101 protein-coding genes and 3 pseudogenes (2 of these 104 cut by a window edge) are annotated in these 115,343 nt (G+C 72.1%); 42 read left to right on the top strand and 62 right to left on the bottom strand.

The features are described 5' to 3' along the window. Positions 1-958, top strand: partial view of an FtsX-like permease family protein gene (locus tag F6W97_RS21810; protein WP_196279260.1) — the 3' portion only. Its footprint begins 1,799 nt before the window's first position; only the last 958 of its 2,757 coding nucleotides appear in the window; the start codon falls outside the window, past its left edge; the stop codon is at positions 956-958. Between the two features lie 3 nt (positions 959-961). Here the strand turns inward: F6W97_RS21810 and F6W97_RS21805 are convergent, their stop codons facing one another. After that, positions 962-1,480: a PadR family transcriptional regulator gene (locus F6W97_RS21805; RefSeq protein ID WP_155372274.1), complete on the bottom strand. Its 519-nt coding sequence runs from the start codon at positions 1,478-1,480 to the stop codon at positions 962-964. Between the two features lie 93 nt (positions 1,481-1,573). Between F6W97_RS21805 and F6W97_RS21800 the strand changes: the two genes are divergently transcribed. From F6W97_RS21800 to F6W97_RS21790, 3 genes are read left to right on the top strand one after another with little or no spacing between them, the layout of a single operon-like run. Then, complete coding sequence (locus F6W97_RS21800) at positions 1,574-2,329, top strand: ABC transporter ATP-binding protein (RefSeq protein ID WP_155372273.1); 756 nt, start codon at positions 1,574-1,576, stop codon at positions 2,327-2,329. Then, positions 2,326-2,793: a hypothetical protein gene (locus F6W97_RS21795; RefSeq protein ID WP_155372272.1), complete on the top strand. Its 468-nt coding sequence runs from the start codon at positions 2,326-2,328 to the stop codon at positions 2,791-2,793. The genes F6W97_RS21800 and F6W97_RS21795 overlap by 4 nt, the downstream gene beginning before the upstream one ends. Beyond that, positions 2,748-3,791 carry an FtsX-like permease family protein gene (locus tag F6W97_RS21790; RefSeq protein ID WP_155372271.1) on the top strand — a complete coding sequence of 348 codons (1,044 nt, stop codon included), beginning with the start codon at positions 2,748-2,750 and terminating at the stop codon, positions 3,789-3,791. The genes F6W97_RS21795 and F6W97_RS21790 overlap by 46 nt, the downstream gene beginning before the upstream one ends. Positions 3,792-3,847: 56 nt before the next feature. Here F6W97_RS21790 and F6W97_RS21785 read toward each other — a convergent pair whose 3' ends face one another. Next, positions 3,848-4,054 (bottom strand): hypothetical protein, encoded by a 207-nt coding sequence (locus F6W97_RS21785; protein WP_155372270.1) that lies wholly within the window; start codon positions 4,052-4,054, stop codon positions 3,848-3,850. Positions 4,055-4,231: 177 nt separating this feature from the next. Here F6W97_RS21785 and F6W97_RS21780 point away from each other — a divergent pair, with 177 nt between their 5' ends. Together F6W97_RS21780 and F6W97_RS21775 are read left to right on the top strand one after the other, a co-directional pair. Beyond that, a complete protein-coding gene (locus tag F6W97_RS21780; RefSeq protein WP_155372269.1) occupies positions 4,232-4,579 on the top strand; it encodes a YciI family protein in 348 nt (115 codons plus the stop codon). Position 4,580: 1 nt separating this feature from the next. Then, complete coding sequence (locus tag F6W97_RS21775; protein ID WP_155372268.1) at positions 4,581-5,801, top strand: RNA polymerase sigma factor; 1,221 nt, start codon at positions 4,581-4,583, stop codon at positions 5,799-5,801. 10 nt (positions 5,802-5,811) lie between these two features. Here F6W97_RS21775 and F6W97_RS21770 read toward each other — a convergent pair whose 3' ends face one another. Beyond that, positions 5,812-6,465, bottom strand: a complete 654-nt coding sequence (locus F6W97_RS21770) for an MBL fold metallo-hydrolase (RefSeq protein ID WP_155372267.1) — start codon at positions 6,463-6,465, stop codon at positions 5,812-5,814. Positions 6,466-6,510: 45 nt separating this feature from the next. Next, positions 6,511-7,173 carry a GntR family transcriptional regulator gene (locus F6W97_RS21765; protein WP_155372266.1) on the bottom strand — a complete coding sequence of 221 codons (663 nt, stop codon included), beginning with the start codon at positions 7,171-7,173 and terminating at the stop codon, positions 6,511-6,513. A 378-nt stretch (positions 7,174-7,551) separates the two neighbouring features. On the opposite strand from F6W97_RS21765, the gene F6W97_RS21760 reads away from it, so the two are divergent. The 3 genes from F6W97_RS21760 (at position 7,552) to F6W97_RS21750 (ending at position 10,051) form a co-directional block, all read left to right on the top strand. Then, positions 7,552-8,610, top strand: a complete 1,059-nt coding sequence (locus tag F6W97_RS21760) for a 3-deoxy-7-phosphoheptulonate synthase (RefSeq protein WP_155372265.1) — start codon at positions 7,552-7,554, stop codon at positions 8,608-8,610. Positions 8,611-8,740: 130 nt separating this feature from the next. Next, positions 8,741-9,607, top strand: a complete 867-nt coding sequence (locus tag F6W97_RS21755; RefSeq protein WP_155372264.1) for an alpha/beta fold hydrolase — start codon at positions 8,741-8,743, stop codon at positions 9,605-9,607. A 75-nt stretch (positions 9,608-9,682) separates the two neighbouring features. After that, positions 9,683-10,051, top strand: a complete 369-nt coding sequence (locus tag F6W97_RS21750) for a VOC family protein (protein ID WP_155372263.1) — start codon at positions 9,683-9,685, stop codon at positions 10,049-10,051. Here F6W97_RS21750 and F6W97_RS21745 read toward each other — a convergent pair whose 3' ends face one another. The 4 genes from F6W97_RS21745 to F6W97_RS21730 form a co-directional block, all read right to left on the bottom strand. Then, positions 10,052-10,300, bottom strand: a complete 249-nt coding sequence (locus F6W97_RS21745; protein ID WP_155372262.1) for an SCO4848 family membrane protein — start codon at positions 10,298-10,300, stop codon at positions 10,052-10,054. 73 nt (positions 10,301-10,373) lie between these two features. After that, positions 10,374-10,919, bottom strand: coding sequence for a TetR/AcrR family transcriptional regulator (locus F6W97_RS21740; protein ID WP_155372261.1), 546 nt, complete (start codon positions 10,917-10,919; stop codon positions 10,374-10,376). A gap of 229 nt (positions 10,920-11,148) precedes the next feature. Next, a complete protein-coding gene (locus tag F6W97_RS21735) occupies positions 11,149-13,296 on the bottom strand; it encodes a YhgE/Pip domain-containing protein (protein WP_230686864.1) in 2,148 nt (715 codons plus the stop codon). After that, entirely contained in the window at positions 13,293-14,021 is a 729-nt protein-coding gene (locus tag F6W97_RS21730; RefSeq protein ID WP_196279259.1) for an ATP-binding cassette domain-containing protein, read from the bottom strand. The genes F6W97_RS21735 and F6W97_RS21730 overlap by 4 nt, the downstream gene beginning before the upstream one ends. A 122-nt stretch (positions 14,022-14,143) precedes the next feature. On the opposite strand from F6W97_RS21730, the gene F6W97_RS21725 reads away from it, so the two are divergent. Beyond that, entirely contained in the window at positions 14,144-14,581 is a 438-nt protein-coding gene (locus F6W97_RS21725) for a GNAT family N-acetyltransferase (RefSeq protein WP_155373035.1), read from the top strand. 66 nt (positions 14,582-14,647) lie between these two features. Here F6W97_RS21725 and F6W97_RS21720 read toward each other — a convergent pair whose 3' ends face one another. The 10 genes from F6W97_RS21720 to hemE all read right to left on the bottom strand — a co-directional run bounded on the left by F6W97_RS21720 (position 14,648) and on the right by hemE (position 29,567). Next, positions 14,648-15,646, bottom strand: coding sequence for a LacI family DNA-binding transcriptional regulator (locus tag F6W97_RS21720; RefSeq protein WP_120321764.1), 999 nt, complete (start codon positions 15,644-15,646; stop codon positions 14,648-14,650). A 197-nt stretch (positions 15,647-15,843) separates the two neighbouring features. Beyond that, positions 15,844-19,302: a galactose-binding domain-containing protein gene (locus tag F6W97_RS21715; protein ID WP_230686863.1), complete on the bottom strand. Its 3,459-nt coding sequence runs from the start codon at positions 19,300-19,302 to the stop codon at positions 15,844-15,846. A gap of 122 nt (positions 19,303-19,424) precedes the next feature. Next, complete coding sequence (locus F6W97_RS21710; protein WP_230686862.1) at positions 19,425-21,074, bottom strand: glycoside hydrolase family 13 protein; 1,650 nt, start codon at positions 21,072-21,074, stop codon at positions 19,425-19,427. 87 nt (positions 21,075-21,161) lie between these two features. Next, a complete protein-coding gene (locus F6W97_RS21705; RefSeq protein ID WP_155372259.1) occupies positions 21,162-22,049 on the bottom strand; it encodes a carbohydrate ABC transporter permease in 888 nt (295 codons plus the stop codon). A gap of 11 nt (positions 22,050-22,060) precedes the next feature. Further along, complete coding sequence (locus F6W97_RS21700; RefSeq protein ID WP_155372258.1) at positions 22,061-23,014, bottom strand: carbohydrate ABC transporter permease; 954 nt, start codon at positions 23,012-23,014, stop codon at positions 22,061-22,063. 83 nt (positions 23,015-23,097) lie between these two features. Beyond that, positions 23,098-24,477 carry an ABC transporter substrate-binding protein gene (locus F6W97_RS21695; RefSeq protein WP_155372257.1) on the bottom strand — a complete coding sequence of 460 codons (1,380 nt, stop codon included), beginning with the start codon at positions 24,475-24,477 and terminating at the stop codon, positions 23,098-23,100. Between the two features lie 724 nt (positions 24,478-25,201). Beyond that, positions 25,202-26,221 (bottom strand): LacI family DNA-binding transcriptional regulator, encoded by a 1,020-nt coding sequence (locus tag F6W97_RS21690; protein ID WP_155372256.1) that lies wholly within the window; start codon positions 26,219-26,221, stop codon positions 25,202-25,204. Between the two features lie 122 nt (positions 26,222-26,343). Continuing rightward, entirely contained in the window at positions 26,344-27,045 is a 702-nt protein-coding gene (hemQ, locus tag F6W97_RS21685) for a hydrogen peroxide-dependent heme synthase (RefSeq protein WP_155372255.1), read from the bottom strand. Further along, positions 27,042-28,442 carry a protoporphyrinogen oxidase gene (hemG, locus tag F6W97_RS21680; RefSeq protein ID WP_155372254.1) on the bottom strand — a complete coding sequence of 467 codons (1,401 nt, stop codon included), beginning with the start codon at positions 28,440-28,442 and terminating at the stop codon, positions 27,042-27,044. Before hemG ends, hemQ begins: the two co-directional genes overlap by 4 nt. Before the next feature lie 57 nt (positions 28,443-28,499). Continuing rightward, entirely contained in the window at positions 28,500-29,567 is a 1,068-nt protein-coding gene (gene hemE, locus F6W97_RS21675) for a uroporphyrinogen decarboxylase (protein WP_155372253.1), read from the bottom strand. A 104-nt stretch (positions 29,568-29,671) separates the two neighbouring features. Here hemE and F6W97_RS21670 point away from each other — a divergent pair, with 104 nt between their 5' ends. After that, complete coding sequence (locus F6W97_RS21670; RefSeq protein WP_155372252.1) at positions 29,672-30,244, top strand: DUF3000 domain-containing protein; 573 nt, start codon at positions 29,672-29,674, stop codon at positions 30,242-30,244. A 120-nt stretch (positions 30,245-30,364) separates the two neighbouring features. On the opposite strand, the gene F6W97_RS21665 is transcribed toward F6W97_RS21670, so the two are convergent. Further along, positions 30,365-31,252, bottom strand: a complete 888-nt coding sequence (locus F6W97_RS21665; RefSeq protein ID WP_155372251.1) for a hypothetical protein — start codon at positions 31,250-31,252, stop codon at positions 30,365-30,367. 50 nt (positions 31,253-31,302) lie between these two features. Next, positions 31,303-32,532 (bottom strand): trypsin-like peptidase domain-containing protein, encoded by a 1,230-nt coding sequence (locus F6W97_RS21660; RefSeq protein ID WP_230686860.1) that lies wholly within the window; start codon positions 32,530-32,532, stop codon positions 31,303-31,305. A gap of 196 nt (positions 32,533-32,728) precedes the next feature. On the opposite strand from F6W97_RS21660, the pseudogene F6W97_RS21655 reads away from it, so the two are divergent. The 3 genes and pseudogenes from F6W97_RS21655 to F6W97_RS21645 all read left to right on the top strand — a co-directional run. Then, a pseudogene (locus tag F6W97_RS21655) lies at positions 32,729-34,015 on the top strand (ribonuclease D); the annotation flags it as partial. 296 nt (positions 34,016-34,311) lie between these two features. After that, complete coding sequence (locus tag F6W97_RS21650) at positions 34,312-35,508, top strand: thiolase family protein (RefSeq protein ID WP_155372249.1); 1,197 nt, start codon at positions 34,312-34,314, stop codon at positions 35,506-35,508. Beyond that, entirely contained in the window at positions 35,505-37,532 is a 2,028-nt protein-coding gene (locus tag F6W97_RS21645) for a 3-hydroxyacyl-CoA dehydrogenase NAD-binding domain-containing protein (protein WP_155372248.1), read from the top strand. The genes F6W97_RS21650 and F6W97_RS21645 overlap by 4 nt, the downstream gene beginning before the upstream one ends. A gap of 26 nt (positions 37,533-37,558) precedes the next feature. Here F6W97_RS21645 and F6W97_RS21640 read toward each other — a convergent pair whose 3' ends face one another. Genes F6W97_RS21640 through F6W97_RS21625 form a run of 4 tightly spaced genes read right to left on the bottom strand, consistent with a single transcriptional unit; the run spans position 37,559 to position 39,982 of the window. Continuing rightward, the gene (locus F6W97_RS21640; RefSeq protein WP_155372247.1) at positions 37,559-37,759 is read right to left on the bottom strand and encodes a hypothetical protein; all 201 of its coding nucleotides are present in this window, start codon (positions 37,757-37,759) and stop codon (positions 37,559-37,561) included. Further along, entirely contained in the window at positions 37,756-38,145 is a 390-nt protein-coding gene (locus F6W97_RS21635; protein ID WP_155372246.1) for a VOC family protein, read from the bottom strand. Before F6W97_RS21635 ends, F6W97_RS21640 begins: the two co-directional genes overlap by 4 nt. Further along, on the bottom strand, positions 38,142-39,284 hold the full coding sequence (locus tag F6W97_RS21630) for a sensor histidine kinase (protein WP_155373029.1): 1,143 nt from the start codon (positions 39,282-39,284) through the stop codon (positions 38,142-38,144). The genes F6W97_RS21635 and F6W97_RS21630 overlap by 4 nt, the downstream gene beginning before the upstream one ends. A gap of 17 nt (positions 39,285-39,301) precedes the next feature. Next, entirely contained in the window at positions 39,302-39,982 is a 681-nt protein-coding gene (locus F6W97_RS21625) for a response regulator transcription factor (protein ID WP_120318659.1), read from the bottom strand. Positions 39,983-40,134: 152 nt separating this feature from the next. Here F6W97_RS21625 and F6W97_RS21620 point away from each other — a divergent pair, with 152 nt between their 5' ends. Then, the gene (locus F6W97_RS21620; protein WP_155372245.1) at positions 40,135-41,382 is read left to right on the top strand and encodes a C39 family peptidase; all 1,248 of its coding nucleotides are present in this window, start codon (positions 40,135-40,137) and stop codon (positions 41,380-41,382) included. Between the two features lie 74 nt (positions 41,383-41,456). Here F6W97_RS21620 and F6W97_RS21615 read toward each other — a convergent pair whose 3' ends face one another. From F6W97_RS21615 to F6W97_RS21585, 7 genes are all read right to left on the bottom strand, one after another. After that, positions 41,457-42,743 (bottom strand): outer membrane protein assembly factor BamB family protein, encoded by a 1,287-nt coding sequence (locus F6W97_RS21615; RefSeq protein WP_196279258.1) that lies wholly within the window; start codon positions 42,741-42,743, stop codon positions 41,457-41,459. 22 nt (positions 42,744-42,765) lie between these two features. Further along, complete coding sequence (locus F6W97_RS21610; RefSeq protein ID WP_155372243.1) at positions 42,766-44,043, bottom strand: outer membrane protein assembly factor BamB family protein; 1,278 nt, start codon at positions 44,041-44,043, stop codon at positions 42,766-42,768. Next, positions 44,040-45,350, bottom strand: a complete 1,311-nt coding sequence (locus F6W97_RS21605) for a hypothetical protein (protein ID WP_155372242.1) — start codon at positions 45,348-45,350, stop codon at positions 44,040-44,042. Before F6W97_RS21605 ends, F6W97_RS21610 begins: the two co-directional genes overlap by 4 nt. Beyond that, positions 45,347-46,648 (bottom strand): hypothetical protein, encoded by a 1,302-nt coding sequence (locus F6W97_RS21600; RefSeq protein WP_155372241.1) that lies wholly within the window; start codon positions 46,646-46,648, stop codon positions 45,347-45,349. The genes F6W97_RS21605 and F6W97_RS21600 overlap by 4 nt, the downstream gene beginning before the upstream one ends. A 157-nt stretch (positions 46,649-46,805) precedes the next feature. Next, positions 46,806-48,743 carry a 1-deoxy-D-xylulose-5-phosphate synthase gene (gene dxs / locus F6W97_RS21595; RefSeq protein WP_155372240.1) on the bottom strand — a complete coding sequence of 646 codons (1,938 nt, stop codon included), beginning with the start codon at positions 48,741-48,743 and terminating at the stop codon, positions 46,806-46,808. Positions 48,744-48,987: 244 nt separating this feature from the next. Next, the gene (locus tag F6W97_RS21590) at positions 48,988-50,193 is read right to left on the bottom strand and encodes a class I SAM-dependent RNA methyltransferase (RefSeq protein ID WP_155372239.1); all 1,206 of its coding nucleotides are present in this window, start codon (positions 50,191-50,193) and stop codon (positions 48,988-48,990) included. Next, on the bottom strand, positions 50,193-52,199 hold the full coding sequence (locus F6W97_RS21585) for an APC family permease (protein WP_196279257.1): 2,007 nt from the start codon (positions 52,197-52,199) through the stop codon (positions 50,193-50,195). The genes F6W97_RS21590 and F6W97_RS21585 overlap by 1 nt, the downstream gene beginning before the upstream one ends. Before the next feature lie 179 nt (positions 52,200-52,378). On the opposite strand from F6W97_RS21585, the gene F6W97_RS21580 reads away from it, so the two are divergent. Together F6W97_RS21580 and F6W97_RS21575 are read left to right on the top strand one after the other, a co-directional pair. Next, positions 52,379-53,041, top strand: a complete 663-nt coding sequence (locus F6W97_RS21580) for a potassium channel family protein (protein ID WP_155372237.1) — start codon at positions 52,379-52,381, stop codon at positions 53,039-53,041. A 2-nt stretch (positions 53,042-53,043) separates the two neighbouring features. After that, a pseudogene (locus F6W97_RS21575) lies at positions 53,044-53,745 on the top strand (potassium channel family protein); the annotation flags it as partial. A 108-nt stretch (positions 53,746-53,853) separates the two neighbouring features. Here F6W97_RS21575 and F6W97_RS21570 read toward each other — a convergent pair. The 4 genes and pseudogenes from F6W97_RS21570 to dut all read right to left on the bottom strand — a co-directional run bounded on the left by F6W97_RS21570 (position 53,854) and on the right by dut (position 56,587). Next, positions 53,854-54,558 carry a DUF3159 domain-containing protein gene (locus tag F6W97_RS21570; RefSeq protein ID WP_155372236.1) on the bottom strand — a complete coding sequence of 235 codons (705 nt, stop codon included), beginning with the start codon at positions 54,556-54,558 and terminating at the stop codon, positions 53,854-53,856. Positions 54,559-54,589: 31 nt separating this feature from the next. After that, positions 54,590-54,979 carry an OB-fold nucleic acid binding domain-containing protein gene (locus F6W97_RS21565; protein ID WP_155372235.1) on the bottom strand — a complete coding sequence of 130 codons (390 nt, stop codon included), beginning with the start codon at positions 54,977-54,979 and terminating at the stop codon, positions 54,590-54,592. A 387-nt stretch (positions 54,980-55,366) separates the two neighbouring features. Continuing rightward, positions 55,367-56,122, bottom strand: a pseudogene (locus F6W97_RS40840) (DUF3710 domain-containing protein); the annotation flags it as partial. A gap of 9 nt (positions 56,123-56,131) precedes the next feature. Next, positions 56,132-56,587, bottom strand: coding sequence for a dUTP diphosphatase (gene dut / locus F6W97_RS21555; protein ID WP_144118841.1), 456 nt, complete (start codon positions 56,585-56,587; stop codon positions 56,132-56,134). Positions 56,588-56,767: 180 nt separating this feature from the next. On the opposite strand from dut, the gene F6W97_RS40835 reads away from it, so the two are divergent. Further along, positions 56,768-57,211: a DUF3093 domain-containing protein gene (locus F6W97_RS40835; protein ID WP_230686859.1), complete on the top strand. Its 444-nt coding sequence runs from the start codon at positions 56,768-56,770 to the stop codon at positions 57,209-57,211. Here F6W97_RS40835 and F6W97_RS21545 read toward each other — a convergent pair. Both F6W97_RS21545 and F6W97_RS21540 read right to left on the bottom strand, forming a co-directional pair. Further along, positions 57,194-58,030, bottom strand: coding sequence for a hypothetical protein (locus tag F6W97_RS21545; RefSeq protein WP_230686858.1), 837 nt, complete (start codon positions 58,028-58,030; stop codon positions 57,194-57,196). The two genes, F6W97_RS40835 and F6W97_RS21545, sit on opposite strands and share 18 nt — an antisense overlap. 182 nt (positions 58,031-58,212) lie before the next feature. Then, a complete protein-coding gene (locus F6W97_RS21540; RefSeq protein ID WP_155372233.1) occupies positions 58,213-58,509 on the bottom strand; it encodes a DUF4193 domain-containing protein in 297 nt (98 codons plus the stop codon). Positions 58,510-58,850: 341 nt separating this feature from the next. Here F6W97_RS21540 and F6W97_RS21535 point away from each other — a divergent pair, with 341 nt between their 5' ends. Next, positions 58,851-59,381, top strand: a complete 531-nt coding sequence (locus F6W97_RS21535; RefSeq protein ID WP_230686857.1) for a LytR C-terminal domain-containing protein — start codon at positions 58,851-58,853, stop codon at positions 59,379-59,381. Between the two features lie 134 nt (positions 59,382-59,515). Here F6W97_RS21535 and F6W97_RS21530 read toward each other — a convergent pair whose 3' ends face one another. Beyond that, positions 59,516-60,316 (bottom strand): inositol monophosphatase family protein, encoded by an 801-nt coding sequence (locus F6W97_RS21530; RefSeq protein WP_230686856.1) that lies wholly within the window; start codon positions 60,314-60,316, stop codon positions 59,516-59,518. A 236-nt stretch (positions 60,317-60,552) separates the two neighbouring features. Here F6W97_RS21530 and F6W97_RS21525 point away from each other — a divergent pair, with 236 nt between their 5' ends. Both F6W97_RS21525 and F6W97_RS21520 read left to right on the top strand, forming a co-directional pair. After that, entirely contained in the window at positions 60,553-62,229 is a 1,677-nt protein-coding gene (locus tag F6W97_RS21525; protein ID WP_155372232.1) for an RNA polymerase sigma factor, read from the top strand. A gap of 381 nt (positions 62,230-62,610) precedes the next feature. Next, entirely contained in the window at positions 62,611-62,844 is a 234-nt protein-coding gene (locus tag F6W97_RS21520; RefSeq protein ID WP_155373022.1) for a DUF7455 domain-containing protein, read from the top strand. A 348-nt stretch (positions 62,845-63,192) separates the two neighbouring features. On the opposite strand, the gene F6W97_RS21515 is transcribed toward F6W97_RS21520, so the two are convergent. From F6W97_RS21515 to F6W97_RS21500, 4 genes are all read right to left on the bottom strand, one after another. Continuing rightward, positions 63,193-64,911, bottom strand: a complete 1,719-nt coding sequence (locus F6W97_RS21515; protein WP_155372231.1) for a DEAD/DEAH box helicase — start codon at positions 64,909-64,911, stop codon at positions 63,193-63,195. Between the two features lie 180 nt (positions 64,912-65,091). Beyond that, entirely contained in the window at positions 65,092-65,733 is a 642-nt protein-coding gene (locus tag F6W97_RS21510) for a trimeric intracellular cation channel family protein (RefSeq protein WP_155372230.1), read from the bottom strand. Positions 65,734-65,801: 68 nt separating this feature from the next. Beyond that, positions 65,802-66,746 carry a ribokinase gene (locus tag F6W97_RS21505; RefSeq protein WP_155372229.1) on the bottom strand — a complete coding sequence of 315 codons (945 nt, stop codon included), beginning with the start codon at positions 66,744-66,746 and terminating at the stop codon, positions 65,802-65,804. 108 nt (positions 66,747-66,854) lie between these two features. Continuing rightward, positions 66,855-67,100 (bottom strand): DUF3039 domain-containing protein, encoded by a 246-nt coding sequence (locus tag F6W97_RS21500; protein ID WP_155372228.1) that lies wholly within the window; start codon positions 67,098-67,100, stop codon positions 66,855-66,857. 222 nt (positions 67,101-67,322) lie between these two features. On the opposite strand from F6W97_RS21500, the gene F6W97_RS21495 reads away from it, so the two are divergent. The 3 genes from F6W97_RS21495 to F6W97_RS21485 all read left to right on the top strand — a co-directional run bounded on the left by F6W97_RS21495 (position 67,323) and on the right by F6W97_RS21485 (position 69,686). Beyond that, positions 67,323-68,234 carry a pseudouridine-5'-phosphate glycosidase gene (locus F6W97_RS21495; RefSeq protein WP_155373021.1) on the top strand — a complete coding sequence of 304 codons (912 nt, stop codon included), beginning with the start codon at positions 67,323-67,325 and terminating at the stop codon, positions 68,232-68,234. Next, positions 68,231-69,145: a carbohydrate kinase family protein gene (locus tag F6W97_RS21490; RefSeq protein ID WP_155372227.1), complete on the top strand. Its 915-nt coding sequence runs from the start codon at positions 68,231-68,233 to the stop codon at positions 69,143-69,145. Before F6W97_RS21495 ends, F6W97_RS21490 begins: the two co-directional genes overlap by 4 nt. Positions 69,146-69,323: 178 nt before the next feature. Next, a complete protein-coding gene (locus tag F6W97_RS21485) occupies positions 69,324-69,686 on the top strand; it encodes a DUF3099 domain-containing protein (RefSeq protein WP_155372226.1) in 363 nt (120 codons plus the stop codon). A 101-nt stretch (positions 69,687-69,787) separates the two neighbouring features. Here the strand turns inward: F6W97_RS21485 and F6W97_RS21480 are convergent, their stop codons facing one another. The 3 genes from F6W97_RS21480 to F6W97_RS21470 all read right to left on the bottom strand — a co-directional run bounded on the left by F6W97_RS21480 (position 69,788) and on the right by F6W97_RS21470 (position 77,230). Next, positions 69,788-70,522 carry an alanyl-tRNA editing protein gene (locus tag F6W97_RS21480; protein WP_155372225.1) on the bottom strand — a complete coding sequence of 245 codons (735 nt, stop codon included), beginning with the start codon at positions 70,520-70,522 and terminating at the stop codon, positions 69,788-69,790. Between the two features lie 73 nt (positions 70,523-70,595). Then, on the bottom strand, positions 70,596-75,641 hold the full coding sequence (locus F6W97_RS21475) for a Pls/PosA family non-ribosomal peptide synthetase (protein WP_230686854.1): 5,046 nt from the start codon (positions 75,639-75,641) through the stop codon (positions 70,596-70,598). Positions 75,642-75,808: 167 nt separating this feature from the next. Beyond that, on the bottom strand, positions 75,809-77,230 hold the full coding sequence (locus F6W97_RS21470) for an aspartate aminotransferase family protein (protein ID WP_155372224.1): 1,422 nt from the start codon (positions 77,228-77,230) through the stop codon (positions 75,809-75,811). Positions 77,231-77,551: 321 nt separating this feature from the next. On the opposite strand from F6W97_RS21470, the gene F6W97_RS21465 reads away from it, so the two are divergent. Together F6W97_RS21465 and F6W97_RS21460 are read left to right on the top strand one after the other, a co-directional pair. After that, the gene (locus tag F6W97_RS21465) at positions 77,552-78,250 is read left to right on the top strand and encodes an LppX_LprAFG lipoprotein (protein WP_155372223.1); all 699 of its coding nucleotides are present in this window, start codon (positions 77,552-77,554) and stop codon (positions 78,248-78,250) included. Next, on the top strand, positions 78,240-79,829 hold the full coding sequence (locus F6W97_RS21460) for an MFS transporter (RefSeq protein ID WP_230686853.1): 1,590 nt from the start codon (positions 78,240-78,242) through the stop codon (positions 79,827-79,829). Before F6W97_RS21465 ends, F6W97_RS21460 begins: the two co-directional genes overlap by 11 nt. A 216-nt stretch (positions 79,830-80,045) precedes the next feature. Here F6W97_RS21460 and F6W97_RS21455 read toward each other — a convergent pair whose 3' ends face one another. Both F6W97_RS21455 and F6W97_RS21450 read right to left on the bottom strand, forming a co-directional pair. Continuing rightward, positions 80,046-80,627, bottom strand: a complete 582-nt coding sequence (locus F6W97_RS21455) for an HhH-GPD-type base excision DNA repair protein (RefSeq protein ID WP_155372222.1) — start codon at positions 80,625-80,627, stop codon at positions 80,046-80,048. Positions 80,628-80,792: 165 nt separating this feature from the next. After that, the gene (locus F6W97_RS21450; RefSeq protein ID WP_196279255.1) at positions 80,793-81,335 is read right to left on the bottom strand and encodes a PH domain-containing protein; all 543 of its coding nucleotides are present in this window, start codon (positions 81,333-81,335) and stop codon (positions 80,793-80,795) included. Between the two features lie 16 nt (positions 81,336-81,351). Here F6W97_RS21450 and F6W97_RS40200 point away from each other — a divergent pair, with 16 nt between their 5' ends. Further along, a complete protein-coding gene (locus tag F6W97_RS40200) occupies positions 81,352-81,498 on the top strand; it encodes a hypothetical protein (protein WP_196279254.1) in 147 nt (48 codons plus the stop codon). 188 nt (positions 81,499-81,686) lie between these two features. Here F6W97_RS40200 and F6W97_RS21445 read toward each other — a convergent pair whose 3' ends face one another. Next, positions 81,687-82,238 (bottom strand): VanZ family protein, encoded by a 552-nt coding sequence (locus tag F6W97_RS21445; protein WP_155372220.1) that lies wholly within the window; start codon positions 82,236-82,238, stop codon positions 81,687-81,689. Positions 82,239-82,309: 71 nt separating this feature from the next. Here F6W97_RS21445 and F6W97_RS21440 point away from each other — a divergent pair, with 71 nt between their 5' ends. Continuing rightward, positions 82,310-83,767, top strand: a complete 1,458-nt coding sequence (locus F6W97_RS21440) for a DUF7782 domain-containing protein (protein WP_456236811.1) — start codon at positions 82,310-82,312, stop codon at positions 83,765-83,767. An 88-nt stretch (positions 83,768-83,855) separates the two neighbouring features. Beyond that, the gene (gene dtd / locus F6W97_RS21435; RefSeq protein ID WP_155372218.1) at positions 83,856-84,278 is read left to right on the top strand and encodes a D-aminoacyl-tRNA deacylase; all 423 of its coding nucleotides are present in this window, start codon (positions 83,856-83,858) and stop codon (positions 84,276-84,278) included. A 101-nt stretch (positions 84,279-84,379) separates the two neighbouring features. Here the strand turns inward: dtd and F6W97_RS21430 are convergent, their stop codons facing one another. Then, positions 84,380-85,165 (bottom strand): sporulation protein, encoded by a 786-nt coding sequence (locus F6W97_RS21430; protein WP_155372217.1) that lies wholly within the window; start codon positions 85,163-85,165, stop codon positions 84,380-84,382. Between the two features lie 113 nt (positions 85,166-85,278). Between F6W97_RS21430 and sigB the strand changes: the two genes are divergently transcribed. The 3 genes from sigB (at position 85,279) to F6W97_RS21415 (ending at position 88,274) form a co-directional block, all read left to right on the top strand. Beyond that, positions 85,279-86,259 carry an RNA polymerase sigma factor SigB gene (gene sigB / locus F6W97_RS21425; protein ID WP_155372216.1) on the top strand — a complete coding sequence of 327 codons (981 nt, stop codon included), beginning with the start codon at positions 85,279-85,281 and terminating at the stop codon, positions 86,257-86,259. A gap of 124 nt (positions 86,260-86,383) precedes the next feature. Beyond that, positions 86,384-86,872 carry a SigE family RNA polymerase sigma factor gene (locus tag F6W97_RS21420; RefSeq protein ID WP_155372215.1) on the top strand — a complete coding sequence of 163 codons (489 nt, stop codon included), beginning with the start codon at positions 86,384-86,386 and terminating at the stop codon, positions 86,870-86,872. 1 nt (position 86,873) lies between these two features. Next, positions 86,874-88,274 carry a hypothetical protein gene (locus tag F6W97_RS21415; RefSeq protein WP_155372214.1) on the top strand — a complete coding sequence of 467 codons (1,401 nt, stop codon included), beginning with the start codon at positions 86,874-86,876 and terminating at the stop codon, positions 88,272-88,274. 153 nt (positions 88,275-88,427) lie between these two features. Here the strand turns inward: F6W97_RS21415 and F6W97_RS21410 are convergent, their stop codons facing one another. The 3 genes from F6W97_RS21410 to F6W97_RS21400 form a co-directional block, all read right to left on the bottom strand. Next, positions 88,428-90,983, bottom strand: a complete 2,556-nt coding sequence (locus F6W97_RS21410; RefSeq protein WP_155372213.1) for a GNAT family N-acetyltransferase — start codon at positions 90,981-90,983, stop codon at positions 88,428-88,430. A 3-nt stretch (positions 90,984-90,986) separates the two neighbouring features. Continuing rightward, entirely contained in the window at positions 90,987-92,162 is a 1,176-nt protein-coding gene (locus tag F6W97_RS21405) for an acetoin utilization protein AcuC (protein WP_155372212.1), read from the bottom strand. 73 nt (positions 92,163-92,235) lie between these two features. Further along, positions 92,236-93,060, bottom strand: coding sequence for a sulfurtransferase (locus tag F6W97_RS21400; protein ID WP_155372211.1), 825 nt, complete (start codon positions 93,058-93,060; stop codon positions 92,236-92,238). A 62-nt stretch (positions 93,061-93,122) separates the two neighbouring features. Here F6W97_RS21400 and F6W97_RS21395 point away from each other — a divergent pair, with 62 nt between their 5' ends. Both F6W97_RS21395 and F6W97_RS21390 read left to right on the top strand, forming a co-directional pair. Next, positions 93,123-93,554: a VOC family protein gene (locus F6W97_RS21395; protein ID WP_155372210.1), complete on the top strand. Its 432-nt coding sequence runs from the start codon at positions 93,123-93,125 to the stop codon at positions 93,552-93,554. 99 nt (positions 93,555-93,653) lie between these two features. Continuing rightward, entirely contained in the window at positions 93,654-94,340 is a 687-nt protein-coding gene (locus F6W97_RS21390; protein WP_155372209.1) for a metal-dependent transcriptional regulator, read from the top strand. 97 nt (positions 94,341-94,437) lie between these two features. Here the strand turns inward: F6W97_RS21390 and F6W97_RS21385 are convergent, their stop codons facing one another. After that, positions 94,438-94,983, bottom strand: coding sequence for a hypothetical protein (locus F6W97_RS21385; protein ID WP_155372208.1), 546 nt, complete (start codon positions 94,981-94,983; stop codon positions 94,438-94,440). Between the two features lie 73 nt (positions 94,984-95,056). Between F6W97_RS21385 and F6W97_RS21380 the strand changes: the two genes are divergently transcribed. Next, positions 95,057-95,434 carry a VOC family protein gene (locus tag F6W97_RS21380; RefSeq protein WP_155372207.1) on the top strand — a complete coding sequence of 126 codons (378 nt, stop codon included), beginning with the start codon at positions 95,057-95,059 and terminating at the stop codon, positions 95,432-95,434. Positions 95,435-95,473: 39 nt separating this feature from the next. Here F6W97_RS21380 and F6W97_RS21375 read toward each other — a convergent pair whose 3' ends face one another. Then, positions 95,474-96,280: a hypothetical protein gene (locus F6W97_RS21375; RefSeq protein ID WP_155372206.1), complete on the bottom strand. Its 807-nt coding sequence runs from the start codon at positions 96,278-96,280 to the stop codon at positions 95,474-95,476. Between the two features lie 139 nt (positions 96,281-96,419). Here F6W97_RS21375 and F6W97_RS21370 point away from each other — a divergent pair, with 139 nt between their 5' ends. Continuing rightward, positions 96,420-97,421 (top strand): aldo/keto reductase, encoded by a 1,002-nt coding sequence (locus F6W97_RS21370; RefSeq protein ID WP_330164979.1) that lies wholly within the window; start codon positions 96,420-96,422, stop codon positions 97,419-97,421. Between the two features lie 253 nt (positions 97,422-97,674). Here F6W97_RS21370 and F6W97_RS21365 read toward each other — a convergent pair whose 3' ends face one another. Beyond that, positions 97,675-98,601 carry a DMT family transporter gene (locus F6W97_RS21365; RefSeq protein WP_155372205.1) on the bottom strand — a complete coding sequence of 309 codons (927 nt, stop codon included), beginning with the start codon at positions 98,599-98,601 and terminating at the stop codon, positions 97,675-97,677. A 192-nt stretch (positions 98,602-98,793) separates the two neighbouring features. Here F6W97_RS21365 and F6W97_RS21360 point away from each other — a divergent pair, with 192 nt between their 5' ends. Further along, on the top strand, positions 98,794-99,102 hold the full coding sequence (locus F6W97_RS21360; protein ID WP_155372204.1) for a tetratricopeptide repeat protein: 309 nt from the start codon (positions 98,794-98,796) through the stop codon (positions 99,100-99,102). Positions 99,103-99,219: 117 nt separating this feature from the next. Further along, a complete protein-coding gene (locus F6W97_RS21355) occupies positions 99,220-99,918 on the top strand; it encodes an MBL fold metallo-hydrolase (protein ID WP_155372203.1) in 699 nt (232 codons plus the stop codon). A 27-nt stretch (positions 99,919-99,945) separates the two neighbouring features. Here the strand turns inward: F6W97_RS21355 and F6W97_RS21350 are convergent, their stop codons facing one another. From F6W97_RS21350 to nrdR, 3 genes are all read right to left on the bottom strand, one after another. Further along, positions 99,946-100,869: a serine hydrolase domain-containing protein gene (locus F6W97_RS21350; RefSeq protein ID WP_155372202.1), complete on the bottom strand. Its 924-nt coding sequence runs from the start codon at positions 100,867-100,869 to the stop codon at positions 99,946-99,948. 120 nt (positions 100,870-100,989) lie between these two features. Further along, positions 100,990-103,803 carry a vitamin B12-dependent ribonucleotide reductase gene (locus F6W97_RS21345; protein WP_155373017.1) on the bottom strand — a complete coding sequence of 938 codons (2,814 nt, stop codon included), beginning with the start codon at positions 103,801-103,803 and terminating at the stop codon, positions 100,990-100,992. A 60-nt stretch (positions 103,804-103,863) separates the two neighbouring features. Further along, positions 103,864-104,394 (bottom strand): transcriptional regulator NrdR, encoded by a 531-nt coding sequence (gene nrdR / locus F6W97_RS21340; RefSeq protein WP_155372201.1) that lies wholly within the window; start codon positions 104,392-104,394, stop codon positions 103,864-103,866. Positions 104,395-104,794: 400 nt separating this feature from the next. On the opposite strand from nrdR, the gene lexA reads away from it, so the two are divergent. Beyond that, positions 104,795-105,535, top strand: coding sequence for a transcriptional repressor LexA (gene lexA, locus F6W97_RS21335; RefSeq protein ID WP_155372200.1), 741 nt, complete (start codon positions 104,795-104,797; stop codon positions 105,533-105,535). A 58-nt stretch (positions 105,536-105,593) separates the two neighbouring features. Here the strand turns inward: lexA and F6W97_RS21330 are convergent, their stop codons facing one another. Both F6W97_RS21330 and hflX read right to left on the bottom strand, forming a co-directional pair. Then, positions 105,594-107,222: a hypothetical protein gene (locus tag F6W97_RS21330; protein WP_155372199.1), complete on the bottom strand. Its 1,629-nt coding sequence runs from the start codon at positions 107,220-107,222 to the stop codon at positions 105,594-105,596. Positions 107,223-107,273: 51 nt separating this feature from the next. Beyond that, the gene (gene hflX / locus F6W97_RS21325) at positions 107,274-108,710 is read right to left on the bottom strand and encodes a GTPase HflX (RefSeq protein WP_230686851.1); all 1,437 of its coding nucleotides are present in this window, start codon (positions 108,708-108,710) and stop codon (positions 107,274-107,276) included. Between the two features lie 153 nt (positions 108,711-108,863). Here hflX and F6W97_RS21320 point away from each other — a divergent pair, with 153 nt between their 5' ends. Further along, entirely contained in the window at positions 108,864-110,339 is a 1,476-nt protein-coding gene (locus F6W97_RS21320; RefSeq protein ID WP_196279253.1) for an NAD-dependent malic enzyme, read from the top strand. Between the two features lie 114 nt (positions 110,340-110,453). Here the strand turns inward: F6W97_RS21320 and dapF are convergent, their stop codons facing one another. Together dapF and miaA are read right to left on the bottom strand one after the other, a co-directional pair. Further along, complete coding sequence (gene dapF / locus F6W97_RS21315) at positions 110,454-111,254, bottom strand: diaminopimelate epimerase (RefSeq protein WP_155372196.1); 801 nt, start codon at positions 111,252-111,254, stop codon at positions 110,454-110,456. Further along, positions 111,251-112,180 (bottom strand): tRNA (adenosine(37)-N6)-dimethylallyltransferase MiaA, encoded by a 930-nt coding sequence (miaA, locus tag F6W97_RS21310; protein ID WP_230686850.1) that lies wholly within the window; start codon positions 112,178-112,180, stop codon positions 111,251-111,253. Before miaA ends, dapF begins: the two co-directional genes overlap by 4 nt. A 234-nt stretch (positions 112,181-112,414) precedes the next feature. On the opposite strand from miaA, the gene F6W97_RS21305 reads away from it, so the two are divergent. Together F6W97_RS21305 and F6W97_RS21300 are read left to right on the top strand one after the other, a co-directional pair. Next, a complete protein-coding gene (locus F6W97_RS21305) occupies positions 112,415-113,623 on the top strand; it encodes a DUF349 domain-containing protein (protein ID WP_155372194.1) in 1,209 nt (402 codons plus the stop codon). 142 nt (positions 113,624-113,765) lie between these two features. Then, positions 113,766-115,343 carry the 5' portion of a cellulase family glycosylhydrolase gene (locus F6W97_RS21300; RefSeq protein WP_155372193.1) on the top strand. 120 nt of this gene lie beyond the right edge of the window, so only the first 1,578 of its 1,698 coding nucleotides appear in the window; the start codon lies at positions 113,766-113,768; its stop codon lies off the right edge, out of view.

The following is a 115,343-nucleotide window of genomic DNA, read 5'->3' as shown; positions in this document are numbered from 1 at the left end:
CGAGGCGGTAGACCGCAAGAGTGCGCTGCTGTTCGGCCTCATCCTGGTGGTCTGCCTGCTGTTCCTGGCCAACGCCACCACCGCCGCGGTGCACGGCCGCCGTCGCGAGCTGGCGGTGCTCGCCTGCGTCGGCTGGCCCCGGCACCGGCTGGCCGCCTTGGTCACCGGCGAAGTGGGCCTCGTGGGCCTGGCCGCCGGCCTTGCCGCCGCCGGGTTGAGCGTGCCGCTCGGCGCGGCCGCCGGAGTCCGGATCACCCTGGCGCAGAGCCTGCCCGCCGCGCCGCTGGCGCTGCTGCTCGCACTGCTCGCCGGGCTCGTGCCGGCGATCCGGGCGGCCGGCGCCCACCCCGGCGCGGCGCTGGCCCCGCAGGCCTCGACCGTGCGGCGGCGGCGGGGTGCGCGGCCCAGCCGCACCGTGCTCACCACCGCGTTGCGCAACGCCCGGCGCAGACCGGGCCGCACGATCCTGGCCACCACCGCGGTCGCCCTCGGCGTGAGCGCGTTCACCGCGCTGCTGACCCTCACCTGGGCGTTCCACGGCGCGGTCACCGGCACGCTGCTCGGCGACGCGGTGTCGCTGCGGGTCCGTGCCGTGGACACGGTCGCGGTGGCCGTGACGCTCGCGCTGGCCGCTCTCGTCCTGGCCGACGTGCTCTACCTCAACGTCCGCGAACGCGCCGCCGAGCTGGCCGCGCTGCGCGCCGCGGGCTGGGGCGACGGCCCGCTGATCCGCCTGGTCGCCTACGAGGGCCTGGCGATCGGGGCCGTCGGCGCGGTCCTGGGGACCGCCGCCGGAGTGCTGTTCCTCGACCGGCTCGCCGGCGGCATCCCACCCACGGCGTACGCGGTGTGCGCCGTGGCCGCCCTGGGCGGTCTGGCGCTGGCCGGGGCGGCGGCGGTGCTGCCCGCGCTGTCGGTGCGCCGACTGCCCCTGGCGATGCTGCTGGCGCGGGAGTGAGGTTCAGGAGAGCAGCTCGGCCTCGACATCCTCCAGGAAGGTCAGGTCGGCGGTGACATGCCGGGCGGCGGCGGCCAGCAGCAGGCGCACCACCGTCTCGCGGGCGGGGTCGCGGCGCAGCGTCTCCAGGTTGCGCAGCTCGCGCAGCAGGTGGGCGCGCTGCGTGGCGAGCACTTCGGACACTGTGTCGCGGTCGCCGGTGCGGGTCGCGGCCACCACCTTGAGGAACAGGTCGTCGCGGAAGCCGGAGGTGCGCGGGCTGGGCGAGGTCATCCACTCGCCGAGTTCGCGCTGCCCGGCGTCGGTCATCCGGTACACCACGCGGTCGGGTTTGACCTCCTGCGCCAGCCGGCTGGAGTCGACGAATCCGTCCCGGGAGAGCCGGTCCAGCACCTGGTATAGGTGCCCGATGTTGAGCGCGCCCCACTGCGGTCCGACGGCGGACTCGAACGCGCTCTTCAGCTCGTACCCGTGGCTCGGCCCCTCGCGCAGCAGGGCCAGCACCGCATGCTGGATCGGCATGGCACACCACCCTCCCCTCTCGACATCACAGCTGTGTCACAACCGCCCGAACGGGCCTTGCATTGTGACAATGTAGCACCGACAGTGATCGCCATGACCGATAGCACGACGGGGGCCGGCGCCACGGTGCGCGTAGCCGAACTGGCCAAGCACTACCGAGGCGGCGACGTGCGGATACCCGCTGTGGCCGGGGTGTCGCTGGAGTTCGCTCCCGGCACCATGACCGCGATCACCGGCCCCAGCGGGTCCGGCAAGTCCACCCTGCTGCACCTCATCGGCGCGATCGAGGCCCCCGACACGGGCACCGTCACCGTCGACGACATGGAGATCACCTCCATGAAGCGCCGCCGGCTCACCGCGTACCGCCGCCGCGTCGGCTTCGTCTTCCAGCGCTACCACCTGCTGCCCGCGCTCACCGCACTCGACAACGTCATCGCACCCGTGGTGCCGTACCGGGTGAAGTTCGACAAGGCGGCCCGCGGCCGGGAGCTGCTCGCCGCCGTGGGCCTGGCGGGCCGCGAGAACTCGCTGCCCTCGCAGCTGTCCGGCGGGCAGCAGCAGCGCGTCGCCATCGCCCGCGCGCTGATCGGCGCGCCCAGCCTGCTGCTGGCCGACGAGCCCACCGGCAACCTCGACTCGCGCACCGGCACCGAGATCCTGGACCTGCTGGCCGCGCTGCGCGCCGAGCACGCCATGACGGTGCTGGTCGCCACCCACGAGCAGCACGTCGCCGCCGCCTGCGACCGGCTCATCCGGCTGCGCGACGGCGAGGTCGTGCAGGACGTGTCGCTGGCCGGCGGCGAGCAGCCCGAACAGACGCTGAGCCGGCTGGGCGGTCCCCGCCTGTGATCGCCATGATCTGGTCGCAGCTGCGCCGCCGGCTGTGGCGCAGCAGCGCACTGTTCGGCGCGATCCTGCTGGCCACCACCGGCTTCACCGTGCTGACGGGCACCGTCAACACCTCCCGGCTGCAGGTCACCGGCGAGGTCGACGCGAACTTCCGCGGGGCGTACGACATCCTGGTCCGCCCGAAGGGCTCCCGCACCGCGGTCGAGGACGCGCACGGCACCGTCGCGCCCAACCAGCTGTCCGGCACCCACGGCGGCATCACCACGGCGCAGTACCGCGCGATCCAGGCGGTGCAGGGCGTCGACGTGGCGGCTCCGATCGCGACACTGGGCTCCACCCTCATCTCGCACACCGCCCAAGCGCCACGACCGGCCTCGACGTCGACATCACCGTCGGCTCCTCGCTGCAGCCGCAGACCGTGGAGCTGGCCGCCGGCCCGCTGGGCCGGCCCGAGCTGCGGCTGACCGAGTGGTGGAGCCGCAAGGGCGTCGCCGTAGCGATCATGGAAGCGGTCGACCGCAAGAGCGTGCTGCTGTTCGGCCTGATCCTGGTCGTCTGCGTGCTGTTCCTGGCCAACGCCACCACGGCGGCGGTACGCGACCGCAGGCGGGAACTCGCCGTGCTGGCCTGCGTCGGCTGGCCCCGCCATCGGCTGGCAGCCCTGGTCACCGGCGAGGTGGCGGTCGTCGGGCTGGCCGCCGGGCTGGTCTCCGCCGGGCTCGCGGTGCCGCTGAGCCGGGTCGTGGACGTGCCCGCCGGAACATCGCAGGCGCTGGTGGCGGTGCCGCTGGCACTGCTGCTGGCCGTGGTGTCCGCGGTCATCCCGGCGATCCAGGCCGCCCGCGCGCACCCGGGCACCGCGCTGGCCCCGCTGGTCTCCCCGGTCCGCCGGGCGCGGCGCTCGCGGACCGGGCACACCGTGCTGTCGGCCGCGCTGCGCAACACCCGGCGCCGGCCGGGCCGCACGCTGCTGGCCGCCGCCGCGGTCGCGCTCGGGGTCGGCGCGTTCACCACGCTGCTGACCCTGACCTGGGTGTTCCACGGCAACGTCACCGGCACGCTGCTCGGCGACGCGGTGTCGCTGCGGGTCCGTGCCGTGGACACGGTCGCGGTCGCGGCAACGCTGGCGCTGGCCGTGCTGGCCCTGGCCGACGTGCTCTACCTCAACGTCCGGGAGCGCGCGGCCGAGCTGGCGACCCTGCAGGCGACGGGCTGGGGCGACGGGGCGCTGACCCGGCTGATCGCGTACGAGGGCGTGCTCATCGGGGCGGCGGGAGCGCTGGTGGGAGCGGGTGTCGGGCTGTTCTTCGTGGACCGGTTCGCGACCGGCGTGCCCGCGTCGGCGGTGGCGGTCACCGCAGCCGCGGCGCTGGCCGGGACAGCCCTGTCCGGGCTCGCCGCCGTGCTGCCCGCGCTGTCCGTACGCCGCCTGCGTCTATCCATGCTGCTCGCCCAGGAATGACCGTTGGGGGCGTTCCCGGAACACGGGGATGCCCCCGGCCACGGTCCCGCGTCGGCTCAGCCGCGGCTGAACGGGTGGACGCGGCCCTCCACCCGGCGGGTCTGCCCGTTCGGCGACTGCACGAAGTAGGCGCTGCCCTGCACCCAGGTGCGCTGGCCCGGCCGGACCATCACCGTCTCGGACAGCTCCATCACGCAGTCGCCGACGGTCAGCACGCTGACCAGCAGCAACCTGTCGGCGACGACGGGCTCGGTGACCGGCATGGCACTCTCCGAGGGGCGGGGAGCGCTCACGTTACCGCCGCACCCGCACCCTCGGGAAGGGCTGCCGATCGATACCTGCGCCACACCGCGCCGGTGGGTGTCGATCCGGGCGGACCCTGTTCGTATAGAGGGTGAGCGGCCGCGACGTCACCGGTCGCCGAGACGAGGAGCACCGCCATGAAGCAGTACCTGCTCAGCATCTACCAGCCCGACGGCGGGCCGCCGCCGCCCGAGGTCCTGGACCCCGTGCTGCGGGCCCTCGACGCGCTGAACGCCGAACTCGACGCGGCCGGCGTGGTCGTCTTCAAGGACGGCCTGCAACCGCCGGAGACCGCCACCGTGGTCCGCGCCAAGGGCGACGACATCCTGCTCACCGACGGCCCCTACCTGGAGGGCAAGGAGCACATCGGCGGCTTCTGGATCATCAAGGCGCCGGACCTGGACGTGGCGTTGGAGTGGGCGGCCAAGGCGGCCCGCGCGGTCACCCTGCCCATCGAGGTACGTCCCCTGCACTCCGAGGCCTGAGTTGCCGAGGCCCGAGTCGGCCGGCGTCGACGGCGTCTTCCGCGCGGAGTACGGCCGCGCGGTGGCCGTGCTGGTGCGGGCGTTCGGTGACATCGACCTCGCCGAGGAGGCGGTCCAGGACGCCTTCGCCGAGGCGGTGCGGCGCTGGCCGGACGGCGGCGTGCCGCCGAGCCCGGCCGGCTGGATCATCACCACGGCCCGCAACCGGGCCGTGGACCGGCTGCGCCGCGAGGCCTCCCGCGACGACCGGCACGCGCAGGCCGCGCTGCTGTTCGCCGCGGACCGCCCGACCGAGGAGGGGCCCGTGCCCGACGACCGGCTCCGCCTGATCTTCACCTGCTGCCACCCGGCGCTCGCGGTCACCGCCCAGGTGGCGCTGACCCTGCGGCTGCTCGGCGGCCTCACCACCGCCGAGATCGCGCACGCCTTCCTGGTGCCCGAGGCGACCATGGCGCAGCGGCTGGTCCGCGCCAAGAACAAGATCAAGGGCGCGGGCATCCCGTACCGGGTGCCCCGCGACGCCGACCTGCCCGCCCGCCTGCGGTCCGTGCTCGCCGTCGTCTACCTCGTCTTCAACGAGGGGTACACGGCCAGTTCCGGGGACGCGCTGGTGCGGGCCGACCTGTGCCAGGAGGCGATCCGCCTCGGGCGGCTGCTCGCCGAGCTGATGCCCGACGAGCCGGAGGCGCTGGGCCTGCTCGCCCTGATGCTGCTCACCGAATCCCGCCGGGCGGCGCGCACCACGCCGAGCGGGCAGCTGGTGCCACTGCCCGAACAGGATCGCAGCCGTTGGGACCACACGCTGATCGCCGAGGGGCTGGCCCTGGTCCACCGGTGCCTGCGGCAGCGGCAGCTGGGTCCGTACCAGCTCCAGGCGGCGATCAGCGCGGTGCATGCCACCGCACCCGACGCCGCGGCCACCGACTGGCCGCGCGTGCTCGCCCTGTACGACCGCCTGCTGGCACTGACGCCCAGCCCGATCGTGGCGCTGAACCGCGCGGTCGCGGTGGCCGAGGTGGACGGCCCTGGCCGGGCCCTGGCGGTGCTGGACACGTTGGACCTGGACGGCTATCACGTGTACCACGCGGTTCGCGCGGACCTGCTGCACCGGCTGGGCCGCGACGCCGACGCCGACGCCGCCTACCAGGCCGCGATCACCGGCACCGGCAACGAGGCAGAGCGCGCCTTCCTGGAGCGCCGCCGCGACGGGCTCAGCGGGTGAGGCGCGGAGGTCACCAGCCGCGTTCGCGCCAGGCCGGGAGCGCCGGCCGCTCCGTGCCGAGCGTGCTGTCCTTGCCGTGGCCGGGGTAGAACCAGGTCTCGTCGGGCAGCCGGTCGAAGAGCTTCGTCTCGACGTCGTGCAGCAGCGACGCGAACGCCTGCGGATCGCCCCAGGTGTTGCCGACCCCGCCCGGGAACAGCGAGTCACCGGTGAACAGGTGCGGATGCCCGTGCGAGTCACGGAAGAGCAGCGCGATCGAACCGGGAGTGTGCCCGACCAGGTGGATGACCTCCAGCTCGGCCTGCCCGACGCGGACCGTCTGTCCTTCCGCGACGGTCTGCGCCTTGACCGGCAGCTCGTCGGCGTCGTCCGGGTGCGCGACCGGTGTCGCGCCGGTGGCCGCAACGACCTCGGCGAGCGCCTGCCAGTGGTCGCCGTGCCGGTGCGTGGTCACCACGGTGGCCAGGCCCGCGTCACCGGCCAGGGCCAGCAGGGTGTCCGCGTCGTTGGCGGCGTCGATCAGCAACTGCTCGCCGGTGTGCCGGCAGCGCAGCAGGTAGGCGTTGTTGTCGTGGGGGCCGACGGACACCTTGCTGATGACGAGGTCGTCGAGTTCGCGTACGTCGGCGGCCGCGCCGCGGCTCACGTCTCCGGTGTAGGGCACCCCCGCAGACTAACGCCGGGCCGGGATCCGCGCCCGGGACGCGGGTCAGAACAGGCGGGCGAGGATCAGTTCGAGGGCTTCCTCGGCGTGCCGGCGGGACAGCTCGGCCGCGCCGTCCGCGTCGCGCTTGCGCAGCGCCTCGACCAGGTCCTGGTGTTCGGCCTGGGAGGCGATGATCTCGTCGGGGCGGTAGTGCCCGGCGATCTGCTCGTTGAAGTAGTACAGGTGGTTCTGCTCGATGACGCGGGCCAGCCGGGGGTTGTGCGCGGCCTCGACGATCAGGTGGTGGAAGCGGTCGTTGAAGACCACGAACTCGTCGGGCGGGCCGCCGGCCGACCAGGTGTCGCAGTGCGCCGCGATGGCCGCGAGCTCGACATCGGTCGCCCGCCCGCAGGCAAAGCGGGCCGCGAACGACTCCAGCGCCATGCGCACCTCGTAGATGGCCACGATCTCGTCGCGGCCGTGCTGGCGCACGATCCAGCGGCGGCGGTGGGACACGATCAGCCCGTCGGCGGCCAGCCGCTGCAGGCTCTCCCGGATGGGCGTACGGCTGACCTGGAGCTTCTCCGCGATCAGGGCTTCGACCAGCGGCTCGTTGGGCCCGATCTTGCCGAGCACGATCTGGTCGCGCAGCCACCGGTAGACGTTGTCCGACAGCGTGCGGGTGGCGTGCATCGGTTCGGCGGGCAGGTCTTGCGCTGCGGGCACCGGGCCGCCTCCCTCGTCGTGTCGGTTCCGAGCGCCCACAGTAAACGTATCGACGTGACGCCTGCCATGAGTCCATCACCACAGCCGCGCTCAGTCGACCGGGCCGGAGCGGAGGTCTCGGCCCCGTTGTCCGGTTCCGGCGGACAGCGCTCTGGATCGATGCGGTCACATGGGGTAGGCTTCCCGCGTGGTTCGCATGTATTGGCGCTTTACGCTGGCTCTGGGTGGAGCCGGCGGTTCTATGCGCTGACCGCGATTCCACCCAGAGCCAGCAGGGCGAAGACGTCTCGTCTTCGCCCTTTGCCATGTCATGGACGGGCTGGCCTGGGACATTCCGAGGTGCGGGGCCCGTCCCCCCACGGAGCGGGAGACCTTCCGATGACCCAGACCAACGACGTCCACGTCCTGTCCTTCGAGCCGCTACGGCCGCCGCGCGAACTGCTCACGGAGCTGCCGCTCGGCGATCATCGCGCCGCGCTGGTGGAGCGGTCCCGCCAGGAGGTGCGGGAGGTGCTCACCGGTCGCGACGACCGGCTGCTGGTCGTGGTCGGCCCGTGTTCGGTGCACGACACCGAGGCGGCCATGGACTACGCCCGCCGCCTGGCCGAGGCCGCGAAGAAGCACTCCCGCGAGCTGTGCGTGGTGATGCGGGTCTACTTCGAGAAGCCGCGCACCACGATCGGCTGGAAGGGCCTCATCAACGACCCGGGGCTCGACGGGACCTACGACGTGCACCGCGGGCTGCGTACCGCGCGGACCCTGCTGCTCGACATCCTCGACCTGGGTGTGCCGGTGGGCTGCGAATTCCTCGACCCGACCAGCCCGCAGTACATCGCCGACGCGGTGACCTGGGGGGCGATCGGGGCCCGGACCATCGAGAGCCAGGTGCACCGCCAGCTCGCGTCGGGCCTGTCCATGCCGGTCGGCTTCAAGAACACCACCGACGGGGGCGTCCAGGGCGCGATCGACGCCTGCGAGGTGGGCCGCAACAGCCACGTCTTCTTCGGGGTGGACCACGACGGCCGGGCGGCGATCGTCACCACCACCGGCAACGAGGACTGCCACGTGATCCTGCGCGGCGGCCGCACCGGCCCGAACTACGGCCCCGAGTCGGTGGCCGCGACGCTGGCCATGACCGAGAAGGCCGGCATGAAGCACCGCCTGGTCATCGACGCGAGCCACGGCAACAGCGGCAAGAGCCACGAGCGCCAGGCTGTCGTCTCCGACGAGATCGCGGCGCAGGTCGCGGGCGGCCAGGCCGGCATCGCGGGCGTGATGCTGGAGAGCTTCATCGTCGCGGGCCGCCAGGACCTCGACTCCGGGCAGCCGCTGACCTACGGCCAGTCCGTCACCGACGCGTGCATGAGCTGGGAGACCACCGAGCAGACCCTGGCCACCCTGGCCCAGGCCGTCACCGCCCGCCGCGCGACCGTCTGACCCCGCTCGCTACCAGGATCGCCGTCTCCGGTCAGCACCTCGGGTCTCCCCGCAGGTGCTGACCGGAAACGGCGATCTTTCCTTCCACCGCGACCGTGTCCCGGGCGCACGGCGGGCAGTTCGGGATGGTGTGGAGATTCCCCAGGTCGCGCACCGGTTCGTCGATGTCGGCGGGGTGCGGGTGTTCTATCGCGAGGCCGGGGACCCGGGCGCGCCCACGCTGCTGCTCCTGCACGGGTTCCCCAGCTCGTCGGCGCAGTACCGGCGCCTGATCGACGCGCTCGGCGGGCGCTGCCACGTCGTCGCGCCCGACTACCCCGGGTCCGGGCAGACCGAGGCACCGCCGGGGTTCACGTACACGTTCGAGCGGCTGGCCGACGTGATCGAGGGCTTCGTGGAGCGGCTCGGCCTGGCCCCGTTCACGCTGTACGCCTTCGACTTCGGCGGACCGGTCGGGATGCGCCTGGCCACCCGGCATCCGGAGTGGATCGCGGGCCTGATCGTGCAGAACGCCAACGCGTACGACGAAGGCCTGTCCGACCTCGCCCGCGGCCTCACCGGGCACCGGCCCGGCCTGCCCGGAGCCCGGGAGGCGGTCGCCGAGCTGCTGGTGCTACCGGTGACCCGCAGCCAGTACGAGGGCGGCACGAGCGACCCGGAGCGGATCGCCCCCGACGGCTGGACCCTCGACCAGCACTACCTGGACCTGCCCGGCCGCAAGGACGCCCAGATCGACCTGATGCTGGACTACCACACCAACCTCGGGCTGTACCCGGTGTGGCAGCGCTGGCTACGCGAGCACCGGCCGCCGACCTTGGTCCTGTGGGGCACCGGCGACGCGTTCTTCCTCGTCCCGGGCGCGCGGGCCTACCTGCGCGACCTGCCCGACGCCGAGCTGCACCTGTTCGCGACCGGGCACTTCGCGCTAGAGGAGTGCCTGCCCGAGATCGCCCCGCTGATCGCCGGATTCCTGGAACGGCGGGGGCCTGCCTCCTGACCGGCGGCGCGGGACGGCGGCGCGCCCCGGGCCGGACGTGCGGCGGGGCCGGCCGCCGCCGATAGGGTGACGGGCATGCTCGATCACCTGTCGATCCAGGTCGCCGACGTCGAGGCGGCCGCGTACTTCTACGACACCGTGCTGGAGCCGCTCGGTGGGCGGCGCATCCTGGAGTTCGGCGACGTCATCGGCTACGGCGTCGACCGGCCGGTGTTCTGGCTCGGACCGGTCACCACGGACGGCGTCGCCCGCGAGGCGCACATCGCCTTCGTCGCCGCCGACCGTGCGGCGGTCACCGCGTTCTTCGAGGCGGCCGTGCGGACGGGCGCCGAGGTGCTGCACGAGCCGCGGGTGTGGCCCGAATACCACGAGAACTACTTCGGGGCGTTCGTACGCGACCGCGACGGCAACAACGTCGAGGCGGTCTGCCACCTGCCCGGCTGATCAGCGCTCGCGCCGGCCGGCCAGCACGCCCCGGACGCCGAGCACGCCGACGGTGGTGCCGATGGCCAGCGACGCCCCGATCAGCAGGACGTGCACCCAGAGGAAGCTCGTCGGCGAACCGTCGCCGGACACGCCGCTCGCCCAGGCCCGCGGGTCGTCCCAGATCGCCAGCGCGAACCGCGGCCAGATCAGCCAGGTCCACACGCCGACCCCGATCAGGAACAGCGACCAGCCCCGCGACAACCTCATAACCGGCGAGTATGCCAGCCGGCGCGGATACGGCCGCACCGAGACGGGCCGCCCGGCGTGGGCATGCAGCTGATCAGGGCTGCACGTTGACGGCGGCACGGCTGCGCACGATCGCCAGCACCGCCGCCTCCACCTGCCCGATCGGCTGCTCGGGGGTGAACACCAGCCAGTCCAGCGCCACCACCAGGCACACCCCGAACAGCGCCGACGCCGACAGGCGCACGTCCAGGTCGGCGGCGAACTCCCCGCTGTCCACGCCCGCCTGCAGCGTCACCGCGATCACGGTGATCGCCTCCTCGCGCAGCAGGCGCAGCGTCTGCTGCCAGTCCCGCTGGGTGCGCCACATCTCCGACAGCAGCAGCTGCGCGAAGGACCGGTAGCGCTGGATGAAGCCCAGCTCCGCGCGCACCAGCGCTTCCACGGCCGCGGTCGGCGCCCGCCCCGCCACCGCGGCCTCGAAGTCGGCCGTCAGCAGCCCCACCCCGTACCGCAGCAGCTCCTCGAACAGCACGCTCTTGGACGCGAAGTTGTAGTAGACGGTCCCCTTGGCCACCCCGGCCCGCTCGGCGATCTGATCCACCGTCGTGTCGGAGAACCCCTGCTCCGCAATGAGCGCCATGGTCGCCTCGAACAACTTCTGCCGGGTCACATCCCGCCGAGCACTCCGCCCGTCCACCCCGCCCCCTCCTCGCTCCCTCAACCCCACCTCCGCCTCCCGCGTCCGGCCCCCGGCCCGCAGTTTCGGGGAAACTGCGGGTAATGGAGCACCGTTTTGTGCACTTTCCCCGAAACTGCAAGCCGCCCGCGGGCGCGCGACTCCACCGTGCCACATCGCCTCGCGGGCGAGGTCACATGGTGAGGGCGGGGTGGAGTTTGTCGGGGGTGAGGCGGCGGGCTCGGGCGGCGGTGAGGGCGGTCAGGGTCAGGGCCAGGGCGGTCACGGCGAGCAGGACGGTCACGCCGGTGACGACGGTGGTCGTGGAGCCGCCGAGGATGAGGCGCCGCAGGCCGTCGACGACGTAGGTCATCGGCAGGTACGGGTGGATCGCCTGGAAGAAGCCGGGGCTGGTGACCACGGGATAGGTGCCGCCCGAGCCGGTGAGCTGGAGCATCAGCAGGATCAGGGCGACCAGGCGGCCGGCCGAGCCGAGCGCCGCGCCGAGCAGTTGCAGGACCGCGGTGAAGGCGAGCGTGGTGGCCAGCAGGTAGCCGTACATGCCCCAGGGGTGGGCCGGGTCCAGGTGCAGGGCCAGGAGCAGGACCGCGTACAGCGCCGTGGCCTGCGCGAACCCGACCGCGACGGCGGGCCGCCAGCCGGCCAGCGCGACCCGCCAGGCCGGTGCGCCGGTCATCAGGTGCCGCCGGGTCAGCGGCCGCAGCAGCATGTACGTCAGCATCGCGCCCACCCACAGCGCCAGCGCCAGGAAGTACGGCGCGAACCCGGCCCCGTACGCGGCCGCCGCGTGCCACACGTCGCGTTCCAGGGTCACCGGGGCGGCCAGCACCCCGGCCCGCTGCGCCCGGGTGTCCGCGTCGTAGCCGGGCACCTGCTTCGCCCCGTCGGTCAGCCCGTCGGCCAGTTTGCGGGCTCCGTCGTCGAGCTGCGCCAGCCCGTCCGCCAGCTCGCCCGCGCCGCCGGAGAGCCGGACCAGCCCGCCGTCGAGCTGCCGTGCCCCGGTGGACAGCCGGTACAGGCCGCCGTGCAGCGACTTCGCGCCCGTGGCCGCCTCGGCGACACCGCCGTGCAGCCGGTCCGCGCCCGTCGACAGGGTGGCCAGGCCCGCGGCCAGCTCGTCGACGCTGCGCCGGGCCGCGGCTACGTCGTCGGCCAGGTGTGGGGCCGCCTGCGCCACCGCACGGGCGGCTGCCGCGACCTCGGTCAGCTTCGTCTTGACCTGCGGCAGTCCCGCGCTGTCGAGCCGGTGTGCCAGGTCCCGCGCGGTGTCGGCGGCGGCCGAGGCGGCCCGGCGGGCGGCGGTGAAGGCCGGGTCGTCGGCGAGTTCGGGGTGCGCCTCGGCGAGCGCGTCCAGCGTCGTGACGACCTCGGCGGTGCGGCGTACGGCCTGGTCGGCGAGCTGCGGCAGCGCGTCCAGGTGGGCCGCGAGCGCCTCGGCCGCCGCCGCGACGGTCCTGGCGCCCTGCTCGATGGTGTCGGCGTGCTCGCGCAGCACCGGTTCGACCCGGTCGGCGACGCCGTCCACCGTGGACGCGAGCCGTGCCCCGCCCGCGGCGGCCCGCGCCGCGCCGTCGGCGAGTTGTGCCGATCCGGCTTCCAGGGTGGCCAGGCCGCCGGCCAGTTCGCGGGAGCCGGATTCGGCCCGCGCCAGCCCGTCGGCGAGGGTGCCCGCCCCGGCCTGGGCGCTGTCCGCGCCGTGCGCCAGCGCGTCCGCGCCGTCCCGGGCGTCCGTCGCGCCACCGGCCAGCTCGCCTGCGCCGTCGGCGGCCTCGCCGAGCGCCGACTTCACGTCGCTGAAGCCGATCAGCATGCCGTCGAAGTACTTCGCCGCCGCCGACTCGGCCGCGGCCGCCCGGATCTCGGTGAACGCGCTGCGCGCCAGCATCCCTGAGATGTAGTTGACCCCGTCGTCGCTGACGACGGTGAGCTGCCCGGCCCGTGCCGTCGCGGCAGGGTCGGGCCCGGTGACCAGCGCCGCGGAGAAGTCCGCCGGGATACGCAGCATCAGCTGGTAGGTCCCGTCGCGCAGCCCGTCGGCCGCCTGCGCCGCGTCGACCCGCTGCCACCCGAAGACCTGCCGCTGCTCCAGCTCCTCGGCCAGGTCCCGGCCGGCGTGCACCTGCCCGCCGTCCGGGTCGCTCGCGGTCCGGTCCTCCAGCACCAGCGCCACCGGGATCCGGTTCATGTTGCCGTAGGGGTCCCAGAACGCCCACAGGTACAGCGCCCCGTACAGCAGCGGCACCAGGGTCAGCACCACCAGCGCGGCCCGCGTCATCCGATGCCGCCGGAACCGCCGCAACTCCAACCTGCCCAGACTCACCGCCCCACCCCCACCGACGAAAGGAAGGGCACCTTCACATCGCTCCGCGATGTAGCAGGTGCCCTTCCTTTCCCACCCGGAGCGGAAGGGCTGGTCAGGGTGCCATGCGGGGCACCGGTGCCGTGCGGGACGGCGAGCGGAGCGGTGGTGCCGGCCGGCGTGCAGCGCGGAACGGGAGCACCGGCGACAGCGGCGGCGTCTCGGCACACGGCGACGACGGCCCGACCGGTGGCATCGAGTTCACTGAGCAGGGTCTGCGTCTCGGTGGGGGTCAGGCCCACGTCGATGTCGTCGACGAGCAGCACGTCGGGGTCCTCCAGCAGGGCAAGCTTGATCATCAGGCGGTGCCGGTCGAGCGGGGACAGGTCGCGGACCAGGGCGTCGGACTCGGCGGCGAGCAGCGCGTGCCGGCTGCGCCGGTGCCAGGGCCGGACCTGGCCGATCAGGCGCAGCCGCTCCCCTACGTGCTCGGCGACGGTGAGCGCGGGCTCCGGCTCGTTGACACCGGGGACCAGGCCTAGCGCCGTACGCCCGCGGGTCAGCGCCCCGTGCGTGGTCCGGAACCGGCCGCCGAGCGCGAGCAGCGCGCTGGTCCGCCCGCCACCGGCGGGCCCGGTCAGCGTGACCAGCTCACCCGGGTGGACCACCAGGTCGAGATCCCGGAAGACCCACCCCCGGCGGGTACGCAGTCCGAGCCCCTCGGCCCGCAGCAGTGCCCGCTCCACGCCGCCTCCAAAGTATTTGAACCGACCAGTCAGTTCAAATACTCGCTCACAGCGGGACGTGAGCGGTAGTGAGGGTGAGCCGTCTCACCGACTACGATCCAGAGGTGATCTCGGCAGAGCCAATGATCTTCCGTACGGCGAGCTTCCAGGACCTGGACGCCGCGACCCTCTACGCCCTACTGAAGCTGCGCGTGGACGTCTTCGTCGTGGAGCAGTCGTGCCCCTACCCGGAGCTCGACGGCCGTGACGGCGAGCCCGGCACCCGGCACCTGTGGTACGAGGTGGACCGCAGGCCCGTGGCCTACCTGCGCATGCTCGAGGACGCCGAGCCGGGCGGCCCGGTGTGCCGCATCGGCCGCGTGGTGACCGCCCCCGAGGCGCGCGGCGACGGCCTGGCCGGGCAGCTGCTAACCGCGGCGCTGGCCGCGGTCGGCGACCGCCCCGCGGTGCTGGACGCGCAGTCGCACCTGGCGAAGTTCTACGCGAAGTACGGCTTCGCCGCGAGCGGCCCGGAGTTCATCGAGGACGGCATCCCGCACGTGCCGATGCGCCGCGGCTGAGCGCCGCCGACCTACCAGCGGCCGTCACGTCGTGCTGACGCGACGGCCACAGTCGGCGCGGGCGGGTCAGGAGGAGGCGGCGACCACCGCGGTCGAGCCGCGTACCACCAGCTCGGGGTCGAACAGGTACTCGTCCGGGGCGACCTCGCCGCCGTCCACCTGCGACACCAGCATCGCCACCGCGGCCGTGCCCATCGCGCCGATGGGCTGGCGCACCGTGGTCAGCGGCGGGTCCGTGCAGGCCATGAAGAGCGAGTCGTCGTATCCGACCACGGAGATGTCCTCCGGCACGCGCAGCCCCATCCGGCGCACCGCGCGCACCGCCCCGAGCGCGAACACGTCGGAGGCGCAGACCAGCCCGGTCACGCCCTCCTTGATCAGACGTACCGCCGCGGCCTGCGCCGCCTCCATCGAGTAGATGGTGCGGGCGACCGGCGGGTTCTTCTGCCCGGTGCGCTTGCGGAACGCGGCGAGCTTGCGCGCCGACGGCACGTGGTCGACCGGCCCGAGCAGCAGGCCGATCTTCGTGTGGCCCAGCGACGACAGGTGCCCGTACGCCTGGTCCACCGCGACCGCGTCGTCGGCGGCCACGACCGGGAAGCCGAGTCCGTCTATGGCGGCGTTGACCAGCACCACGGGCAGGCCGCGCTGGCGCAGCCGGTGGTAGTGCTCGTGCTCGGCGTCGGCCTGCGCGTACAGCCCGCCCGCGAAGATCACGCCGGAGACCTGCTGCTCCATCATGATGTCGACGTACGCCGACTCGGCCACGCCCTCCTCGGTGCGGGTGCACAGCACCGGGGTGAAGCCCCGCTGCGCCAGCGCCCCCGCCACGATCTCGGCGAACGCCGGGAAGATCGGGTTCTGGAGTTCGGGCAGCACCAGGCCGACCAGGCGCGCCCGTTCCCCGCGCAGCTTGGTGGGCCGCTCGTAGCCGAGCACGTCCAGGGCGGTCAGTACGGCGGTTCGGGTCGCTTCGGAGATGCCGGGCTTGCCGTTGAGCACACGGCTCACGGTCGCCTCGCTCACCCCCACGTACTTCGCCACTTCGGCGAGTCTGCGCGTCACGCCGGTCACTGTAACCGGTCGGCCGCGTGACGGTTGCCGGGCGAACCGGTAAACCGGATCACGCATCGGCCAGGGCCGACCCTCCTGCCGGTGTTAAGAAGGGCACCTTCTACAACGCGGAGCGTTGTGAAGGTGCCCTTCCTTTCACTCAACCGGTGGAGAGGGCCGCTCACCCTCTCCACCGGGGCCGGGGTGGATTACGAGGCGTATACCTCGTACTCCGAGAGCTGACCCGCGGGCCAGCCCGTGTTCCCGGTGACACTCAGGCGCAGGTAGCGCTGGCTGGTCGCCGGGAACGTGATGGTGACGGTGTTGGCCGAGGACGGGTTGAACACGTAGCCCGCCGAGGCCTTGACCGTGGTGTAGGACGTGTTGTTGGTGCTGCCCAGGACCGACAGGGTCTGGGTACGTGTGGCCCAGGCCGCCGCGGGCGGCAGCTTGAGCACGATGCGGGAGACCGAGGTCGTCGCGCCGAGGTCCACCGTGATGGTCTGCGGCCAGGCGTTGTTCAGCGACTCCCAGTACGAGTTGGCGTTGCCGTCGACCGCGTTGCCCGCGCCGTACACGTCGGCGTGGCCGCTCTCGGTCACCGGGCGGTTGAGCGCCAGGTTCGTGTTCGCGGTGACGCCGTTGCCGGCCAGGTTGATCGTGTGCGGGCTGCCCGGCGCGTTGCTGGTGAAGCTGACCGTGCCGGAGCGGGCCCCGGACGTGGTCGGCGTGAACGTCACCGAGATGGTGCAGGACGCGCCCGCCGCCAGCGAGGAACCGCAGGTGGTGGTGCGGGCGTAGTCGCCGCTGACGTTCACCGAGCCCAGCGTCGCCGACGCCGTGCCGGTGTTGGTCACCGTCACCGCCTGCGCGCCGCTGGTGCTGCCGACGGTCTGGTTCGCGAACGACAGGCTCGACGAGGACAGGCCGATGGCCGGGGTCTGCACGGGCGGGGTGCCGCCCCCGTAGACCTCGAACTCGCTGAACTGCGCCGCGGGCCAGCCGGTGTTGCCGGTGACCGTCACCCGGATGTGGCGGCGCGACGCGGCGGTGAAGTTGATCGTCGCGCTGTTGCCGGTGGCCGGGTTGAAGGTGTAGCCGGCCGAACCCGCCAGGCTGCTGAAGTTCGAGCCGTCCGTCGAGCCCAGCACCTGCAGGGTCTCCGTCCGGGTGCCCCACGACGGCGGCAGCTTCAGCACGACCTGGTTGACGTTCGCGTTCGCGCCGAGGTCCACCGTGATCGACTGCGGGAAGGCGTTGTTGACGCTCTCCCAGTACGTGTTCACGTCGCCGTCGACCGCGTTGCCCGACCCGTACGACTGGGTGTGGCTGGTCTCGGTGGTCGGGCGGCCCGCGGCGAGGTTGCCGTTGGGGTTGAAGCCCGAGCCGGTCAGGTTCACCACGTGCGGGTTGCCCTGCGCGTTGCTGCCCACGGACAGCTGCCCGTTGCGGGTTCCGGTCGCGGTCGGCGTGAACGTCACCGAGGCGGTGCAGCTCGCGCCGGGCGCCAGGGTCGTGCCGCAGTTCGTGGTCCGGGCGAAGTCACCGCTGACGGCGACGCCGCTCAGGTTTGCGGTGATCGAACCCGGGTTGCTGACCGTGACCGTCTGCGCTGCGCTGGTGGTGCCCACGTTCTGCGTGCCGAACACCAGGTTCGACGTGCTCAGGCTCAGCTGCGCCGAGGGCGGCGGAGGCGAGCTGGGCGGCGGCGGGCTGTTGCTCGGCGGGGTGGAGCCGCTGGTCCAGACCGGGGTCGGCCAGACACCGGTGCAGGCCGGCGGGTTGGCGTACCAGCCGGAGTTGGTGCCGAGCTGGGTGATCTGGAACGACGGGCCGACGCAGTTGTGGATCGGGTTGGACTGCGCGATGCCGGTCGCGGTGACGTTCTCGAACGTGACCTGGGCCTGCGACTGCACCTGCAGCGCGTACGTGCCGGCCCCGATGATGCGTACGTTCTTGAAGTGGATGCCGGTGGCCCCGCCCTCGATCCAGTGCAGCGCCGCGTACGAGCTGTCCAGGATGTCGGTGTCGGTGATGTTGATCGTCGCGCCGTTGATCGGCTCGTTGAGGCCGGAGAACCAGATCGCGCCGACGCCGAAGTTCCAGTTGTAGTCGGAGTTGCCGGTGCGGATCAGGGTGTTGCGGGCGATGGTGAAGGTGCCCGCGACAGCCGTGCCCTGGCCCGAGTTGACGCCCGGGTAGCGGTTGCCGATGTGGATGCCGCCGCCGTTGGTGATGGTGTCCGCGACCACGTTGTCCGTGATCTTGATGTCGCGGCCGCCGTACGACACGATGTTGTTCGCCAGGACCGTGACGCCGACCGTGTTGAACGAGAACGTGTTGTTGACGTTCGGGATGCGCTCGGGCCACATGGCCAGGCCGTCGTCACCGGTGTTGCGGACGAACGTGTTGGTGACCGTCGAGTTGGTGACGCCGGTGTGGAAGTTCACGCCGTCGGCGGTCTGGTCCAGGATCACGCTGTTCTTGATGGTGAAGTTGTCCATCGGGCCGTCCATCCAGGCGCCGACCTTCGTGTGCTGCATCCACACGTGGTCGACCACCGAGTTGGTCATGGCCCCGCCCATGGCGTTGACCTGGTCGTTGTCCTCGCGCTCGCGGATGTCGCCGATGATGGCGAAGTCCTTGAGGGTGACGTTGCGGCTCGGGCCGCCCGCCTCGTGCGACCGGATCTCGCCGCCGTAGCCGCCGCCCGACACGTACTTGCCGTAGACGCCGACCGCCCGGTTGCGGTTGGTGGGGTGGCGGCCGGTGAGCACCGAGTGCCACATGCCGGCCCCCTGCAGGGTCACCCCGTCGACCACGATGTGGTCCCAGACGGTGTAGGTGCCCGCGGGGATCCAGACGACCCGGCCCTGCGCCTTGCCCGCGTCGACCGCGGCCTGGAACTTGGCCGTGTTGTCGGCGGTGCCGCCGTTCGGGTCCGCGCCGAAGTCGGCCACCACGTCGATCGCGTTGGCGGGCTTGGTCTTCGGCCCGCCGACGACCTCGAAGTCGGCCAGGTCGATGGTGAACGTCGGCGACTGCGCGGTCGAGTTCACCTGCAGGCGGATCTTCGTGCCGGCCGGGTACGTGCTGCCGAGCAGGCTGCGCTGCTCGTCGTAGAAGTGGTGCGGGTTGGTGTCGTTCGGGTTGTTGTTGAACGGGTAGCCGCCGTAGTACCAGCCGTACTTGGAGGTCACCGGGACGGTCTTCAGCAGCGACCCGTTGACCCGCAGGTCGATGGTGGCGTCACGGCCGGTGCCCGCGCTGTTGTCCGGCAGGCTGTACCGGAAGTTGATCGAGTCGGCGGGCGCGGAGAGGGTGAACTCGACGTACTCGCCGACGGCGTCGAGGACGACGGCTTGGCGGCCGGACGCCTCCGAGGCCAGCTGGCCGTAGTAGCGGGTGTGGGCCAGGACCGTGCCGTTGGTCGGCTGCTCCTCGGCCTCGAACTCCTTGAACGCGACGGTCGCGCCGCGCCCGGCGATCGAGAACGGGGAGATCGACGCGACCTGCTGCAGGTCCGGGCTCGGGGAACCGAAAGCGGTGATCGCGACCAGCGCCACGCCGGCCAGCATCGAGCTGGCGGCCGCGGCGGCCAGCCCGGTGCGGCGGCGGGGCGCCGGCGCGCGGCCCGTCGGTGCGGGTGGGTTGCTGAGCTCGTTCATTGCCTGTGCTGCCTTCCGGTGGGGACGGTTGACCGGAGCGGAGTGAGGCGGCGCGAGGGGGCGCGCCGCCACGGCCGTGGCGATGCTGAGCGACGGGCTCCCTTCGGGCCCGGTTCGACGGGTCAGGAGGGACGGATCCAGACCGCGGTGTCGGCGGGCAGGCGGTTGCCGTCCAGCGGGCCGCTGGAGACGAGCACCTGCGCGTACGCCGGCACGTCGACGGCGGAGTCGGAGAGGTTGACCACGCAGATCAGGTCGAGGCCGTCCGGGGCGGGTCGGCGGAACGACAGCACCTGCGCGGAGCTGTCCAGCCACGACATCGGGCCGTCGCCGAGCGCGGGCTCGCTGTGGCGCAGGCTCAGGCAGCGGCGGTACAGCTCCAGCATCGAACCCGGGTCACCGGTCTGCGCCTCGGCGGTGTACACCTTCCACGCCGCGGGCTGCGGCAGCCACGGCTTGACCGGCGCGTCCTCGGGGCTGAACCCGAACGGCGCCTCCGCCCCCGACCAGGGCAGCGGCACCCGGCAGCCGTCGCGGCCCGGGTCGGCTCCGGCGGTGCGGTGCCACATCGGATCCTGCTTCAGCTCGGCCGGGATGTCCTCGACCTCCCACAGGCCCAGCTCCTCGCCCTGGTACAGGTAGGCGGAGCCGGGCAGGGCCAGCGCCAGCATGATCGCCGCACGGGCGCGGCGGGTGCCGAGTTCCAGGTCGACCGGGGTGTCGAAGGTGCGGCCCTTGAAGCTGAACGAGCTGTCGGCGCGGCCGTACCGGCTGACGTGGCGGGTCACGTCGTGGTTGGACAGCACCCAGGTCGCGGGCGCGTCCACCGGCGCGTGCGAGCTCAGCGTCTCGTCGATGACGTCGCGCAGCAGCGCGGCATCCCAGGGCGAGCACAGGAAGTTCATGTTGAACGCGGTGTGCATCTCGTCCGGGCGCAGGTAGTTGGTGAAGCGCTGCACGTCAGGCATCCACACCTCGCCGATCAGCGCGCGGCCGCCGTACTCGTCGGCGATGCGCCGCCAGGCCCGGTACACGTCGTGCACCTCGTCCAGGTCCTCGAACGGGTGCCGCTCGGTGGTGCCGACCTCGGGCAGCGTCGGGTCCTTGACCAGCAGGCCCGCCGAGTCGATGCGGATGCCGTCGGCGCCCCGGTCGAACCAGAACCGCAGCACGTTCTCGTGCTCCTCACGGACCGCGGGGTGGTCCCAGTTCCAGTCGGGCTGCGCGCCGTCGAACAGGTGCAGGTACCACTCGCCGTCGGCCACCCGGGTCCAGGTGCCGCCGCCGAAGTTCGACGTCCAGTCGGTCGGCGGCAGCTCGCCGTTTTCGCCCTTGCCGGGGCGGAACCAGAACAGCTCGCGTTCCGGCGAGCCCGGCCCGGCCGCCAGCGCGGCCTGGAACCAGGGGTGCTGGTCGGAGCAGTGGTTGGGGACCACGTCGACGATGACGCGGATGCCCAGCGCGTGCGCCTCCCGGATCATCTCCTCGCACTCGGCCAGGTCGCCGAAGATCGGGTCGATGTTGCGGTAGTCGCTCACGTCGTACCCGCCGTCCGCCTGCGGCGAGACGTAGAAGGGGTTGAACCAGATGGCGTCGATGCCCAGGTCCCTCAGGTACTGCAGATGCGCCCGGACACCGGCCAGGTCGCCGACGCCGTCGCCGTTGCCGTCGGCGAAGCTGCGGACGTACACCTGGTAGATGGCGGCATCGCGCCACCAGGCGTCCGTCGCCGAGCGCACCCCCTGCGGCGCGGGGGCTCCGATGTCAACCACGAGATACCTGCTTCCTGTTACGGAACACGAACTGGACGTGGGGCACGGCGGGCGGGCCCGCGCGCTGCGGCACGGGCCCCCGGCCGGCTACTCCTTGAGACCGCCGGCGGTCAGGCCGGACATGATGCTGCGCTGGAAGATCAGGAAGAACACGATGGTCGGGATCGCGGCGATGACGGCCGCGGCGACGACCACGTTCTGCGGCGTGCCGCCGGAGAAGGCGTAGATGCCGACGCTGATGGTGCGGGTCTCCGGCGAGGGCATGACCAGCTTGGGCCAGAGGAAGTCCTTCCACACCGCGGTCACCGCGAAGATGGAGACCACGCCGAGGATCGGCCGGGAGATCGGCAGCACGATCGACCAGAGCGTGCGCATCGAGCCGGCCCCGTCCATCCGCGCCGCCGACATCAGGTCCTCGGGGATGGAGTCGAAGAACCGCTTCAGCAGGAAGATGTTGAACGCGTTCGCCACCGCCGGCAGCCAGATCGAGAACGGCGAGTCGATGAGGCTGATGTGCAGGATCGGCAGGTCGATCACCGTCACGTACTGCGGGATGATCAGCACCATCGCCGGGATCATCAGCGTCGCCAGCATCATGCCGAGGATCAGGTTGCCCAGCTTCGGCCGCAGCTTCGACAGCGCGTACGCCGCCGCCGTGTCCAGCACGAGCTGGAACACCAGCGCGCCGACCGCGTAGTAGAAGGTGTTGAACAGCAGCTTGGCCAGGTCCAGCCGCTCCCACGCGTCGGAGTAGTTCGCCGGCTGCGGGTCGGCCGGCCACAGGGTCGGCGGGGTCTGCGCCAGCTCGGGGCTGGACTTCAGCGCGCCGGTGATCATCCAGTACAGCGGCCCGATGAAGACGAGCGTGAACGCGATGACCACGACGGTGAGGAGGGTCCAGTAGATCACCTTGCCGCGGCCCCGCTGGAGCTGCGCGAAGGAGACCAGCGACCGCGTCTCGGATTGGTGCGCCATGACTCGTTCCCCTAGTCCTGTTGCGCGTTCAGTCGGGCGTACACGGCGGAGAAGCCGATCAGCGCCACGAGCATGATCACGCCGAGCGCCGCCGCGCCGTTGAGGTCGTTCTGGAAGAAGCCGTGCTGGTAGATGAGGTACACGACCGAGGTGGCCGAATCCTCCGAGCCGGCGCCGTTGGCCAGGATCAGCGGCTCGATGAACAGCTGCATGGTCGCCACGACCTGGAGCATCGCCATCAGCGACAGGATCAGCCTGGTCTGCGGGATGGTCACGTTGGTGATGCGCCGCCACAGGCCCGCGCCGTCGAGTTCGGCGGCCTCGTACAGCTCGCCGGGGATGTTCTGCAGCGACGCCAGGTAGATCAGCACCGCCCCGCCCATGTTCATCCAGGTCGAGGCGAGCACCATGGCCGGCATCGTCATGTCCGTCGACTGCATCCACTGCGAGGTCGGCAGCCCGAGCCCCTTGAGGATCGAGTTGAACAGACCGGCGTCGCTGGGGTCGTAGGCGAGGTACTTGAACAGGAACAGCGCCGACGCCGGGGGCAGCATCACCGGCAGGTAGATCAGGATGCGCAGGTAGCCCTTGGCGTGCCGGAACTCGTTGAGCAGCACCGCCAGGAAGAAGGGGATCGCGTAGCCGGCGACCAGCGCGAGCACCGTGAAGTACAGGGTGTTCTGCCAGGCCGTCCAGAAGCTCGGGTCGTTGATGATCCGCTCGTAGTTGGCCCAGCCCACCCACGTGGTCTCGCCGGCGCGGGTGCGCTGGAAGCTCATCACCACGCCGCGGATCATCGGATACCACGAGAAGAACGCGAAGCAGATGACCGCGCCGATCAGGAACGCGTAACCGGTCAGGTTGTCCTTGATGCGGCGGTTGCGCCGGGCGCGTCGCGGATCGACGGGTACTGGCGCTTGGCTGCCGACGTCGATGCCGGCGCCCGGGACGGTGGCGATCGCCATGTCATCACTCCTGGGGGAAAGTGCGGGGTCAGGTCCGCGCGAGGACGGGGAGCCGGCGTGGTGCCCGGCTCCCCGTCCCTGACTCACTTGGCGGCCTGAGCGAGGAGCTGGTTGACCTTCTCCTCGGCCTTCTTGAGCTCGGCGTCGACGGACGCGTTCGGGTTCGTCAGGATCGCCGACATGGCACCGTCGAGGATCGCGTAGATGCCCTGCGCGTTGGCCGGCTCGAACTTGATCGCGACCGGGTTGTTCTCGAAGGCGGCGAAGTCCTCGGGAGCGATGTTGCCGTTCGCCTTGCGCAGGTCGAACTCCGACTTCTGCGACGCGCTGCCCGGCGTGAACAGCTGCGGCTGCGGCAGGCCGACCTGCTCGCCCTGGGCCTTGGCCCGGGCGTAGTCGAACTGGCCCTTGCCCGGGGTGAGCTTCTCGAAGGCGAGCCACTTCAGACCGGCCTTGATCTGGTCGTCGGTCAGGCCCTTCTTGAAGAAGTAGCCCTCACCGCCGCCGAGGGTGCCCTTGGCCGCGCCGTCCTGGCCCGGCATGGCGCCCATCGCCCAGTCCTCGTACTTGCCCTGGAACTGGGTGACGATCGCGGTGGTCGCGTCGGGCGCGCCGATGAACATGCCGACCTTGCCGGCACCCGCGATGGTCAGCAGGTCGCCCCAGCCGAGCAGCTGGCGGGCGCCCATGCTGTTGTCGCCGTAACGCATGTCCTTGAGGTTCTGCAGAACCTTCTTGCCAAGGTCGTTGTTGAAGTCGGCCTTCTTGCCGTCGGCCGACACCGGGGCGCCGCCCTGCGAGAACAGCTCCGCGGTGAAGTGCCAGCCACCGGTGTTGCCCGAGCTGTACTCGCCGAAGCCGGCGATGCCGTCACCGAGCGCCGAGATCTTCTTGGCGGCCTCGCGAACCTCGGCCCAGGTCTTCGGCGGGGTCTTCGGGTCCAGACCGGCCTTGGTGAACAGGGTCTTGTTGTAGACCAGGCCCATCGAGTAGTTCTTGGTCGGGATGCCCCAGACCTTGCCGTCCTTGGTGAACGTGTTCTTCGCGTCGGGGAGCACGTCGTCCCAGGTCGGGATGTTCTCCTTGTTCGCGTAGGCGGTGATGTCGATCGCCTGACCGGAGTCGATGACCTGCTGCACGTCGGTCATGTAGCCGTAGAAGATGTCGGTCATCGAGCCGCCCTGCAGGCGGGCGGTGAAGTCCGGCGGGTTGGCGCACTGGGTGCCGACCGAAACGCTCTTAATCTTGATGCTCGGGTTGGCCGCCTCGAACGCCTTGACGTCGTCGTTCCACGCCTGCAGCAGGTTCTTCTGCGCGCCGACCGGCTGGCAGTCGACCGTGATGATCGTCTTGCCGGCAGCATCCGTGTCATCGTCGCTCTTGGTGGAGCAGGCCGCGAGGCCCAGTCCCAGGCCGGTCGCGAGCGCGATCGCCGCGACCTTCCGGAAGTGCGGTACGGACATCTGTCCATCCCTTCGGGAAAAAGTTCTTGATCTACGGAGCCGCGAGGACGGATCGCCGCGGCGGCCTCTTGTTGTTGCGCTGACTTCCGCTGTGACCTGCCTCGCACTTTCCAAGGTCAGGCTTAGGTGAAGTCACTGTAGCGATGGCGACTCATGTCCGCAAGGTGTCGAGATAGTTACGCAATTTTTCGACCGAACGCTGTCGCGCGTGGGTCAGCGTCTGCGCAGCAAGGAATACCTGTGGCATGGTTCACAGGTCATGTGTCGATACCGTTTCGCAATCTGGTCTGCAGACGGTCATGTCTTTGCGGTGCGGTGTGCACGATGATCGCGACGATGTCATAAATGTGCAGCTCAAGGCTGCAAACCCGGCAGCGGCCGGGTCGACATGGGGCGAGCTGCGCCGCGGCGGCGACGGGCAGCGGCGGCCAGGCATCGACGACGCCCGACGGCGGTCACGTTTACGCAACGTTTCATCGCCCACACGGCACCCGCACGGAACCGGTGCCGCCAGCCGGCGGCGCTCGGACGGGCAGCCGCGCGGCGGTCGGTGGCGAGCCGCGCGTGGTGATCGCTGTTTGAGGTGAAAAAAGTGAGGTCAGACCGCAGATCTAGACACGAGACAGCGATCTTCGCCCGCGTCGCCGCCCAGCGCGGCGGGAACGCGAAACGGCTCCGTGCACACCGTTTGCACGGGGTGGACGGAGCCGTCGGGCAGGGAGGGTCAGGCGGTGGCGCGGGCCTGGGCGGGGATGAGGCGGGCACTCGCGGGGACGGCGGCGGTCGAGCCGCGTACCACCAGCTCGGTCTCGAACAGCAGCTCGTCGGCCGGGACCACGTTGCCCGCGATCTCGCTGACCAGCAGCGCCACCGCAGCCTGGCCCATCGCCTCGATCGGCTGGCGCACCGTGGTCAGCGGCGGGTCGGTGCAGGTCATCACGGCCGAGTCGTCGTAGCCGACCAGCGACACGTCGCCGGGCACGTTCAGGCCCAGCCGGCGCGCGCCGCGCACCGCCCCCAGGGCCAGCACGTCGGAGGCGCAGATCAGGCCGGTGACGCCCCGCGAGATGAGCCGCGCCGCGGCGGCGTGGCCGCCCTCCATCGAGAAGATGGTGCGCTCGACCATGTCGTCGGCGCCGGGGAAGGCCTGGCGCTTGCGCGAGGACGGCATGTGGTCGGGCGGGCCCAGGATCAGGCCGATCCGGTCGTGGCCCAGCGAGACCAGGTGGTTGTACGCCTGCTCGGTGGCGACCGCGTCGTCGGCCGACACCCGGGGGAAGCCCAGGTCGTCGATGCCGGCGTTGACCAGTATCGCGGGCAGCCCCCGGTCGAGCAGGCGGCGGTAGTGCTCGTGGTCGGCGTCGGCCTGGGCGTAGTTGCCGCCCGCGAAGATGACGCCGGACACCTGCTGCTCCAGCAGCATGTCCACGTAGTCGGACTCGGCCACGCCGTCGGCGGTGCGGGTGCACAGCACGGGGGTGAACCCGCGCTTGGCCAGGGCGCCGGCCACGACCTCGGCGAAGGCCGGGAAGATCGGGTTCTGCAACTCGGGCAGCACCAGGCCGACCAGCCGGGCCCGTTCGCCGCGCAGCTTGGTGGGGCGCTCGTAGCCGAGCACGTCCAGCGCGGTGAGCACGGCCGTTCGGGTGGCCTCGGAGATGCCGGGGCGCCCGTTGAGCACCCTGCTCACGGTCGCCGTGCTCACTCCCACGTACTTCGCCACTTCGGCGAGTCTGCGCGTCATAGTACGCAAGTGTAGGGCACGATCGTGCAAATCAGTTGCATGGGTTGCCCTACAGTTTGCAGAACTTCTCTTCGCCCCTCTTGATGGGACGTAACGACTCGCCGAACGCTGGGAGCGCTCCCCTACGGCAGGGCGGCGACCAGGTCCTCCACCGAGCGGCGGCGGCCCGTGTAGAACGGGACCTCCTCGCGCACGTGCCGCCGGGCGGACGAGGCGCGCAGGTCACGCATCAGGTCCACGATCCGGTGCAGCTCGTCGGCCTCGAACGCGAGCATCCACTCGTAGTCGCCCAGCGCGAACGAGGCGACCGTATTGGCCCGCACGTCCGGGTAGCCGCGCGCCATCTTGCCGTGCTCGGCCAGCATCTCCCGGCGCTCCTCGTCGGGCAGCAGGTACCACTCGTACGAGCGCACGAACGGGTACACGCAGATGTACTGCCGCGCTTCCTCGCCGGCCAGGAACGCCGGGATGTGGCTCTTGTTGAACTCGGCCGGGCGGTGCAGCGCCGCCTGCGACCAGACCGGGGTCAGACACTTGCCCAGCGCCGTACGGCGGAACAGCCCGTACGCGTCCTGGAGCGCGTCGGAGGACCCGGAGTGCCACCAGATCATCACGTCCGCGTCGGCCCGCAGGCCCGCCACGTCGTAGACGCCGCGCACCGTGACGTCCTTCTCGGCGAGCTGGCCGAACAGCGCCTCGACCTCGCCAGACACTTCCGAGCGGATCGAGGGCAGCGGGCCCTTGACCCGGAACACCGACCACATCGTGTAGCGGATGGTGTCGTTGAGCTCTCGCAGCCGGGCCGCGTTGGTCTGTTCGGTCATGCCGTCCATCCTTTCAGAATGCGGTCTGCCGCCTGCTCCGCGGAGGTGACGCAGGCGGGGATGCCCACGCCGTCGAAGGCCGCGCCCGCCAGGCCCAGCGGCAGGTCGGCCAGCAGCGCGCGGGCCTGCGTGATCCGGTCCACGTGACCGGGGGCGTACTGCGGCAGTCCCCCGCCCCAGCGGGTCACCTCCGCCGCGACGGGCGCGGGCAGCGCCGTGCCGAGCACCGTGCCCAGATCGGCGAGCACCGTGCGCACCAGCTCCGCGTCCGGGCGTTGCAGCACCGCCTGCTCGCCGTACCGGCCGACACTGGCGCGCAGCAGCACGCGGCCGCCCGGCCGGGCGTGGTGGGCCCACTTGGTGCTGAAGAACGTGGCGGCCTTGATGGTCAGGCCCTGGTCGGCGGGGACCAGGAAGCCGGTCAGCGACGGCAGCTCGACGCCCGCCAGCTCCAGCGTCACCAGCCCGACGCTGGCGTAGTCGAGCGCGCCGACCAGCGCCGCCGCGTCCGGCGACACGTCGTGCAGCAGCCGAGAGGCAGGGCGGGCCGGGCAGGCCAGCACCACCGCGTCGCAGTCGATCTGCCGCGCGCGCACGCTCTCCGGGGCGTCGGGCGCGGCCGCGCCGACCGACAGCGTCCAGCCGGTCCCGTGGCGCTCCAGCATGCGCACCGGCACGCCGGTCAGCACCTGGACACCGCGACGCGCCAGTTCCGCGGCGGCGGCGTCGATCAGAGCGCCCAGGCCGCCGCGCAGGGTGCCGAAGACGGGGCTGCCCGGCTGGTGGGCCCGGCTCGCGGCCGCGGTCAGCGCCACCGCGCCGCGCAGGGTGTGCTCGGTGCCGAGCAGCCGGTACAGGGCGGGCACCGTGGCGGCCAGCGACAGGCCGTCGGCGCTGCCCGCGTACACGCCGCCGAGCAGCGGGTCGACCAGGTGCGTGACCACCTCACCGCCGAGCCGCTCGCGCACCAGCGCGCCGACCGACCGGTCCTCGCCGCCGGGCAGCACGGGCACGCCGCGGTCCGGGTCGTGGTCTTCGATCGCGGCCACGCCGTCGAGCACGGCCTGCGGGCCGGGCACGCCCATCACGGTGCCGCCGGGCAGCGGCCGCAGCGTGCCGTCGAGCCACAGCCCGGCCCCGGTGATCGCCGGGTGGACCAGCCGGTCCCCCAGCCCCAGCTCGTCGACCAGGCGCTTCGCGCCGCTCGGGCCGCCGGCCGGGTCGCGCATCAGGAACTGCTCCGCGCCGGTGTCGATGCCGTCGGCCCGGGTGCTGATCCGCCCGCCCAGCCGCGCGGACTGCTCCACCACGGTCACCCGGCCGCCCGCCCCGGACAGCCGCAGCGCGGCCGCCAGCCCGGCGATGCCCCCGCCGACGACAACGGTGTGCCCCGTCATGCCGTCACTCCGCTTCGCTGCGTGCAGGCATGGCACCGAGCACCATGATTCGCCCGCTCATCGGGCGCTGAGCGTGTGCACCAGCTCCACGACGCGGGTGAGCACGGTGGGGTCGGTCTCGGGGAGCACGCCGTGCCCGAGGTTGAACACGTGCCCGGGGGCGGTGCGGCCCTCGGCGAGCACCCGGCGCACCTCGCGCTCGACGACCTCCCACGGCGCGAACAGCACCGCCGGGTCGAGGTTGCCCTGCACCGGGCGCCCCGGCACGAGCTTGGCGGCCTGGTCCAGCGGGGTGCGCCAGTCGACGCCGACCACGTCCGCGCCCGCCTCGGCCATCGCGGGCAGCAGCAGGCCGGTGCCGACGCCGAAGTGGATGCGCGGCAGCCCGGCGTCGGCCAGGCCCGCCAGCACCTTGCGCGAGTGCGGTTGCACGTACTGGCGGTAGTCCGCTTCGGACAGCGCGCCGACCCAGGAGTCGAACAGCTGCACCGCGCTGACGCCCGCCGCGATCTGCACCTTGAGGAAGGTCAGCGTGATGTCGGCCAGGCGGTCCAGCAGCGCGTGCCACAGCTGCGGATCGCCGTACATCATGGCCTTGGTCTTGGTGTGGTTGCGCGACGGGCCGCCCTCGACCAGGTAGCTGGCCAGCGTGAAAGGCGCGCCGGCGAAGCCGATCAGCGGCTTGTCGAGCAGCTCCGCGGTGAGCATCCGGACCGCTTCGTCCACGTAGGACACGGCGGCCGGGTCCAGCGGGCGCACCCGGTCCAGGTCGGCGAGCGTGCGGACCGGCTCGGCGACGACCGGGCCGGTGCCGGCCACGATGTCCAGGTCCACCCCGGCCGCGTCCAGCGGCACCATGATGTCGCTGAAGAAGATGGCCGCGTCCACGCCGTGGCGGCGCACCGGCTGCAGGGTGATCTCGGTGACCAGGTCGGGCTGCCGGCAGGACTCCAGCATGCGGACCCCGGCCCGCAGCGCGCGGTACTCCGGCAGCGAACGCCCCGCCTGCCGCATGAACCACACCGGCGTATGCGGCACGGACTGCCCGCGACTCGCCCGGACGAATGCGGAGCCCGCCGTGCGGCCCGCGGGACTGGTGTCAGTAACGCTGCTCATCAAAGCCATCGTGCCACCGGTCAGATAACGATCTCCGAACGGGTGGGGCTGATGTGAGCCGTATCGGCGCGCCGAACCACCACAACGGTCCCGACGCCCCCTAGGGTACGGCTATGGCGCTCACGACGGCACTCCCCGAGACGTTCACGCGCGCCGTCACCGCGCTGCGTGCCGCCCACCCCCGGAGCGAGATAGCGCTGGAAGAGGTGCCGGCGCCCAGCCGGCTCGCCCCGTACGCCTTCGCCCTCGGCGCGACCGTGCTGCGCCGCGGCGAGGAGGTCACCACCGGGCGGCTCATCCTGCTGCACGACCCGGCCGGCCACGAGGCGTGGGAGGGCGACACCCGGCTCGTCACGTACGTCACCGCGGAACTGGAGCCGGAGCTGGCCACCGACCCGCTGCTGCCCCAGGTGGGCTGGAGCTGGCTGGTGGACGCGCTCGACGCGCACAGCTCCGGATACGCCGCGATCGGCGGCACGGTGACGCAGACCATCTCCAGCCGCTTCGGCGCGCTGGCGGCCGACGGGCCGGCGACCACGGACCTGGAGCTGCGCGCTTCCTGGACACCGCTGGACCTGGACCTCGAGGGCCATGTCGCGGCCTGGTGCGCGCTGCTCGCCTCGACCGCGGGCCTGCCGCCGGTCGGCGTGTCCGCGCTGCCGCTGCGCCGCACCGAACAGCACTGACCCGGTGTCGCCGGCAGGCGACCCGACGACGACCAGGGGCGGCCGGAGCACCGGCCGCCCCTGTCAGCTGTTCACCCGGTCACGCGCCCGTGCGCGGACCGTCCCACCCGTGGCGGAGCGTCAGAGGTAGGCCTTGCAGGCCTTGTCCAGCGCCTTCGCGCGCGCCTCGGTCGGCGAGCTGAAGAACGCGTCGAGCTTGTCGAGGCAGGTCACCATCGCCTTGTTCTCGTTCTGCACGCCCTCGAGGTCCTGCTTGGACTTCTCCAGCTCGTCCTTGGTGGTCTCCAGCTGGGACTTGCCCGAGGCGATCTCGCTGTCCTTGGACTTGATGCTCTTGTCCCGCTCGTCGACCTGCTGGGTCAGCGTCGTCCTGGTGTCGGCGAGCTCACCCGACTTCAGCACGAACAGCGTGGTCATCACGCCGGCGACCAGCACGAGCACGCCGGTGGCGATCGCCAGCAGCAGCGTGGCCTTGGACTTCTTGACCGGCGCCGGCACGGGCGCGGTCGGGTAGCCGTAGCCCGAGGTCGGGTACGCCGACACCGGCACCGCCGACACCGGGTAGCCCTCCGGCTGCGCCGGGATCGCGGCGTAGCCGGCCGGGTAGCCGGCGGGCTGCGCGGCGGCCGGGTAACCGGCGACCGGCTGCGGGGCCGTGGCCGGGTAACCCGCGACCGGCTGCGGCGCGGCGGCCGGGTAACCCGCGACGGGCTGCGGCGCGGTCGCCGGGTAACCGGCGGTCGGCTGCGCGGGAACAGCGGGGTAACCGGCGGTCGGCTGCGCGGGGACGGCCGGGTAACCGGCGGTCGGCTGCGCGGGAGTGGCCGGGTAACCGGCGGTCGGCTGCGCGGCGGCGGGGTACGCGGCGGCTGCCGGAGCGGCGGGGTAGACCGGGGCGGGCGCGGCCGCGACGGGCTCCGTGGCAGGAGCGGCCTCCGGCAGAACGGGCGCCTGCGCGGGCAACGCCGTCGTAGGAGCCTCGTCGGCCGGGGACGCGGGGTGGGTCATATCTGTTTCCTCCGTGATGGTCGTGCGTGCCGAACCGAAGGGGGTTCCGGTCAGCAGATGGTGAAGAGCTTGCAGGCGTCCGCGATCGGGATGGCCAGGCCGAGGCCCTCGGCGTTGAGGTATCCGGCGACGGTGATGCCGACCACCTGCTGCTGGCCGTTGATCACCGGCCCGCCGGAGTTGCCGGGGTTGATGGCGGCGTCGAACTGCACCATCGGGCCCTCCTCGTATCCGGACTCCCGGATGGCGCTGACGACACCGCTGGTGACGGTGTCGGTGAGGCCCAGCGGGGCGCCCACCGCGATGATCTGCTGACCGGGCTTCGCGGGCGTCTTGGCGACCGTGAGACCGGTGAACTTCGCCGTGGTGTGCAGATGCGCCACATCACGGAGCTTGTTGACGCCGACGATCTTCGCATCGAACCGCTTGCCGTCACGCGTGATTTTCACGGTGCGGCCGCCGTCCTTGTACAGCGCCTCGACCACGTGGAAGTTGGTGAACAGGTTGGTGCCGCCGTCGGAGGCCTTCGGCCCGACCGCGAACGCGGTGCCCGAGAAGGGGCCCGCATCCACCCGGAAGACGCTGGGCAGCACGGCCGCGGCGAGCTTCTCCACATTGAAGGCCCCACCGACCTCCTTCTCCAGCGCGCCGAGCCGCGACTCGGCCTCCTCCAGCCGGCCGGCGTCCGCGCGCTGGAGGTCGGACAGGCGCTGGTCGGCACCGGCCAGCGCCTCGCTCAGGTCGCCGATCCGCACGTTCTGCCAGGCCACCAGACCGATCAGCACGGCCAGCAGCACGGCGAGCACCGTGTTGAAGCGCAGGATCCGGCGCAGGCGGCCCTGCCGCGCGGGTCCGCCGGGCGACACCGGCAGGGCCGAGGCCGGGTGCGGAGGCAGCGGGTACGCCATCGGCACGGGCGGCACCGCCTGCGCGGGCCACGGCTGCGGCGGGTGCCCGACGGTGGCGGGCGGGAACGGGCCGGGCGCCGGGGCCGGCGGGAACGGGCCGGGCACGGGGCCGGCCTGGTACGGACCCGCGGGCACCGCGCCGGGGTGGCCCGCCGGGGCGGGCGGGTATGCGCCCGGGGCGTGCGCCGGACCGGGCTGTGCCGGGATGTGCTGCGCCGGAACCTGCGGCGGGACCGGGTGCGCCGGGAACTGCTGCGGCGGCAGCGGGTGCGCCGGGCCCGGCTGCGCCGGAATCAGGGCGCCCGGGTGCGGTGCGGGCACGCCCTGCGGGACAGCGCCCTGGGACGTGTCGGGCTGAGGGCTCGTGCTCATGTGTTCCTCCCCGTGCGACCGATCATGCGCGGATCGGCTGGCACACCATACTGGGTGCTGTCGACTCACATCACCCCCGATCGAGGCCGCTTTCGCACGCCGTTCACAGGTTTGTCACATCTGTCCCACCGGTCACCGACGCGCCATACCCGGGGTGCTGCCGTCATCGCCGACCGGCTGGCCGTACGGTGTGACCATGACCGACGAGGACGCACCACTGCGCCGTCGGACCCGCCATCGCACGCCGACGGGCGACGGCGCGCCGGACGGATCACCGAACGGCGGTGGGCCGACGCTGCTGACCGAGCCGGCTGACGGCACCCCTGAACCGGTGGTCTCCCCGGCGGAGTTCGCCGAGGTCGTGGCCAGATTCGCCGCGGGCACCGGCCCGGTCGCCGTGGACGCCGAGCGGGCCTCCGGCTTCCGGTACAGCCAGCGGGCGTACCTGGTCCAGCTGCGCCGCCGCGGGGCCGGCACGGCACTCATCGACCCGGTGCCGCTGGGTGATCTGTCCGCCTTGGACGAGGCGCTGGCCGACACCGAGTGGGTGCTGCACGCCGCGAGTCAGGATCTGCCGTGCCTGGCCGAAGTGGGCCTGCGGCCGCGGCGGTTGTTCGACACGGAATTGGCCGCCCGCCTGGCCGACTTCGAGCGGGTCGGCCTGGCCGCGCTGACCGAACAGCTACTGGGACGCACCCTGGAGAAGCATCACTCTGCCGCGGACTGGTCCACCCGTCCACTCCCCCAGGACTGGCTGACCTACGCCGCGCTGGACGTGGAGCTGCTCGTGGAGCTGCGCGACGCGCTCGCCGACGAACTCGACCGCCAGGGCAAGACGGCCTGGGCCGCGCAGGAGTTCGCCGCGCTGGTCGCCAACGGCGCCCGCCCGCCCAGGCAGCGGACCGATCCGTGGCGGCGCACCTCGGGCATGCACCGGGTGCGCGGGGCGCGTGCCCAGTCGCGGGTGCGCGCGCTGTGGTACGCCCGGGACACCATCGCGATCCGCCGGGACACCGCGCCCGGTCGGGTGCTGCCCGACGCCGCGATCGTCGCGGCCGCGGAGATGAACCCCAAGACCGAGCGCGAGCTGCTGCTGCTGCCGGGCTTCGGGGGCCGGTCGGTGCGCCGCCTGGCGCCGACCTGGCTGGAGGCGCTCGACGAGGCCCGCGCCCTGCCCGACGACGCCCTGCCGACCACCCCGGTGTTCGACGGGCCGCCCCCGCCGCACCGGTGGGCCGACAAGGATCCCGAGGCCGCCGCGCGGCTGGCCCGCTGCCGTGAGGTCGTCACCAAGACCGCCGAGCAGCACCACCTGCCGCCGGAGAATCTGATCACGCCGGAGTTCATCCGGCGGATGGCCTGGGAGCCGCCCGCCGACCCCGACGCGGCCACGGTCACCAAGGTGCTCAGTGAGCTCGGCGCCCGCGCGTGGCAGTGCGGGCTGCTGGCCGAGGAGCTGGCGCAGGCGCTGGTCGCCGTGCCCGCGGAGGCCGATCCTGCGCGGGGCGCGACTGCGGAGGGCGCGACTGCGGAGGCTGAGCCTGCTGGAGCCGCGCCCGCGGAGGCCGAGCCGGACGGTTCGTCCGCGGAACCGTCCGGGCCGCAGGGCAAGCCGGACGGCGCGGACACCTGATCCGGGCGTGTCCCGCGCGACGGCGTTTGCCGCCAGGCAGATGAGGGAGCGGACTGCTGTGAGTCAAGCCACAGCAGTTCCCTTCACCGGACTAGTTACTCGCGAGTAGCATCCGGGGCAGCTCCCTATCTGCAAGGAGGCAGACCGTGCCCCGTGAAGTCCGCGACGTCGTCTTCGTCGACGGCGTGCGCACCCCGTTCGGCAAGGCGAACGGAGGCATCTACGCGAACACCCGCGCCGACGATCTCGTCGTGCGCTGCATCCGCGAGCTGCTGCGCCGCAACCCTCAGCTGCCGCCGGAGCGCGTCGACGAGGTGGCCATCGCCGCCACCACCCAGATCGGCGACCAGGGCCTGACCATCGGCCGCACCGCCGCCCTGCTGGCCGGCCTGCCCAAGACGGTCCCCGGTTTCGCGATCGACCGCATGTGCGCGGGCGCGATGACGGCCGTCACGACCGTCGCCTCCGGCATCGCGGTCGGCGCGTACGACGTCGCGATCGCGGGCGGGGTCGAGCACATGGGCCGCCACCCGATGGGCGAGGGTGTCGACCCGAACCCGCGCTTCCTCGCCGAGCGCATCGTCGACCCGTCCGCGCTGGTCATGGGCGCGACCGCGGAGAACCTGCACGACCGGCTGCCGCACCTGACCAAGCAGCGGGCCGACGCATTCGGCCTGGCCAGCCAGCAGAAGACCGCGGCCGCGTACGCCGCCGGCAAGCTGCAGGGCGACCTGGTCACCGTGGCCACCCGCGACCCGGAGACCGGCTGGGGCCTGGCCACCGCCGACGAGGCGCCGCGCGAGACCACGCTGGAGAAGCTGGCCGGGCTGAAGACCCCGTTCCGCCCGCACGGCAAGGTCACCGCGGGCAACGCGGCGGGCCTCAACGACGGCGCGACGAGCTGCCTGCTGGCCGCCGAGGACACCGCCCGCGAGCTGGGCCTGCCCATCGCGATGCGGCTGGTCTCCTACGGCTTCGTGGGCGTCGAGCCCGAGGTGATGGGCGTCGGCCCGATCCCGTCGACCGAGCGGGCGCTGCGCCTGGGCGGGCTGACCATCGACGACATCGGCCTGTTCGAGCTGAACGAGGCGTTCGCGGTGCAGGTGCTGGCGTTCCTCGACCACTTCGGCATCGCCGACGACGACCCGCGGGTCAACCCGTGGGGCGGTGCGATCGCCGTGGGCCACCCGCTGGCCTCCTCCGGCGTACGGCTGATGACGCAGCTGGCACGCCAGTTCGCCGAGCACCCCGAGGTGCGTTACGGCCTGACCGCCATGTGCATCGGCATCGGCATGGGCGGCACTGTGATCTGGGAGAACCCGAACTGGGAAGGTGCGAAGTGAGCGAGATCGTCACCCACGCCAAGCTGCGGCTGGTCGCCGTACCCGGGCTGGACCGGCCCGCCGCGCTGATCACCCTGGACAACGGGCTGGACCACACCAAGCCCAATACGTTCGGCCCCGGCGGCCTGACCTCGCTGTCGCAGGCGATCGACGAGGCGCACGCAGCCCAGCCGTCGTTCATCGCGGTCACCGGCAAGCCGTACATCTTCTGCGTCGGCGCGGACCTCACTGGCTTCTCCGCGATGACCTCGCGCGAGCAGGTCGTGCAGATCGGCCGGCTGGGCCACGCCACCTTCGCGAAGCTGCGCGAGAGCAGCGTGCCGACGTTCGCCTTCGTGAACGGCGCGGCGATGGGCGGCGGCCTGGAAGTGGCGCTGCACTGCCACTACCGGACCCTGTCCACCGGCGCGGCCGCCCTCGCCCTGCCCGAGGTCTCGCTGGGCCTCATCCCCGGCTGGGGCGGCTCGCAGGTGCTGCCGAACCTGATCGGCATCGTGCCGGCGGCCCAGGTCGTCGTGCAGAACCCGCTCATGATGAACAAGATGCTCAAGCCGAAGCAGGCCTTCGAGATGGGCGTCGCCGACGCCCTGCTGGAGCCGGCCGACTTCCTGGAGCGCTCGCTGGAGTGGGCCGCCGGCGTCGTCAACGGCACCGTCACGGTGAACCGGGCCGAGGTGGACCGCTCGGAGATGTGGGACGCGGTCGTCGGCTTCGCCCGCGGCGAGCTGGACAAGCGCCTGCACGGTGCGGTCCCGGCCGCCTCTAAGGCGCTGGACCTGCTGCTGCTGGCCAAGAACGGCGTCACCGCCGAGGGCATCGAGACCGAGATCCAGGCCCTGGCCGACCTCGCCGTGACCCCGGAGCTGCGCAGCGGCCTGTACGCCTTCGACCTGGTGCAGCGCCGGGCCAAGCGCCCCGCGGGCGCGCCGGACAAGTCGCTGGCCCGCAAGATCACGAAGGTCGGCGTCGTCGGCGCGGGCCTGATGGCCTCGCAGCTGGCGCTGCTGTTCGCCAAGCGCCTTGAGGTGCCGGTCGTGCTGACCGACCTCGACCAGGCCCGGGTCGACAAGGGCGTGGGCTACGTGCACGCCGAGATCGACAAGGCCGTGTCCAAGGGCCGCATGTCGGTGGGCACCGCGGCCAAGCTGCGCGGCCTGGTCAGCGGATCGGTCGACAAGACCGTGTTCGCCGACGCCGACCTCGTCATCGAGGCCGTGTTCGAGGAGCTGTCGGTCAAGAAGGCGGTCTGGGCAGAGCTGGAGCAGATCGTCAAGCCGGAGACGGTGCTGGCCACCAACACCTCCTCGCTGTCGGTCACCGCGATGGCCGCCGACCTGGCACACCCCGAGCGGGTGGTGGGCTTCCACTTCTTCAACCCGGTCGCGATGATGCCGCTGCTGGAGATCGTCCGGGGCGAGGCCACCGACGACGCCACGCTGGCCACCGCGTTCGCCGTCGGCAGGCAGCTGAAGAAGAGCTGCGTGCTGGTCAAGGACGCCCCGGCGTTCGTGGTCAACCGGATCCTGACCCGATTCCTGGGCGAGATCTGGAACGCCGTCGACGCGGGCACCCCGCTCAAGACCGCCGACCGCGCGCTGGACCCGCTGGGCCTGCCGATGCGCCCGATGGCGCTGCTGGCCCTGGTCGGCCCGGCCGTCGCCGCGCACGTGGGCGGCACCCTGCACGAGGCGTTCCCGGACCGCTTCTCGGCCAGCCCGAATCTGGTCGCGATCGCCAAGTCGGGCCTGCCGCTGCTCGTCGACGAGCGGCTCAACCCGGAGGTGGAGGCGCTGCTCGTGCAGGGCGACGCGCCGCTTACCGGCGAGCAGGTCCGGGAGAAGGCGCTGGCCGCGCTCGCGCAGGAGATCCGGCTGATGCTGGACGAGGGTGTGGTGGCCGAGGCCGCCGACATCGACCTGTGCATGATCCTGGGCGCCGGCTGGCCGTTCCACCTGGGCGGCATCACCCCGTACCTGGACCGCGCCGGCGTCTCCGAGGCCGTCACCGGCCGCCGGTTCGCCTAACGGGCAGCGATGATCGCTGTTTCGTGTCAGATTGTGGAGTCGGACCCGACTTCCTGACCCGAAACAGCGATCATCGTCGGTTCAGGGACGGATTCGCGGCGATCGTGCCGCCGCTCCGGCGAACCGGCCGGCAGCGGCTGCGCAGATCGGTAGTGCTCCTCGGGCTCGGCGATGATCGGGATATCCGCCGTTTCCTTGAGCAGTGCCCGCAACCGTTCCGTGGTCACACGGCGGCGGTGGTGCGTTCGGCGGCGGAGCGTTCGACGCAGAACTCGTTGCCCTCGGGGTCGGCCATGACCGCCCAGCCGGTGCCGTCGGGGTTGCGCAGGTCGTTGACCAGCCTCGCGCCGAGGGCGAGCAGCCGCTCGACCTCCTCGTCGCGGGTGCAGTCGCTCGGCTGCAGGTCCAGGTGCAGCCGATTCTTGGTGCTCTTGCCCTCCGGCACGGCGATGAACAGCATGCTCGGCCCGTCGTCGGGTGACATCACCAGCGCCGCCGTGTCGTCGGGCTTGTCGTCGGGGTGCCTCGGGTTGCCGGTGACCTCGCTCCAGAAGCCCGCCAGCGTGTAGGGGTCGGTGCAGTCCACGGTGAGGTGCCGGATGAGGGAGGTCATTTCACCGATGCTAGAGGCAGCGCGATGGTGACCTCCATACCTCCACCGGGCAGTGCCACCGCGCCGACCGTACCGCCGTGGGCGACGCAGACCGCGCGCACGATGGACAGCCCCAGGCCGGAGCCCCGGGCGCCGGTGCGCTCGCGGCCGCCGCGGCGGAACGGCTCGAACAGGCCGGGCACGTCGGACTGGTCCACCTTGAAGCCCGTGTTGCCGACCATCAGCCGGGCGTACTCGCCGTCGTGGCGGCTCTCCACCCAGATGTGCCCGCCCAGGTGGTTGTAGCGCACCGCGTTCTCGATGAGGTTGCCCGCCAGCCGGTCCAGCAGGCTCGGGTCGCCGATGACCGGGGCCGGGTGCAGCTGGGTGTCGACCGCGATCTTGATGCGGCGCACCTCGTGCTCCATCGCCGACAGCGCGCCCAGCACGCCCGCACCGAGGTCCACCGGTTCGTTGCGCAGCCCGGTGCGGCCCTCGCTGCGGGCCAGCATCAGCAGCGCGTCGACGAGGGCGTTGGCCCGCTCGGACGCGTCGCGCACCACGGTCGCCATCCGCTTCAGCTCCGGGGTGTCGACCGCCGGGTCGGACAGCGTCACGTCGATCTCGGTGCGCATCACCGCCAGCGGGGTGCGCAGCTCGTGCGAGGCGTTGGCGACGAAGCGCTGCTGCGCGGTGAAGGCAGCCCCGAGCCGGTCCAGCATCGCGTCGAAGGTGTCGGCCAGTTCGGCCACCTCGTCGTCCGCCCCGGTGTAGCGGATGCGCTGGTCGAGGGTCTCCCCGCCGAGCTTGCGGGCGGTCGCGGTGACGTGGTGCAGCGGGCGCAGGGCGCGGCCGACGACGGCGTACGCCCCGAGGATGCCGACGATGCTGATCGCCAGCACGGCGACCAGGCCCTTGACGGTCAGCTCGGTGCGCGCGGCGGACAGCACCGACTCCTGCCACGCCCGCGCGTCGAGCTGCTGCCCGTCCGCCATCCGGACCATGGTGCCCGGGGCCAGGTCGTCGGCGGGATGCAGCACGGCGTTGACCACCAGCCAGGCGACCAGCATCAGCAGGACCCCCGCGCCGACCAGCAGCACCCCGTTGAGCAGGGTGAGCCGCAGGCGCAGGGTGGGCCGCAGCCCGCGGCGGGCGGGCACGCGCACCGGCCGGGAGATCACGCGGCACCGTCCTGCGCCGCCGACGGGATGCGGTAGCCGGCGCCGACCAGCGTCTCGATGAGCGCGGGCTGGCCGATCTTCATCCGCAGCGTGCGCATGGTGACCCGCACTATGGTCGTGAACGGGTCGGTGTTGGCGTCCCAGACGCGCTCCAGCAGCTCCTCGGTGGAGACCACGCCGCCGCGGGCCCGCAGCAGCTCCTCCAGTACGCCGAACTCCTTGTTGGTCAGGTCGATCAGCACGCCGCCCCGGGTCACCGAGCGCTTGGCCGGGTCGAGTTCGAGGTCGCCGGCGCGCAGCACGGGCGGGGTGACCGGGGTCGCCCGGCGGCCCAGCGCCTGCACCCGCGCCACCAGCTCGTCGAAGGCGAACGGCTTGGGCAGGTAGTCGTCCGCGCCCAGGCGCAGGCCCTCCACCCGCTCGGCGACGCTGCCGCTGGCGGTCAGCATCAGCACCCGGGTCAGCGCCCCGGAGCCGACCAGCGCCGCGCACAGCTGGTCGCCGTGCATGCCGGGCAGGTCACGGTCCAGCACCACCACGTCGTACCGGGTGACGAAGGCCATCTCGTGGCCCACGCTGCCGTCGTAGGCCACGTCCACGGCCAGCCCGTGCCGGCGCAGCCCCCGGGCGATCGCATCGGCCAAGTGCCGCTCGTCCTCCACCACCAGCACCCGCACGTCTCCGCCTCTCTGCCGACCGCCTACCATCGCCAGTCGGCGAGCGTGTCTGCCACGAAGATAGAGCCCCCGGGCCATTGCAAAAAATCTTCGCGTATAGAAATCTCATCGCAGAGATTCGCCATCGGTCGGGCGACGCACGGGAGGCACCGATGAACGGACGCGAAGCGCTGCCCGCAGCCCCGGCCGGGAGCCGGCTCACCGCGGATGCCGGGCAGCCGTCCGCCGGTCGTGACATAGCCTTCCGCCGCTGGGACTCGCCACAGCGCTGGGCGGAGGGCGCCGGCAGCGGCGTCTTCGCCGGCACCGCGGGTCTCGCCTTCACCGCCGCGACCGGGACGCTGTCGCGCACCGACCCGGCCACCGGTTTGCGCACGGACTACGAGTCCGCGGTCTGGACCGGCCCGGAGACGGCTGTCGGCTTCGCCGCCACCGAGGTGATCCCGTCCTGGACCGCCGACACCCCCGGCGGCAGCTTCGTCCGCATCGAGCTGAGCGGCATGACGGCGGCGGGCACCACCACGAAGTGGTTCCAGCTCGGCGACTGGGCCGCCGACGACACCGCCCTGCAACGCACCTCCGTACGCGGCCAGGGCGACGCGGACGGGACCGTGCACGCCGACGCCTACGCCGCGGCCGACGGGCGCGCCCTGACCACCTGGCGGCTGCGGGCGACGCTGCTGCGGCCGGTCGGCAGCACCGATGCGCCGGTGCTGCGTACCCTCGGCGCGGTCGCCTCCGCGCTGCCCGCGCCCGGCGGGCTCGCACCGAGCGTCCCGCTCGCGGCACAGGGCCTGGTGCTCGACGTGCCGCCCTACTCGCAGCAGCTCCACAAGGGCGAGCACCCGCAGTGGGACAACGGCGGCGAGGCCTGGTGCAGCCCGACCTCGACCTCGATGGTGCTGGCCTACTGGGGGGCCGGCCCGTCCCCGGCCGACTACGCCTGGGTCGAGCCGGGCCACACCGACCCGTGGGTCGACTTCGCCGCCCGGCACACCTACGACCATGGCTTCTCCGGCTGCGGCAACTGGCCCTTCAACACCGCCTACGCCGGCCGGTTCGGGCTGCGCGCCTTCGTCACCCGGCTGCGCTCGCTGAACGAGGCGGAGCGGTTCATCGCCGCCGGCATCCCGCTGATCGTGTCGGCGTCGTACCGCAAGGGCCAGATCCCCGGGCTGGACTACGACACCAAGGGCCACCTGGTGGCGCTGGTCGGGTTCACCGCCGACGGCGACCCGGTGCTCAACGACCCGAACTCGCCGAGCAACGCGCAGGTGCGCAAACCCGTCGGCCGGGCCGAGTGGGAGTCGGCCTGGCTCGACACCAGCCGCGGCGTGGTCTACGTGATCCACCCGGCGTCCGTGCCGCTGCCCACCCCGCCAGGCCAGGCCAACTGGTGACGGCCGGCCGCCGAGCCGCTGCCCACCCCGCCGGGCCAGGCCAACCGGTGACGGCCGGGCGGCGCGCCGGCGGGTCAGCCCGCTATGCGGTAGAGGTCCAGGCCGACCAGTGACTGGCAGACCAGCGTCGCGCCGCCCAGCCAGCACCGGTCCAGGGTGATCCCGCCGATGCCGACCAGCCGGACCCGCTCCGGCCGGGCCAGGTCCACCATCCCGAACCAGGTCCGGTCCCCGTCGGTCCGGGTCACCACCAGCCTGCTGCCGTCGGCCCCGGCCGGCGTCCAGCCGTCGAGCCGCAACAGCAGGTCGCCGGTCGCGACGTCGCGCAGAGCCCCGGCCAGCGGGCGGTCATCGGTGCCGGTCAGCACCCGGCCCGGCCCGAGCGGCGTGAATCCGCCGACCCGGCCCTGCCAGCGCACCGCGCCGTCGGCGGAGTCGAGCAGCCAGACCTCGTCGGCGGCGCTGGCGCAGACCAGCGGCGCGCATTCGGTCAGGTAGACGTGGCGGCTGCCGAACGATGGCGCGACGTCCCACGCGGTCTCCAGCGCCGGCAGCCGCAGCGCCGCGACCCGGCGCCGCCCGTCCCGCTCGTAGGCCGCCACCACCAGGCCGCCGACCACCTGCACGGCGGCCGTCTGCGCGGGCATCTCGTGCAGCGGGCCCAGCGCGCCGTCGAGGCCGACCAGCCGGACCCGGTCCCGGTCGTCGTCCTCGACCAGCACCATCCCCGCCAGCTGCCCGTCCGCCAGGTACGGGGCCAGCCAGTACGAGTTGTCGAGGGTGTGCCGCCACAGCGGACGTCCGGTCCGCACGTCCCAGCCGCCGTACCAGTCGACCGGGGGCGACATGCCGACCAGCGCGACGGTCTGGCCGCCCGCCCGGGGCGCGACGCCCACCAGGTAGGCGTGCTCCTGCCACAGCCGCGCTCCGGTGGCCGCGTCCAGCGCGTACGTGGTCCACGCGTCGGACGGCGCGGCGCTGTCCAGCACCGAGACCAGCAGCGTCCCGCCGACCTGCCGGGCCTCGTGCACCTCGGTGGAGCGGCCGTCCAGCCGCACCCGCCAGCGCTCCGCCCCGTCGGCGTTCCCGACGGCGACCAGGTCCCGCGTGGTCTCGCCGCGGTGCACCACCAGCACCAGCTCACCGGCGAACACGACGGGCGCGGCGAGCGGCGCGGTGAGCTGGGTGACCCACCGCAGCGGCGCGGGCGGCACCGGAGCGGATCCGGCGCAGGCCAGCAGCGCGGCGAGCACGACGGTCAGCAGCGCCGCGACCCGTCGGCCGGTCCGGGACAGCCGCGGTCCGTCGTCGGCGTCCTCGGCGGTCCCGCGCGGGTCACCGAGGTCGATGAGCACGGTCACCCTGCCTCCCCGCCGGGCCGGATCAGTCGCGGAGCCGCCAGAGGATCGCCTGGTCGCCCTCCCGCGTGCAGACAAGGGTCCGCTGCTCGAACGCACACCGTCGCACATCACCGGGCAGCTGCGCCAGGATCTCCAGGCCGTCCGGGCCGAGCCGCGCGACCTGCAGCACGGTCCCGTGCTCGACGAGCCGCACCAGCACCTCGATCCGCGTCTGCTGCCACAGCACCTCCCAGCCCGCGACGTCGATCACGCGCCCCGAGCCCAGGTCGATCACGGTGTGCGGGCGTGGGCCGAGCCCACCGTCCAGGTCCCGGTCCAGCGCGAAAACCATCAGGTGGGACTCCCTGGCCAGGTACTCCTCCGCGCGCAGCCGGTGCGCCACCGCGCCGGTCGCCCGGTCGATCACCTCGAGCCCGGCGACCGGCTCGGTCACCTGTACACATCGGAACAGCAGGCCGCAGTCGACGCTCCGCGCGTCCTGGCCGGGTCTGGGCACCGCCGCCAGCGTCGTGCCGTCAAACCAGGCCGTCTGGGGGTCCTCCCCGGCGGTGTACTGCACGGCGAGCTCGCCGTCGACGGCCCATACCGATTCGACCATGGCGGGCACCTGCACCGTGCCGGCGTGCAGCACCCGGCCGTCACGCAGGCCGTAGGCCGTCACCTCCCCGGCCGGGCTCACCGTCCAGGCCCGGCCGCCCGCGGCGTCGTACGCGCTGTTCGCCGCGTCCGGCATGGTCCACAGCCGGGCCCCGGTCCGCAGATCGTTGACGTGGACGACGGGTGCCCCGTCCGGCCCGAGGAGCGCGTTCATCGTGTACACGACGTCGCCGTTGGGCTGCAGCAGTTCGTCCGAGCGCCACAGCTGCTGCCCGGTCGCCAGGTCCAGCGCGACGGACAGCGGCCGGTCCCCGTCGAGCTGGGTGACCACGGCGATCCCCGGCACCGCCGGTGAGACCCCTACGGTGCTCAGGTCCGGTGTGTCCGGCAGCTCAACGCTCCATCGCGGCGTGCCGTCGCCCAGTTCGTACGCGGTGAGCCGCCCCTGCCCCCGCAACAGCACCGCGTCACCCACGAAGGACAGGTCGGCGCGCTCCGTGTCGGCCACCGGCACCCGCGTGAGTTCGACCAGCCGCACCGGCACCGGCGCCGCGCCGCCGAGCGCCAGCAGCAGGACCGCGACGAGCACCGGCGCGGCCACGCGCGGGAACCGGCGCGGCCGACCGGGCTCGGGCAGCGGATCCCGCCAGCCACCGCCCAGTTCGATCATGGCTGCGTCCTGTCCCCCGGTGGCGATGTTCACGGCCGCTCCTGTCCGGTACGCCAGATGACGACTTCGCCGCCCGTGGTCGTGCAGATCGCCGCCCGCGGCACGGACGCGCACTGCACCAGCCCGTACGGCACCCGGCCGAGCGGGCGCAGCCCCTCGCCGGTCAGCTCGCCGAGATGGGTGGCGAACGGGTCCTGATCCTCGTGGCCGAGCAGGCGTGCCACCTGGCCGGTCGTGGACAGGATCCGCCAGCCCGCCACGTCGGTGCGCGGCCGACCGCCGACCGGCTCCAGGCGGGCGCGCAGCGTGCTCCCGGGCTCACCGCCGTCGCCCTCGAACAGCAGCAGCCCGGCGGCACTGCCGACGTGCTGCGGGCCGTCCAGGGGGCGGATCGGCGCACCGGTCGCGGTGTCGATCAGGTACTTCGGGCTCTCGTCGTACGGGTAGGCGCAGGACGTCCCTGCGCCGCAGTCGGTCTCCCAGGGCCATCGGTTGTCCGCGCTCACCACGGCCAGGCCGTCCCGGGCGTACCACGTCGCCCCGGTGCGCTCCTCGAACCCGTTCCCGTCGAACCGGTACCCGACGATCCCTACCGCGTCGCGGCTGGCCAGCACGGCCACCCGAGTCCCGGCCGGCACCGGCACCCGGGCGCTGCGGCGCACCGTGCCCGTGCCGAGGTCGTGCTCGACCAGCCGTCCGTCCGTCGTCAGCTCCCACAGCGCCGACCCCCAGCGGTCCACCACGAACGACCTGGCCACCGCCACGCGCCAGCGCAGCGCGAAGGTCGCCGGGTCGTGCACCGCGACGACCGGGTGCCGCGCATCCCCGGCGTAGCTGAGCAGCACGTCCCCGAGCTGTTCCAGATAGGCCTGCGTGCGCCAGCGCACCTGCCCGGTGAGCCGGTCCACGGCCACCGCGTCGGTGAACTGCGGCACGGACGACGTGCTCTCCGGCTGGTCGAATCCCATCAGGACGAGGTCACCGGCGTCGTGGATCCAGCTGGTCGAGCCGGGCATGCGCCAGCGTCGCCGGCCGTCGGCCGCGTCGTACGCCGTGACCTCGCCCGGGGTGTGCACCAGGAGCGTGTCGGTCCCGGCCGTGGAGAGCATCAGCACCTGCAACGCGGACCAGCGGGCCAGCTCGGTCAACCGGGGCTGCGGCCGGGGCGCGTCGCCGATCACCGCGGTCGCGAGCAGCACACCGCATACCACCAGGGCGGCGAGCACGGCCGGTCCGCGGCGCGCGGCCGGCCGGCCCGGCTGCGGGACCGGGTCGTCGGCCCAGCCGTCACCGAGGTCGATCACGGCGGCGTCCGACGGGCCCGGCCCGGTCGCCGTCATCGGTGCTCCCGGGCGATCCGCAGCACCACGATGTCGCCCGCCATAGTGGCGCAGACCAGGGTCCGCCCGGCCGCCGTGCACTCCCGCAGCAGGTGCGGCACGGCGTCGAGCCGCACCGCCTCCCGCTCGGTCAGCTCGGCCAGGTAGGTGAGCTTGCGCGGCACGTCGTAATGGGCGAGCACGCGCACCAGGCCGTCGCTCATGCCGAGCACCCGCCAGCCCTTCAGCTCCGTCCGCAGGTAGCCGGTCCGCGGGTCCAGCACGGCCTGCACGGTCGGCAGGCTGAAGTCGGTCCCGCCCTCCTGGCCGAGCTGCAGCAGGCCGAGGGGGCTGCCCATCAGCCGGCCCTCGGGGGCGGTGCGCAGGGTGACCCCGGTGGCCGGGTCGACCAGGAACACCTGATCGCCGCCGAGCGTGTGGGCGCATGACAGGCCGCGGCCGCAGTCCTGCTCCCAGGCCCACTGGCCGGCCCCGCTGACCCCGGTGAGGCCGGCGACCTCGTACCAGAGCGTCTTGCTGTCGTCGCGCCAGTCACCGTTGCCGAACGCGGTGATGCCCACCGTGCCACGGCCGATGGTCAGGTTCAGGTTCCGGCCCGTGTCGGGCAGCAGCACCCGGACGGTACGGCGCACGACCCCCGTCTCCAGATCATGCTCGACCAGCCCGCCGTCCGGGGCGATGCGCCACAGCGCCGACCGCTGCTCGTCGGCCGCCCAGGCGAGCGAGGCCGGCAGCTTCCAGCGCAACCGGTTGGTGGCGGTGTCGCGGAACTCCACGTCCTGCATCAGCACGGCGGGCAGGTAGGAGACCATGACGCCGCCGCGCACCTCCACCTGGCGGTCGCTGCTCCAGCGCCGCTGCCCGGTCGCCCGGTCCACGGCGACGGCCCACTCGGGCTTCTCCCCGGCCGGCTCGTTCATCGCGTCGCCGCGGAACAGCACCACCAGGTCGTCGTACGCGACCGCGTGCACCAGCGCGGCACCGGGCACGGACCACAGCTCACGCCAGCCGTCGGGGTCGTAGGCGACGGCACGCTGGTTCTCGAACACCATGACGAGGCCGGCGTCGACCACCCATGCGGTGCCGGTCGACGAGGGGAGGACGGCCAGGGTGGACACCCCGGGCTGCGGCAGCCGCTCCGCCGCGGTCACGCCGGTCAGCACGGCCGCCAAGGCGAGGCCCGCCACCAGCCGCCGTCCCCAGCGCGACACGCCCAGCGGCACGGCGGGCTCGTCCGGCTCGTCGGCGGGCAGCACCCCGAGGTCGATGACCCCGACGCCGTCCGGCTCACGCACCACGCCAGCACCACCTCAACCGTCGGTCCGCGGGTCCGCCGCTCCGCCGGGCGGCGGCCGCCCGGCGCGACCCGCGGGGCTTCGCGTGCTCAGACGCGCCGGAGCCGCCGACGGGTTGTCGTCGGCGGCTCCGGCGGCAGTGCTTGTCGCGCGGTCGTGGTCAGCCGCGCACCGAGCTCGCCAGCGGCGACGGCGCGGCGGGGGTCACCGCGGCGGCCCACTTGGTGACCCGCTCGGTGATCTCCGGGACGGTGAGCCCGATCTCGGCGAGGATCTCGGCGCGGGTGCCGTGGTCGATCCACGTCGAGGGCACGCCCAGGTCGCGCAGCGGCACGTCCACCTCGTTGTCACGCAGCAGCTTGGAGACCGCGTCGCCGACACCGCCGGCCCGTACGCCGTCCTCCAGCGTCACCACCAGCTTGTGCTCGCGGGCCAGCGGCACCAGGTCCACCGGGGCGGGGCGCACCCAGCGCGGGTCGACCACGGTCACCCCGTAGCCGCGCTCGGCGAGCTTCGCGGCGACCTGCACCGACAGGTGCGCGAACGCGCCGACCGACACCAGCAGCACGTCCTTGCGCTCGGCCTCGGCCAGCACGTCCAGGCCGCCCAGGCCGTCCGAGCCGCCGACGCGCCGCAGCGCGGGCAGCGCCGCGGGCACCGAGCCGGTCGGGAAGCGCACGATGGTCGGGCCGTCGTCGACGCCGATCGCCTCGCGCAGCTCCTCGCGCAGCGTCTCCGCGTCGCGCGGGGCGGCGATGCGCAGGCCCGGCACCACGCCGAACACCGACATGTCCCAGATGCCGTAGTGGCTCGGGCCGTCGGGGCCGGTGATGCCGGCCCGGTCCAGCACGAACGTGACCGGCAGCTTGTGCAGCGCCACGTCCAGCAGGACCTGGTCGAAGGCGCGGTTGAGGAACGTCGCGTAGATGGCGACCACGGGGTGCAGCCCGGCCAGGGCCAGGCCCGCCGCCGAGGTGGTCGCGTGCTGCTCGGCGATGCCCACGTCGTACGCCCGGCCCGGGTACGCCGCGGCGAGCTTGTCGATGCCGGTGGACTCGGGCATCGCGGCGGTGATGCCGACGACGTCGGGCCGCTCGCCGGCGATCTCGACCAGCTCCTCGGCGAACACCTTGGTCCACTTGAGACTGGGCGCGGCCAGCAGCCGGCCGGTCTCCGGGTCGAACGCGCTGGGCGCGTGGAACCGGTCGGCCTCGTCGTTGAGGGCCGGCTGGTAGCCGTAGCCCTTGGCGGTGACCGCGTGCACGATGACCGGGCCGCCGAAGCGGCGGGCGCGGCCCAGCGCGGACTCGATGGCGGCCTGGTCGTGCCCGTCGACCGGCCCGATGTACTTCAGGCCCAGGTCCTCGAACATCGCCTGCGGGGCGACCGCGTCCTTGATGCCCTTCTTGACCGCGTGCAGCGCGTCGAACAGCGGCTTGCCGACCAGCGGGGTCTTCTCCAGCGCGTCCTTGACCAGGTCCAGGACCTTCTCGTAGCCCGGGTTCAGGCGCAGCGTGGCGAGGTGGTCGGCGAGCCCGCCGATGGTCGGCGCGTAGGAGCGGCCGTTGTCGTTGACGATGATCACCAGCGGGTTGTCCGTGGCGGCGATGTTGTTCAGCGCCTCCCAGCACATGCCGCCGGTCAGCGCGCCGTCACCGACGACCGCGACCACGTGGCGCTTCTCGCCGCGCAGCGCGTAGCCCTTGGCGATGCCGTCGGCCCAGGACAGCGCGGTCGAGGCGTGGCAGTTCTCGACCAGGTCGTGCTCGCTCTCGGCCTGGTTCGGGTAGCCGGTGAGGCCGCCGCGCTGGCGGAGCTGGTCGAAGCCGTCCATCCGGCCGGTGACCATCTTGTGCACGTACGCCTGGTGGCCCGTGTCGAAGATGAAGCGGTCGGCCGGCGAGTCGAAGACCCGGTGCATGGCCAGGGTGAGTTCCACCACACCGAGGTTCGGGCCGATGTGCCCGCCGGTGCGCGCGACCTTGGCGATCAGGAAGTCGCGGATCTCGGCCGCCAGGCCGGTCAGCTGCTCCGGGGACAGGGTCTTGAGGTCCTGCGGCCCCTTCACGGAACCCAGCAGGGTCGCACCCTCGTTCATACCTTCTCCTCGCTGCGCTGGTCGGCGACATGAACGGCGCAGAACGTCACGACTTGCTCGCTTCGCCTGCTCATGCCTTCGCCTCGCTCTCGCCGGCGTTCCGCACGGCACTCCGGTGGGGGTGCCCTACGTTCCGCTTACCCATGTCGGGGAAGTCTATCGGCAGCACGCACGGCCGCTCACCGGCTCGCCACCCCTTCACGAGACCTTCACTCACCCCTGCTCGCCGTGGCGCCGCCCGCGGTCACCCGCGCGGGGCCAGCAGCGCCACGCACTCCACGTGGTGGGTCTGCGGGAAGCAGTCGTACGCCCGCAGTGCCCGCAACTCCCAGCCTTGCTCGCCGAAGGTGCGCACGTCACGGCCGAGCGCGGCCGGGTCGCAGGCGACGTAGGCGACGGCACGCGGGCCGGCCGCCGTGATCGCCTTGACCACCGCGGCCCCGGCCCCGGTGCGCGGCGGGTCCAGCACCACCACATCGGGGTGCGGCAGCCGCTCCTTGGGCCGCCGGTCGCGGTGCAGCGCCCGTTCCACTGTCATGTCCACGACGCGCACCGGCAGGGCCGCCAGGTTGCCCCGGGCCGCCACGACGCCGTCGCGCGCCGACTCGACCACGGTCACCGCGCCGGTGACCCCGACCCGGTCGGCCAGCGCCGCGGCGAACAGCCCCGCGCCGCCGTACAGGTCCCAGGCGTGCTCGCCGGGCCGCGGGTCCAGCAACTCCAGCACCGCCTGCACCAGGGTGTCCGCCGAGGCGGGATGGACCTGCCAGAACCCGCCCGCGGAGATGGTGAAGTCGTGCCCGGCGGCCCGCTCGACGATCTGCTGCGGCGGATCCTGGACCAGCTGCGCCGGGCCGGTGGACGGCTTGACCACGTCGATCAGGTCGGTGTCCGGCCAGCGCCGGTCCAGCACGTCCAGCGCCTGGATCTCCGGGTGCGCGATCCGGCAGCGGCTGATCGCCACCACCTCGTTCGAGCGGTGCTTGAGCAGCCCCGGACGGCCCAACGCGTCCGCGCGGTAGCGGACCCGGGTGCGCCAGCCCTCGTCCCCGCCGGGCAGCGCCGCGACCGTGACACCCAGCGCGTCGACCTCGGCGGCGTCCAGCCTGCCCAGCCGGACGAGCTGCTCGCGCACCACGGCCGCCTTCCACTCCCGCTGCGCCGGGGACGCGACATGCTGCAGGTCGCAACCACCACAACCATTGGCATGGGCGTACGGGCAGCGCGGCGTGATCCGGTCGGCGGACGCCTCGATCACCTCGACGCAGTCGCCGCGCAGGTACGCCTTGTGCAACTCGGTGATCTCCACGATCACCCGCTCGCCGGGCAGCGCGTGCCGCACGAAGATCACCTGACCCTCGTGCCGGGCCACGCAGTGCCCGCCGTGCGCGATCGGCCCGACGGTCACCTCGACCTTGTCGCCCTCGTACAGCTCCGTCACGGCGGTCATCAGGAGTCCTCCCCCGCACGCGGGCCGCGGGCCGGCGAGCGGACCAGGGACCGGTCGATCCGGTCCAGGTCGGTGCTGTTCGTCGAGGCGAGCTGCCACGGCACGCTGGTGACCATGACGCCCGGCTCGTACAGCAGCCGGCCCTTGATCCGCAGCGCGGACTGGTTGTGCAGGATGTGCTCCCACCAGCGGCCCACCACGTACTCGGGGATGTAGACCGTCACCACGTCGCGCGGCGAGGCCCGGCGCAGCGACTTCACGTACTCGATGATGGGCCGGCTGATCTCCCGGTAGGGCGAGTCGACCACGGTCAGCGGGGTGTTGATGCCGCGGCGCTCCCACTCGGCCTGGATGGCCCGGGTGTCCGCGACGTCGACGTTGACGGTCAGCGCGGTCAGCGTGTCCGGCCGGGTCGCCTTCGCGTACGCCAGCGCCCGCATGGTCGGCAGGTGCAGCTTGCTGACCAGCACGATCGCGTGGTTGCGGGCCGGCAGCACCGGCCGCTCCTCCGACGGCACCAGCTCACGGGCGACCGTGTCGTAATGCTTGCGGATGCCCACCATGATCGCGTAGATGACCGCCATCGCCGCGATCGAGATCCACGCGCCGTGGGTGAACTTCGTCGCCAGCACCAGGATCAGCACGAAGCCGGTCAGCACCGCGCCGAACCCGTTGATCAGACGGGCCCGCATCATCCGGCGCCGCGCCGCCTGGTCGCGCTCGGTGCGCAGCAGCCGGTTCCAGTGCCGCAGCATGCCGATCTGCGACAGCGTGAACGACACGAACACGCCGACGATGTAGAGCTGGATCAACCGGGTGGTCTCCGCCTGGAACGCGATGACCAGCACCGCCGCGAAGAAGGCCAGCAGCAGGATGCCGTTGGAGAAGGCCAGCCGGTCGCCCCGGGTGTGCAGCTGGCGCGGCAGGTAGCGGTCCTGCGCCAGGATCGAGCCCAGCACCGGGAAGCCGTTGAACGCGGTGTTCGCGGCCAGCACCAGGATGAGCGCGGTCATCGCGATGACCAGGTAGAAGCCCGGCGGGAAGTGGTCGAAGATGGTCTGCGCCAGCTGCGCGGTGACCGTCGGCTGCACGTAGTTCGGGGCGACGCCCACGATCTGCTCGGCCGGGTCCTCGACGTACTGCAGGCCGGTCTTGAGGCTCAGCGCCACGATCGAGACCAGCATGATGATCGACAGCAGGCCGAGCATCAGCAGCGTGGTCGCGGCGTTCTTGCTCTTGGGCGGCTTGAACGCGGGCACGCCGTTGGAGATGGCCTCGACGCCCGTCAGCGCCGCACAACCCGAGGAGAACGCGCGCACCAGCAGGAAGGCGAAGGCGAAGCTCGTGCCGACCTGCAGGCCGTGCTCGGGCAGGATGGTCAGACCCGCGCTCGGGGCCTGCAGGTCCTCGCCCAGCACGAAGATCCGGATCACGCCCCAGCCGATCAGGCCGAGCATGGCGAGCATGAACAGGTAGGTCGGGATGGCGAACATGAAGCCCGACTCGCGCAGGCCGCGCAGATTGAGGGCGGCGAGCAGCGCGATCAGCAGCACCGCGGTGATCACCTCGTGCCGGCCGATCAGCGGGATCGCGGCCCCGAGGTTCTCCACGCCCGACGAGATCGACACGGCCACCGTTAGCACGTAGTCCACCAGCAGCGCGCTGGCCACGGCGAGTCCCGACTTGGAGCCCAGGTTGACCGTGGCGACCTCGTAGTCGCCGCCGCCCGAAGGGTAGGCATGCACGTTCTGCCGGTAACTGGCGACGACGGTCAGCATCACCACCACGACCGCCAGCGCCACCCACGGGGAGTACGCGTAGGCGGCCGCGCCCGCGATCGACAGGGTCAGCAGGATCTCGCCCGGCGCGTAGGCGACGCTGGACAGCGCGTCGGAAGCGAAGATCGGTAGTGCGATGCGCTTGGGCAGCAGGGTGTGCTGCAGTCGGTCGGAACGGAACGGCCTGCCGAGCAGGAGGCGCTTCAGCAGGGAGGTAGGTCTCGCCACATGTGGGAGCCTACGACGCCCCGGCGCGAACACACGTGGCACTCTGATGTCGCGCGCCGTACGCGCGCATGGCAGGCTGGGCGAAGGTGGGGAGTCCCCGTGCGCCGTTCGGCGTCCGCACGCCGGGACGAGCCGCTTTCGCGGGGGCCGGGACGACGGCATTGTCGGGAGGGCATGACGTGCACGTTGTGATCATGGGGTGCGGCCGGGTCGGCTCGACGCTGGCGCACAGCCTGGAGGCGCGCGGCCACTCCGTCTCGATCATCGATCAGGACGCCGACGCCTTCCGGCGGCTCTCCCCCGATTTCGCGGGCACCACCGTCACCGGCGTCGGCTTCGACCGCGAGGTGCTCATCCAGGCCGGTGTCGAACGCGCCGACGCCTTCGCCGCGGTCTCCAGCGGTGACAACTCCAACATCATCTCCGCCCGGCTGGCGCGCGAGACGTTCGGCGTGCAGCGCGTCGTGGCCCGCATCTACGACCAGCGCCGCGCCGAGGTGTACGAGCGGCTGGGCATCCCCACCGTCGCGACCGTGCGCTGGACCGCCGACCGCATCGTGCGGCACCTGGTGCCCGAGGGCGCCACCGAGCTCTACCGCGACCCCACCAGCACCGTCGCCATCATCGAGATCCCGGTGAACCCCGCCTGGATCGGCCATCCGCTGCACACGCTGGAGGACGCGACCGGCACCCGGACCGCCTTCCTCATGCGCTTCGGCCTGGGCACGCTGACCACGGCCTCCACCGTGCTGCAGGACGGCGACCAGGTCTTCATGCTCGTCACCGACGACATCGCGGAAACCGTCACCAAGATCGCTGCCGCGCCGCCGGCCGCGGCCTAGGAGGAGTCACCATGCGGGTCGCCATCGCCGGGGCGGGCAACGTCGGGCGCTCCATCGCCCAGGAGCTCATCGAGAACGGCCACCAGGTCATGCTGCTGGAGCGCCAGCCGCGCATGCTGCGCCCCGAGCGGGTGCCCGCCGCGGACTGGGTGCTCGCCGACGCCTGCGAGCTGTCCAGCCTCCAGGAGATCAACCTGGCCGCCTGCGACGTGGTCGTCGCCGCCACCGGCGACGACAAGGTCAACCTGGTGGTGTCACTGCTCGCCAAGACCGAGTTCGCGGTGCCGCGGGTGGTCGCCCGGGTCAACCGGGCCGAGAACGAGTGGCTGTTCACCGAGCAGTGGGGCGTGGACGTCTCCGTCTCCAAGCCGCGCGTGATGGCGGCCCTGGTCGAGGAGGCGGTCACGGTGGGCGACCTGGTCCGGCTGATGACCTTCCGGCACGGCGAGGCCAACCTCGTGGAGATCACCCTGCCCGAGGACGCCCCGCACGTCGGCCTGCCGATCCGCTCCATCCCGCTGCCGCCCGACAGCGCCCTGGTCGCCATCGTGCGCGGCCGCCGCGTGCTCACGCCGACCCCCGACGACCCGGTCGAGGCCGGCGACGAGCTGGTCTTCGTCTGCACCGTCGAGGTCGAGGAGCAGGTCCGCTCGGTCATGCTCGGCGCCGACAGCGTCGAAAAAACCCGCTCCCGCCGCCGCTGACCCACCCACGCGCCTAAAATAGACGTTGGCCTATCTGGATGACAAAATCGCGATCGACTTCATCCAGATAGGCCAACGTCGATTAAAACGGGGTCGGGCTAGCCTGCGTCAGGCCGGCTGCGGGTTCTCGCGGCGGACCCGGCGGACGACGCCGAAGCTGATCACGACCAGCAGTGCGAACAGCGGCGTGCCCATCACGATGCGGGCGATGCCCAGCGCGGTGCCCTGCTCGGCCATCCACAGCCCGCCCTGGACCACCACCTTGATCGCGAACACCGCCGCCCACAGCGCGGTCAACTGGGAGAAGACCCGCACCAGCCGGTCGTCCTCACGCCAGTCGTTACGCCCGCCGTTGGCGATCACCGACCAGAACCAGCCCACCATCGGATGGCGCAGCGCGATCGACCCCAGCAGCACCACGATCTGGCCCATGGTGATCCAGATGCCCGGCAGGTAGAAGTCGACCTCCTTGCCGGAGTCCCAGGCCATCCACGCGCCCAGGCCGATGCCGAACAGGCCGTTCAGCGCGAAGCGCACGGGCCGCTTCTGGGCCAGCCGGACCACGGCGACCCCGATCGCGACCGCCGCGGACGCGCCGATGGCGCTCTGCAGCGCGATGCGCGACTCCTCCGCCGGGAACCAGAAGCCCAGCACGATGTTGGTCAGCACGAAGACGATGACCGGGACGGCCGCCTCGGTCATCCCGCGCCAGCCGCCCAGCTGCTGCGCCACCTGCTCCGCGAAGGGCGGGAGCTCCTCGGGATCCCCGTCCGCCGCCAGGGGCCGGTTACGGTCGGTGACAGGTTCGCTCATGACTGCTCCTCGCTGCGCGCGGATCGCTCGCTCACGCGGCCGCTTCCAGCTCGTAGTAAGGGTTGTAGATGACCTTGCGACCGTCGCGTACCGCCACCCGGCCGCGCACGTGCAGCCCGCGGCCCGGTTCGATGCCGTTGATGTGCCGGCGGCCGAGGAACACCAGGGTGATCAGGTCGGTGCCGTCGTAGAGGTCGGCTTCCAGCGTCGGCAGGTTGGTGCGCGGGGTGTAGACGACCGTACGCAGGCGGCCGCTGACGTTCACGAGATCGCCGCGGTGCACGGTGTCCGCACAGACGCAGCCCGCGAGTTCGGTGTCCCGCCGCAACTCCTCCGACTCGAGCTCGGAATCGGTGGCGGTGAGCCGGTGGAGCATGCCACGCAGCCCTTTATGTCGTGGTCGGGCGTCGTCGGTCGACATGACCTGCTTCATCCTTCCCCGCCGGGGCGAGGTCCCCGAGCGGCGCGTATCAGCCAGCCTACTGCGGGGCGCCCCGGCTGGGGACACCCCGGGCCCGAACATGGGACGGCCTCGGCGCGCCGCGTCTGCGACGGCGCGCCGAGGACGAACCGTGGTCTGCCGAGGTCAGTCGCGGCGCGGGCGCGGGGAGGGCTTGCGGCGCGGCACGTCGCCGATGGCGGGAGCCGCGGTGCCGTTGGCGCCCGCCGGTGCGATCGAGCCGAACGGCGTCGGCGCGGGCGGCGGCGGCACCCGGCCGGGCACCAGCTGGTTACCCGAGCCGCCGTACGGCTCGCCGCCGTAGCCGCCGTCGCCGTACTGCGACTGGCGGGGCTGCTCGACGGGCGGCTCGGGTTGCGGCTGCGCGGCGGCGGCCTGCCGGGCGGCGGCCTCCTCGGCCATGCTGGCCGGCAGGCGCAGCGGCAGCGCCTCGCGGACCGGGCGGGCGGTGTCGTCGCGGCGCACGGCCAGGCCGGTCAGCACCAGCGTGAGCGGGCCGGCCTCGGTCACGTCGATCGCGGCCGGGCCCTGGAACACCGCGCGGACCATCCAGCGCGGCCCGTCGACGCCGATGAAGCGCAGGTCGTTGAAGCCCTCGGGGGTACGGATGCGGGCGCGCAGCTCGATGCCCCAACGCCCGTTAACCTCCTCGGCGCCCACCCCGTCGGCGAACAGGGACTTGCGGATCTCCTCCCGCACCTCGTCCCAGATGCCTTCGGTGCGCGGCGCCGCGAAGACGCCGAGCTGGAGCGCGTTCGGGCCGTGCACGAGCGCGATCTGCTGGATCACGCCCTGCTCACCGGCCTGCACCCGGATCTCGACCCCGTCGACCGCGGGCAGCAGCAGGCTGCCCAGGTCAAGCCGCGGCGCGTCGGGCGCGTCGTCGAGGTCGTACGGGCCGTCGTCGCCGAAGATCGACGGTTCGGGGAGGTGGGAGCCGTTCAAACCGTTGGCGGCCGGAGCGGCGGGGGTGTCAGCCTCCTCGGGCTGCCAGTCCTCGCCGAGCAGAGCGGCGCGCCGGGCGGCGCGGGCGTCCACGAACTTCGGCTCCTCCGCCTTGGCGTGCCGGCCACCGCTGGCCGCACGTCGTCGCGAGAAGATCACTGTTCCTCCTCATTTCCCCGTCGAGCCGTGCCCACCGGTGCCCCGTACGGACTCCGGCAGTTCGGCGACGTCGTGGAAGTGTGCCCGCTCCACCCGCTGCACGACAAGTTGCGCGATGCGGTCGCCGCGAGAGATCTTGGCGGTGTTCGCCCGGTCGTGGTTGATCAGTTGAACCAGGATCTCGCCCCGGTAGCCCGCGTCCACGGTGCCGGGAGCGTTGAGCACGGTCACCCCCAGTTTGGCGGCCAGACCGGACCTGGGGTGGACCAAACCCACGAACCCGTCCGGCAGGGCTATCGCCACGCCCGTGCGCACCAGCCGGTGCTCGCCCGGGGCGAGCACGACGTCCTCGGCGGTGTACAGGTCGGCGCCCGCGTCGCCCGGATGGGCGTACGACGGCGGGGGCAGGTCCGGGTCGAGCCGGCGGATCGGCACCACGACGGGTGGGGTCGCAGGGGGATACAACGGTCAAACCTCCGGGGGAAGTGCTTGAACGCGCGCCCGCGACGGGAGCTGCGTCTCCTTGCCTCTATCCTGCCGCGCCCGGTGGACCCGGCGGGCCCTACCCTCGATGCTGTGACACATCCAGGCAGCGGCACGGCATCCTCAGGCACAACGGCGACAGGGGGCGGCGCGGCACGGCCTGTGCCCAGTCACACCGAGCGCCTGTCCGTGCCGTGGTGGCTGTGGTTGCCGTCGTTGCTGGTCGGAGCCATTTTGGCGGCTCAGGTCGGATTAGGCGCAGCGGGCCCGCGCGGCTGGGTGGCCTACCCCGTGGTGCTGACGCTGGTCGCGGTGGGCCTGTGGCGGCTGGGCCGGATCAGGATCAGCGTGACGGCCGACGAGTTCGTGGTCGACGACGCCCGGCTGCCGCTGCGCCACGTGGCGCAGGCGATCCCGCTGGACGCCGCCACCAAGCGCGACCTGCTCGGGGTGCACGCCGACCCGATGGCGTTCGTCGTGCAGCGGCCGTGGGTCCCCGGCGCCGTGCAGGTGGTGCTCGACGACCCCGACGACGTCACGCCGTACTGGGTGATCAGCAGCCGCCGGCCCGAGGACCTGGCCCGCGCGCTACTCCGCGCCGGCTGACCCCGGCGGCAGTGCCGGACCGCGCCGCTTGCCCCGCAGGTCGTTGCGGATGTCGTCGCCGAGGCGGCGGGTGGCCTTGCGGTTGAGGTAGCTGGCGATGGCCGCCCCGGTCAGCAGCGGCCCCAGCGTGGTCAGGTTGCGCCCGAACCGCTTGAGGACCATGTCGCGCAGCTGCTTGCGGGTGGCCGTGCCGAGCACGGTGGCCGCGGCGGCCCCGGGCAGCATCGGGCTGATGCCCCGGTGGCTGGCCCAGGCCTGCATCAGGCTGATCGCCCGCTGGGACGACGTGCCGACCACCGGCTGGCCGTACACCTCGTGCAGCTCGCCGATGAGCTTGAGCTCGATGCCGACCACGCCGACCGTCTCGGTCGCCAGCAGCACCGGGGTGGACAGCAGGGTCGGCGGCACCGCCCACTCGATGGAGGCCATGCCGCCGCCGACCGCGCCGACGCCCGCCGCAGCGCGGGCCGCGTTGCGGATCAGCCGCTCGGCCAGCGCCTCGTCATCCAGGCCCGGGTAGTGCCGCCGCAACGTCTCCAGGTTGCGCACCGGCACGTGCGGGGCGAGATCCGAGACCGCCTCGGTGATCCAGTTGATCGCCTTGCGGGGCATGAAGACTTCTTTGACGCCGCGCTCGCGCAGGCCCACCAGCATCCGCCCGAGCAACTTGCGCCGTCCGGCCTTGTCCAGGTCCTCGTCGGCGAGCCCCGCCACGGCCAGCGCCAGTTCGTCCGGCCGGCCGGCGCCGGGCGCGGCAGTGCCCGACGCGCCTGTCGCTGACGCAGCGTCGCCGGGCACCGGTTCGGGGCTGGTGGTCATGAGGGGCTCCTGTCGGCTGAGACGGCATCCGGTCCACGGCGGTCTTCGGGGCCGCCGAAGGACCCGGCCCGCGTGCGGCACGCCGCGTCCGTTGCGGCGTGCCTCGATCCGTGTACCCAGAAGTTCTGCGCCATCTCACCCCATCGCGTCAAGCCCCGGAAATGTCCGATGGGCGCACGCGGTCAGGCGCACTCGCGGCAGATCGGCTCGCCGTTGCGCTCGCCTGCCAGCTGGCTGCGGTGATGCACCAGGAAGCACCGCGAGCAGCGGAACTCGTCGGCCTGCATCGGCACGACCTTCACCGTGAGCTCCTCGTCGGCCAGGTCGCCGCCGGGCAGTTCGAAGTTCTCGGCGAGGTCGGTCTCGTCCACGTCCACGCTGCCCGACTGTGTGTCGACACGCCGGGCCTTCAGCTCCTCGAGGCTGTCCTCACCGAGGTCGGCCTCGTCACGGCGCGGGGCGTCGTAGTCGGTGGCCATCGATTGTCACACTCCCAATTTGTGTCTTGTCCGTATCCGTACGCACGTTGTCACTCTCAACGAGCGCGGTACTTTAGCGCGCCCGTGTGGGAGTTGTACGCTCCTGCACGCGAAGTTGTTCCCGATGTGACTGAGCCGACAGCGATATGGGGCCGTCGGGTCAGGCGAGACCAAGGTAGGGGCAGCCGCCCGCCGATCACGGTCGGCGCGCCGGGAACGTCCGGCCAATTCCGGCCGTCTGTCGGGTCGCGGCCCCCAGCGGGCCGGTCAACCGATAACCTCTGGCCCATACCGTCAAAGCGGCGGCAGCGGACCTCTGGCTCACGGGGAGCGGCACCGATATGCAACTGGCACGAATTCGGGCGATCGCCATCATCAGCACCCTGGCGATCATCGGCATCACCCTGGCCGTGATCACGCTCAATCGTGACACGCAGAGTGACGCCCCGGTGGTCCAGAGCTGTCCGGCGGGCTGGGTGCCCGTCGACAACACGCTGCCGGACTCCGAGAGCGAAGTGAAGATCAACGTCTACAACGCCACGACCACGGTGGATCTCGCCCGCAACGTGGCCGCGGACTTCACCAACCGCAAGTTCAAGGTGGAGAAGACGGGCAACGAGAAGAAGGCCCAGCCCGACATCGTCGCGGAGCTGCGCTACGGCCCGCAGACGGTCGGCGCGGCCCAGCTGCTGAAGGCGTACTTCCTCAACGACGTCGAGCCGGTGTTCGACATCAAGCGCGACAACGACACCATCGACGTGATCATCGGCGGGCAGTTCAAGCAGCTCGCCACGCCCACCGAGATGCGCCAGGCGGTCGCCGCGCTGGGCCGCCCCGACCTGCCCGAGGGCACCTGCGCCGAGAAGCCCTGACCCGGCCGTCTCGCGAGTCGCCACGAGGCCCCGCTCCCGCCGCCACGAGGCCCCGCTCCCGCCGCCACGAGCGGCGGGAGCGGGGCCTCGATGCGCATGCGGCCCGGCCAGCGGGGCCTGGGGGCGTCCGGGGGCTAGGGGCCGCCGTCGGCGACCAGCTCGCTGAGCAGGGCGTCCAGCGGGGCGTGCAGGGCCGGCGGCGCCGCCAGCACCATGTCCCCGCCGGCCGGGCGGCCGGACAGCCCGGTGACCAGCAGACCTGCCTCGCGCGCGATCAGGCCGCCCGCGGCCATGTCCCACTCGGCCAGGCCCTTCTCGTAGTAGGCGTCGAGCAGCCCCTCGGCCGCCGCGCACAGGTCCAGCGCCGCAGCCCCCATCCGCCGGATGTCGCGTACCAGCGGCAGCACCTGGGCCACCACCGCGGCCTGGTGGACCCGCCGCTCCCGGGCGTACCCGAACCCGGTGCCGACCAGCGACAGGGCCAGCTCGGTGGCGGGCGAGCCGGTCAACCGCCGCCCGTCCCGCCACGCCCCGTGGCCCCGTGCCGCCGTCCACGTCTCCCCCGTCGCAGCGTTGCGCACCACTCCGGCCACGACCTCCCCGTCCACCTCCGCCGCGATGGACACGGCGTACTGGGGCAGCCCGTAGAGGTAGTTCACCGTCCCGTCGATCGGATCCACGATCCAGCGGACAGCGCCCTGCTCGGCAATTCCCGCGCCGCCGAACTCCTCGCCGAGTACCGTGTCACCCGGGCGCCGTGCCGCCAGCGCGGCGATCACCTGTTGCTCGACCGCGCGATCCGCGGCCGTCACGACGTCCGTGGCGGTGGATTTCGTGCCGACATCGTTGATCGCCTCGTTACGCATACGGCGGGCGGTGTCGGCCGCGTCAGCGGCCACCTGCACCGCGATATCCAGCAGTTCCAGCTCGTTCACGACCGTCCTCCTCGTCACCTGGTGCCATCCTGCCAAGGCCCCGGAGCCCGCTCGCGGACCTCCTGCGGCGTGCGCGCCGAGATGATCGCCGGGTACGGCGCTACAATTCACGCCTGCCACGTGCCGAAGGCGCGAGGCGCATCCACACATCACACTGGCTGACCCACCGCGACGCGCCATGCGACGCGGCCGATGCCGCAGATTCTTGTTTGATACTCGCCTCCGGAAGGTCGTCCGTGACTGAAGCCCGCCAGATCAGCGCCGACGTTCGCACGCTCACCGACATGCTGATCGCCCAAGCCGCAGGCGCCGGCGGCCGGCTCACGCCTGCGGATGTGGCGCGCACCGTGGAGGCTGCCGACGTCACCCCCGCCCAGGCCAAGAAGATGCTGCGAGCACTGCTCGAGGCGGGCGTGACGGTCGAGGTCGACGACTCCGCCAACGGCCGCCGCAAGGTGGCCGCCGCGCGGGCCGCGACCCCGGCCTCGAAGGCCACCACTGCGAAGGCGGCACCGCCCGCCGCGTCGAAGACCGCCAAGCCCGCCGCACCCAAGCAGGCCACGCCGACCGAGGGCGGCGCCGAGGCGCCCGCTCCGGTGAAGCTGGCCCCGAAGGCCGCTCCGGCCAAGGCCGCCCCCGCCAAGGCGGTGAAGGCGGCCGCCAAGGCCGCCCCCGCGAAGGCGGAGGACGGCACGGAGGCCAAGGCTCCCGCCAAGAAGGCCGCCGCCAAGAAGGCTGTCGAGAAGAAGACAGGCGACAAGGCCACGCCTGCCAAGGCCGCCAAGAAGGGCGAGCCGGGCGAGGGCGACGAGCCGGACGGCGCCGAGATCTCGATCGAGGAGCTCGCCGCCGACCTCGAGGACGTCGTCGTCGACGAGCCGGTCGAGGTGGCCCAGGCCGCCGAGGCCGACGCCGCCGCCTCCGACGACTTCGAGTGGGACGCCGAGGAGTCCGAGGCGCTCAAGCAGGCCCGCAAGGACGCCGAGCTGACCGCGTCGGCCGACTCCGTCCGCGCCTACCTCAAGCAGATCGGCAAGGTGCCGCTGCTCAACGCGGAGCAGGAGGTCGAGCTCGCCAAGCGCATCGAGGCCGGCCTGTACGCCGCCGAGCGGCTGCGCCAGGCCGAGGAGGAGGGCCTGTCCCTCACCCGCGACATGCAGCGAGACCTGCTGTGGGTCTCCCGCGACGGCGAGCGCGCCAAGAACCACCTGCTGGAGGCCAACCTCCGCCTGGTGGTGTCGCTGGCCAAGCGCTACACCGGCCGCGGCATGGCGTTCCTGGACCTGATCCAGGAGGGCAACCTCGGCCTCATCCGCGCCGTCGAGAAGTTCGACTACACCAAGGGCTACAAGTTCTCCACGTACGCCACCTGGTGGATCCGCCAGGCGATCACCCGCGCCATGGCCGACCAGGCCCGCACCATCCGCATCCCGGTGCACATGGTGGAAGTGATCAACAAGCTCGGCCGCATACAGCGTGAGCTGCTCCAGGACCTGGGCCGCGAGCCCACCCCGGAGGAGCTGGCCAAGGAGATGGACATCACCCCGGAGAAGGTGCTGGAGATCCAGCAGTACGCCCGGGAGCCCATCTCGCTGGACCAGACCATCGGCGACGAGGGCGACAGCCAGCTCGGCGACTTCATCGAGGACTCCGAGGCGGTAGTGGCCGTCGACGCGGTCTCCTTCTCGCTGCTGCAGGACCAGCTCCAGCAGGTGCTGCAGACGCTGTCCGAGCGGGAGGCGGGCGTGGTGCGGCTGCGGTTCGGCCTCACCGACGGCCAGCCGCGGACTTTAGACGAGATCGGCCAGGTGTACGGGGTCACCCGGGAGCGCATCCGGCAGATCGAGTCGAAGACCATGTCCAAGCTCCGGCACCCGTCGCGCTCGCAGGTCCTGCGCGACTACCTCGACTAAAGCCAGTAGGTCAAGTCGACATTCTTCGCGAATCGGACGTTTGGTATCCACCGAACGTACAGAGATACTCACCGTGCGTACATAGACGGGTAGGCGCTCTGTTTCTGTTCGACGCGCGATCGTTGACGTGGCACTCTGGGGGGACGGCACACTGTGCAGGACGGGTCATCTCCCCGATAGCCCGTCTGACCAGGTAGGCTCGACCGCCCAACGGCTGTGACCCCGGTCCCCCCGAGGCCCCATCCGGGAAGCCCTCAGGCACGGCCGATGTTGGAGGCTTACATGGGCAACGAGCTGAATGACAATGGCGGGTTCGGCGCTGCTGGACTCGGCGGATCGACGATGGATATCAGCATCGGTGACGACCAGAGGAGGAAGGCGATGACCCAGACCCTCACGCCGCCGCCGGAAACGGTGGCTGCCCCAGCCGCCGATGAACGGTGCGACCGCTGTAACGCGGCGGGCAAATTGCGTGTGAAGCTGGCCGGTGGGGGCGAGCTGGTGTTCTGCGGACACCACGCCAACAAGTACGCCGACGACCTTGTCAAGATTGCCGTGGAAGTGGCGGCGGACCCCGAGTTCACCTGGCGGGGCGCCGACATGACGACCAAGTAACACCACAGGCTTGACCCGAAGGGGCACCGCAACCAGCGGTGCCCCTTCGGCGTATCCGGAACCCTCCACGCAGCGCCGCCCACGGCCGAGGCGCACTTGCCAGGGGGCGCCGCTGGCCTTGATCGCTGTTTGTGGTCAGAAAGTGCGGTCCGACCGCACTTTCTGACCACAAACAGCGATCACGAGCCGTGACCGGAGCCGGGCCGGGGCCGGAGCCGGGGCCGGGCCGGAGCCGGGGCCGGGGCGGAGCCGGGGCCGGGGCGGAGCCGGGGCCGGAGCCGGGGCCGGGGCCGGGGCCGGGCCGGAGCCGGGGCTGCCCGTCGGGTGGGATGTGCCGGGATGATTCGGTCAGAAGCTCTGGATCGTCGCGATGCGCTCTTCGAGTTGCTCGATCGTCGCCTGGGCGCTGGGAGGGCCGCCGCACTTGGAGCGGAGTTCGGCGTGGATCTTGCCGTGGGGCAGGTTGGTGCGGTGGTGGTGGGCGGCGACCAGGGCGTTGAGCTGGCGGCGGAGGTGGATGCGGCGTTCCGTGGCGGACATGTCCCGGGCCACGGGCTCGCGCTGGGTTGGGGTCTGCTCGGCCCGGTTGCGGCGTACGGCGGCCGCCTGCTCAGCCTGGCGCTTGGTCAGCAGGGCGGCCACCTGATCGGCGCTGAGCAGGCCGGGCAGGCCCAGGAAGTCCTCCTCCTCGGGCGTGCCGGCCTGGGCGGGCAGCCCGAAGGTGGCCCCGTCGAAGATCACCTGATCGAGTTCGGCGGTGGCGGACAGCGCCTCGAACGACTTGGTCAGCTCACCGCTGGCCTTCTCCGACTGCTGCGCCCGCTCCAGCAGCTCGTCGTCGAACCCGTCCTTGACCTTGGGGCCGCCGAGCACGTGGTCGCGCTCCAGCTCCATCTCGCTGGCCAGCCCGAGCAGCGTCGGCACGCTGGGCACGAAGACGCTGGCCGTCTCCCCCGGGCGGCGGGCCCGCACGAAGCGGCCGATGGCCTGGGCGAAGTAGAGCGGGGTGGAGGCGCTGGTGGCGTACACGCCGACGGCCAGCCGCGGGATGTCGACGCCCTCGGACACCATGCGCACCGCGACCATCCAGCGCTGCTGGGAGCCCGCGAACTCGGCGATCTTGGCCGACGCCCCGGTGTCGTCGGAGAGCACGACCACGGCCTTCTCGCCGGAGATGACCTCGATCAGCTTCGCGTACGCGCGGGCGGTCTGCTGGTCCGAGGCGATGATCAGGCCCCCGGCGTCCGGGATGCCCCCCGATCGCAGCACCTGCAGGCGCGCGTCGGCGGCCCGCAGCACCTGCGGCATCCAGTCGCCCTTGGGGTCCAGCGCGGTGCGCCAGGCGTGGGCGATCAGGTCCTGGGTGAGCGGCTCGCCGAGGCGCACCGCCAGCTCGTCGCCGGCGCTGGTGCGCCAGCGGGTCTCGCCCGAGTAGGCGAGGAAGATCACAGGCCGGACGACGCCGTCGGCGAGCGCGTCGGCGTAGCCGTACACCGAGTCGGCCCGCGAGCGCTGCACCTCGCCCACCCGCTCGTAGGTCACGAACGGGATCGGGTTCTCGTCGGAGCGGAACGGGGTCCCGGTCAGCATCAGCCGCCGCACGGCGGGCTCGAACGCCCCCTTCACGCCGTCGCCCCAGCTGCGCGAGTCGCCCGCGTGATGGATCTCGTCCAGGATGACCAGCGTCTTGCGGGTGAGCGTGCGCCGCAGGTGCACCTGCGGCGCCATGCCGACCTGCGCGTACGTCACCACGACGCCGTGGAAGTCGCTGCTGGTGTGCACGTCGGCGTTGCGGAACATGGCGTCGAGCTGGATGCCGACCCGGGCCGCCGCCTGCGCCCACTGCAACTTCAGGTGCTCGGTCGGGGCGACCACGGTGACCGCGTCCACGCTCCCGTCGGCCAGCAGCTCGGCCGCGATGCGCAGGGCGAACGTCGTCTTGCCGGCGCCGGGCGTGGCGACCGCCAGGAAGTCGGGCGAACGCCGGCGAAGGTATTCGACCAGCGCCTTGCGCTGCCAGGCGCGCAGCGACGGGAACGACTCGGGGACGGGGCGGGCCAGCGCCACGCGGCAGCCTCCAGCTCTTCAAGGGGGAATCGCACGAAAGAGCCCTCGGGTCGGCCACGGCCGGCGGGACCACGAAGGCGAGCCCTGAGTCTATCGGCTCGTCAGGACAGGTCCGCGCCACTGTCGGGCGGAACTTGGTGAGTCGCCTTGCACACCACCCGATCCGGCACGCCACGGCGCTCAGCCGGGCTCCGTCGTCGCACCTCCGCCGAGTCGCGGGCGCGGTGCGGACCAGTGACGGTAGAGGGCCGTGATACGCACCACGAACACCAGCAGCGCCGCACCGGTGAACGTGAGCACGCTGCCCCAGCCGAGGCGTACCAGGACCGCCACCGCGATCGCGCCCAGCAGCGACGCCACCGCGTAGATCTCCCGGCGCAGCACCACCGGGATCTCGTTGAGCAGCAGATCGCGCACCAGCCCCCCGCCGATGCCGGTGAGCATGCCGAGCAGGCACGCGCCCACCGCGGGAACCCCGGCGTCGAACGCCTTGAGCGTGCTGGTGACCGTGAACAGGCCCAGCCCGGCCGCATCCAGGCCGAGCACGGTGCGCCGCAGCCGGTCCAGGTGCGGGTGCAGCCAGAACACGGCCAGCGAGGCGACGACGGCGGTCAGCGGGTACTGCCAGTCGGCGAACGCCAGCGGCGGCACCTGGTTGATCACCAGGTCGCGCAGGATGCCGCCGCCCAGGGAGGCGACGAAGCCGACGAAGACCACGCCGAACAGGTCGAGCCGCTTGCCGACCGCGGCGGAGCCGCCCGAGGCAGCGAAGACGGCGACCCCGGTGAGGTCCCCGATCAGCAGGGCCGACGAACTGTCCACCGGCGCAGGCTACGACGCGGCGTGCCGTACGCCCGCGCCGCCTCGCCGCCGACCGCCCACCGGGACCGTCAGGTCTGGGGTTGGTAGGCGCGCTCGTAGAGGGCGTCGATGTCGGGTTGCAGGGGCAGCGAGGTCGACGCGCCCCAGTGCTGAGCACAGGCCGCGCCCGCGGCGCAGGCCCAGCGCAGCGCCTCCTCGACGGGGCGGCCCTGCGCCCAGGCCACGGCGAATGCGCCGGTGAAGGCGTCCCCGGCGGCCGTGGTGTCCACCGCGGCGACAGGCGGCGCGCCCACCTCCAGCCGGGTGCCGTCGCGGTCGGCGTAGGCGGCCCCGGCCGCGCCGAGCGTCAGCACCACCCGCGGCACCGAGGCCAGCAGGTTGGCCAGCAGTTCGGGCACGTTGCCGGCCCGGGACGCGTCGCGTCCGCCGTCGAGCCCGGCCAGCACGGCGGCCTCGGTCTGGTTCACCACCAGCACGTCCACCAGGGCCATCAGCTCGTCCGGCAGGGCGCGGGCGGGGGCGGCGTTGAGGATGAAGGCCGTGTGCCCCGCACGGGCCGCCACGGCGGCCTGGACGACCGTCTCCAGCGGGATCTCCAGCTGGCAGAGCAGCACGTCGCAGCTCCCGATCAGCTCCCGGTCGACCGCGTCCAGCTCGGTGAGCTGCGCGTTCGCGCCGGGAGCGACGACGATGAGGTTTTCGGCGGCCGCGTCGACGGCGATCAGCGCCACGCCGGAGGGGTGGCCCGCCACCCGGCGTAGCCCGTCCAGCTCCACGCCGGATGCGGCCAGGCAGCCCTTGAGCTCGTCACCGAAGGCGTCCAGGCCCACGGCGCCCAGGAAGTGACACCGGGCACCGGCACGGGCGGCCGCGACGGCCTGGTTGGCGCCCTTGCCGCCGGGAACTGTCGTGAAGCCTTCGCCGAGCACGGTCTCGCCGGGGCGGGGCAGGGTGGGCGTCGCCACCACCAGGTCCATGTTCGCGCTGCCCACGACGACCACGCTCGCGGTCATGCCTGCTCCTCGCTGCGCTCTGCCCGACTCCTCAGGAAAGAGCCCGGGGCGCGCCGAGACCCCCGTGCCGCACGACCGTGCCGGCCGTGCGTCGGCGCGCAAGCCGGATCATTCGGAGAGGTTCTCGTAGATCTCTTTGCACTCCGGGCACACCGGGAAGCGGTTGGGGTCCCGGGTGGGCACCCAGACCTTGCCGCACAGGGCACGCACCGGCGTGCCTTCGATCATCGCTTCGAGCAGTTTGTCCTTGGGCGCGTAGTGCGACAGGCGCTCGTGGTCGCCCTCGTCAAGGCGGTAGTCCGTGGCAACGCGCTCATCAAGGATGGTGCTGGGGTTCGTCACTGGTGTGGTCACCCGAACATTGTCTCAGGTCACCGGCTGGCAGCCCAGTCTGATATCCCGCCACGCTGGTAGGAGCCCTGACCCGCACCCGCGTTCGGCCGCCGACGTCACGCGCCACCAAGGAGGTGAGCGAAGCGAAGCCGACGACTGGCGCGTGACGTCGGCTGAGAGGCCGAACGCCGCACCCGCGGAGGCGGGTGCCGGCAACCCAGTATTCTCATGATCGTGACTGACGTGAGCAGCATCCACCTGGGTGGCGAGGTGAAGGCGGCGCTGGCGGCCGGGCAGCCGGTGGTGGCGCTGGAGAGCACGATCGTCTCGCACGGGCTGCCGCGCCCGGACAACCTGCGCGTGGCCCGCGAGATCGAGCAGGTGGTACGCGACAACGGCGCGGTCCCGGCGACGATCGGCATGCTCGGCGGCCGGCTGGTCGCCGGGCTCGACGACGACGCGCTCACCCGCCTGGCCTTCGGCGAGAACGTGGCCAAGCTGTCGGTCCGCGACCTGGCCATCGCGTCCGCGCTCGGCGTCGACGGCGCGACCACGGTCGCCAGCACCTCGGCGGTCGCCGCCGCGGCGGGCATCGGCGTGTTCGCGACCGGCGGCCTGGGCGGGGTGCACCGCGAGGCGGCGCAGACCTTCGACGAGTCCGCGGACCTGTGGACGCTCGCCCAGACGCCGATCGTGGTGGTCTGCGCCGGGGTCAAGTCGATCCTTGACGTGGGCGCGACCCTGGAGCGGCTGGAAACGCTGGGCGTCGGCGTGGCCGGGTACCAGACGGACCGCTTCCCGGGTTTCTTCATCCGCGACAGCGGGTTCGGCGTGGACTGGCGGGTCGACACCCCCGAGCAGATCGCGGCGGCAATGCGCGCGCAGCGCGACCAGGGCGTGCACCGCGGCGCGCTGGTGGTGGCCAACCCGCTGCCGGAGGACGAGCAGCTCGACCGCGAGCTGCACGACCGCACCCTGGCCGAGGGCCTGGCGATCGTGGAGCGGGACGGGGTGACCGGCAAGCGGGTGACGCCGGTGCTGCTGTCGCACTTCCACGCGGCGACGCAGGGGCGGAGCCTGGCGGTCAACGTTCGCATCATCCTGCGCAACGCCGCGCTGGCCGCGCAGATCGCCGTCGCGGCCGGCAGCCAGTGATCCTCTCTGTCGGAGACTTGGTCACCGACGTGCTGGCGGTGCTGCGGGCGCCGCTGGCGCAGGGCTCGGACACCCCGGCGACGGTGCACGTCGCCGGGGGCGGCCAGGCCGCGAACACCGCCGCCTGGTTGGCCGCGCTGGGCGTGCCGGTGACCTTCGTGGGCGCGGTCGGCGACGACCAGGCCGGTCGCGACCGGCTGGCCGAACTGCACCAGGCGGGCGTACGCACCCAGGTGAGCGTGCGCCCCGGGGCGAGCACCGGCAGCATCGTGGTGCTGACGCACGGCGGCGAGCGCACCATGATCAGCGATCGGGGCGCGAACCTGCTGCTCGCCTCCGCCGACGTGGACGCCGCCATCGCCCAGGGCGCGTCCCTGCTGCACCTGTCCGGGTACACGCTGCTGGACCAGCCGTCGCGGCCCGCCGGGCGGTACGCGCTCGCCTCGGCCCGCGCCGCGGGTCTGCGCACCTGCGTCGACGCCGCCTCGGCCGCGCCGCTGTACGCGGTGACCACCGAGCTGATCGAGGACGGGGCCACCGGCCACCCGTTCCTGGACTGGGTGCGCGGGGTCGACCTGCTGCTGGCCAACGCCGACGAGGCGACCGCGCTGGCGGGCCCCGGCGACCCGGCCGACCAGGCGCTGCGGATGTCGTACGCGATCGGCGGCGACGTGGTGGTCAAGCTCGGCGCGCACGGCGCGCTGTGGGCGGGCCCATCCGGCGTGGTGCACGTCACCGGCGAACCGGTCCCGATCGTGGACGCCACCGGCGCGGGCGACGCCTTCGCCGCGGGCCTGCTCGCGGCCTGGTCCGCGGGGGCCGGGCGGCACGACGCGCTGCTGGCGGGCTGCCGCCTGGGCGCCCGCGCGGTGGGCATCGTCGGCGCCCGACCACCGCTGCCGTCGGCCTGACCGGCGGAACGTTGCCAGCGGACCTGACCGGCGGGGCGTTGCCGACGGAACTGACCGGCCCGGCTGCCGCTGCCCGCGCGGCCTGACGAGCCGCAACCGACGCACTGCGCGGGCCCCCTGTCGGCGCGACGGACCGGAGGGGCAGGATGGAAGTGTTCCTCGGCGATCAGGAGGCAGCGTGAAACGGCAGGCCGACCAGCCGGTGCTGATCACCGACGCGCCGATGAGCCCGGAGGAGGAGCTGAAGCGGCGCGAGCGGCGCTACATCTTCATGATGCTGCTGCGCGCGGGCTGCCTGATCCTGGGCTCGGTGCTGGCCATGCTGCAGGTGCCCCTGCTCTGGCTGTGGCTGACCCTGTGCGGCCTCGGCATGCTCCTGCTGCCCTGGATGGCGGTGATCCTGGTCAACGACCGCCCACCCAAGGACGAGCACCGCTTCAAGCGCAACCGCGGCCACCAGACGATCCCCACCAACGCCCTTCCCGCCCAACCCGCCGGCCCCGTCTACGAGGGCACCATCGACGACGACCCCCGCCCCTGACCGACCCCCCACCCCACCCTGCCGCAACTCTTGAAGAGTCGCGGCATCCCGGGAGTCCGGAAGGCGCGACTCTTCAAGAGTTGCGGAACGAGGTCGCGGGGTCAGGCCAGGCGGACGCGGACGCGGCGGTTGGCTTTGCCCTTGGATTCGACCTTGACGACCTGGAGTTTGCCGATCTGGGCGGTGGAGGCGACGTGGGTGCCGCCGTCGGCCTGCACGTCGAGGCCGACGATGTCGACGATGCGGATCTCCTGCTCGTCGGCGGGGATCAGGTTCGACTGGGTGCGGATGATGTCGGGCAGCGCCAGCGCCTCGGCGCGGCCCAGCACCTGGGTGACGACCGGGCGGTCCGCGCCGACCTCGGTGTTGACCAGCTCCTCCAGCCGCGCCTTGAAGTCGGCGGGCACCTCGGGCAGGTTGAAGTCCATCCGCGCCTCGCCCGGCTCCATGTTGCCGCCGGTGACCAGCGCGCCGAAGTCGCGGAACACCACCCCGCACAGCACGTGCAGCCCGGAGTGGGTGCGCATGAGCAGGGTGCGCCGGGTGTCCTCGACCGCGCCCGCGACCTGCGTGCCGACCGGCGGCAGCGGGTCGCCCTCGGCCGGGATCAGCCACAGGTCGTCACCCTTGCGGGTGCCGGTGATCCGGGTCTGCACGCCCTGCCAGAGCAGCACGCCGTGGTCCGGCGGCTGGCCGCCGCCGCCCGGGTAGAAGGCCGAGCGGTCCAGCACGATGCCCTGTTCGGCATCGGCGGCCAGCACCGTGCAGGTCCAGTCGCGCAGGGTCGGGTCGGCGAGGTCGAGGCGCTCGGTGCGCCCGTGGTGTGTGACGCCCATGACCGTGGAGTCTAGGCGTCACCGGCCGGCGCCGTGAGCGGCGGCGCGGCCGGTGACATCCATGTCCCTGGGTCTAGGCGTCCCCGCCGGAGGCGCTGGTCGGCGACGCGACGGTGCGGGCGGTGACCCGCCCACCGGCCAGGATCTGCATCATCACGTCCTGGCCCGTGCCGGCGCGGTCGGCCGGACGGGGCGCACGGCGGTTCACCGACTTGGCGATCGCGGGTCGGGTGCCGCGGGTGGCCGGCCTGCGTCCGCGCCGGCCCGTGGGTCGCCGCCGCACCGCGACGGTCACCCAGTGCTGGTCGGCGTCGGCGCCCCACTGCTCCTGGTGGAACCAGTAGCGCTGGCGGCCGTTCGGCGCGGCGCCGACCACCTGCAGCGGCTCCAGCAGCGTGTCCAGCTGCTCGAAGCTGACCTCGCCGTCGTCGCCGGCGCAGCGGGTGAAGGCCTCCTTCAGCGTCCACATCCGCAGCAGCTGCTCACCCTGGTCGTCGGCCTCCACCAGGCGGGCGTGCTCGGCGGAGGACAGCACGGTCCAGGGCAGCGACGCCCCCTCCCGGCCGGCCGGTTCCAGATCGACCCCGATGTCGTACGCGTCCGAGACCGCCACCGCGATCACCGAGTCACTGTGCGAGACGCTCACGTCGATGCCGGGCAGCGGCCCGGAGACGGTCAGCTTGCCGAAGCCTCCGTGGTGCAGGCTCCAGTTGCGCGGTGCGACCTCGCCGTGCCACTCGATCGACAGGATCATGCGGACCAGCGCCCGGGTGATGACGAAGGAGCTGCGGCGCTCTTCCGAGCGCAGGCTGTCGGCCTCGGCCCGGTCGGCGGCGTTGAGGAACTGCGCCAGGTCCTTCTCCCGCCGCCGGCACGCGGCCAGTGGGAACAGCGACACCGCCACGCCGGCGGGACGCCGTCGCCGGGGCGCGGGCGTGGCCCGCAGCTCGGTGAGCAGCGCTCGGGCCGCGGCCCGGGAGCCCGCCCGCGGGCCGGACGCGCAGGGCACCGGCCGGGTCCGGCGCGGGGCGGCGGGCAGCGGCTCGACCACCTGCCGGGCCGGGTTGCCGGTCCAGTCCTCGCCGTCGGGGATCTGCTCGCCCTTCATCAGGAAGGAGTGCGCGCCGAGCACCGCGTTCTCGCCGACGGTCACGCCGTAGTGCACGAACGCCTTGATGCCCAGGGTGGCCCCGGAGCCGATCACGGTCGGCTCGGAGCGGAACATGCCGTCCTCCTGGGAGTGGCACTGGATCACCACGCCGGCGTTGAGGCAGGCGTCGTCGCCGACGGTCATCATGGTCCGCTCGGACATGTACGCCCCGTCGTCGTACACCCGCTTGCCCATCCGCACGCCCAGCAGGCGCCACATCATCGGGCGGAACGGGGTGCCCGCGAACGGGACCGGCGCTTCCAGCTTCCACAGCCGCTCGTGCCACCAGTAGTACGGGTCGTAGATGGAGCAGCGCCGCGGGCGCAGCCGCCGGAACCCGCCGACCAGCCGTTCCACCAGCACGCTGTAGCACAGCTGGAACACCAGCATGACCACCATCGCGGCCGGGATGACCAGCACGGACCACTCGGAGTACATGTCCAGCGCGGCGGCGAGCACGACCAGACCGACCGCGCCGGAGAGCCAGCTCACGAACAGGAACAGGGCCATCGAGCGCAGGTTGTACCGGTTCTTCAAGGTCAGCGCCCGGCGCAGCGCGTCGCCGGTCGGGGCCTCGCAGCCCGCCTCCCGGGTGACGACCCGGGCGATCGGGAACGACGGCGAGCCGAGCAGGCCGGTGTCGTGGCGGATCGGGCCGTCGGTCGGCACCGTCGCCTTGGTCGCATAGAGCACGTTCTGGCCGACGGCGTGGCCCGCCGGGAAGGTGACGTCGTTGCCGACGAAGGAGCGCGCCCCGACGGTGACCTGCGACATCTTGAACGAACTGGGCGAGTAGTCGGCGTTGACCATGGACAGGCCGTCGGACACCATCGTGCCGGTGCCGATGGTGCACAGGAACGGTGTGTCGAACCGGAACTCGATGCCGAAGTTGGACCCGGTCTGCACGACCTGCTGCAGGTCCACGCCGATCCAGCGCAGGTAGTTGACGACGTACGAGCTGTCGCCGAACAGGCGCATGAACAGCGCGGAGTTGGTCATCCCGGAGATCGTGGAGGCGAGCCAGTACCGGAAGCTGTAGAGCGGGTAGACCGTGTCCGGCTTCCAGAGCAGGTTGAGCACGCGCGGGATGGTGGCGATGCTCGCCAGGCCGATCAGCAGCGCGCCGATGAACAGCACCGCCGAGGCCAGCACCAGGTCCAGGTAGATCATGCCGCCGATGGAGAACGGCTTGCCGTCGACCAGGCCCTTCAGCAGCGGCACCTGGGTGACCAGCGCGACGAGCGCGCCGAACACGAGCGGGCCGCGGGTGAGCACCTGGTTGGCGATCTTGATGCCGGAGTAGACGGTCTTGCGCAGCCAGCCGCAGCTGCGCGCCGGGAGTTCCGGCAGGCCGGCGTGGCCGGGCTGGGCGGGCATGCCCTGCCAGCTCTCCCCGGCCGGGACCGCGTACCCCGGCGGCAGCGTCGAGGAGTGCCCGAGCCGGGCGCCGTCGCCGATGGCGGAGTCGATGTCCAGCGCGGTGTGCTCGCCGACGACGACGTCGCTGCCGATGGTGATCCGGCCGGTCTGGATGTAGCCGGACTGGGCACGGTAGCCCAGGAAGTAGCAGTCCTTGCGGACGACCGTGTTGTCGCCGATGGTCAGCAGGTCGGTGCAGATCGGCATGACCGGCGACAGGATCACCACGTTGCGGCCGATCTTCGCGCCGAGCAGGCGCAGGTACCACGGGTAGAGCGGGGTGCCGTAGAACATCAGCAGGCGGCTGGCTCCCATGCACATGCGCACGTACCAGAAGCGCAGATAGGTCCATCCCCACAGGGGGATCTCCTGTTCCTTCCAGCGCCCGATGAGCAGCCACTTCACGGCGATCGGGTAGATGGCCAGGATCAGGAAGCCGACGATGCTGAAGGCGGCCGAGCGCAGGTAGAGGTCGAGGTAGCCGTTGGCGGCGGCCATGAAGCGGAACGCGAAGATGAGCAGGTAGCCGCCCATCACCGCGCTGCCCAGCCCCATCAGCAGCTGGAACAGGCCGCAGGCCGCGTACTGCAGCGAGCTGGCCCGGCGGGTCTGGCGTCCCGGGACCGGGGCGGTGCGCGGCTGGGTGGACTCGGCGACCGGGGCGACGGCGGCGGCCAGCGCGCGCACGGTCGGGTACACGTACACGTCGCGCATGGACACCGAGGGCAGGTCGGCGCGCTGCCGCACCCGGGCGCAGAACCGCGCCATGAGCAGCGAGTCCGCGCCGACCTCCTCGAAGAAGTGGCTCTCCACGCCGACCCGGTCCACCCGGACGGTCTCGGCCAGCAGCTCGGCGTACCCCTGCTCGATCGGATTCGCGGGCGCGGCCTCGGTGGGCGGCGCGGCCAGCCGGCGGTTGGTCGGCGGCGGCAGGCTCTTGCGGTCGGCCTTGTCGCTGGGCAGCATCGGGATCGCGTCGAGCTGCTCCAGGTACGACGGGATCATGTATCCGGGCAGCCGTTCGCGCAGCCAGGAGTAGATCTGCTGGCGGTCCAGGGCGACGGTGTCCTTGCGCAGGCTGTAGTAGCCGACCAGTTCGGTCACGCCCGGCTCCGGGCTGTGCGTGTCGACGACGGCCTGGGCGATCCCGGGCACCTGCAGCAGCACGGACTCGATCTCGGTCAGCTCGATGCGGTACCCGCGGATCTTCACCTGGGTGTCGATGCGCCCGAGGTATTCGATCTCGCCGGTCTCGTTCACCCGGCCCAGGTCCCCGGTGCGGTAGATGCGCCCGGACGGGTTGTTCTTGATGTTCAGGAAGTCGGGGATGAACGCGCGCTCGGTAAGGTCGTCGCGGTTGACGTAGCCGACGGCCAGGCCGACGCCCGCGATGCCGATCTCGCCCAGCTCGCCCGGGGGCAGGGCGCGGGGCGAGTCGGGGTCGAGGATGACCGTGGCGTAGGTCGGCAGCGGCAGGCCCAGCGTGATCGGCTTGTCGGGGTGCACCGGCGTCCAGGTCGCGGTGACGGTCGCCTCGGTGGGCCCGTACACGTTGAGGAAGCGGCGGTGCGGCCGGTGCCAGCGGGTGACCAGGTCCTGCGGGCAGGCCTCGCCGGAGACCAGCAGGAAGCGCAGGTCGGGCAGGTCCTCGTCGAGCGTGGCGAGCAGCGTCGGCACGCAGCACATCGCGGTGACGCCGCGCGCGGTGAGGAACTCCCACAGGTCCCGGCCGAGCAGGCTGGCCCCGCCGGGTTTGGGCACCAGGGTCGCGCCGACCATCCAGGACACCCAGATCTCCTCGACCGAGAAGTCGAAGGCGATGGTCATGCCCTGGTACATCCGGTCCTCCGGGCGTACGCCGTAGAGCTCGGCGGCGACCCGGACGAAGTTGCAGATGGCGGCGTGCTCGACGGCGACGCCCTTGGGCCGGCCGGTCGAGCCGGAGGTGTAGATGATGTACGCCAGCTCGTCGGCGGGCTCGCCGCGCTCGGCGTCGGAGAGCCGCTGCTCGTCGGCGGCTGCCAGCTCGGCGGTCAGCTCGTCGAGGCAGAGCAGCTCGGCCTCGGTGACCTCGGCCAGGTGCTCGCGCAGGTGCGACACGGACAGCACCAGCCGGGCCCCGGAGTCGCCGGCGATGTAGGCCAGCCGGTCGGCGGGGAAGCCGGTGTCCAGCGGCACGTACGCGGCGTGGATCTTCCCGATGGCGAGCATGCCGACGTACGACTGCACGGGCTGGTCGAACAGCAGCGCGATCCGGTCGCCGGGCCGGGCCCCGCGGCTGATCAGGTGCCGGGCGAGCTGGTTGGCACGCGCGTCGAGCTGGTCGTAGGTGAGCGCCTCCTCGCCGGTGTCCACCGCGAGCTGCTCGCCCCGGCCGTACCGGCGCAGCCGGTCGCACTGCTGCTCGAACAGCTGCGGCAACCGCTCGCCCGGCTGCCAGCGCGGCTCGTGCTCGTAGCCGGGGCAGGTCAGCACCAGACCGCCGTTGCGACCGGGTTCGACGTCAGGGAACTCGGGAAGATCATTGACATCGAGGACGCGTGTGCTCATGGGCTTCTCCCTCCGCGGACGACAAGGACGGCTGAGTGGAACGGGCGGCGCCCGCACGGGGCGGGCGGGCCGCGTTCGGCGAATGCGGCGGCCGGTCCGGCGCGTCGCCGCGGGGCGGCGCGCCGGACAGCCGCATTCGGACGGGGCGCCTCGCGGCGCGCCGCTGCTCAGCCCATGCCGTCCGCCCGTGCGTGCGAAGCGGCCGGCTCGCCCACCGCGGTGGCGGCGCGGGCGGACTCCTCGATGGCGTCGATGACGATGCCGCAGGCGATGTCGACGACCTCGGCGGTCACGTTCAGCGGCGGCAGGATCCGGATGACGCAGTCGTCACGCCCGCCGAGTTCGATGATCAGGCCGCTGCGCAGGGCGCGGCTCTGCACCTGGCGGGCCAGCTGCCCGGCCGAGCGCCCGTCGCCGGGATCGGCCAGTTCAACGCCCCACATCAGGCCCTGGCCGCGCACCTCGCGCACCACGGGGTGGCCCTGCAGCTCGCCGAGCCGGTCGGCCACCTGCGCCCCGCGCTCGCGTACGTTGGCCAGGATCTGGTCGCGGTGCAGGATCCGGACCGCCTCCGCCCCCGCGGCGAAGGCGAGCTGGTTGCCCCGGAACGTGCCGGTGTGCGCGCCGGGCTGCCACACGTCCAGCCGCTCGTCGTACATGATCAGCGCGACGGGCGTGCCGATGCCCGACAGCGCCTTCGACGCGACGATCACGTCAGGCTCGATGTCGTACTGCTCGAACGCGAACCAGGTGCCGGTGCGGCCGCAGCCGGTCTGCACCTCATCGACGATCAGCGGGATGTCCAGGGACCGGGTCAGCGCCCGGATCCGCCGGACGAAGTCGCGGGTGGCCGGGATGACCCCGCCCTCGCCCTGCACCAGCTCCAGGATGACCGCGGCCGGGCGGGCGATGCCGCCGTTCGGGTCGAGCAGCGACTTCTCCAGCAGCCCGGCGCAGTTGGTCTCGCAGCTGTCCGGCCGCAGGCCCACCGGGCAGCGGCCGCAGTAGGAGTACGGGAAGAAGTGCACGCCCGGCATGCCGTTGGCGATCGGCCGCTTCTGCGAGACCAGGCCGGACATCGCCATCGCGGCATGGCTGCCACCGTGGTAGCCGCCCTGGAACGAGACGATGTCGCCGCGCCCGGTGGCGGTCTTGCACAGCTTGATCGCGGCCTCGATGGCGTTCGCGCCGGTCGGGCCGCAGAAGTGCACACGCATGCGTTCGCGCAGGCCAGGGGCCAGCATGGACAGCTGGGCCTCGATGAACGCGTCCTTGGCGGGGGTCGGGAAGTCCAGCGCGTGGGTCAGCCGGCCGAGCTGGGCGGTGACGACGCGGACCAGCTCGGGATGGTTGTGGCCGAGCGACAGCACGCCAGCGCCGGTCAGGAAGTCGATGAACACATTGCCGTCGACATCGCGCACGAAGCTGCCGGAACCCTCGGCGATGGCGATGGGGAGGTTGCGGGGATAGGTACGTGCGTTCGACTCGCGGCGCTGCTGGCGCTCCAGCAGTTCGGCCGAGCGGGGTCCGGGCAGGTCGCAGTGGACGGACGGCCCGGTCAATGCGTCAGGCTCGCTGAGCATCGTCATTGGTTCTCCTCAGGCAGGACAAGGTGGCGCCGGGAGGCACCGACCTGGACGAGCGGCCGTCGCACTCCGCCTGGAAGGGGGAGGACGACGCCATAACGATTACCAAATGAAATCGTTAGCTCACCCTCCGTGATGCTACCGATCGGCTGATCACTTGCTCCGGATTTCAGAAGGTTCGTCCGGTCTGCTATGGACCGGACAGCGGATTCCGGTCCGGACGCCTGCGCCGCAATTCGCGAAACTGGTATACGAAACCGCAGGTCAGCGCCCTCGTCAGCGGCGTGTCGGGCCCGGCGTGGCGGGCCGCACTAACATGCGCGTATGTCCCGCACCTCGTACGCGCTCGCCGCGCTCGCCGCACTAGCCCTCACCCTCACCGGGTGCACCTCCAAGGCGGACGCACCCACCCCGCCCACCGAACTGCCCGCCGCGCAGACCCTGCTGGTCGACGGAGCCAAGGCGATGGCCGAGGTCAAGTCCGCGCACTTCGTCATCGACGTCAACGGCAAGATCAGTGGTTTGACCCTCAAGCGCGCCGAGGGCGACCTCACCCAGGCGGGCTCCGCCCAGGGCACCGCCACGATCGAGCAGTTCGGCACCGCGATCGAGGCCCAGTTCGTCATCGTCGGCAGCGACCTCTGGCTCAAGGCCGCCACCGGCGGCTACCAGAAGCTGCCGCTGGCCGCCGCCGCCACCGTGTACGACCCCTCCGCCATCCTCGACCCGAACCGCGGCGTCGCGAAGCTGCTCAGCAGCGTGAAGACGGCGACCACGCAGGCCAAGGAGACGGTCGACGGCAAGGACACCTACAAGATCCAGGTCGAACCCGACCCGGTCGCGCTGGCCGCGCTGATCCCCGGCATCGGCACCGGCGTCACCGGGCACGTCTGGCTCGACGCCGCCAGCAAGCAGCTCGTCAAGGGCGAGTTCAACATCCCGGCCAAGGGCAGCGACCCGGCCGGCACGGTCACCGTGACCTTCACCAAGTACAACGAGCCGGTGACGATCAGTGCACCCTGATCACGACGCCACGGGCGGCGGGGCGGTCCTGGGCAAGCACCGCCTCGCCGTCGGCATGGGCGGACTGGCCGTGCTGCTCGGCGCGCTCGACGCGTACGTGCTGGTCTCGGTCCTGATCGACATCGTCAACGACCTCGGCATCCCGATCAACCACCTCGAGCGGGCCACCCCGCTGGTCACCGGCTACCTGCTCGGCTACGTGGCGGCGATGCCACTGCTGGGCAGCCTGTCCGACCGGTACGGCCGCCGCGTCCTCATCCTCTCCTGCCTGGCCGCCTTCGCCGTCGGCTCCGTCGTCACCGCCACCGCCACCGACCTGGTCCCGCTGGTCGCGGGACGGGCGCTGCAGGGCATGGCCGGCGGCGCGCTGCTGCCGGTGACCATGGCGCTGATCGCCGACCTGTTCCCGCCCGCCACCCGGCCCGCCGCCCTCGGCTGGGTCGGCGCGGCCCAGGAACTCGGGGCTGTGCTCGGCCCGCTGTTCGGCGCGGCCGTGGCGCTCTGGATCGGCTGGCGCGGCATCTTCTGGATCAACATACCGCTGGCCGTGCTCATCGGCGTCGCGGTCTGGCTGCTGGTGCCCCCGCACCGCCCCGACCCGGACGCTCCCCCGCGCCGCGTCGACGTCGTCGGCGGGCTGCTGCTCGCCCTCGTGCTCGGCCTGTGCGTGGTCGGCCTGTACAACCCCGACCCCGCGCACGCGGTGCTACCGAGCTGGGGACCCGCCGTGCTCGGCGCGGCCGGTGCCGCCCTGGTCGCGTTCATCGCTTGGGAGTGGCGCGCCCGCACCCGCCTGCTCGACCCGGCCGGCGTCGCCATGGGACCGCTGCTGGCCACCCTGGCCGCCAGCGCCTGCGCGGGCGCCGCGCTCATGGTCACCCTGGTGAACGTGGAACTGGTCGGGCACACCCTGCTCCGGCTGGACACCCTGGACAGCACCCTGCTGCTCACCCGGTTCCTGGTCGCGCTGCCGGTCGGCGCGGTGCTCGGCGGCCTGCTGCTGCGTCGTCTCAGCGAACGCGTGCTCACCGTCGTCGGCCTCGCCGGTTCCGCGGGGGCATACCTGCTGATCGCCGGCTGGCCCGCCGACCTGCTCGCCGCCCGCTACTCGCTCGGCCCGGTCAGCCTGCCCCGGCTCGACACCGACCTGGTGCTCGCCGGGCTCGGCCTCGGCCTGGTCATCGCGCCGCTGTCGGCACTCGTGCTGCGCATCGTGCCGGCCGTCCAGCACGGCGTGGCCTCGGCCGCGGTGGTGGTCACCCGGATGATGGGCATGCTGCTAGGCGTCGCCGCGCTGACCGCCTGGGGCCTGCACCGGTTCCAGGAGTTCACCAAGGACCTGCCCACGCCGCTGCCGTTCGGCATGACCGAGGACGAGTTCCGCCGCGCGCTCGCCGCGTACCAGACCGCCCTGGACGGCGCCCTGCGCGCCGAGTACCGCGAGATCTTCCTCGGCGCCGCCGCGATCTGCCTGCTCGGCGCCCTGGCCGCCCTGGGCATGCGCGCCCGCCGCGCTACGGCCGTGCCGCCCACCGACGCTGTCGCCGCCGAGCCCGAGCAGGTGCTCGACGGCGTGTGAGAGCGTCGATCGCCGTTGCCGGTCGCGCCTCACCGCGCTCGCGCTCGCGCTCCGCGCTTCGCGCGAAGGAAGGGCACCTTCTTAACGCTATGCGTTGTAGAAGGTGCCCTTCCTAACGGTTGCGGTGGCGGCGCGGGGCGGAGATCGCTGTTTCAGGTCGGAAAGTGAGGTCTGACCACAGGATTCGACCCGAAACAGCGATCTTGCCGGGGAGCGTCATTCCTTGGCGGCCTTCGCCTCGGCCTTCATCTGCTTCTTGAACTCGCGGACCTTGGCCAAGGAGGCGGCGTCGCGGATGTCGGCCACCGAGCGCAGTGAGCCCTCCTCGCCGTAGACCCCGGCGACCTCGCGCCACCCCTCGGGTTGCACGTCGAACTGCTTGCCCAGCAGCGCGATGAAGATCTGCGCCTTCATCTTGCCGAAGCCCGGCAGCGCGGACAGGCGCTTGAACAGGTCCTTGCCGTCCTTGGCCCCGGTCCAGATCGTCGCGGCGTCGCCGTCGTACTCGTCGACGATGGCGCGGGCGAGCTTCTGCGTGCGCTCGGCCATCGAGCCGGGGAAACGGTGGATGGCGAGCGGGGTCGCGAACAGCTCCGCGAACGCGGCCGGGTCGTGGTCGGCGATCTGCGCCGCGTCGAGCCGCTGCACCCCCATCCGGCCGGCCAGCCGGTACGGCCCCACGAACGCCTTCTCCAGCGGGATCTGCTGGTCGAGCAGCATGGCGGTGATCAGGGCGAGCGGGTCGTGCCGCAGCATCTCGTCGGCGTCTGGCTCCTGCGCGAGCCACAGCTTCGTCATGCCTACAGCCTGCCAGAAACCCGCCCCGCCAACCCCGCACCACGGCACTCCCCGTCGCGCCGCCCCGCGCTGTCGCACTGCCCGCCGTGGCTGCACTTTCGGGGAAACTGGAGTCACGAGCGACCTGTTTCACGCACTTTCCCCGAAAGTGCACCGGCGCACCGGTCAGAGCCGCGCGAGGAGTTCGGCTTTCTTGGTGTCGAATTCCTGTGGTGTCACGATGCCTGCATCACGCAGCTTGCCCAGCTTTTCCAGTTGGGCGAACAGGTCGTCGGGTGCGGGTGCGGCCGGCGTCGGGGTCACCGGTCCGGGGCCGGAGTAGGTGATGCTCTGGTGGTTCATGAGCTGCCGCTCGGCGACACGGGCATCAGTGGCCGACCTGTTCACCAGGTCCCGGACCCGGCGCGGATCGGCGACCGACTCCATGACGAGCACGTCGACGAAGCCATCGGGCCGCGTCACGCGCACGATCACGTCTCCCACGCTCCGTGCCTTCTGGATGAGGTTCTGCCGCACATCCACGTCCTGCACGTGAGCGAGCGGAATCTGCTGCTCGTCGGTCCGGAGCACACCCTTCGAGACATACAGGCTGCGGTTGGTCAACCGGTACCGGGCCGTGATCACCTTGCCCTGGGTCGCCGCGGACGCCAGGTTCTGGGTCTCGCCCTCCCACAACGCTGTCTCCTGGCCGAGTGGGTGTGCCGTCACAACGTCTCCTCCGTCAATGGACTGGTCAGCGCCCCTGATCATGATCGCGACCAGGCTACGAATGCTCCATCGCAGCACCCTCAAGGTCAACGGCGTAACGGTGGATCTTCATCGCGCCGAATCGAGTCTGATCAAGCCCGATAACGGCATCTACTCCGGCTGACCAGCCAGGGCCGGCGCCGTAGGCGGAACCCGTCGCCAAAGATCTCGACCGCCCGACACGCCTGGGTGAACCACATACCGGTCGATACCGGTCCTGGCTCAGTGTCGACGATCGTCGACGGGCATCCAACCGTTCGAGTGCCGGTATCCGCTGGTGACGGCGTCGGACGGTCAGCCGTCACATCGGAGTCAGGCGGGGACGGGGACCCGGACCCGCGACCACCACGGACGGGTGACCAGGCCGCCGAGCACGCAGCCGACCGCGTTGACCAGCACGTCGTCAACGCTGCACACCCGGTTGGTGACGAACAGCAGCTGGGTCACCTCGATCACCAGCGAGCCCGCGGCCCCGAGCAGCAACAGCCGCACGGGCGAGGCGAGGGCCGCGAAGCGCACCGGCCCTCCGGCCCCGAGCGCGAAGAACACCAGCAGATTGCCGCCCACCTGTGCGATCACCCACGGCAGCGGCTGGGTGAACTGGGACCCCAGATCGCTGAAGGGCACCAGGTACAGCAAGGTCGTGTCCGGGGGCACCTGCTGGGGGGTCATCGTCATCCACACCCAGGGCAGCGTCCCGAGCACCATGGCGCCCTCGGCCAGCGACCACCGCCACGCGCGGCCGCGCGGCACGCCCGCCCGCGACCGGTGCCGGACCAGACCGGCGACGATCAGCAGGGTCACGGGCACCAGCGCCGCCGTCGTGAGCAGTACGGTGTGCCAGTGGTCCCAGACCTGTGCCATGGGCAGCAGGTTAGTGCACACGTCCCTGCACCGTGCGCCGCGCGTTGGTGCACGATGTCATGGTGCAGACGCTGCTGGAGACCGCTGACATCGATCATCTGCGAACCGCGCTGACCCGCGCCGGGTTCACCGCCTCAGGCATCGCCGACCGGCTGGGGCCGCAGGCGGCGGCCGACGCGGGTCGCAGCGACTACCGCGCCGCGCTGCGGATCACCGGTACGGGTGACCCGCTGGATACCCTGATCAGGCTTTTCATCTGCGGCCAGACCGAGCCGGACGCGGCCGTGGCCGCCGCGCTGGCCCCGTTGCCGGTCGCCACGGCACGCGCGGCCGGGCTCGTCGTGCTGGGTGACGGCGGGCTCGCGGCGGGCGTCGACCTGGAGCCGTACGGCGACTGGTGGGTGCTGTCCGACCTGCCCGCCCAGCCGGGCCGCCAGCTGCCCGCCGACCACGTGCTCGGGGTCGGCGGCGCGTCCACCACGCTGGCCGGCGCGACGGTGCGCACGCCCGTCGGCACGGCGCTCGACCTGGGCACCGGCTGCGGCGTGCAGGCGCTGCACCTGAGCACCCACGCGCGCGCCGTGACCGGCACCGACCTGTCCCCGCGCGCGCTGCGCTTCGCCGCGACGACGGCCGCGCTCAACGGCATGAGCTGGGAGCTGCTGCAGGGCGACATGCTGGCGCCGGTCGCGGACCGCCGGTTCGACCTGGTGGTCAGCAACCCGCCGTTCGTGGTCGGGCCCGGCCTGGCCACCCACGTGTACCGCGACTCCGGCCGGGCCGGCGACGGTGTCTGCGCCGAACTCGCCGGGGCCGCGCCGACCCTGCTCACCGAGGGCGGCACGCTGCAGTTCCTGGCCAACTGGGTGCACGTGAAGGGCGAGGACTGGGAGGACCGTGTCGCGGGCTGGTTCGCCGGCACCGGCATGGACCTGTGGGCGATCCAGCGCGAGGTCAGCGACCCGCTGGACTACGTACGCCTGTGGCTGGCCGACGCGAGCGAGAAGCACGACGCGCAGCGGGCCGCGCAGTGGCTGGACTGGTTCGCCGAGCACGGCGTCGAGGCGATCGGCTTCGGCCTGGTCACCGCCCGCAACAGCGGCAAGGCCGACCCGTCGGTGGTCTGCGAGGATCTGCGCCAGCAGGTGCAGCCGCCGCTCGGCGACCGCGTGACGGAGTGGTTCACCCGCCGCGACTGGCTCGACGCCCGCGACCGCGACCAGCTCCTGTCTGCCCGCTACCGCCGCGCCGACGGCCTACAACTACGTCAGGAGGCCACCATGGGCGACGACGGCTGGATCGTCGACCGCCAGCTCCTGGCCATGCCCGACGGCCTGCGCTGGGTAGAGGAGATCGACCCCCTGATCCTCGCCCTGGTCAGCGGCTCCAACGGCGACCTCCCCCTCCACGACCAGATCTCCCTCCTGGCCGCCGCCCACGAAGCCCCCGTCGAAGCCCTCTCCGCCGCCCTCCTCCCCGTCCTGGACCACCTCGTCGAACGCGGCCTCCTGCTGCCCACCGTCCGTTGATCATGAACTTATGGCAAGGTTCGACGGTGTGTCGTCGGCCTAACTTCATGATCGACGCGACGGAAGACGCCAGGGAAGAGGTGCGCCGGTGCGCGCGGTAGTGCAGACGGTGAGCCGGGCGAGCGTGACGGTCGGCGGCGAGGTGGTCGGGGAGATCAAGGACGGGCTGCTGGTACTCCTCGGCGTGACGCACGGCGACACCCAGTCCACCGTCGAGACGATGGCCCGCAAGGTGTACGAGGTGCGCCTGCTCGACGGCGAACGCAGCGCCTCCGACGCCGGCGCGCCGCTGCTCGTGGTCAGCCAGTTCACGCTCTACGGCGACGCCCGCAAAGGCCGCCGCCCCACCTGGCAGGCCGCCGCCCCCGCCGAGATCGCCGAACCGATGTTCACGGCGTTCGTGACGGCGCTCCGCGCCCGCGGCGCCACCGTCGAGACGGGACGCTTCCGCACCCACATGCTGGTCGAATCGGTGAACGTCGGCCCGAACACCCTCATCCTCGACCTCTGACCACCGCGCAGGCCAGGCCAGGCGAGCTGGTTGATCATGAGCTTATGGCAGCGACACGCCGTCGAGCCGTGCCATAAGTTCATGATCAACGCATGCGGACGTCAGAACAGGGGGCCTTTGCGGGCGGTGGACTGGGTGAGCCAGTCTTTGAGGAGGCCGCGCCAGTCGGTGTCGGCGATGGTGGCGGGGTCGACCGTGAAGCGGCCGAAGATGTCGCGGTCGGCGAGGGGGCCGACCTTTCTGTCCAGTTCCATCACTACGTGGAGCTTGCGGTCGGTGGCGACGAAGGTGACCTCGAGGTTGCGCAGCTGGGCGGCGTACGCCGTGCCGGGCAGGAACTCGATCTCCTGGTAGAACGGCAGCGTCTGCGGCAGGCCGCGCAGGCGGCCCTTCTCCATGTGCGCCTTCACGAACTGGAAGCCGAGCTTGCTCAGCGCATCGAGGATGTGCTGCTGCGCGGGCATCGGCTCGATCTCGACCGGGTCCAGGTCGGTGCGGTCGACCGCGCGGGCGACCTCCAACTCGGTGCGCAGGCCGACGTTCATCCCGGCTATCGGCTGCCCGAAGGCCCGGGTCAGCGGGGTCTCCAGCGGCACGTCGCAGGTGATGTCGAATATCCGACGCTCGCGCGCGGCGAGCGTGAAGCTCTCCACGACCTTCTGCCGGCTGATCTCTCCGGTGGACTGGTCACCGAGCAGCCCGCCCTGCACACCGACGTCGGTGACCAGCGCCAACGCGATGTATCCGATGGACACCTGGTGATCCCCGCCGGTGACCTCGACCGTGCCGCTGAGTTTGCCGCCGGGCTGGGCCCGCGACACCTTCAACTCCGTACGCACCGACGGTCCGCCGACCCCGAACATGCGCATCAGGCGCTTCACGACCACACGTCCCTCCCCTGTCCCGCCCATCGTGGCAGATTCACGAAATCGTCTCACCGCCGTCTCACGCGCCATACACCAAGCTGTCCAGTACACAAGGCGACACGGGGAGGACAGCGATGAGTGACGAGAGCATGGAAGCAGTGGCCGTACTGGACAGCACGACCGCCGATCTGGACGAGACCGACGAGCGCGGAGTCTCGACCGACCTCGTCCGCGCGTACCTCAACCTGATCGGCCGCACCAAGCTGCTGACCGCCGAGCAGGAGGTCGTGCTGGCGCGCCGGATCGAGGCCGGGCTGATGGCCGAGTACGTGATGGAGCGTGACGGCATCGCCCACGACCGCGACTTCGCGACCGTGATCCGCGAGGGCCAGGCCGCCAAGAACCACCTGCTGGAGGCGAACCTGCGCCTGGTGGTCAGCATCGCCAAGCGCTACACCGGACGCGGCATGGCGTTCCTGGACCTGATCCAGGAGGGCAACCTCGGCCTCATCCGCGCCGTCGAGAAGTTCGACTACACCAAGGGCTACAAATTCTCCACGTACGCCACCTGGTGGATCCGCCAGGCGATCACCCGCGCCATGGCCGACCAGGCCCGCACCATCCGCATCCCGGTGCACATGGTGGAGCAGGTCAACCGCATGGTCCGGGTGCGCCGCGACCTGGCCGCCGCGATCGGCCGCGAGCCGTCGATCGCGCAGATCGCGGTCGCCCTGGAGATCCCGGAATACCAGGTCATCGAGCTGATCTCGTACGACCGCGAGCCGGTGAGCCTGGACCAGGCCGTCGGCGAGGACGGCGAGAGCGCACTGGGCGACTTCGTCGCCGCGGTCGACCCGCGCGGGGACGCCGCCGACGCGCTGGCCCAGGGTCAGCTGCGCGACGAGGTCGAGATCGTGCTGTCGACCCTGTCGCAGCGCGAGCAGGCCGTGATCCGGCTCCGCTTCGGCCTGGACGACGGCCGCCAGCGCACCCTGGACGAGGTCGGCAAGGAGTTCGGCCTGTCCCGCGAGCGCATCCGGCAGATCGAGAAGACCACGCTGCTGAAGCTGCGCAGCGGCGAGCGCGCCGAGCGGCTTTCGGTGTACGCCGCCTGACCTGGTCTTTCAACGGTTCAACGCATAGCCCCGGCCGGTCGGCCGGGGCTGTGTCGCGTCCGGCTCAACCTTTTCGGACGGTCGCGTGTTCGGTGGGGTGGACACACGAGGGGGGACCGGCCCGATGCCCGACGACGACTTCCAGGCGTTCGTGGAGCAGCGTTACAGCGCGCTGCTACGCACGGCGTACCTGCTCTGCGGTTCCCGCGACCGGGCGGAGGACCTGCTGCAGAGTGCGCTCGCCGCGGCGCTGCCGAAGTGGCGGCGGATGGACCACCCGGAGGCGTACCTGCGCCGGGTCATGGTGAACCAGCTCGCCAACGTCTGGCGGCGGCCGATCCGGGAGATCGTCACCGCGGTGCTGCCGGACCGGCCCCGGCACGATCCCGCGATCGAGGATCGCGACGAGCTGTGGACCGCGCTGCGGCGGCTGCCGGTGCGGATGCGGGCCGTGCTGGTGCTGCGCTACTGGGAGGACCGCTCCGAGCAGGAGACCGCGCAGATCCTGGGCGTCAGCGTGGGCACGGTGAAGAGCCACGCCTCCCGCGGCCTGGACCGGCTGCGCGAGCTGGTGCCCGCCCCCTCGATGGCTGCTGCGAACGGGGAGAACTGACATGATCGACGAACTCCGCGCCGTCCTGGACCGGCACGCCGACGACATCACGCCGCGACCCTACCCGTACACCCGGGTGGTGGTCCTGCACCGGCGACGCCGGCGGAATCTGGTGTCGACCTTGGCGGTGGTCTCCGTGCTCCTGGTCGTCGCGCCAGCGGCCTGGCTGCTGACCAGGTCGCCGGCCGGCCCGCACCAGCTGGCCACACCGCCACCGGCCGAGCTGCTGCCGCTGCTGAACTCGCCCACCCGCGGCAGCCTGGCCGGCGACGAGGCGTTCCTGGAGGCGATGCGGCGGCGCACGGCGGACGAGGTCGGCGCGGAGCGCGGCGATCCGGCCAACGGTCCGTACATGCCGACCGACCCGGACCGCGTCAAGGTGCTGTTCGCCGGTGACATCGGCTCCCGGCGCTACGTGCTCACCGCGGGCCTGGACGGCTGGCCGCTCAAGGCCATGTTCTTCGGGCACCAGGACGAGCCTCCCGCGCACCTGGCCCAGGCCGGGTCCGGCGCGCTGGAGGCGGCCGAAGAAGCCACCTTCGCCATCGGCCCCGGGCCGGACGACGAGGTCGGTTTCCTCCTGCTCGGCCCGGTCGGGGCGGTCTACGAGGAGGGGCAGGCGCAGTGGTCGTCCACCGGCGTCACCCGGACCTGGACCGCGATCGCGGTGCCGGACGGCTACCTGGCCGTCGCGAACGTCACCAGGATCCAGCGGTTCCGGGTCCGGCTCGGTGACAAGGTGTTGCGCGAGGTCCAGACGTACCCGGTGAAGGCCGGGCCGGTGGCGGTCGACCCTGCCCCGTACGGCGGCCGCGGCACCCCCATGCCCGAGGTTGCCGGGCAGGTGGCCAGCTCCCTCACGAGCCTGACCCAGCTCCGGGACACGGGCGCCGTGCTGCGGGTGCTGTGGAGTGACGAGGTGCCGGCGCCCGGAGCGGCCGGCGGGCTGGTGCGGGCCGTCACCGTGCAGGTGGTCACGGCGGACGGCGGCGGCCCCTACTTCACCGGGGTCGTCGACGGTGACGGCATGTGGCGTGACCACCTGACGGGCTCCGGGTTCGCCGGCGACCCGGCGCGGGCGCTGATCGTGATGCGGCTGCCGAGCTACACGGCGCAGGACAACACCCGGCTGCAGGTCATCGCGCCGCCGGGGGCGGTGCGGGCCGAGTCCGTCCAGGGCGGGCAGGTCGTCGACATCCCCCTGGTCGACGGGGTCGGCTGGCGGCCGGCGCCGCCGCAGACCACGTTGACCGTGCGGGCGTACGACGCCGCAGGCGCCCTGCTGGCCACGACGACGTTCACCGACCTGCTCCCGCCGGGGTGCGACCGGCTCAACCCGCCGACCTGCCAGACACCGGTCCCCACCGCGGGGACGCCGGACCCGGTCGGGCCGACGCCATGATCCGGGCGGGCCGGCGCTGCACGGGGAGCGCCGGTCCGCGCCTCCGTTCGCGAGCCGCAGCGGCGGCCCGGTCCTGCTCAGCACTCAGCAAATGTGGTGAAGGGCGCCTTCTTGCACGCGGAGCGACAAGAAGGCGCCCTTCCTTCGTCCGGGTCAGCGGAGCTGGCGGGGGCCGGTGTCGGGGCGGGGGGTGGGGTCGGTGAGGTCGGCGAGGGCGTGCAGGACGCTGACACCGGTGGTGTGCACCAGGATCGGGTTGAGGACGAGGTGGCGCAGGCGGGCGGTGTCGGCGGCCAGCTGGCCGATGCGGACCAGCAGCGCGGCCAGCGCCGCGGCGTCGGCGGCGGCCAGCAGCGGGGCCGCCTTCGGGGCGCGCACCAGGGCGGCGGCGTCGGTGTCGGTGAGCGGGGCGGCCCGCCAGGCGCGGTCGCCGACCAGTTCGGTGACCGGCCCGGCCAGCCCGAACCCGACCACCGGTCCGAACGCCGGATCGTCGACGACCTCGACCACGCAGGCCACCCCGGGCGCGACCATCGGCTGCACCAGCACCTCGACCCCCGCGCCGAACAGCTGCTCCAGGTCGGCGTAGGCCCGGCGGGCCTCGTCCGGGCCGCCCACGTTGAGGCGTACCGCGCCCAGGTCGATGCGGTTGGGCCGGTCGGCCACCTTCAGCGCCACCGCGCCGCCGTAGCCGACCGCCGCGGCGGCGACCTGCTCCGGCCCGGCCGCGCGGGTGCTCGGCACGACGCCGATGCCGTACGAGGTGAGCAGTGTGTCCAGGTCGGACGCGTTGGGGTCGGCCCCGGGCGGCGTGGGCGGCAGCGCACCGGCGGGCGCGCGCAGCCAGGCGGCGCGCCGGGTCACCTGCGCGAGCGCGCGCACCGCCTCCTCGATCGAACGGTAGGACGGCACCTGCGCCGGTCCCCGCCCGGCGAGGAAGCTGGCCAGCACCGGCTTGTCCGCGTCCCGCACGGCCTCGGCCAGCGCGTCGGCGTACGGGCCCAGCAGCGCCGTCTCCGCGCTCTGGTCGGCGGCGAGCGGTCCGGTGGGCAGCGGCGGCGCGACCACCACGATCACCGCGTCGGTGTCGTCGCTGTGCAGCGCGTCGTACACCGCGGCGGCGAACTCGTCCGGCTTGGCCGCCGGACCGACCGCACCAGCCCGGCCGACGCGCAGCCCCGCCGCCCGGATCTCCGCCGAGGCCAGCGCCGACAGCGCGAACGCGTTGCTGACCACGCCGATCCGGTCGCCGGCCGGCAGGGGCTGGGCCGCCAGCAGCGTCGCCACGTCGAACAGCTCGCCGACGGTGCCCACCTCGATCACGCCGGAGTGGGCCCGCAGCGCCTGCATCGCGGCGTCGTCCAGGGCGGAGCCGCCGTGGCCGGTGTGCCCGGCCAGCATCACGATCGGCTTGTGCCGCCCGGCGGTACGCACGATGCGGGCGAACTTGCGCGGGTTGCCGAAGGACTCCAGGTACATCGCGACGACGTCGGTGTGCGGGTCGTCGGCCCAGAACTGGAGCAGGTCGTTGCCGGACACGTCGGCCCGGCGGCCGGCGCTGACGAAGCCGCTCATGCCCAGCCCGCGGCGTTCGGCCTCGGCCAGCAGGAGCAGGCCCAGCGTGCCGGAGTGGCAGAACAGGCTCACCCGGCCGGGGCCGGGCAGCCGCGGCACGAGCGTGGCGTTGAGGCCCACCGCGTGGTCGGCGATGCCGAGGCTGCCCGGACCGATCACCCGCATGCCGGCGACCCGGGCGGCCCGCAGCAGCTCGCGCCGCTGCGCCGGGTCCATCTCGGTCAGCACGAGCAGCCCGTGCACCCCCGCCGCGGCCGCGTCGGCCAGCACGTCCGGCAGCGCCGCGGGCGGCGTCGCCACGACCGCGAGATCGATCGCGGCTCCGGCCTCCTCCTCGCCACGATGCGGCAGGCCCGATCCCGGCTCGCCGGGATGCGGCGCAGCGGGCGCGGGCGCGGGCGCGGGCGCCGGCGCCAGGTCGGCCAGCGAGCGCAGCGGTCCGTCCGGGTGCACGTGGTGCACCGGCCCGGTGAAGCCCGAGGCACGCAGGTGGGCCAGCACGGCCGCGCCGACGCCGTGGCCGGACGCGCTCGCGCCGTAGACGGCCACGGCACGCGGGCGCAGCAGGCGGGCCACCGAACGGGCCTCGGTGCGCTGCTCGCGGTCGGCCTGCACGGCGCGGGAGCGCTCGGTCGGCGCGACCGGGAAGGTCAGCATCACCACACCGTCGGCGTAGCGCCGGTTCACCTCGTACCCGGCGTCGGTGAAGACCCGCAGCATCGCGCCGTTCTCGGGGAGCACCTCGGCGACGAACCGGGTGACCCCCGCCTCGGCGGCCGCGGCGGCCAGATGCTCCAGCAGCACCGAGCCGACGCCGCGGCCCTGGTAGGCGTCCTCGACCACGAACGCGACCTCGGCCTCGACCGACTGCTCGCCGAGCCGCTCGTAGCGGCCCACCGCGACCAGCCGCTCGCCTGCGGCGACCACGAACGCCTCCCGGTCGCGGTGGTCGACGTTGACGAACCGGTGCAGGTCCCGGGCCGGAATCCGGGGGTACGGCGAGAAGTAGCGCAGGTAGCGGGTGCGCTCGGAGAAGCGCGAGTGCATCGCCACCACCGCGTCGGCGTCCTGCGGCGTGATCTGCCGCAGGTGGACCGTGGTGCCGTCGGACAGCAGCACATCCGCGCCGGACACGGCTCAGTCCCGCGGGTCGTGCGGGTCGAGCCCGTGCAGCGGGAAGACCGCCCGGCGCGCCGCCATGATCGCGCGGTCGAGCTGGTCGCCGTCCGCTTCGGGCTGCCACGGCTGGTAGTCGGTGTCCCCGCCGTCGGTGAGGCTGGTCGGGACCATCCGCCCCGGCACCCGTGCGGCGGCGAGTTCCCGCCACGACTCCGGCAGTGGGGTGGCCGGGTCCAGCGGCTCACCGGTGATCATCGCCAGCAGGTGGGTCCAGGTCCGCGGCACCACCTCGACCAGGGCGTACCCGCCGCCGCCGGTGGCCACCAGCCGGCCCTCGCACACCTCGTCGGCGAGCGCGCGCACGGCGAGCTGGGCCGCCCGCTGCCCGTCGACGGTCAGCCGGAGGTTGGCCAGCGGGTCCAGCCGGTGCGTGTCCGCTCCGGCCTGCAACACGATCAGCTGCGGCCGGAACGCCCGCACCACCGACGGCACCACCGCGTGGAAGGCACGCAGCCAGCCCCTGTCCCCGGTGCCGGGCGGCAGCGGCACGTTCACCGCGGCGCCCTCGGCGTGCGGCCCGCCGGTCTCCTCGACGTATCCGGTGCCGGGGAACAGCGTCAGCGGGCCCTCGTGCAGGCTCACCGTGAGCACCCGCGGGTCGTCGTAGAAGATCTCCTGCACGCCGTCGCCGTGGTGCACGTCGATGTCGATGTACGCGATCCGCTCCGCGCCCTGGGCCAGCAGGTCGGCGATGGCGACGGCCGGGTCGTCGTACACGCAGAACCCGGCCGCCCGGGCCGGCATCGCGTGGTGCAGGCCGCCGGACACGTTCACCGCGCGGGTGGCCCGGCCCGACCACACGGCCCGCGCCGCGGCCAGCGTCGCGCCGCAGACCAGCGCCGACGACTCGTGCATGTGGTCGAAGACGGGGTTGTCCGGGGTGTTGAGGCCGTACCCGCGGAAGAACGGGTCGTCCGGCGCGGCCCGGACCGCGTCCAGATAGTCCCGGCGGTGCACGCGCAGCAGCTCGGCCTCGGTGGCCGGCTCCGGCGCGACCAGCTCCACTCCGGGCCGGTCGAGCACGCCCAGCTCGCGGGCGAGCGCCATGGTCAGCTCGACCCGCACCGGGTTCAGCGGATGGTCGCCCAGGTCGTAGGCGAGCAGCGCGTCACTCCACACCACCGTCGCCGTCATGCCTGCCCTCCGCGGCCTGCCTCGCGAGCGGTCGACGCGATCCGGGCCACCCGCGCCGTCTCGGCTCGGCCCGTCATCCGCGGCCGACCGGCCGGGACGGGTCCGTGATCCAGTGGCTCCAGGAGCCGACGTACAGGGCGGCGTCGGTGCGGCCCGCGGCGTGCAGGGCCAGCACGGTGTGTGCCGCGGTCACCCCGGAGCCGCAGTACGCCCCGACCGGTGCGTCACCGAGGTCGGCGAAGACGGCGGGCAGGTCGGCGCGCAGCGTGCCGTCGGCGTCGACCAGCTCGCCGTAGGGCAGGTTGCGGGCGCCCGGGATGTGCCCGGCGACCGCGTCGATCGGCTCGGTCTCGCCCCGGAACCGCGGGGCCACCCGCGCGTCCAGCAGCACCCCGTCGGCGGCGAGCGCGGCAGCCCCGGCCGCGTCGAGCACCGGCATGCCGCCCGGCACCACGGTGACGTCGCCCCGGACCACGTCGACCGGCTTGTCGGTCACCTCGCCGCCGGCGGCGGTCCAGGCGGCGAACCCGCCGTCGAGCACGCGTACGTCGGCGTGCCCGGCCCAGCGCAGCGTCCACCAGGCGCGGGCCGCGGCCATGCCGTCTCCGGCGTCGTAGACCACGACGGGCCGCCCCTCGCGTACGCCCGCGGCGCGCAGCGCGCCCTCCAGCGCCTCCGGGTGCGGCAGCGGGTGGCGGCCCCCGGGACCGGGCGGGCCGCACAGGTCGCGGTCCAGGTCGACGAAGACCGCTCCGGGCAGGTGGCCTGCGTAGTAGTCGTCGCGGCCGGGCGGGCCGGACAGCCGCCACCGCACGTCGAGCACGGTCGTGGGCTGCTCCGAACGGAGCCGGTCGGCCAGCTCCGCCACGGTGATCAGTGGATTACGCACATTCGCCAGTCAACACCATGGGCGTTCTGTGTCGTAGCGCACTGTCCCACCCGGCTGCGAGACTTCCCGCCATGACTTTTCCCGGCCGCCTCAGCCTGGTCACCCTCGGCGTCACCGACCTGCCCCGTTCCACCGCCTTCTACCAGGCGCTGGGCTGGCGGCTGTCGGCGCGCTCGCAGCCCGACATCAGCTTCTTCCACACCGCCGGCGCGCTGCTGGCCCTCTACCCGAGCGCGGAGCTGGCCGCGGACGCGCTGCAGCCGGCGCACGAGCCGGCGGGGTTCCGCAACGTCACGTGTGCGGTGTGTCTCGGTGCCGAGCCGGAGGTGGACGAGGCGCTCGCAACGGCGGTGGCGGCCGGTGCGACACTGCTGAAACCCGCCCAGAAGGTGGAGTGGGGCGGCTATTCGGGCTACTTCGCCGATCCAGACGGACATGCCTGGGAGGTGGCATACAACCCGTTCTGGCCGCTGAACGACGCGGGCCTGCCCGAACTGCCATGAGCGGTGCGGCCACAGGTTGATCAACCGACCTACACCGACGGGTGTCGCTGCGGTGACACGCAATAGAATCGCAGCCAGCGACTTGGAGAGGACCCGTTCATGTCCGACCTCATTGACACCACCGAGATGTATCTGCGCACCATCCTCGAACTCGAGGAGGAGGGCGTGCCCCCGCTGCGCGCCCGCATCGCCGAGCGCCTGCACCAGAGCGGCCCGACGGTCAGCCAGACCGTGGCCCGCATGGAGCGCGACGGCCTGCTGACCGTCGTGGAGACCGACCGCCACCTGCAGCTGTCCGAGGCGGGCCGGGCGCACGCCGTCGCCGTCATGCGCAAGCACCGCCTCGCCGAGCTGCTCCTGGTCAATGTCATCGGCATGCCCTACGAGGAGGCCCACGAGGAGGCCTGCCGCTGGGAGCACGTGATGAGCGACGCCGTGGAGAAGCGGGTGTACGACCTGCTCAACCGGCCGACCCGGTCGCCGTACGGCAACCCCATCCCCGGCCTGGACGCGCTGGACATCAAGCCCCGTGACACCGACGGTGGCGACGCCCCCGAGCGCAACCTCGCCTTCCCCGGGCTCACCGGCCAGGTCGTGGTCCGCCGGATCTGCGAGAGCGTGCAGACCGACTCCGAGGTGCTGCGCCAGCTGCACGCCGCCGGCGTCGACCCGGGCGCGACGGTCACCGTCGCCCAGGAGCGCGATGGCGTCTCCATCGACCACGGCGGCGAGCCCGTCCGCCTGCCCCGCGAGGTCGCCTCGCGGGTGTTCGTCTCCGGCCGCTGAACCACCCGGCTCGACCCGAAGCCCTGCCCGAACCGCTGCCGCGGCGACCGGGCGGGGCTTCGCTCGTTCGGGAGTGGTGCAGACTCCGGCGAGTGGTTCAGACTCCGGCGCGGTCGATGTCCCTGGCCAGCTCGACGACGTCGGGCAGCAGCGCCGCGGCGTCGCCGCCCTCGGGCAGGGTGACCTTGAGCACCAGCAGTCGGGCGTTGCCGGCCAGCCAGCCGACCTCCGCGTACGGGCCACGGCCCTTGGCGGCGGGTTTGACCTGCGAGTAGGCGACCTTGCCCAGGGCCGACACGGCCTTCGCGCCGTCGGGCAGCATCGCGTCCTTGAACACGGCGACGTCGGCCTTGGTCGGCGTCACCGAGACGCTCAGCTCCGGCAGCGCCGCCTCGGTCGGCCGGGCCACGCACGTGCTGGTCTTCTGGTGGTTGGCCGCGCCGGCGACCGCCATCGGCACGTGCAGCCGCTGCTCGATGCGAGTGAAGTCCAGCAGCAGGCACGCGCCGGTCGGCGTCGGCGGGCTGGGCGACACCACCCGCGGCGTCGCGTCCGCCGGCGGCTCGTGCGCCGACGCCCCGGCGCCGGAGCAGCCGGCCAGCAGCGTTCCGCTCGCCATCAGCGCCATCACCGTCGTCCGCACCGGACCAAACTAGCCGCTGCCGGGGTACGCCGAAAGTCCGCTCACGTTCGGGTGCGGTGCCTAGCCTGGTGCCATGACGGGAAAAGTGGTGCATTTCGAGCTTCCGGCGGACGACCTCGAACGGGCCCGCGCCTTCTACACCGATGCCTTCGGCTGGCAGCTCGACGCCATGCCGGAGATCGACTACGTCTGGGTGCGCACCGTCGCCACCGACGATCGCGGCAACCCCGCCGAACCGGGGGCCGTCAACGGCGGCATGACCCGGCGCGAAGCGCCGGTGACCGGCCCGGTCATCACGGTCGAGGTCGAGGACGTCGACACCGCGCTGGCGAAGATCGTCTCGTGCGGCGGCCGGGTGCTCCAGGAACGCCGGGCCGTGGGCACGATGGGCTTCACCGCGTACATCGCCGACAGCGAGGGCAACACGGTCGGGCTGTGGCAGAACGTTTGACGGGGACGGGACCCGCCCGCCCCCGTCAAACGCCGATGGTCAGCCCACCTGCTCGATCTGGCCGCGGACCTGGATGAACTCGGCCTTGACCTCGTCGACGGTCTTGAAGTACCAGACCACCATGCCCAGGCTGCCGTTGTCGGCCCAGGCGCAGACCACCAGCGGCACCGACTCGGTCTTGGCGCTGCCGCACTTGGCCTCGCCGCCCAGCGGGCCCGCGTCGACCGGGACGATCCCGGTGGCCTTGACGCCCGACGTGCCCATGCCGGTGAACGCGGCGTCGATCTCCCTGCCGGGGTCGGTGATGCGCGCCGCCGCCGCGAAGATCATCACCAGGTCCTGCTTGGCCTGGTCGCCGTAGAACGCCGCCACCGCGGCCGTCGACGACGGCAGCATGGTCTCGAAGCTGCCCTTCATCGTGTCGGTCAGCGCTTCGAGCTGCGGATCGGTCGACTTCGCGCGGCCGGCGAGGGACGCGGGCGCCACCACGGTGATCTTCTTCGCGGCGGCCTGCGCGCTGGCCGAGGCGAGCACGCCCTCCACACCCTGCTCGATCTGGTCGGCGGTGTCCTTGAGCAGCCACCACGCGCCGAGGCTGCCACCGCAGCAGAGCAGGAGCACGCCGAGCGCGATGCCGATCCACAGGCCCGCCCGCGACTTCTTAGGGGCCGGCGGCACGGGCTGCCCGGGATATCCCGGCTGCGCCGGGTAACCGGCCTGGGCCGGATATCCGGGCTGAGGCTGTGCCGGGTAACCCGGCTGGGCGGGGTAGCCGGGCTGAGCGGGATAACCGGGCTGCTGCGGGTAGCCGGGCTGCTGGTCCGGGGACGGGGGCGGATAAGACATGGGGGCTCCTGGCACTCGGGGTCAGCGCATCGTAACGGCGCACCCCGTCATCCGGACCCGTCGGTGTCAGGCTCCGGACGCCACGACGGCATCCGCCGCCGCGTGGGCGCGCTCGCCCGTCCGGGGAGAAGATGGAGCCATGACCGCTATGCGACGCATCGGCAGCAACGGACCCGAGGTCAGCGCCATCGGCCTCGGCTGCATGGGGATGAGCTTCGCCTACGGGCAGCGCGACGACGAAGGGTCGGCCGCGACGCTGCGGCGCGCCCTCGACATCGGGGTGACCCACTTCGACACCGCCGACATGTACGGCTTCGGCCACAACGAGGAACTGATCGGCCGGGTCATCGGCGACCGGCGCGACGAGTACGTGCTGGCCACCAAGTTCGCCAACCGCGGCGAGGTCGACGCGCAGGGCAACCTGGTCCGGCGCTGGGTCGACTCGTCCCCGCAGTGGGCCCGCGAAGCGCTGGAGGACTCGCTGCGCCGCCTGCGCACCGACCGCATCGACCTGTACTACATGCACCGGCGCAGCCCCGACGTGCCGATCGAGGACACCGTCGCGGCCATGGCCGACTTCGTCAAGCAGGGCAAGGTGCGCTTCATCGGGCTGTCCGAGGTCAGCCCCGCGACGCTGCGGGCCGCGCACGCCGTGTTTCCGATCACCGCGGTGCAGATGGAGTACTCGCTGTTCACCCGGTTCGTCGAGGACGAGATGCTGGCGACCTGCCGTGAACTCGGAGTGGGGCTGGTGGCGTACTCCCCCGTCGGCCGCGGCTGGCTCACCGGCAAGATCACGTCCCCGGCGGACCTGGCCGACGACGACTTCCGGCGCACCGTGCCGCGCTTCGCAGAGGAGAACTTCGCCCACAACATGGCGCTGGTGCAGGCCGTCCGCGAGGTCGCCGACGAACTCGGCGCGACACCGGCGCAAGCCGCGCTGGCCTGGCTGCTCGCCCAAGGCGACGACGTACTGCCGATCCCCGGCACCAAACGTGTCTCCTACCTGGAGGAGAACACCGCCGCCGCCGACCTGGCGCTCACCGCCGACCAGCTCGGACGCCTCACGGCGGCCGTCCCACCCGGCGCCGTCGCGGGCGAGCGCTACGCCGAATCCGGCATGGCCACCGTCGACCAGTAACCGCCTCACCCCGCCCCGCCCGAACCCGCCCCTAGGCCGAAGGAAGGGCACCTTCTTAACGCTCCGCGTTGTATAAGGTGCCCTTCCTAACCCTGGTTCGGTCGTGGCCGCGGGCCAGCGGCGTCATGATCGCTGTTTCAGGTCATGATCTGAGGTCCGACCCCACTTTCTGTCACGAAACAGCGATCATGACCAGCCGACCAGAGCCAGGACGGCCGGGGCGCAAGCCCGACCGGGGACGGACGGCCGGGGGCTAGCCGGTGCGGGCCAGGCCGGCGACCGCCGCCAGCATCAACGCGGCCCCTACCGCTGCCGCCGGCGTGATCCGCTCGCCCAGCAGCCCGACCGCGATCAGCACCCCCGCTACCGGCTCCACCAGCGTCACCACCGCTGTGACCGTGGCCGGAACCATGGCCACCCCCGCGAAGAACAGCCGGTACGCCAGCGCAGTGGGCACTGCCCCGAGGTACAGCAGCCAGCTCGCCGTCCCTGCGAGCCCGCCCGCCGACAGCGCACCCGTGCCGGCAACCGACGGCAGCAAGCCCTCGACCGCCGCGATCGGCAGCAGGCAGCCCGCCGCCACCGCGAACGACCCGACCGTCGCCCCCGACAGATCACCACCGACCCGCCGCGAGTAGATCGTCACCACGGCGTACCCGGCGGCCGAGAGCAGCCCGAACAGCACCCCCAGCACCGGCGCGGCCCCCTCGGGCCCGCCACCTCCCACCAGCAGCACCAGCCCGGCCAGCCCCACCGCCACCGCGGCGGCCCGGCCCGCGGGCAGCCCCTCGCCGAGCACCCAGCGCGCCGCGAGCGCGATCACCACGGGGCAGGCCCCGAGCGTGACCACGGTTCCGACGGCCAGCCCGGCGTACGCGATCGAGCCGTAGTAAGCCGTCTGGTAGACGGCCAGCCCGACGCCGAGCACCAGCGCGTCCCGCCGCCGCGCCCCGAACCGCTCACCCATGGCCAGGTGCAGGCCGACCAGCACGGCGATGCCGAGCACCAGCCGCCAGAAGGACACCGCGACCGGCCCGAGGCCGCTGGTGCGGTAGAGGACCGCGGCGACCGCGCCGCCGGTGCCCCAGGCGGTCGCCGCGACCGCCACGTAGAACATGCCGCGCCCGTACGACGCGGTCCGGCCCGCGCGCGACGGCGCGAGCCCGGAAATGGACTCCATCTCTTCCTGTCTCCACTGCTCGATGGCCGACGATTCCGCGTACGCGGACGGGCCACCGGACGCGCGGCTGTGCCGTCACGTCAGTGGTGCGACGCCGTCCGCCTCAGGCGACCGGCGGGGAGATGATCGAGTGAGCCATGGCCGCGATGCTAGCCAGGGAATGCGCAGCCCATCCAGCGAGTTGTCCGATGCGTGGGAATCCTGGAGGAGTACGAGCGCGGAAGGCTGTTCTTCGACTACGGCGACTACATCACCGCCGCCCAGATCCTGGGACCGGTGGTGGACGAAGCCCCGGACGACGTGGCGCCCCGGCTGCTGCTGGCGCGCGCCTACTACCACTCGGCCCAGCTGCACAAGGCCGAGGACGAGCTGCGCAAGGTGCTCGACCACGACCCCGCCGAGCACTACGCCCACCTCATGCTGGGCCGCTGCCTGCAGCGGCAGAGCCGCCACGACGAGGCCCGCCCGCACCTGCGCATCGCCGACGCGATGGGGATCTGAGGCCAGGGCCGACCGCAGGCGCGCACCGGAGCGCGGACGCCGTTGCCCTGTCCGCGCTCCGGTGCGACTGCGTGGCTCTGCGCAGCCGGCAGGTTGGATCAGTGCCAGGATGGCGTGATGGCGGGCGACAACGCGGTGCGCAGACTCGATCTCGGCTACTTCATCCGGCCCGCCGAGGAGGCGGGCGGTCCACATCCGAGGGTCGAGGCGGCCCTGGCGTACCTGGTGGACAGCGCGGACGGGCTGATCCTGTTCGACACCGGCATGGGCCGTGGCGACGACGAGACCGAGGCCCACTACCGGCCGCACCGCCGCCCGCTCCCGCAGGCGCTGGCCGACGCGGGCGTACGCCTCGACGACATCGCCCTGGTCGTCAACTGCCACCTGCACTTCGACCACTGCGGCGGCAACCCGCTGCTGCCCGGCCGCCCCGTCTTCACCCAGCGGACCGAGCTGGCGACCGCGCGGGCCGGGAACTACACCTTCGACCACCTGGTCGACTTCCCCGGCGTCGACTACCGGGAACTCGACGGCGAGGCCGAGATCAGCCCCGGCGTGCTGATCGTCCCCACCCCCGGCCACACCGCCGGGCATCAAAGCCTGGTGGTACGCGGGCCGGACGGCGTCACGACCGTGCTGGCCGGGCAGGCCTACGACCTGGCCACCGACTTCAGCTGCGCACAGCTCGCCCGCCGCGCCGCCGCTGACGGGGCCGCCGACCCGCTCCCGCCGTACCACCCCTGGCTGGACCGCCTGGCCGACCTCGACCCGCAGCGAGTCCACTTCGCCCACGATGCCGCGACCTGGCTGGCCTGACCCGGCCAACCACCGCCGGGGTGTGGGTCAGGCGAGGGTGGCGGTCAGCAGGGTGTTCAGGACGGCGCCGGTGGTCGCTTCGGTGTTGCTGAGGACCACGATGCGGTGGTTCGAGGCGGGTAGGCAGGCGTCGAAGGTGCGGAAGCCGGCGTTGCCGCCCGAATGCTGAAACCATGACCGGCCGTTGACGGCGCCGATGAACCAGCCGTAGCCGTACCCGCTCGCGTCCGGGCCGCCGCCGGTCGAGGCCTGTACTGAGAGCATCAGGCCGAGGTGGTGCTCGTCCAGGAGCCGCCCGGCCCGCAGCCCGTCGATCCAGCGGACCAGGTCGCCGGTGGTGGACCACAGGTCCCCGGCCCCCATCGCCACCACGTCCAGCTCGTACGACGGCACCGGCAGACCGTCCTCGCCGAGCCCGACGGCGAGGTTCGCCCGATCGCCCGGCTCCCCGGCGAAGGTGTCCGCGAGCCCCAGCGGCGCGAAGATCTCACGCTCCAGCACCTCCCGGTAAGGCAGGTCGGCGACCCGCTCCACGACGTGCGCGAGCAGCACGTATGCCGGGCTGCTGTAGTGCCAGCCGGCACCGGGCGCGAACAGCGGCGGCACCTCGTGGAACGTCTTCAGCAGATCGTCCGGCTCCACCCGCCGGCACAGGTCGATCATCGGGTACTCGTCCCAGTGCCCCAGCCCCGACGAGTGCGCCATCAGGTGGTGCAGCGTGATGTCCTGCCACGACGAAGGGCAGCCGTCGATCCACCGGCCGACGGGGTCGTCCAGGCCCAGCAGCCCGCGCTGGGACTGCAGCAGCACGGCCGCGGCGGTGAACTGCTTGCTCACCGACGCGATCTGGAACCGGGTGCGCGCGGTGACGCCGGGGCTGGTCACGTCCGCAACCACGGCGTCACCCTGCACGATCAGCACCGCGCCGGGAATCTGGGGGATGGTCGGCATCCACCGACCCTATGACCGGTGGACCGACGCCGCGACCCCGCCAACGGGGAACGGGACCGGGCGCAGGGCCCGATCCCGTTCTCTCGTCACGTCACCGGGGGCGCACCCCGGCGGCGATGCTCAGCTGCAGCCGCTGGTGGAGCCGCAGCCCTCGCAGACGTAGCAGCTGCCCGCGGGACGCATCTTGGTGCCGCACGTGTAGCACAGCGGCGCGTCGGACGCCTTGCCCGTGATGGACTCCAGCACCTCGGTCGAGGAGCCGACCCGCACCGGCGCGGCCGGGACGACCGCCGACGGGGCGGCGCTGGTGGTGGCTGCCTGCGGCACCCACTCCACGCCCTCCTCCTCGGCCCGCAGCCGGGCTGCGCGCTCGGCGGCGGTGAAGACGCCCAGCTCGGCCCGCTGCTCGTAGGGCAGGAAGTCCAGCGCGAGGCGGCGGAAGATGTAGTCCATCACCGAGTTCGACAGGCGGATGTCCGGGTCGTCGGTCATGCCGGCGGGCTCGAACTTCATGTTCATGAACTTCTCGACGTACGTCTGCAGCGGCACGCCGTACTGCAGCGCGACGGAGACGGCGATCGAGAACGCGTCCATGACACCGGCCAGGGTCGAGCCCTGCTTGCCCAGCTTCAGGAAGACCTCACCGAGGCCGTCGTCGGGGTACGACGACGCGGTCAGGTAGCCCTCGGCCTCGCCGACGGTGAAGGAGACCGTCTGCGACGGGCGCTTCTTCGGCAGGCGCTTGCGCACCGGGCGGTACTCGATGACCTTCTCCACCACGGGGGCGGCCACCGGGGCGACGGCCGCGGCGGGCTCCTTGTCCTTCTTGGAGACCGACAGCGGCTGGCCGACCTTGCAGTTGTCCCGGTAGATGGCCAGGGCCTTGAGGCCCAGGCGCCAGCCGTCGAAGTACATCTGCTCGACCTCTTCGACCGTCGCCGACTCCGGCATGTTGACGGTCTTGCTGATCGCACCGGAGATGAACGGCTGCACCGCGGCCATCATCAGCACGTGGCCCATGGGCGCGATCGAGCGCTCGCCCATCGCGCAGTCGAAGACCGCGTAGTGCTCCGGCTTGAGGCCGGGGGCGTCGACGACGTGGCCGTGCTCGGCGATGAACTCGGTGATCGCCTCGACCTGCTCCTCCTGGTAGCCCAGGTTGCGCAGGGCGCGCGGCACGGTCTGGTTGACGATCTGCATCGAGCCGCCGCCGACCAGCTTCTTGAACTTGACCAGCGCCAGGTCCGGCTCCACGCCGGTGGTGTCGCAGTCCATCATGAAGCCGATGGTGCCGGTGGGAGCGAGCACGCTGGCCTGGGAGTTGCGCCAGCCCTGCTTCTCACCGAGGGCGTTGCCGGCCTTCCACTGCTTCTGCGCCTCCTTGGCCACCAGGGTCGCGACCGGACCCTGCGGCTTGAGGGCTTCCGCGGCGGCGGCGTGCTTGCGCATGACCCGCTGGTGCGGGGTCACGTTGCGGGCGTAGCCGTCGTACGCGCCGACGACGCCGGCCAGCTCGGCCGAGCGGCGGTAGGCGACACCGGTCATCAGCGCGGTGATCGCGGCGGACAGCTGGCGGCCGCCCTCGGAGTCGTACGGCAGGCCCGACGCCATGAGCAGCGCGCCCAGGTTGGCGTAGCCGATGCCGAGCTGCCGGTAGGCCCGGGTGTTCTCGGTGATCTTCTGGGTCGGGAAGTCCGCGAAGCAGATGGAAATGTCCATCGCGGTGATCACGAACTCGACCGACTTCGAGAACCGCGCCACGTCGAACGAGCCGTCCGTGCCGAGGAACTTGAGCAGGTTCAGCGACGCCAGGTTGCAGGACGTGTCGTCCAGGTGCAGGTACTCCGAGCACGGGTTGCTGGCCGTGATGCGGCCGGTCTCCGAGCAGGTGTGCCAGTCGTTGATGGTGTCGTCGTACTGGATGCCCGGGTCGGCGCAGGCCCAGGCGGCCTCGGCCAGCTTGCGGAACAGGCCCTTGGCGTCGACGGTGTCGATGACCCGGCCGTCGAGGCGGCCCAGCAGGTCGAAGGGCTTGCCCTCCTCGACCGCGGACATGAACTCGTCGGAGACGCGCACCGAGTTGTTGGCGTTCTGGTACTGCACGCTGACGATGTCGCGGCCGCCCAGGTCCATGTCGAAACCGGCGTCGCGCAGCGCGCGGATCTTGTCCTCCTCGCGCGCCTTGGTCGCGATGAACTCCTCGATGTCCGGGTGGTCCACGTCGAGGATGACCATCTTGGCCGCGCGGCGGGTCGCGCCGCCGGACTTGATGGTGCCGGCGGAGGCGTCGGCGCCGCGCATGAAGCTGACCGGGCCGGAGGCGGTGCCGCCCGAGGACAGCAGCTCCTTGCTGGCACGGATGCGGGAGAGGTTGACCCCGGAACCGGAGCCGCCCTTGAAGATCAGGCCCTCTTCCTTGTACCAGTCCATGATGGAGTCGACCGAGTCGTCCACGGACAGGATGAAGCAGGCGCTGACCTGCTGCGGGCTGGCGGTGCCCACGTTGAACCAGACCGGCGAGTTGAAGCTGAACACCTGGTGCACCAGCATCCAGACCAGCTCGTGCTCGAACAGCTCCGCGTCGGCGGGGGTGGCGAAGTAGCCGTGCTTCTCACCGGCGGCCCGGTAGGTCTTGGCGACCCGGTCCACCAGCTGCTTGAGGCTCCACTCCCGCTCGGGGGTGTCCACCGCGCCGCGGAAGTACTTCGTCGTCACGATGTTGGTCGCGTTGACGCTCCAGAAGTCGGGGAACTCCACCCCGCGCTGCTCGAAATTGATCGAGCCGTCGCGCCAGTTCGTCATGACGACGTCCCGGCGCTCCCAGGTGATCTCGTCGTACGGGTGGACGCCCTCGGTCGTCCACACCCGCTCGATCTTCAGACCTCCGGCGTTCGCCCGCGTGCGCTTCGCGCTCGCCGTGGCGTTCTCCCCCATCTGCAGCCCCCTCAGGTTTCTCACTTATCAACAATCAACTGCACGTTCTGATGCCGGGACTCAGCCGGCGACGTGACCGGCGGGCAAGCCGCTGTCGGCCTCGTCGGCGGCCGGCTCGGCTGGCTCTTGCCCAACCGCCCGGGTTTTAACCGCGGCGCGCAGCGCCTCGATCTCCCGGATGAAGTCCTCGGCGGACTGGAAGTCCTGATACACGCTGGCGAAGCGCAGGTAGGCGACCTCGTCCAGGTCGCGCAGCGGCCCGAGGATGGCCAGCCCGACCTCGCCGCTGGGCACCTCCGCCGCCCCCCGCGCGCGGACCGCCTCCTCCACCCGCTGCGCCAGCAGCGCGATGGCGTCCTCGTCGACCGGCCGGCCCTGGCAGGCCTTGCGCACGCCGCCCATGATCTTCAGGCGGCTGAACGGCTCGGTCACCCCGCTGCGCTTGACCACGGCCAGCACCGACTCCTCGACCGTGGTGAAGCGCTTGCCACATTCGGGGCAGTGCCGGCGGCGGCGGATGAGCTGGCCGTCGTCGGCTTCCCGGGAGTCCACCACGCGGGAGTCCGGGTGCCTGCAGTACGGGCATCGCATCGCTGTTCACCTCCCACGTCGTCGTCACTCGGGCGGCGTCCCGTCCCGCATTCCGGGCACGGCACCGCCGGCGTCCGCCACGTCGCGGGCGCCCGGGGGTGGGTGCGGATGCGGGGGTACGGCCATACCCCCAGATCGGGCTCTTACCCCAATCTATGGGTGGTCGGCTCGGTGCCACCACAATATGTTGGGGTTGAACCTATGCCTCAACCGACGTGTAGGCAAGTTGAAACGCCCTTGCGAGTGGCGTGTCGCGGACAACAACACGTACCGTCACCCACTCGTGAAACATGCGTGACACCGTCGACAGAGTCGTACAGATGTTTGAAACTGACATCATGTCGCATTAGTGTGTCCGGTGAGAGTCGCCGCCACTGTCACTATCCACCGGAGGTCCGACATGTCCCCCACTGAGCGAGCGTCCCGGCCCGGCCGGCCGCCCGCGGCGCCTGCCGGCGCGGGGCCTGTGCGCGCGGTCTCCGCGACCAGCGCCTCCCCCGCCGACCTCCAGTCGACCGACCTGAGCAGCCGCCAGAAGCGCATCCTCGCGGTCATCCGCGAATGGGTGGAGCAGCACGGCTACCCGCCGACCGTGCGCGAGATCGGCGAAGCCGTCGGCCTGGTCTCCCCGTCGTCGGTCGCCTACCAGCTCAAGGAGCTGGAGCGGAAGGGCTTCCTGCGCCGCGACCCGTCGCGCCCCCGCGCGGTGGACGTGCGCACCCCGGTCGACGCCGACGAGGAGGCCGCCGCCCTGCTGGCCCGGCCCACGCCGGCGTACGTGCCGCTGCTGGGCCGCATCGCCGCCGGCGGGCCGATCCTGGCCGAGGAGTCGATCGAGGAGGTGCTGCCGCTGCCGCGCGAACTGGTCGGCCAGGGCACGCTCTTCTCGCTCCAGGTCAAGGGCGACTCGATGATCGAGGCCGCCATCTGCGACGGCGACTGGGTCGTGGTGCGCCAGCAGCCCAACGCCGAGAACGGCGACATCGTCGCCGCGATGATCGACGGCGAGGCGACGGTCAAGGTCTACCGGCTGCGCGACGGCCACGTGCAGCTGATGCCGCGCAACCCGGCGTACGACCCGATCCCCGGCGACGCCGCGGTCATCCTCGGCAAGGTCGTCTTCGTGATGCGCCGCGTCTGAACCGTGCAACGTGAAGCGGCCCGCCCCCGGTGAGGGGGCGGGCCGCTTTGTTTCACGCTCAGCGGTACTGCTCGTAGCCCGGCTGGTTCGGGTAGCCGCCGTCGGGCTGGTAGTAGGCGGGCTCGGGCTGGTAGACGCCGTCGCCGCCGTACTGCTGGCCCTGGTACTGCTGGGGGCCGCCGTACTGCTGGCCGTAGCCCGGCTGGCCGTAACCGGGCTGCTGGCCGTAGCCGGGCTGGCCCTGCTGGCCGTAGCCCGGGTCGTAGCCCTGCTGGCCGCCCTCGTAGCCGTTGCCCGCGTAAACCTGCTGGCCGCCGTAGTTCGGGTCGTAGCCGCCGGGCTGGCCGTAGCCCTGGCCGCCGTACTGCTGGCCGTAGCCCGGGTCGTAGCCGCCGGGCTGCCCCTGCTCGGCGTAGTAGCCGGACTGGTAGCCGCCGCCGACGGGCGCGAGCATCGTGGTGGCCGAGTTGTCCGCGGGCTCGAAGTCGTCGTCCGCCTCGCCCTTGCGGGCCTTGCGCTTGCGGCCCTTGATCACGCCGACCACGCCGAGCACCACCAGCAGCACGCCGAACACGCCGACCCCGGCGAGCGCCATGTACAGCTGGCCGATGTCGTTGAAGAGGCTGAGGTACCAGGCCTTGCCGCCGCCCTCGGGGCCTTTCTCCGGGGCCTGCTCGTGGAACTCCTCGACGGACGGGGTGTAGCTCAGCAGCGAGGCCTTCTGCGGGGGCGCGGTCGCCGTGCGGGTCTGCTCGGTCTCCGAGACGGTGATGAACCTGCCGTCGTCGCCGTACGTGATGGCCTCGCCGAACGGCTCCTCGGGCAGGTGGGTCACCCGCGGCTTGACCTTGGTCAACGCGCCGACGATGTCGTTGCCCTTGATGTCCCACTCGAACGCGTCGGCGTAGGTGCGGAGCGCGATCTTGGTGCCGTCGGCGTTCTTGGCCGCACCGGTCACCTGGCGGCGGCCCAGGCCGCCCATCGGGTTGGCGGTCTGCGTCCGCGGCAGCGTGAGCGTGCCCAGCTCCTTCATCGGCGTCGGCTCACCACCCGCGACCAGGTCACCAGTCGGCCCGAACAGGTAGGTCTTGCCCTCGGCCGCGGTGAAGTCCCAGTCCTTGGTGACGATGATCGGCTTGCCCTCGGAGTCGATGATGAGGGCTTCGGCGTCGTACTTCTTGGTCGGGTAGGACAGCCGGTACGGGCCGGTCATCTTGCCGCCGGCGAACTTCCACAACGCGACGCGGGGGCGCTCGTGGGTGACGGTGAAGTTCTCGTTGTTGATCTTGGAGTCGCCGGTGTCGGCGATCCAGATCTCGTTGTTCGGACCGACCGCGACGTCCTCGGGATCGATCGGATCATTGTTGTACTTGTACGAGTTCGTGACCTTGCAAGCCGCATTGAGCTTGAACAGCTTCATGTTCGACTTGACGTCGTTGCTGTCGTTGATCGCGTAGTAGGAATTCCCCACCGCGACCAGGCCGGACAGCTCCGTCAGGCCGGGGGTGTTCGTCGACGGGCCCGTGATGGTGCAGACCTTCTTGCCCGGCACGGCCTTCTCCTCCGCCGCCGCACCGCTCGGAGCCGGGCTTGGCTCGGCCCCCACGGGGGCGCTGAGCAGCCCGACTCCGAGCGCGGCCGCGAAAGTGGCCGCACCTGCCTTCACCAGGAATCCCGTTAACCGCATCCGGACAGTTTGCCACGACTCGGCACTGTCCCGTGTAACGCGATTAATACGTCACGATGCGTCGGTAACCCAGTCACTATCAGTAATTGAGTAAACGCCCAGCTCAGCGGCCAGCTCCCGATCCACCCGGGCCCGGAGCTGGGTTCCGGCGGCGGTGTGTCCCGACGCCAGCACCTCACCCCTGCGGTGGACCTTCGCCACCAGATCGCCCCGTTCGTACGGGACGCAGGCGACGATCTCCACCGCCGGCACCGGCAGCCGCGACTCGATGATGTCGCGCAACTCCTCGATGCCCTGCCCGGACCGGGCCGACACGAACACCGCGTCGGGCCACTCCCGCTTGAGCCGCAGCAGCGTCTCCTGCGGGGCGGCGTCGGCCTTGTTGACCACCAGCAGCTCGGGCAGCCGGTCCGCGCCGACCTCGGCCAGCACCTCGCGCACCGCCCGCACCTGCTCCTCGGGGTCCGGGTGAGCCCCGTCGACCACGTGCACCACCAGATCGGCGTAGCCGACCTCCTCCAGCGTGGAGCGGAACGCCTCGACCAGCTGGTGCGGCAGGTGCCGCACGAAACCGACCGTGTCCGACAGGGTGTACACCCGGCCGTCGCGCGCCTCGGTGCGGCGGGTCGCCGTGTCCAGGGTCGCGAACAGCGCGTCCTCGACCAGCACCCCGGCTCCGGTGAGCCGGTTGAGCAGGCTGGACTTGCCCGCGTTGGTGTACCCGGCGATGGCCACCGACGGCACCGTGTTGCGCAGGCGACCCGCCCGCTTGGTGTCGCGGATGACGCTCATCGCGGTGATCTCCCGCTTGAGCTTGGCGATCCGGGTGCGGATACGCCTGCGGTCGGTCTCCAGCTTCGTCTCACCGGGACCACGCAGACCCACGCCGCCACCGGCGCCGCCGCCGCGACCGGAACCACCGGTCTGCCGCGACAGGGCCTCGCCCCAGCCTCGCAGGCGCGGCACCAGGTACTGCAGCTGCGCCAGCTCGACCTGGGCCTTGCCCTCCTTGCTCTTGGCGTGCTGGGCGAAGATGTCCAAGATCAGCGCGGTCCGGTCGACCACCTTGACCTTGATCTTCTGCTCCAGGTTGCGCAGCTGGCTCGGGGACAGCTCGCCGTCGCAGATCACGGTGTCCGCGCCGGTCGACTCCACCGCCGCCTTGAGCTCGTCCACCTTGCCGCGGCCGATGAATGTCGCGGCGTCAGGCTGGCTGCGCCGCTGGATCAGGCCTTCGAGCACCTGCGAGCCGGCGGTCTCCGCGAGTGCGGCGAGCTCCGCGAGGGAGTTCTCCGCATCCACGACGGTGCCGGAGGTCCAGACGCCCACCAGCACCACCCGTTCCAGCCGCAGCTGCCGGTATTCGACCTCGGTGACGTCGGCGAGCTCGGTGGAGAGCCCGGCCACCCGGCGCAGCGAATGCCGCTCCGAGAGTTCAAGGTCACCGGTGGTCTCTTCGGCCACCAGGATGTCGGGGAAAGTAGGCAAATCTGCTCCTTCGTCTCTCGATCTGTCGGCTTCAAGGTTGGCACGGAAGTACCCGGAGCGCACCTCTGTTACGCGCCCGACGCGGCGGACATCGTCAGGTGTTACCGAGGGGTTCAGCAGGCGGTGCGGGCACTCCGCCCACGGAGTGGGAAAATGAAACCGACTGACTCCACGAAAGGCGACATCGTGCCCACTACCCGCCTGCCCAGCGCCGGATACTCCATCACCGTACGCGTGGCGGTGATCGCCGACTCCTCGGCGATCGGCCGGCTCACCATGGCCGTCGGCGAAGCGGGCGCCATCGTCACCGCGGTCGACGTGGTCGACTCCGACCACCTGCGCGTGGTCGCCGACGTCACCTGCGACACCGCCGACAGCGCCCACGCCGACCAGGTCGTCAAGACCTTGGAGGCGATGGAGGGCGTGGAGGTCCGCAAGGTCTCCGACCGCACCTTCCTGCTGCACCTGGGCGGCAAGATCGAGGTCACCTCCAAGGTCAACCTGAAGACGCGTGACGAGCTGTCCCGGGCGTACACCCCGGGGGTGGCCCGGGTCTGCCAGGCCATCGCCGACAACCCCGAGGACGCCCGCCGCCTGACCATCAAGCGCAACACCGTCGCGGTCGTCACCGACGGGTCGGCCGTGCTCGGCCTGGGCAACATCGGCCCGGCCGCCGCGCTGCCGGTGATGGAGGGCAAGGCGGCCCTGTTCAAGCGCTTCGGCGGGGTCGACGCGTGGCCGGTGTGCCTGGACACCCAGGACACCGAGGAGATCATCAAGATCGTCAAGGCGATCGCCCCGGTGTACGGCGGCATCAACCTGGAGGACATCGCCGCCCCGCGCTGCTTCGAGATCGAGGCCCGGCTGCGCGAGATGCTCGACATCCCGGTCTTCCACGACGACCAGCACGGCACCGCGATCTGCGTGCTGGCCGCGCTGACAAACGCGCTGCGGGTGGTCGGCAAGAAGCTCGCCGACGTCAAGGTCGTCGTCTCCGGCGCGGGCGCGGCCGGGACCGCGATCATGAAGCTGCTGCTGAAGCAGGGCGTCGGCGACGTCATCGCGTACGACCGCCGCGGGGCTCTGCACCGCGACATGGCCAACCTCGGCCCGAACTGGCAGTGGCTGGTCGAGCACACGAACAAAGACAGCTACTCCGGCGACCTGCCCGGCGCGATCGTCGGCGCGGACGTCTTCATCGGCGTCAGCGCCCCAAACCTGCTGACCGGCGACGACATCGCCCGGATGGCCCCGAACGCGATCGTGTTCGCGCTGGCCAACCCCGACCCGGAGGTCGACCCCCGGGAGGCCCGCAAGCACGCGGCCGTGGTCGCCACCGGCCGCTCCGACCAGCCCAACCAGATCAACAACGTGCTGGCCTTCCCGGGCGTGTTCCGCGGCATGCTCGACGCCCAGGCCCGCGAGTTCACCGAGGAGATGGCCCTGGCCGCCGCGATGGCCATCGCCGACGTGGTCGGCGAGGAGAAGCTCAACCCGAGCGTCATCGTCCCCAGCGTCTTCGACCCCCGCGTGGCCCCCGCCGTAGCCGCCGCCATCCGCGCCGTAGCCCAGCAGTCCACCACCGCCTCCCTCCTCGACTCCGACCCCACCCCCATCCCGGAGTCCTGACCACCGCCCGAGCCGGGCCTCGGGCCGGCCCCGATCGGCAACTCTTAAAGAGTCGCGGCAGGTGGAAGCGCGGACCGGCGCGGCGGGACGCCGGGCCTCAGGGCCGGGCGGGCGTCAGGGGCGGCGGACGAGGGCCGTGGGGTCCAGTTCGCCGGTGTACGTGAGGACGGCGGGGCCGGCCAGCCAGGAGGTGCGCTCGTCGCGGGTGACCTCGAGGCGGCCGCCGGGGACGTCGACGGTGATCGTGCCGGTGTCGCGGCCGGAGGTGTGCAGGGCGGCCACGCCGACGGCGGTCGCGCCGGTGCCGCAGGACATGGTCTCGCCGGAGCCTCGCTCGTACACCCGCATGCGCCGGTGGTCCTCGCCCAGCTTGACCGAGAACTCGACGTTGACCCCGGCCGGGAACAGGGCCGGGTCGGTGTCCGGGGCACGGGACAGGTCGACGGCCGCGGCCACCTCGGCGGGCACGTCGCAGACCAGGTGCGGGTTGCCCATGGAGATCGCCAGCCCGGGATAGCTCACCCCGTCGATCACGGCGGTGGACTCCCCGAGCAGCGCGGGCGGGGCCATGTCGACCCGGACCAGGTCGCCCTCGACGTACGCGGTGCGCAGGCCGCCGCGCGTCGACAGCGGGATCTCCTCGCCGGCCAGGCCGGTGGTGTGCAGGTAGCGCGCGAAGACGCGGACGCCGTTGCCGCACATCTCCGACAGCGAGCCGTCGGAGTTCCAGTAGTCCATGAAGTAGACAGCCCCGGGGTCCGACGAGGGCTGCACCCGCAGCACGCCGTCGCCGCCGATGCCAAAGCGCCGGTCGCACAGGGCGGCGACCAGGGCGGGCGTCAGCTCGACGGTCCCTTCGAGATCCTCGATGATCACGAAGTCGTTGCCGGTGCCGTGCCCCTTGGTGAACTTCACGGCGTCTCCCTCACCATCCGCAGCGCCTGCTCCACCAGGTCGGGGGCGGCGCCGTCGAGCCAGCGTACCGAGGGGTCGCGGCGCAGCCACGAGCGCTGGCGCCGGACGAAGCGGCGCGTCCCGGTGACGGTGTCGTCGTGGGCCTGCTGCTCGGTGCACCTACCGTCAAGGTACGCCAGGACCTGCTGGTAGCCGAGCGCCCGCGACGCGGTCAGGCTGCCCGCGAGCCCTTCGGGCAGCAGCCGGCGCACCTCGTCGACCAGCCCGTCGGCCCACATCTTGTCCACCCGCTGCTCGACCCGGACGTCGAGGTCGGCGCGGTCCACGGCGAGCTGGAGCACCGGGTACACCGGTACCGGATCGGGCAGCGACGCGGTGAACGGCTGCCCGGTCAGCTCGATCACCTCCAGCGCGCGCACGATGCGCCGCCCGTTGCTCGGCAGGATCTTGTCCGCGGCGACCGGGTCGGCCGCGCGCAGCCGCTCGTGCAGCGGGCCGGGGCCCACCTCGGCCAGCTCGGCCTCCAGGCGGGCGCGCACGTCGGGGTCCGTACCCGGGAAGGAGAAGTCCTCCAGCACCGCCCTCTGGTACAGGCCGGACCCGCCGACCAGCAGCGCCACCCGGCCGCGGGCCTGGATGTCGTCGATCGCCGCGCGGGCCAGCCGCTGGTACTCCGCGACGCTGCTGGGCTCGGTGACCGGCCAGATGTCGAGCAGGTGGTGCGGCACGCCCTCGCGCTCGGCGACGGTGAGCTTGGCGGTGCCGATGTCCATGCCGCGGTAGAACTGCATGGAGTCGCAATTGACGACCTCACCGCCTAGGGTGTGGGCTAGCGCGAGGGACAGCGCCGACTTTCCCGCGGCGGTGGGACCGACTACCGCGATCACCGTTGCGTCCGTTTTCGCACCTGTCTCGTTCACCCGCACGGGACAACCGTAATCGGATCGTGCTCTGCTCAGCGGGGCGGAGCAGGTGCGGTGTCGGCGCGGACCCCGTAAGGTCACCTTGTCCTGGGCGCGCGCCGCGCGTCCAGCCGGACCTGTGACAATGCTGAAGGAGAGACGAACTACTCTCCCCGGTGGAACGGGTCAACTGCGCTGTGGCGGCGACCTCGCACGTGATGGCGAGGTTCGGTCGGGAAGAACGAGGATGGGCACATCATGAGCGACTGGGCATCGTATGGCCGGGTGGACGCGGACGGCACGGTCTGGGTGAAGTCGGCCGCGGGCGAGCGCGCCGTCGGATCATGGCAGGCCGGCACCCCGGAAGAGGGGCTGGCGCACTTCGTCCGCCGGTACGAGGATCTCGTCACCGAGGTCGACCTCATCGAGACCCGTCTCAAGTCCGGGGCCGCTGACGCCTCGCAGACCCTGACCACGGTCAAGCGGCTGCGCGCCGGCCTGGACGAGGCGCACGTCGTCGGCGACATCGACGGCCTGGCCGCGCGGCTGGACCGGCTGACCACCCTGGCCGAGGAGAAGGCGGGCGAGGCCAAGGCCGCTCGTGACGCCGCCCGGGTCGAGGCTGTCGCCCGCAAGACCGCCCTGGTCGACGAGGCCGAGAAGCTCGCCGCCGAGTCCACCAGCTGGAAGGCGACCGGCGACCGGTTCAAGGAGATCCTCGACGAGTGGAAGACCATTCGCGGGGTCGACAAGAAGACCGACGGTGACCTGTGGAAGCGCTTCTCGGTCGCCCGGGACAGCTTCACCCGCCGCCGTGGCGGCCACTTCGCCACCCTCGACGCCGCCCGCAAGCAGGCCCAGACCGCCAAGGACGACCTCGTCGCCGAGGCCGAGACGCTGGCCGACTCCACCGACTGGGCGGCCACCGCGGCCCGGCTCAAGGAGCTCATGGCCGACTGGAAGGCCGCACCGCGCGCCTCCAAGGAGGCCGAGCAGAAGCTGTGGGACCGGTTCCGTGCCGCGCAGGACGCGTTCTTCACGCGCCGCAGCGAGGTCTTCTCGGCTCGTGACAACGAGCAGAAGGCGGCCCTGACCCGCCGTCAGGAGCTGCTGGCGCAGGCCGAGGCCATCGACGTGGACGCCGACCCGAAGGCCGCGCAGAACGCGCTGCGCGAGATCCAGGGCCAGTGGCACGACACCGGCCGGGTCCCCCGCGAGAACGTGGCCGGGCTGGACCGCCGCCTGCGCGCGATCGAGGACAAGGTGCGCGACGCGATGGACGCCGCCTGGCGGCGCACCGAGCCTTCGGCGAACCCGCTGCTCAAGCAGATGCGCGAGCAGGTGGCCGAGGCCGAGGCGCGGCTGGAGCGGGCGCAGGCCGCCGGCGACACCAAGCGCATCAAGGAGGCCGAGCAGGCCCTGGCCGGCAAGAGGAACTTCCTGGCGCTGGCGGAGAAGTCGAGCTGATCTGAAGCTGAACCAAGGGGGCGGTCGCGCGAGCGGCCGCCCCCTTGCTGTGTACGCCATCGGCGGTGCACGATGTACCCGGAGCCAGGGCAGGCACGCATTTCCCGATCAAGCACGTCCGTTGTGGATGGAGCAATCCGAAATGCGTTGGAAGACTCGCACGACCGCGTTCACCGCGGCCCTGGCCGCCGCGCTCGCCGCCGCAGCCACCGCCCTCGTGGCGATCACCTTCTCGGCCGGACCCGCCAGTGCCGACACCGGCACGGGATACCTGCGCACGAGCGGCCGCAACATCGTCGACAGCACCGGCCGCACGGTGCGCCTGACCGGCATCAACTGGTTCGGCATGGAGACCGACAACAAGACCTTCCACGGCCTGTGGGCCAACGCCCCCGCCACCTGGAAGGGCCAGCTCGACCGGATGGCCGCGCTGGGCTTCAACACCCTGCGCGTGCCGTACTCCGGCGACGCGCTCAAGGCCGGGGCGGTCGCCACCGGCATCAACGACTTCACCAACCCCGACCTGGTCGGCAACTCGCCGCTGCAGATCCTCGACAAGGTGGTCGCCTACGCGGGCACCAAGGGCATGCGGGTGATCCTGGACCGGCACCGGCCGACCGCGGCCGGGCAGACCCCGCTCTGGTACACCGCGTCGGTCTCCGAGGCCAGCATGACCGCCGACTGGGTGATGCTCGCCCAGCGGTACGCCGGCAACCCGACGGTGATCGGCGCCGACCTGTTCAACGAGCCGCACGCCGAGGGCACCGAGCCCAACTCCACCGGCGCCTGCTGGGGCTGCGACGTGCAGGCCCGCGACTGGCGGCTGGCCGCCGAGCGCATCGGCAACGCGGTGCTCGCCGCCAACCCCAACTGGCTGATCTTCGTCGAGGGCGTGAGCTGCCTGTCCGGCGGCGTCGCCAACGAGTGGGACAACATCCCCGACGACCCGATGGCCTGCGACTGGTGGGGCGGCAACCTGTCCGCCGCGATCGACAAACCTGTCCGCCTGAACGTCGCCAACCGGCTCGTCTACTCCCCGCACGAGTACGGCATCTCCGTGTACGACCGGCAGAAGTGGTTCAACGACCCGAACTTCCCGAACAACATGCCCGCGGTCTGGGACTTCTTCTGGGGCAAGCTGGCCAAGCAGAACGTCGCCCCGATCCTGGTCGGCGAGTTCGGCAGCACGCTGGCCAACCCGCTGGACACCCAGTGGCTGACCAAGCTGATGGCCTACATCGGCGAGAACGGGCTGTCGTTCACGTACTGGTCGTGGAACCCGAACTCCGGTGACACCGGCGGCATCGCGCTGGACGACTGGTACTCGATCAACCAGACGAAGTACAACATCCTCCAGCCGTACCTGAACCCGCCGTCGGGCAACCCGAACCCGACCACCCCGGGGCCGTCGCCGTCGGTCTCGCCGTCCCGGCCGCCGTCGCCGTCGCCGTCGGTCTCCCCCTCACGGCCGCCGTCGCCGTCGGTCTCGCCGTCGGCGTCACCCTCGACGCCGCCGAGCCCCGGCACCGGGGCCTGCACGAAGGTCGTCGTGATCACGAATTCGTGGCAGGGCGGATACCAGGCCGAGGTGCGGGTGACCAACACCGGGACCAGCGCCGTCAACCCGTGGACGGTGACCTGGACCGTGCCGAGCGGGGTCGCGCTGACCAACGGCTGGAACGCGACGGTCACCCAGAGCGGCACCACGTTCACGGCGGCC

Source organism: Catellatospora vulcania, assembly GCF_009720385.1.
Lineage (GTDB): Bacteria > Actinomycetota > Actinomycetes > Mycobacteriales > Micromonosporaceae > Catellatospora > Catellatospora vulcania.
The sequence above is the reverse complement of the archived record's forward strand: the minus strand, read 5'-3'. Positions and strand labels throughout refer to the sequence as shown.

Coding starts and splice junctions, on each gene's coding strand:
- F6W97_RS21520 (WP_155373022.1), top strand. CDS start 62,611: ATGACCCAGACCCTCACGCCGCCGCCGGAAACGGTGGCTGCCCCAGCC.
- F6W97_RS21605 (WP_155372242.1), bottom strand. CDS start 45,350: ATGACGGCGACCGGGCCGGGCCCGTCGGACGCCGCCGTGATCGACCTC.
- F6W97_RS40200 (WP_196279254.1), top strand. CDS start 81,352: ATGGACTGGTCAGCGCCCCTGATCATGATCGCGACCAGGCTACGAATG.
- F6W97_RS21330 (WP_155372199.1), bottom strand. CDS start 107,222: ATGCGGTTAACGGGATTCCTGGTGAAGGCAGGTGCGGCCACTTTCGCG.
- F6W97_RS21760 (WP_155372265.1), top strand. CDS start 7,552: ATGACCCAGACCAACGACGTCCACGTCCTGTCCTTCGAGCCGCTACGG.
- F6W97_RS21375 (WP_155372206.1), bottom strand. CDS start 96,280: ATGTCTTATCCGCCCCCGTCCCCGGACCAGCAGCCCGGCTACCCGCAG.
- F6W97_RS21405 (WP_155372212.1), bottom strand. CDS start 92,162: ATGACGGCGACGGTGGTGTGGAGTGACGCGCTGCTCGCCTACGACCTG.
- sigB (WP_155372216.1), top strand. CDS start 85,279: ATGAGTGACGAGAGCATGGAAGCAGTGGCCGTACTGGACAGCACGACC.
- F6W97_RS21355 (WP_155372203.1), top strand. CDS start 99,220: ATGGCGGGCGACAACGCGGTGCGCAGACTCGATCTCGGCTACTTCATC.
- F6W97_RS21695 (WP_155372257.1), bottom strand. CDS start 24,477: ATGTCCGTACCGCACTTCCGGAAGGTCGCGGCGATCGCGCTCGCGACC.
- F6W97_RS21505 (WP_155372229.1), bottom strand. CDS start 66,746: ATGACCGCGAGCGTGGTCGTCGTGGGCAGCGCGAACATGGACCTGGTG.
- F6W97_RS21635 (WP_155372246.1), bottom strand. CDS start 38,145: ATGACCTCCCTCATCCGGCACCTCACCGTGGACTGCACCGACCCCTAC.
- F6W97_RS21305 (WP_155372194.1), top strand. CDS start 112,415: ATGAGCGACTGGGCATCGTATGGCCGGGTGGACGCGGACGGCACGGTC.
- F6W97_RS21805 (WP_155372274.1), bottom strand. CDS start 1,480: ATGCCGATCCAGCATGCGGTGCTGGCCCTGCTGCGCGAGGGGCCGAGC.
- F6W97_RS21690 (WP_155372256.1), bottom strand. CDS start 26,221: ATGACGCGCAGACTCGCCGAAGTGGCGAAGTACGTGGGAGTGAGCACG.
- F6W97_RS21345 (WP_155373017.1), bottom strand. CDS start 103,803: ATGGGGGAGAACGCCACGGCGAGCGCGAAGCGCACGCGGGCGAACGCC.
- F6W97_RS21800 (WP_155372273.1), top strand. CDS start 1,574: ATGACCGATAGCACGACGGGGGCCGGCGCCACGGTGCGCGTAGCCGAA.
- dxs (WP_155372240.1), bottom strand. CDS start 48,743: ATGAACGAGGGTGCGACCCTGCTGGGTTCCGTGAAGGGGCCGCAGGAC.
- F6W97_RS21540 (WP_155372233.1), bottom strand. CDS start 58,509: ATGGCCACCGACTACGACGCCCCGCGCCGTGACGAGGCCGACCTCGGT.
- lexA (WP_155372200.1), top strand. CDS start 104,795: ATGTCCCCCACTGAGCGAGCGTCCCGGCCCGGCCGGCCGCCCGCGGCG.
- F6W97_RS21545 (WP_230686858.1), bottom strand. CDS start 58,030: ATGACCACCAGCCCCGAACCGGTGCCCGGCGACGCTGCGTCAGCGACA.
- F6W97_RS21780 (WP_155372269.1), top strand. CDS start 4,232: ATGAAGCAGTACCTGCTCAGCATCTACCAGCCCGACGGCGGGCCGCCG.
- F6W97_RS21740 (WP_155372261.1), bottom strand. CDS start 10,919: ATGGCGCTCATTGCGGAGCAGGGGTTCTCCGACACGACGGTGGATCAG.
- F6W97_RS21535 (WP_230686857.1), top strand. CDS start 58,851: ATGCAACTGGCACGAATTCGGGCGATCGCCATCATCAGCACCCTGGCG.
- hemG (WP_155372254.1), bottom strand. CDS start 28,442: ATGACGGGGCACACCGTTGTCGTCGGCGGGGGCATCGCCGGGCTGGCG.
- F6W97_RS21365 (WP_155372205.1), bottom strand. CDS start 98,601: ATGGAGTCCATTTCCGGGCTCGCGCCGTCGCGCGCGGGCCGGACCGCG.
- F6W97_RS21660 (WP_230686860.1), bottom strand. CDS start 32,532: ATGAGCACGAGCCCTCAGCCCGACACGTCCCAGGGCGCTGTCCCGCAG.
- F6W97_RS21590 (WP_155372239.1), bottom strand. CDS start 50,193: ATGACCGCCGTGACGGAGCTGTACGAGGGCGACAAGGTCGAGGTGACC.
- F6W97_RS21725 (WP_155373035.1), top strand. CDS start 14,144: ATGATCTTCCGTACGGCGAGCTTCCAGGACCTGGACGCCGCGACCCTC.
- F6W97_RS21750 (WP_155372263.1), top strand. CDS start 9,683: ATGCTCGATCACCTGTCGATCCAGGTCGCCGACGTCGAGGCGGCCGCG.
- F6W97_RS21350 (WP_155372202.1), bottom strand. CDS start 100,869: ATGCCGACCATCCCCCAGATTCCCGGCGCGGTGCTGATCGTGCAGGGT.
- F6W97_RS21620 (WP_155372245.1), top strand. CDS start 40,135: ATGAACGGACGCGAAGCGCTGCCCGCAGCCCCGGCCGGGAGCCGGCTC.
- F6W97_RS21785 (WP_155372270.1), bottom strand. CDS start 4,054: ATGCCGGTCACCGAGCCCGTCGTCGCCGACAGGTTGCTGCTGGTCAGC.
- F6W97_RS21705 (WP_155372259.1), bottom strand. CDS start 22,049: ATGGCGCACCAATCCGAGACGCGGTCGCTGGTCTCCTTCGCGCAGCTC.
- F6W97_RS21715 (WP_230686863.1), bottom strand. CDS start 19,302: ATGAACGAGCTCAGCAACCCACCCGCACCGACGGGCCGCGCGCCGGCG.
- F6W97_RS21745 (WP_155372262.1), bottom strand. CDS start 10,300: ATGAGGTTGTCGCGGGGCTGGTCGCTGTTCCTGATCGGGGTCGGCGTG.
- F6W97_RS21570 (WP_155372236.1), bottom strand. CDS start 54,558: ATGAGCGAACCTGTCACCGACCGTAACCGGCCCCTGGCGGCGGACGGG.
- F6W97_RS21465 (WP_155372223.1), top strand. CDS start 77,552: ATGTCCCGCACCTCGTACGCGCTCGCCGCGCTCGCCGCACTAGCCCTC.
- F6W97_RS21670 (WP_155372252.1), top strand. CDS start 29,672: ATGGCGCTCACGACGGCACTCCCCGAGACGTTCACGCGCGCCGTCACC.
- hemQ (WP_155372255.1), bottom strand. CDS start 27,045: ATGACCGAACAGACCAACGCGGCCCGGCTGCGAGAGCTCAACGACACC.
- F6W97_RS21445 (WP_155372220.1), bottom strand. CDS start 82,238: ATGGCACAGGTCTGGGACCACTGGCACACCGTACTGCTCACGACGGCG.
- F6W97_RS21470 (WP_155372224.1), bottom strand. CDS start 77,230: ATGACGATGCTCAGCGAGCCTGACGCATTGACCGGGCCGTCCGTCCAC.
- F6W97_RS21395 (WP_155372210.1), top strand. CDS start 93,123: ATGACTTTTCCCGGCCGCCTCAGCCTGGTCACCCTCGGCGTCACCGAC.
- F6W97_RS21475 (WP_230686854.1), bottom strand. CDS start 75,641: ATGAGCACACGCGTCCTCGATGTCAATGATCTTCCCGAGTTCCCTGAC.
- nrdR (WP_155372201.1), bottom strand. CDS start 104,394: ATGCGATGCCCGTACTGCAGGCACCCGGACTCCCGCGTGGTGGACTCC.
- F6W97_RS21455 (WP_155372222.1), bottom strand. CDS start 80,627: ATGACGAAGCTGTGGCTCGCGCAGGAGCCAGACGCCGACGAGATGCTG.
- F6W97_RS21420 (WP_155372215.1), top strand. CDS start 86,384: ATGCCCGACGACGACTTCCAGGCGTTCGTGGAGCAGCGTTACAGCGCG.
- F6W97_RS21480 (WP_155372225.1), bottom strand. CDS start 70,522: ATGGGCGTCACACACCACGGGCGCACCGAGCGCCTCGACCTCGCCGAC.
- F6W97_RS21565 (WP_155372235.1), bottom strand. CDS start 54,979: ATGTCGACCGACGACGCCCGACCACGACATAAAGGGCTGCGTGGCATG.
- F6W97_RS21320 (WP_196279253.1), top strand. CDS start 108,864: ATGAAACCGACTGACTCCACGAAAGGCGACATCGTGCCCACTACCCGC.
- F6W97_RS21390 (WP_155372209.1), top strand. CDS start 93,654: ATGTCCGACCTCATTGACACCACCGAGATGTATCTGCGCACCATCCTC.
- F6W97_RS21665 (WP_155372251.1), bottom strand. CDS start 31,252: ATGACCCACCCCGCGTCCCCGGCCGACGAGGCTCCTACGACGGCGTTG.
- F6W97_RS21380 (WP_155372207.1), top strand. CDS start 95,057: ATGACGGGAAAAGTGGTGCATTTCGAGCTTCCGGCGGACGACCTCGAA.
- F6W97_RS21700 (WP_155372258.1), bottom strand. CDS start 23,014: ATGGCGATCGCCACCGTCCCGGGCGCCGGCATCGACGTCGGCAGCCAA.
- F6W97_RS21415 (WP_155372214.1), top strand. CDS start 86,874: ATGATCGACGAACTCCGCGCCGTCCTGGACCGGCACGCCGACGACATC.
- hemE (WP_155372253.1), bottom strand. CDS start 29,567: ATGGCTTTGATGAGCAGCGTTACTGACACCAGTCCCGCGGGCCGCACG.
- F6W97_RS21370 (WP_330164979.1), top strand. CDS start 96,420: ATGACCGCTATGCGACGCATCGGCAGCAACGGACCCGAGGTCAGCGCC.